Origin of the sequence: Halomonas salinarum (assembly GCF_012062845.1) — a bacterium.
In the GTDB taxonomy this organism is placed as follows: domain Bacteria; phylum Pseudomonadota; class Gammaproteobacteria; order Pseudomonadales; family Halomonadaceae; genus Onishia; species Onishia salinarum.
In genome coordinates this window covers 1-92,103 of sequence record NZ_WWNB01000014.1, presented here as the reverse complement: position 1 = coordinate 92,103, position 92,103 = coordinate 1, and the positions used below count along the sequence as shown (strand labels likewise).

Annotated in this window: 84 protein-coding genes, 4 tRNA genes and 1 pseudogene; 46 read left to right on the top strand and 43 right to left on the bottom strand. The window is 61.0% G+C overall.

Translation table 11 applies throughout. The annotated features are described in order from the left end of the window. From HF027_RS11200 to apbC, 3 genes are all read right to left on the bottom strand, one after another. On the bottom strand, positions 1–459 hold a 459-nt coding region (locus HF027_RS11200), incomplete at its 3' end, for a helix-turn-helix domain-containing protein (protein ID WP_209316439.1). 294 nt (positions 460–753) lie between these two features. Then, positions 754–1,320, bottom strand: coding sequence for a dCTP deaminase (gene dcd, locus HF027_RS11195; RefSeq protein WP_136254390.1), 567 nt, complete (start codon positions 1,318–1,320; stop codon positions 754–756). Positions 1,321–1,454: 134 nt separating this feature from the next. Beyond that, positions 1,455–2,255 (bottom strand): iron-sulfur cluster carrier protein ApbC, encoded by an 801-nt coding sequence (gene apbC, locus HF027_RS11190; RefSeq protein ID WP_168015681.1) that lies wholly within the window; start codon positions 2,253–2,255, stop codon positions 1,455–1,457. Positions 2,256–2,488: 233 nt separating this feature from the next. Between apbC and HF027_RS11185 the strand changes: the two genes are divergently transcribed. Then, positions 2,489–3,133 carry a phosphoribosyltransferase gene (locus HF027_RS11185; RefSeq protein WP_168015680.1) on the top strand — a complete coding sequence of 215 codons (645 nt, stop codon included), beginning with the start codon at positions 2,489–2,491 and terminating at the stop codon, positions 3,131–3,133. 184 nt (positions 3,134–3,317) lie between these two features. Here the strand turns inward: HF027_RS11185 and HF027_RS11180 are convergent, their stop codons facing one another. The 4 genes from HF027_RS11180 to HF027_RS11165 all read right to left on the bottom strand — a co-directional run bounded on the left by HF027_RS11180 (position 3,318) and on the right by HF027_RS11165 (position 6,567). Further along, positions 3,318–4,379 carry a coiled-coil domain-containing protein gene (locus HF027_RS11180; protein ID WP_168015679.1) on the bottom strand — a complete coding sequence of 354 codons (1,062 nt, stop codon included), beginning with the start codon at positions 4,377–4,379 and terminating at the stop codon, positions 3,318–3,320. Positions 4,380–4,571: 192 nt separating this feature from the next. After that, on the bottom strand, positions 4,572–4,997 hold the full coding sequence (gene arfB, locus HF027_RS11175; RefSeq protein ID WP_136254386.1) for an alternative ribosome rescue aminoacyl-tRNA hydrolase ArfB: 426 nt from the start codon (positions 4,995–4,997) through the stop codon (positions 4,572–4,574). A gap of 91 nt (positions 4,998–5,088) precedes the next feature. Further along, complete coding sequence (corA, locus tag HF027_RS11170; RefSeq protein ID WP_168015678.1) at positions 5,089–6,054, bottom strand: magnesium/cobalt transporter CorA; 966 nt, start codon at positions 6,052–6,054, stop codon at positions 5,089–5,091. Between the two features lie 78 nt (positions 6,055–6,132). Next, the gene (locus HF027_RS11165) at positions 6,133–6,567 is read right to left on the bottom strand and encodes a DCC1-like thiol-disulfide oxidoreductase family protein (protein WP_168015677.1); all 435 of its coding nucleotides are present in this window, start codon (positions 6,565–6,567) and stop codon (positions 6,133–6,135) included. 112 nt (positions 6,568–6,679) lie between these two features. On the opposite strand from HF027_RS11165, the gene HF027_RS11160 reads away from it, so the two are divergent. Continuing rightward, on the top strand, positions 6,680–7,594 hold the full coding sequence (locus HF027_RS11160; RefSeq protein WP_245184720.1) for a YihY/virulence factor BrkB family protein: 915 nt from the start codon (positions 6,680–6,682) through the stop codon (positions 7,592–7,594). Here HF027_RS11160 and HF027_RS11155 read toward each other — a convergent pair. From HF027_RS11155 to HF027_RS11125, 7 genes are all read right to left on the bottom strand, one after another. Continuing rightward, on the bottom strand, positions 7,578–8,036 hold the full coding sequence (locus HF027_RS11155) for a tellurite resistance TerB family protein (protein ID WP_168015676.1): 459 nt from the start codon (positions 8,034–8,036) through the stop codon (positions 7,578–7,580). The genes HF027_RS11160 and HF027_RS11155 overlap by 17 nt on opposite strands. A gap of 90 nt (positions 8,037–8,126) precedes the next feature. Next, on the bottom strand, positions 8,127–8,888 hold the full coding sequence (locus tag HF027_RS11150) for an ABC transporter permease (protein ID WP_136254381.1): 762 nt from the start codon (positions 8,886–8,888) through the stop codon (positions 8,127–8,129). Next, entirely contained in the window at positions 8,885–9,811 is a 927-nt protein-coding gene (locus HF027_RS11145; RefSeq protein WP_168015688.1) for an ABC transporter ATP-binding protein, read from the bottom strand. Before HF027_RS11145 ends, HF027_RS11150 begins: the two co-directional genes overlap by 4 nt. Positions 9,812–9,950: 139 nt before the next feature. Next, positions 9,951–11,906, bottom strand: a complete 1,956-nt coding sequence (locus tag HF027_RS11140; RefSeq protein ID WP_168015675.1) for an ABC transporter ATP-binding protein — start codon at positions 11,904–11,906, stop codon at positions 9,951–9,953. Positions 11,907–11,948: 42 nt separating this feature from the next. Then, the gene (locus tag HF027_RS11135) at positions 11,949–12,155 is read right to left on the bottom strand and encodes a DUF6494 family protein (protein ID WP_168015674.1); all 207 of its coding nucleotides are present in this window, start codon (positions 12,153–12,155) and stop codon (positions 11,949–11,951) included. 241 nt (positions 12,156–12,396) lie between these two features. Next, positions 12,397–13,854, bottom strand: coding sequence for a phospholipase D family protein (locus tag HF027_RS11130; protein ID WP_168015673.1), 1,458 nt, complete (start codon positions 13,852–13,854; stop codon positions 12,397–12,399). A gap of 135 nt (positions 13,855–13,989) precedes the next feature. Next, entirely contained in the window at positions 13,990–14,268 is a 279-nt protein-coding gene (locus HF027_RS11125) for a peptidylprolyl isomerase (protein ID WP_168015672.1), read from the bottom strand. 506 nt (positions 14,269–14,774) lie between these two features. On the opposite strand from HF027_RS11125, the gene HF027_RS11120 reads away from it, so the two are divergent. Then, positions 14,775–17,780: a transglycosylase domain-containing protein gene (locus HF027_RS11120; RefSeq protein ID WP_209316440.1), complete on the top strand. Its 3,006-nt coding sequence runs from the start codon at positions 14,775–14,777 to the stop codon at positions 17,778–17,780. A 159-nt stretch (positions 17,781–17,939) separates the two neighbouring features. Further along, a complete protein-coding gene (locus HF027_RS11115; protein WP_168015670.1) occupies positions 17,940–19,133 on the top strand; it encodes a GAK system CofD-like protein in 1,194 nt (397 codons plus the stop codon). A 160-nt stretch (positions 19,134–19,293) separates the two neighbouring features. Here HF027_RS11115 and HF027_RS11110 read toward each other — a convergent pair whose 3' ends face one another. Next, positions 19,294–19,563, bottom strand: a complete 270-nt coding sequence (locus HF027_RS11110) for a hypothetical protein (protein ID WP_168015669.1) — start codon at positions 19,561–19,563, stop codon at positions 19,294–19,296. Between the two features lie 305 nt (positions 19,564–19,868). Between HF027_RS11110 and metG the strand changes: the two genes are divergently transcribed. The 10 genes from metG to HF027_RS11060 all read left to right on the top strand — a co-directional run bounded on the left by metG (position 19,869) and on the right by HF027_RS11060 (position 30,812). After that, on the top strand, positions 19,869–21,923 hold the full coding sequence (gene metG, locus HF027_RS11105) for a methionine--tRNA ligase (RefSeq protein ID WP_168015668.1): 2,055 nt from the start codon (positions 19,869–19,871) through the stop codon (positions 21,921–21,923). A gap of 171 nt (positions 21,924–22,094) precedes the next feature. Next, positions 22,095–23,660, top strand: a complete 1,566-nt coding sequence (locus tag HF027_RS11100) for a GGDEF domain-containing protein (RefSeq protein ID WP_168015667.1) — start codon at positions 22,095–22,097, stop codon at positions 23,658–23,660. Positions 23,661–23,781: 121 nt separating this feature from the next. Then, positions 23,782–24,372, top strand: coding sequence for an electron transport complex subunit RsxA (rsxA, locus tag HF027_RS11095; RefSeq protein WP_168015656.1), 591 nt, complete (start codon positions 23,782–23,784; stop codon positions 24,370–24,372). Positions 24,373–24,375: 3 nt separating this feature from the next. Continuing rightward, complete coding sequence (gene rsxB / locus HF027_RS11090; protein WP_168015654.1) at positions 24,376–24,999, top strand: electron transport complex subunit RsxB; 624 nt, start codon at positions 24,376–24,378, stop codon at positions 24,997–24,999. Next, entirely contained in the window at positions 24,992–26,824 is a 1,833-nt protein-coding gene (gene rsxC, locus HF027_RS11085) for an electron transport complex subunit RsxC (RefSeq protein WP_168015652.1), read from the top strand. The genes rsxB and rsxC overlap by 8 nt, the downstream gene beginning before the upstream one ends. Further along, on the top strand, positions 26,821–27,903 hold the full coding sequence (locus HF027_RS11080) for an RnfABCDGE type electron transport complex subunit D (RefSeq protein ID WP_168015651.1): 1,083 nt from the start codon (positions 26,821–26,823) through the stop codon (positions 27,901–27,903). Before rsxC ends, HF027_RS11080 begins: the two co-directional genes overlap by 4 nt. Further along, positions 27,900–28,604 (top strand): electron transport complex subunit RsxG, encoded by a 705-nt coding sequence (rsxG, locus tag HF027_RS11075; RefSeq protein ID WP_168015649.1) that lies wholly within the window; start codon positions 27,900–27,902, stop codon positions 28,602–28,604. Before HF027_RS11080 ends, rsxG begins: the two co-directional genes overlap by 4 nt. Continuing rightward, positions 28,601–29,305 (top strand): electron transport complex subunit E, encoded by a 705-nt coding sequence (locus tag HF027_RS11070; protein ID WP_168015647.1) that lies wholly within the window; start codon positions 28,601–28,603, stop codon positions 29,303–29,305. The genes rsxG and HF027_RS11070 overlap by 4 nt, the downstream gene beginning before the upstream one ends. A gap of 61 nt (positions 29,306–29,366) precedes the next feature. After that, positions 29,367–30,005, top strand: a complete 639-nt coding sequence (gene nth / locus HF027_RS11065; RefSeq protein ID WP_168015645.1) for an endonuclease III — start codon at positions 29,367–29,369, stop codon at positions 30,003–30,005. A gap of 54 nt (positions 30,006–30,059) precedes the next feature. Continuing rightward, positions 30,060–30,812 (top strand): YdcF family protein, encoded by a 753-nt coding sequence (locus HF027_RS11060; RefSeq protein ID WP_168015643.1) that lies wholly within the window; start codon positions 30,060–30,062, stop codon positions 30,810–30,812. A gap of 208 nt (positions 30,813–31,020) precedes the next feature. Here the strand turns inward: HF027_RS11060 and HF027_RS11055 are convergent, their stop codons facing one another. Together HF027_RS11055 and HF027_RS11050 are read right to left on the bottom strand one after the other, a co-directional pair. Further along, complete coding sequence (locus HF027_RS11055; protein WP_168015641.1) at positions 31,021–31,746, bottom strand: GntR family transcriptional regulator; 726 nt, start codon at positions 31,744–31,746, stop codon at positions 31,021–31,023. A gap of 146 nt (positions 31,747–31,892) precedes the next feature. Continuing rightward, positions 31,893–32,534: a TetR/AcrR family transcriptional regulator gene (locus HF027_RS11050; RefSeq protein WP_168015687.1), complete on the bottom strand. Its 642-nt coding sequence runs from the start codon at positions 32,532–32,534 to the stop codon at positions 31,893–31,895. A 285-nt stretch (positions 32,535–32,819) separates the two neighbouring features. Between HF027_RS11050 and xdhA the strand changes: the two genes are divergently transcribed. The 4 genes from xdhA to guaD all read left to right on the top strand — a co-directional run bounded on the left by xdhA (position 32,820) and on the right by guaD (position 39,143). Further along, a complete protein-coding gene (xdhA, locus tag HF027_RS11045; protein WP_168015639.1) occupies positions 32,820–34,337 on the top strand; it encodes a xanthine dehydrogenase small subunit in 1,518 nt (505 codons plus the stop codon). After that, positions 34,321–36,732: a xanthine dehydrogenase molybdopterin binding subunit gene (gene xdhB, locus HF027_RS11040; RefSeq protein WP_168015637.1), complete on the top strand. Its 2,412-nt coding sequence runs from the start codon at positions 34,321–34,323 to the stop codon at positions 36,730–36,732. The genes xdhA and xdhB overlap by 17 nt, the downstream gene beginning before the upstream one ends. Beyond that, positions 36,719–37,612: a xanthine dehydrogenase accessory protein XdhC gene (gene xdhC / locus HF027_RS11035; protein ID WP_168015635.1), complete on the top strand. Its 894-nt coding sequence runs from the start codon at positions 36,719–36,721 to the stop codon at positions 37,610–37,612. Before xdhB ends, xdhC begins: the two co-directional genes overlap by 14 nt. 130 nt (positions 37,613–37,742) lie before the next feature. Further along, positions 37,743–39,143 (top strand): guanine deaminase, encoded by a 1,401-nt coding sequence (guaD, locus tag HF027_RS11030; RefSeq protein ID WP_168015633.1) that lies wholly within the window; start codon positions 37,743–37,745, stop codon positions 39,141–39,143. Here the strand turns inward: guaD and HF027_RS11025 are convergent. The 8 genes from HF027_RS11025 to HF027_RS10990 form a co-directional block, all read right to left on the bottom strand. Further along, positions 39,140–39,757, bottom strand: coding sequence for a hypothetical protein (locus tag HF027_RS11025; protein ID WP_342448738.1), 618 nt, complete (start codon positions 39,755–39,757; stop codon positions 39,140–39,142). The two genes, guaD and HF027_RS11025, sit on opposite strands and share 4 nt — an antisense overlap. 149 nt (positions 39,758–39,906) lie before the next feature. After that, on the bottom strand, positions 39,907–40,815 hold the full coding sequence (locus HF027_RS11020; protein WP_168015631.1) for a hypothetical protein: 909 nt from the start codon (positions 40,813–40,815) through the stop codon (positions 39,907–39,909). Positions 40,816–40,828: 13 nt separating this feature from the next. Further along, the gene (locus HF027_RS11015) at positions 40,829–41,827 is read right to left on the bottom strand and encodes an adenosine deaminase (protein ID WP_168015629.1); all 999 of its coding nucleotides are present in this window, start codon (positions 41,825–41,827) and stop codon (positions 40,829–40,831) included. Positions 41,828–41,976: 149 nt separating this feature from the next. After that, positions 41,977–43,677 carry a thiol reductant ABC exporter subunit CydC gene (gene cydC, locus HF027_RS11010; RefSeq protein WP_168015627.1) on the bottom strand — a complete coding sequence of 567 codons (1,701 nt, stop codon included), beginning with the start codon at positions 43,675–43,677 and terminating at the stop codon, positions 41,977–41,979. A gap of 50 nt (positions 43,678–43,727) precedes the next feature. Continuing rightward, positions 43,728–45,434, bottom strand: a complete 1,707-nt coding sequence (gene cydD, locus HF027_RS11005; protein WP_245184707.1) for a thiol reductant ABC exporter subunit CydD — start codon at positions 45,432–45,434, stop codon at positions 43,728–43,730. Further along, positions 45,418–46,419, bottom strand: a complete 1,002-nt coding sequence (cydB, locus tag HF027_RS11000) for a cytochrome d ubiquinol oxidase subunit II (RefSeq protein ID WP_168015625.1) — start codon at positions 46,417–46,419, stop codon at positions 45,418–45,420. Before cydB ends, cydD begins: the two co-directional genes overlap by 17 nt. Positions 46,420–46,422: 3 nt before the next feature. Next, complete coding sequence (locus HF027_RS10995) at positions 46,423–47,838, bottom strand: cytochrome ubiquinol oxidase subunit I (protein WP_168015623.1); 1,416 nt, start codon at positions 47,836–47,838, stop codon at positions 46,423–46,425. A gap of 242 nt (positions 47,839–48,080) precedes the next feature. Further along, positions 48,081–49,067 carry a calcium/sodium antiporter gene (locus HF027_RS10990; protein ID WP_168015621.1) on the bottom strand — a complete coding sequence of 329 codons (987 nt, stop codon included), beginning with the start codon at positions 49,065–49,067 and terminating at the stop codon, positions 48,081–48,083. A 118-nt stretch (positions 49,068–49,185) separates the two neighbouring features. Between HF027_RS10990 and HF027_RS10985 the strand changes: the two genes are divergently transcribed. The 6 genes from HF027_RS10985 to HF027_RS10960 all read left to right on the top strand — a co-directional run bounded on the left by HF027_RS10985 (position 49,186) and on the right by HF027_RS10960 (position 56,310). Next, on the top strand, positions 49,186–50,577 hold the full coding sequence (locus HF027_RS10985) for a paraquat-inducible protein A (RefSeq protein ID WP_168015619.1): 1,392 nt from the start codon (positions 49,186–49,188) through the stop codon (positions 50,575–50,577). Beyond that, positions 50,567–52,231 (top strand): intermembrane transport protein PqiB, encoded by a 1,665-nt coding sequence (pqiB, locus tag HF027_RS10980; protein WP_168015617.1) that lies wholly within the window; start codon positions 50,567–50,569, stop codon positions 52,229–52,231. The genes HF027_RS10985 and pqiB overlap by 11 nt, the downstream gene beginning before the upstream one ends. 17 nt (positions 52,232–52,248) lie before the next feature. Next, positions 52,249–52,854, top strand: coding sequence for a PqiC family protein (locus HF027_RS10975; RefSeq protein ID WP_168015615.1), 606 nt, complete (start codon positions 52,249–52,251; stop codon positions 52,852–52,854). Positions 52,855–53,024: 170 nt separating this feature from the next. After that, on the top strand, positions 53,025–54,356 hold the full coding sequence (locus HF027_RS10970) for a DEAD/DEAH box helicase (protein ID WP_168015613.1): 1,332 nt from the start codon (positions 53,025–53,027) through the stop codon (positions 54,354–54,356). A gap of 61 nt (positions 54,357–54,417) precedes the next feature. Then, a complete protein-coding gene (locus tag HF027_RS10965) occupies positions 54,418–55,020 on the top strand; it encodes a hypothetical protein (protein ID WP_168015611.1) in 603 nt (200 codons plus the stop codon). 72 nt (positions 55,021–55,092) lie between these two features. Then, entirely contained in the window at positions 55,093–56,310 is a 1,218-nt protein-coding gene (locus HF027_RS10960; protein WP_245184687.1) for an MFS transporter, read from the top strand. A 99-nt stretch (positions 56,311–56,409) separates the two neighbouring features. Here the strand turns inward: HF027_RS10960 and HF027_RS10955 are convergent, their stop codons facing one another. After that, the gene (locus HF027_RS10955) at positions 56,410–57,084 is read right to left on the bottom strand and encodes a glutathione S-transferase family protein (protein WP_168015609.1); all 675 of its coding nucleotides are present in this window, start codon (positions 57,082–57,084) and stop codon (positions 56,410–56,412) included. Positions 57,085–57,287: 203 nt separating this feature from the next. Between HF027_RS10955 and HF027_RS10950 the strand changes: the two genes are divergently transcribed. From HF027_RS10950 to HF027_RS10935, 4 genes are read left to right on the top strand one after another with little or no spacing between them, the layout of a single operon-like run. Continuing rightward, complete coding sequence (locus tag HF027_RS10950) at positions 57,288–57,662, top strand: response regulator transcription factor (RefSeq protein ID WP_168015607.1); 375 nt, start codon at positions 57,288–57,290, stop codon at positions 57,660–57,662. Then, a complete protein-coding gene (locus HF027_RS10945) occupies positions 57,659–59,749 on the top strand; it encodes a 3'-5' exonuclease (RefSeq protein WP_168015605.1) in 2,091 nt (696 codons plus the stop codon). The genes HF027_RS10950 and HF027_RS10945 overlap by 4 nt, the downstream gene beginning before the upstream one ends. Then, positions 59,743–59,940, top strand: a complete 198-nt coding sequence (locus HF027_RS10940) for a hypothetical protein (protein ID WP_168015603.1) — start codon at positions 59,743–59,745, stop codon at positions 59,938–59,940. Before HF027_RS10945 ends, HF027_RS10940 begins: the two co-directional genes overlap by 7 nt. Before the next feature lie 24 nt (positions 59,941–59,964). Further along, positions 59,965–62,796, top strand: coding sequence for an ATP-binding protein (locus tag HF027_RS10935; protein ID WP_168015683.1), 2,832 nt, complete (start codon positions 59,965–59,967; stop codon positions 62,794–62,796). A gap of 86 nt (positions 62,797–62,882) precedes the next feature. Here the strand turns inward: HF027_RS10935 and HF027_RS10930 are convergent, their stop codons facing one another. From HF027_RS10930 to HF027_RS10920, 3 genes are all read right to left on the bottom strand, one after another. Further along, the gene (locus tag HF027_RS10930; RefSeq protein WP_168015601.1) at positions 62,883–64,028 is read right to left on the bottom strand and encodes a DUF294 nucleotidyltransferase-like domain-containing protein; all 1,146 of its coding nucleotides are present in this window, start codon (positions 64,026–64,028) and stop codon (positions 62,883–62,885) included. Positions 64,029–64,221: 193 nt separating this feature from the next. Beyond that, complete coding sequence (locus tag HF027_RS10925; protein WP_168015599.1) at positions 64,222–64,515, bottom strand: HlyU family transcriptional regulator; 294 nt, start codon at positions 64,513–64,515, stop codon at positions 64,222–64,224. Positions 64,516–64,572: 57 nt separating this feature from the next. Beyond that, positions 64,573–65,919: an argininosuccinate synthase gene (locus tag HF027_RS10920; RefSeq protein WP_342448739.1), complete on the bottom strand. Its 1,347-nt coding sequence runs from the start codon at positions 65,917–65,919 to the stop codon at positions 64,573–64,575. 80 nt (positions 65,920–65,999) lie between these two features. On the opposite strand from HF027_RS10920, the gene rnt reads away from it, so the two are divergent. Next, positions 66,000–66,665 carry a ribonuclease T gene (rnt, locus tag HF027_RS10915; RefSeq protein ID WP_168015595.1) on the top strand — a complete coding sequence of 222 codons (666 nt, stop codon included), beginning with the start codon at positions 66,000–66,002 and terminating at the stop codon, positions 66,663–66,665. Between the two features lie 168 nt (positions 66,666–66,833). On the opposite strand, the gene grxD is transcribed toward rnt, so the two are convergent. Further along, the gene (gene grxD, locus HF027_RS10910) at positions 66,834–67,184 is read right to left on the bottom strand and encodes a Grx4 family monothiol glutaredoxin (protein WP_136254335.1); all 351 of its coding nucleotides are present in this window, start codon (positions 67,182–67,184) and stop codon (positions 66,834–66,836) included. A 153-nt stretch (positions 67,185–67,337) separates the two neighbouring features. On the opposite strand from grxD, the gene argF reads away from it, so the two are divergent. After that, positions 67,338–68,258 (top strand): ornithine carbamoyltransferase, encoded by a 921-nt coding sequence (argF, locus tag HF027_RS10905; protein WP_168015593.1) that lies wholly within the window; start codon positions 67,338–67,340, stop codon positions 68,256–68,258. Between the two features lie 138 nt (positions 68,259–68,396). Here the strand turns inward: argF and HF027_RS10900 are convergent. Then, a tRNA-Ala gene (locus HF027_RS10900) sits at positions 68,397–68,472 on the bottom strand. Between the two features lie 318 nt (positions 68,473–68,790). Between HF027_RS10900 and HF027_RS10895 the strand changes: the two genes are divergently transcribed. The 8 genes from HF027_RS10895 to nadB all read left to right on the top strand — a co-directional run bounded on the left by HF027_RS10895 (position 68,791) and on the right by nadB (position 75,520). Next, complete coding sequence (locus tag HF027_RS10895; RefSeq protein ID WP_168015591.1) at positions 68,791–69,438, top strand: response regulator; 648 nt, start codon at positions 68,791–68,793, stop codon at positions 69,436–69,438. 58 nt (positions 69,439–69,496) lie between these two features. After that, positions 69,497–71,311: an excinuclease ABC subunit UvrC gene (gene uvrC, locus HF027_RS10890; protein WP_168015589.1), complete on the top strand. Its 1,815-nt coding sequence runs from the start codon at positions 69,497–69,499 to the stop codon at positions 71,309–71,311. Between the two features lie 62 nt (positions 71,312–71,373). After that, positions 71,374–71,922 carry a CDP-diacylglycerol--glycerol-3-phosphate 3-phosphatidyltransferase gene (pgsA, locus tag HF027_RS10885; RefSeq protein WP_168015587.1) on the top strand — a complete coding sequence of 183 codons (549 nt, stop codon included), beginning with the start codon at positions 71,374–71,376 and terminating at the stop codon, positions 71,920–71,922. 76 nt (positions 71,923–71,998) lie between these two features. After that, positions 71,999–72,073 (top strand) — tRNA-Gly (locus HF027_RS10880). 28 nt (positions 72,074–72,101) lie between these two features. After that, positions 72,102–72,175: transfer RNA gene (locus tag HF027_RS10875), tRNA-Cys, on the top strand. Positions 72,176–72,202: 27 nt separating this feature from the next. Continuing rightward, positions 72,203–72,289 (top strand) — tRNA-Leu (locus tag HF027_RS10870). 502 nt (positions 72,290–72,791) lie between these two features. Then, positions 72,792–73,934 carry an FUSC family protein gene (locus HF027_RS10865; RefSeq protein WP_168015585.1) on the top strand — a complete coding sequence of 381 codons (1,143 nt, stop codon included), beginning with the start codon at positions 72,792–72,794 and terminating at the stop codon, positions 73,932–73,934. Further along, positions 73,931–75,520, top strand: a complete 1,590-nt coding sequence (gene nadB / locus HF027_RS10860) for an L-aspartate oxidase (RefSeq protein WP_168015583.1) — start codon at positions 73,931–73,933, stop codon at positions 75,518–75,520. The genes HF027_RS10865 and nadB overlap by 4 nt, the downstream gene beginning before the upstream one ends. Positions 75,521–75,623: 103 nt before the next feature. Here nadB and HF027_RS15810 read toward each other — a convergent pair whose 3' ends face one another. Then, positions 75,624–76,037 carry a protein YgfX gene (locus HF027_RS15810; protein ID WP_342448737.1) on the bottom strand — a complete coding sequence of 138 codons (414 nt, stop codon included), beginning with the start codon at positions 76,035–76,037 and terminating at the stop codon, positions 75,624–75,626. Then, positions 75,997–76,290, bottom strand: coding sequence for an FAD assembly factor SdhE (locus tag HF027_RS15620; RefSeq protein ID WP_280730180.1), 294 nt, complete (start codon positions 76,288–76,290; stop codon positions 75,997–75,999). Before HF027_RS15620 ends, HF027_RS15810 begins: the two co-directional genes overlap by 41 nt. Before the next feature lie 155 nt (positions 76,291–76,445). Between HF027_RS15620 and HF027_RS10850 the strand changes: the two genes are divergently transcribed. Genes HF027_RS10850 through lapB form a run of 3 tightly spaced genes read left to right on the top strand, consistent with a single transcriptional unit; the run spans position 76,446 to position 78,328 of the window. Next, a complete protein-coding gene (locus tag HF027_RS10850) occupies positions 76,446–76,790 on the top strand; it encodes an integration host factor subunit beta (RefSeq protein WP_280730181.1) in 345 nt (114 codons plus the stop codon). Positions 76,791–76,840: 50 nt separating this feature from the next. Then, on the top strand, positions 76,841–77,146 hold the full coding sequence (locus HF027_RS10845) for a lipopolysaccharide assembly protein LapA domain-containing protein (protein ID WP_168015578.1): 306 nt from the start codon (positions 76,841–76,843) through the stop codon (positions 77,144–77,146). Then, positions 77,147–78,328, top strand: a complete 1,182-nt coding sequence (lapB, locus tag HF027_RS10840; RefSeq protein ID WP_168015576.1) for a lipopolysaccharide assembly protein LapB — start codon at positions 77,147–77,149, stop codon at positions 78,326–78,328. It begins immediately after the preceding gene. Between the two features lies 1 nt (position 78,329). Here lapB and pyrF read toward each other — a convergent pair whose 3' ends face one another. After that, on the bottom strand, positions 78,330–79,028 hold the full coding sequence (gene pyrF / locus HF027_RS10835; RefSeq protein ID WP_168015574.1) for an orotidine-5'-phosphate decarboxylase: 699 nt from the start codon (positions 79,026–79,028) through the stop codon (positions 78,330–78,332). 238 nt (positions 79,029–79,266) lie between these two features. On the opposite strand from pyrF, the gene HF027_RS10830 reads away from it, so the two are divergent. Beyond that, positions 79,267–79,542, top strand: coding sequence for a ComEA family DNA-binding protein (locus tag HF027_RS10830; RefSeq protein WP_168015572.1), 276 nt, complete (start codon positions 79,267–79,269; stop codon positions 79,540–79,542). 185 nt (positions 79,543–79,727) lie between these two features. On the opposite strand, the gene HF027_RS10825 is transcribed toward HF027_RS10830, so the two are convergent. Then, a complete protein-coding gene (locus HF027_RS10825) occupies positions 79,728–80,489 on the bottom strand; it encodes an SDR family oxidoreductase (RefSeq protein WP_168015570.1) in 762 nt (253 codons plus the stop codon). A 210-nt stretch (positions 80,490–80,699) separates the two neighbouring features. Here HF027_RS10825 and HF027_RS10820 point away from each other — a divergent pair, with 210 nt between their 5' ends. The 4 genes from HF027_RS10820 to HF027_RS10805 all read left to right on the top strand — a co-directional run bounded on the left by HF027_RS10820 (position 80,700) and on the right by HF027_RS10805 (position 84,449). Then, on the top strand, positions 80,700–81,224 hold the full coding sequence (locus HF027_RS10820; RefSeq protein ID WP_168015568.1) for an FxsA family protein: 525 nt from the start codon (positions 80,700–80,702) through the stop codon (positions 81,222–81,224). A gap of 239 nt (positions 81,225–81,463) precedes the next feature. Beyond that, entirely contained in the window at positions 81,464–81,757 is a 294-nt protein-coding gene (locus tag HF027_RS10815; protein WP_168015566.1) for a co-chaperone GroES, read from the top strand. Between the two features lie 71 nt (positions 81,758–81,828). After that, positions 81,829–83,478 carry a chaperonin GroEL gene (gene groL / locus HF027_RS10810; RefSeq protein WP_168015564.1) on the top strand — a complete coding sequence of 550 codons (1,650 nt, stop codon included), beginning with the start codon at positions 81,829–81,831 and terminating at the stop codon, positions 83,476–83,478. A 227-nt stretch (positions 83,479–83,705) separates the two neighbouring features. Continuing rightward, positions 83,706–84,449 carry an RNA methyltransferase gene (locus HF027_RS10805; protein WP_168015562.1) on the top strand — a complete coding sequence of 248 codons (744 nt, stop codon included), beginning with the start codon at positions 83,706–83,708 and terminating at the stop codon, positions 84,447–84,449. An 85-nt stretch (positions 84,450–84,534) separates the two neighbouring features. On the opposite strand, the gene HF027_RS10800 is transcribed toward HF027_RS10805, so the two are convergent. The 8 genes and pseudogenes from HF027_RS10800 to HF027_RS15500 form a co-directional block, all read right to left on the bottom strand. Next, positions 84,535–85,896: a Na+/H+ antiporter family protein gene (locus HF027_RS10800; RefSeq protein ID WP_168015561.1), complete on the bottom strand. Its 1,362-nt coding sequence runs from the start codon at positions 85,894–85,896 to the stop codon at positions 84,535–84,537. 364 nt (positions 85,897–86,260) lie between these two features. Next, the gene (locus tag HF027_RS10795; RefSeq protein WP_168015560.1) at positions 86,261–87,211 is read right to left on the bottom strand and encodes a branched-chain amino acid transaminase; all 951 of its coding nucleotides are present in this window, start codon (positions 87,209–87,211) and stop codon (positions 86,261–86,263) included. Between the two features lie 74 nt (positions 87,212–87,285). Continuing rightward, positions 87,286–88,386, bottom strand: coding sequence for a class II histone deacetylase (locus HF027_RS10790; RefSeq protein ID WP_168015682.1), 1,101 nt, complete (start codon positions 88,384–88,386; stop codon positions 87,286–87,288). A 23-nt stretch (positions 88,387–88,409) separates the two neighbouring features. Beyond that, a complete protein-coding gene (lhpI, locus tag HF027_RS10785) occupies positions 88,410–89,351 on the bottom strand; it encodes a bifunctional Delta(1)-pyrroline-2-carboxylate/Delta(1)-piperideine-2-carboxylate reductase (RefSeq protein ID WP_168015559.1) in 942 nt (313 codons plus the stop codon). 1 nt (position 89,352) lies between these two features. Next, positions 89,353–89,709, bottom strand: coding sequence for a RidA family protein (locus HF027_RS10780; protein WP_168015558.1), 357 nt, complete (start codon positions 89,707–89,709; stop codon positions 89,353–89,355). Between the two features lie 80 nt (positions 89,710–89,789). Beyond that, the gene (locus tag HF027_RS10775; RefSeq protein ID WP_168015557.1) at positions 89,790–90,836 is read right to left on the bottom strand and encodes a histone deacetylase family protein; all 1,047 of its coding nucleotides are present in this window, start codon (positions 90,834–90,836) and stop codon (positions 89,790–89,792) included. A 32-nt stretch (positions 90,837–90,868) separates the two neighbouring features. After that, positions 90,869–91,741, bottom strand: a pseudogene (locus HF027_RS10770) (TRAP transporter large permease); the annotation flags it as partial. 86 nt (positions 91,742–91,827) lie between these two features. Further along, positions 91,828–92,037, bottom strand: coding sequence for a transposase (locus HF027_RS15500; protein ID WP_245184678.1), 210 nt, complete (start codon positions 92,035–92,037; stop codon positions 91,828–91,830). Positions 92,038–92,103 lie beyond the last annotated feature (66 nt).

Here is a 92,103-nt window from a genome sequence, read left to right as displayed (position 1 = left end):
GGACAAGTCCAGCTCACCCAGCATGCGGCCGACGTAGTGGTGCACGATGCGCCACAAGCGCTTGTCGGAGATCTCCAGTTGCCGGGAGACGGCCAGCACCGGCATCTCCTTGACCAGTGACATGGCGGCCTGCTCGAACAACAGGGTGAAGTCGCTGCCGGGCCGTGCCCAGGGCACTTCGATGCGCTTGACGCCATGCTCGGGGCACTTGGTGCGAGGCACCCGCGCATGCAGGTAGCAGTGGTGCTGAAAGAAATTCAGGTGCCGCCAGGTCTTGTCGGCGAAATCATGGGCCGGGCAGGCCTTGCCGCACTCCGGGCAGGGGTAGAGGCTTCCCCGCTCGGCCTCGACATAGAGATCCAGGCGGTGGGGTAACACGGAGGTATCCAGGTGTTGGTCCTTGAGGATCCAGGGCGCTTCCAGGCCCAGGCCGAGGGTCAGAATCTGGGTGCCGTCCATGCCATGCCTCCTGTTCAAGTGGAGGTCATATCCTGGCCCAGATCAGGGGGCGAATTCCACACCCAACGACGAAGAGCCCAACAATCAGCGTAAAAAGGACCGGGCTCGCGTTCGAGTTTACAGGCCGTAAATGAGTATTTTAAGCTGATTTTTAACGCCGTATAGCCGAGCGCAGACACCTTTCAGACATGGCCTAGCGCCTACCCGCCATTTGCTATCCTTCAGACACCAAAAAGCCGGGCGTTTAATGCCCGGCTTTGCCATGCCAGCTTGGCCATTGCCAACGCTACACCATCAGGTGCGCGGAAGCGTGACGCCGCGCTGCCCCATGTACTTGCCACCCCGGTCCTTGTAAGAGGTCTCGCAGACTTCATCGGATTCCAGAAACAGCATCTGAGCCACCCCTTCATTGGCGTAGATCTTGGCCGGCAGGTTGGTGGTATTGGAAAACTCGAGCGTCACATGACCTTCCCATTCGGGCTCCAGGGGCGTGACGTTGACGATGATGCCGCAGCGCGCATAGGTCGACTTGCCAAGACAGATGGTCAGCACATTACGCGGGATGCGAAAGTACTCGATCGTGCGCGCCAGAGCGAAGGAATTGGGCGGAATCACGCAGACATCCCCCTTGACGTCTACAAAGCTCTTTTCGTCGAAGGCTTTGGGGTCGACCACCGCCGAGTGGATATTGGTGAACACCTTGAATTCATCGGAGCAACGCACATCGTAGCCGTAGCTGGAGGTGCCGTAGGAGATGACACGCTGCTCGTTGACGTAACGCACCTGATCCTCCATGAACGGTTCAATCATGGCGTCACTGGCGGCCATGCGACGGATCCAGCTATCGGACTTGATGCTCATCGAAGATTCCTTGGGGTGCGTCAGTAAAGGTAAAGGCAAAAAAACAGGGCCGCTATCATAACGGCCCTGACGGCGTTCCAAAAGACTTGTAGCCGGAGAGGCCCCTGAACAGGCCCTGGGCTCGGTATTGACGCCTAGTCGCCGAAGGAGATGCTCGGGCCCTCAGCTTGCTGTGAGGTAACGCCCTCGACCACGTAACGCGCCACCTTGCGGAAGGTTTGCGCCACGTCGCCTTCAGGCTCTGCAACCACGGTAGGCTGACCGCCATCGGCCTGCTCGCGGATACCCAGACTCAGCGGCAGCTGACCCAGCAGCGTTGTGTCGTACTGCTTGGCGATACGCGCGCCACCGCCAGCGCCGAAGATCGGTTCCTGATGACCGCACTCCGAGCAAACATGAAGGCTCATGTTTTCGACGATACCCAGCACCGGTACGTTGACCTTGCGGAACATTTCGATGCCCTTGCGCGCGTCCAACAGCGCGATGTCCTGCGGGGTGGTCACGATCACCGCCCCGTCGACCTCGACCTTCTGAGCCAGCGTCAGCTGGATGTCACCGGTGCCCGGCGGCATGTCGATGAACAGATAGTCGACATCATCCCAGACCGTCTGGTTAAGCAGCTGCTGAAAAGCACCGGCCACCATCGGACCACGCCATACCATTGGCTCGGTAATGTCGACCAGAAACGCCATGGACATGGCCTGGATACCATGAGCGTTGAGAGGAGCAAAACGGTTCTCCCCTACTTGATTTGGCCGAACGCCCTCGCCGATGCCCAGCATCTGCGCCTGACTGGGGCCATAGATGTCGGCATCCAGCAGGCCAACCCGATAGCCCTCCGCTGCCATGGCCAACGCCAGATTGACCGTCACAGTGGACTTGCCTACGCCGCCTTTGCCCGACGCTACGGCAACGATATGTTTTACACCCTCCATTACCCTCTTCTCCTGTGTCGTTGGTCGTCGGCATCGCTTGCCGCTATGCGTCGATTATAACCTGCAGCCCCCGACTAATCCCAAGCGGAATAGTCAACTTTTCTTCTTAGACTTTCCTCGAGCAATGGGTGCTGTGCGCGATAGAACTATCGTCTCATATCAAGGGCTTGGGTTGATGCTCATCAATATAGAATGCGCTACGTTAAAGATAAGCTTTCCAGAGCGGCAACATCATGCTTTTTCAAGATCGCCACGATGCCGGGCACCAACTCGCCATGGCACTCACGGAATATCACCACCCCCCCACACCACTGATCCTCGGATTACCCCGCGGCGGTGTGCCAGTTGCCTTTGAGGTGGCTCAGGCACTAGGCGGAGAACTGGATGTGCTCGTGGTGCGCAAACTCGGCGTGCCTTGGCATCCAGAATTTGCCATGGGCGCCATCGCCGGCAACGGCGTCTGCATCCTTCACCACGAGCTGATCGCCGGCCTGGGCGTTACTCAGGAAAGACTCGACACCCTTATTGCCGATGAGACCCGGGAGTTAAAGCGCCGCGAGCAGGTCTACCGTGGCCAGCGCCCGCGACCACACGTTGCCGGGCGTTGCGTCATCGTGGTCGATGATGGACTCGCCACCGGCGCCACCATGCAGGCCGCCGTGGAAGCCTTGAAAGAACAGACCCCTAACGAGTTGATTGTGGCAATACCTGTAGCGGCTGCCGATAGCCTCAACGAGATTGAAGCCATCGCCGATCGGATCATTTGCCTGCATACACCGGAGGATTTTGTGGCTGTCGGACAGTGGTATCAAAGCTTCAACCAGACCAGCGACCAAGAGGTCCTGGCATTGTTGGAGCAGGCCCGCCCGTCCCATTGATAACCGCCCCGCAGGCACGACGAGGCGAGCCATCATCGCTGATCATCTAAGGCCTCGCCTACGACACCCAGCCAAGCTGATGGATACGAAACGGCCCCCTAAAGAGGGAGCCGTCGTACATGCCACTGCTTTTTCTGCGCATGTCGTTACTTCAGCTACGTTGAATGCCTGAAGAGACTTTGGATCACTCAGTACCCTCTGCTTGACCCCGCTGAATCTCCGTCTGGTCGCTCTTTGAATCTGAAGTGTCCGACTGACTCGCTTCCTCCTGGGCCTTCGTCTGATTACTGTCTGTCTCAGCATTGCCCGCTTGGCCAGACACCTTCTGAGCCTCCGCCTGATTACTCTCGGCTTCATCAGCTTTTGACTGACTGGCGCCCTGCTCTGAGGATTTGGCGCTATCCTCATTTGTGGACATCTCGTCGTTCATGGCAGAAGAACCAGAGGCGTCGTCAGTCTCGGTGTCCTGCGCTTGCGAGCTCACCGATACGTCGCTGAGCTCTTCTCGCCATTCGGCGAGCTGCGCCTCGAGGCGGTCAAGCTGATTGCGACGCGCATCGGTTTGATCGGTCAGATCAGCGACCTGTGACTGTAGGTCGGAACGCTTTTCTTGAGTCGCATCGAGCTTGTCCAGCGCCTGCGTCAGTTTTTCGTCGACGTGGGCAAAAGACTGCTCGGCCGCAGCGACCTTGGCCTCAAGCGAGGCAACTTGTTCTTCAAGGGTAGTGACCTCTTGCTTGAGCGCATCGCGCGCTTCTTGCAACGAAGCAATGTTGCTCTCAAGCTCAGCCTGACGGCCTTGTGCATCAGCAATCGCACTACGATTCTCTTCGAGCGTCGCTTGCGCCTCATCACGTTCCTGAGTGGCCTGTGCAACCTGCTCCGACAACGTCTCACTCTTCGCTTCACGGGACGCAATCGTGGCATCGAGTTCGTTCAATGCCGCCTGACGCTCATCGATGGTTGTGGCCAGGGCATCCTGACGAGACTGTGCCTCGCTGACACTTTCTTCGATCGTCGCCAGGCGAGACTTGGCTTCTTCGGCCTGAGTATTCAGATCCGCAAGCGCCACTTCTGCCTCTTCAATGGATTCATAGGTTTCACTGAAGGCTGAGACACGCTCACTCATTGCCTCACGTTCGTTTTCAAGCTCTGCCACTCTGTCCTGGAGCTGTTCACGCTGCTCACGTTCGCTGCTTGCGTTGGAACTGGCATAGAAGGCATAGAGCACCACAAGCACCAGCACTACGACCAGCGCCTTTACCCGGTTGTCCTTCAGTAGTTCACCTACCGACTGATCCGCCATCGTCTCGTCTCCCGTTCAGCCCGGCTGATACATGCTCACCGCGGCAATTGAACCATCGCAGTCCCGGACATTAGCCGTCCAGGCCGAGCATTCAAGATAGGGGATATTAGCGTTGACTGCCATGCTCAAGGGTCAGTCGATGGCCTGTTTGCTTACCTTGCCACGCAGGGCCTTGTGCTTGCCACGCTGCTTCTTCTGCTCAATGCGCCGCTTCTTGGCGCCCTTGCTGGGGCGGGTGGGAACACGTTTCTTTGGTGCATAGAGAACTTGCTTGATCAGGGATTTGAGTCGCGCCAGTGCTTCCTGACGATTACGTTCCTGGGTGCGATGCTCCTGAGCCTTGATGATCACCACACCGTCGCGACTGATGCGCTTGTCCCGAAGCGCCAGCAGCTGCTCCTTGACGCCCTCGGGCAAATGCGAGGCACGAATATCGAAGCGCAGGTGAATCGCCGAGGAGACCTTGTTGACGTTCTGCCCGCCTGCGCCTTGGGCGCGAACGGCCTGCAAGTCCAGTTCATCATCGTTGATCACGATCTGTCGCGATACTTCCAGCATTACGTTGAATCCTTGTATCCGGCATTGTCAGCCGGCGTAGTGAGAAGACGAAGCTATACGGGGATTGATCGATACACATGTATCCCACGGTCTAGAGCCACCCCGCCCGGCGAAACCGCCAGTATAACGTCCCGCAGGCGACGCCCATGATCGACAAGGCAATAGGGTAACCGAGCCGCCAGTCGAGTTCGGGCATATGCTCAAAGTTCATGCCCCAGATACCCGCAAGGATGGTCGCCATGGCGAAGATGGCCGCCCAGGCGGCAAGCCGCTTGTGCACTTCGCTTTCATCAATCGCCACCATCGACAGGTTGACCTGAATCGCCGTGATGATGGTTTCGCGAATATTATCGACCCCGGCCTCGATGCGATGGAGGTGATCATACACGTCGCGAAAATACTCACGGGTATTGAGGCATAGCGCCGGCACACGACCGCCGACCAGATGTGCCGTCGCTTCGGCAAGCGGGGTGACGGCGTGTTTCAGCAGCATAGTGCGGCGTTTGAGTTGATAGAGGCGCTCGAGGCTTGAGCGTGCCGTGCCGCGAATGAAAATCTGATCCTCGATCTCCTCCAGCTCTGTCTCAAGCGCCTCGACCACCGGAAAGTAGCGATCTACCACCGCATCCAACAGGGCATAGAGTACGAAAGCCGGGCCTTGCTGAAGCAACTGTGGCTCACGTTCGCAACGCTCGCGCACGCCAAGAAACCCCTGGCTGGCATGCTGGCGAACCGACAGCACATAACGCTCACCGAGAAACACGGCCACTTCGCCTTGGTCGAACTCGCCATTCACCAGGGTGATTGGACGCATGATGGCGAAAAGAGCCTGGCCATATTCCTCAATCTTGGGGCGCTGCTGACCGTGAAGCGCGTCTTCTACCGCCAGCTCATGCAGATCAAACACCTCTTCGAAACGCTTGAATTCCTCGGGATCTGGATCATGCAAGGCGACCCACACAAAGCAGTCGGGATTCTGCATGGCCTCGGCGATATCCTCGACGCGGATGTCCCGTTGGCGATGCCCGTGCTCATACGCGACACAGTTGACGATCATCGGCTGACTCCTGGCGGGGACGTGGTCTCATCAGCACCATTATTGCCAAAAATGACACACAAAGGCGACGGCGGGGCCTCAACTGTCGTCCTCTCCTCCCCTGCAAGAGCGAGTGTTTCGCCGTCGCGATGAATGTTGCAGCGGCGGGCGTCGCAACACCCAAAGCGCAAGACGACGTAATCCACGCAGCAGCGGATACCCGCTCTCGGCGCGCTTGTGGCCACCAAAGAGGCGTCGATTCAGCCGATTGAAGACGCCTACCGGACTACTCAGCAACGCAAGGACCCGAAGAGCGTCAGCCCCGTGGTACCACTGTGCATCAAGCTTCAGTACCATCCCCTTGTTAAGATCGAACCCGCGTGAGCGCAGCTCATCTATCACCGGGTCATCACCGCGTGCATCGATCAGACGGAGCTCTTCCGCGGCATCTTGAAGCTGTAACCAACGCACGTAGCGGCGACAAAAGGGACACTGACCATCGTAGACCAGCAGATTATCGGTTTTGGATGCCACGCTATCCTCCTTCTCTCACACACGACTTGGCCAACCGGATGGCCGCCGATGTCCCGCTGCGCTTATGATGGTAGACACTGTGCAAATCGCCGATCCCACAAGGACGTTGTGCATGACGCGTTTCTTCTCCGCCCTGCCCCGCCTTACTCCTCGCCTGGCACGCTTCATCTGGCGCGTGTTAAAGGCCTTCCTGCGCAACAGGGGGATCCTGCTCGCCGGCGGAGTGGGCTACAACGTGCTGCTCTCGATCGTGCCACTCTTTGCGCTGCTCTGTGTATTGCTCACCCATGTGGCCGATGAACAACGTTTACTCGATGTGTTATCGATCCAGGCGAGTCATCTAACGCCGACGAATGCCAGCATCCTGCTGGATGCCGTTCAGGCGCTGCTGGACTCACGGGATACCATCGGCCTTTTCGGCTTTCCGGTGCTGCTGATTTTCAGTTCTTTCGCCTTTCGCATGCTTGAGGACTGCATGGCGATCATCTTTCATCATCCGGATCACGCAGCAAAGCGCAGCGTCTGGGTTTCCGTATTGCTGCCCTATGCCTTCATTCTGGTCCTCGGTACCGGTCTCCTGGCCCTCACGTTGCTGGTGTCGACGATTGGCGCACTCAATGACGCCATGCTGGCGATCTTCGGCACCAACCTGCCCCTGGCAAGCCTCTCGGAGCCGGCCCTTAACCTGATCAGCTTCTTGGGCATGTTTGCCATGTTCAGCGCCATCTACAAGGTTCTGCCGGTGGTGCATATCGCCCTGCGACGGGCACTCGTTGGCGGCTTTGTGGCGGCGCTACTCTGGGAAGGCGTAAGACAGCTATTGGTCGTGTATTTCGCCAGCCTGTCACTGGTGAATGTGGTCTATGGCTCGCTTGCGACCATCATCATCGTACTGCTGACCCTTGAGGTCGGCGCCATCATCCTGCTGTTGGGCGCGCAAGTCATCGCTGAACTCGAACATAATGACCGCGCTGGAGTGCCCTGGTACGTGGATCCCCGGCGTGATGCGATCAGCTCGACCCGCTGAGGGTCTCCTGCACGCTTAACTTGGTGCGAATGAAATCGCTGTGCCTTACGTGAAGAAGGTCGGCCAGGCGCCGAATGCGATGCTCCTCCAAGGGACTCAACTCGCCATCCGCATAGGCCAACTGCCACATCAAACGGATCAGCTCCATCCGTTGTTCATAGCCGTAGCGCTCCTTGATCAGGCTCACGAACTGATAATGATCCACGGCACTGTCGACTTCCTGCCGCGCCAGCGCCATCAGCTCGTCGACGGCGGCCTCATCGAGTGAAAAGTGACGCACCAGCATGTCGCGTAACGCGGCGAGCTCACGGCTGTCGTGGTGGTAATCGGCGCGCACGACTTCGCACAAGAGCGCAGCCGTCGCGAGCTCAAGGGCCGGCTTATTGTCCTCTTCCGATGTGACCAGGCTGCGCTGAAAGAACTGCTGAATGGCCTCAAGCATGGAATCGATCTCCTTTGGCGTGATATGACGTCACGGCGCCACCACCGACTGCGACCGGCAACGCCGGGAAGAAGTTCAGATGCCAGCCGCCTAGGGCTTGAGCCGGTAGCCGCTGCGAAAAATCCAGCTCACCACCGCAAGACTCACCACCAGAAACGCCATCACCATGGCAAGGCTCGCTTCCAGACTGACATCGCCCACCCCATAGAAGCTCCAGCGAAAGCCACTGACCAGATAGACCACCGGATTGAAAAGCGTCACACCCTGCCAGAATGGCGGCAGCATATCGATGGAATAGAAGGTACCGCCAAGAAACGTCAGGGGCGTGATGACCAAGAGCGGCACCAGCTGCAGACGGTCGAACCCTTCGGCCCAGATGCCAATGATGAAGCCGAGCAGACTAAAGGTGAACGCCGTCAACACCAGGAAAAACAGCATCCAGAACGGGTGAGCTATCTCGAGGGGAACAAAAAGCCCCGCCGTCGCCAGAATAATCAGACCCAGCACAATCGACTTGCTCGCCGCCGCGCCCACATAGCCCATGACGATTTCCATGTAGGACACCGGCGCCGACAGCAGCTCGTAGATACTGCCGGAGAAACGCGGAAAGAAGATGCCGAACGACGCATTGGACACGCTCTGCGTGAGGAGCATCAGCATGATCAACCCGGGCACGATGAAGGCACCGTAGCTGATACCGCCCACCTCTGTGATGCGTGAGCCAATCGCCGAGCCGAACACCACAAAGTAAAGCGAAGTCGAGAGCACCGGTGAGACGATGCTCTGCAGCAGCGTACGCCGAGTACGAGCCATTTCGGAGCGGTAAATGGCCATCATGCCGCGAAGATTCATGGGTTCTCCCTTACCAGGCTGACAAAGATATCTTCAAGTGAGCTCTGCTCGGTATGCAGATCCTGGAAGTGGATGCCGGCCTTCCTGAGTTCCTCGAGCAAGCCCGCGATACCGGTATGTTCCTGCCGGGTGTCGTAGCGATAGGTCAGCTGGCGGCCGTCCTCTGACAGCGTCAGCGGATAGTCGGCCAAGGCATTGGGCAGCGCCACCAAGGGATCGAGCAACTCAAGTGTCAGCTGTTTGCGCCCCAGGCTTTGCATCAAGGTTCGCTTGTCCTCGACCAGGATGATCTCACCGCGCTGGATCACCCCGATACGATCGGCCATCTCCTCGGCTTCCTCGATATAGTGAGTGGTGAGGATAATCGTAACCCCGTTCTCGCGTAGGCCACGCACCACATCCCACATCTCACGCCGAAGCTCGACATCGACGCCGGCGGTCGGTTCGTCAAGGAACAGGATGGTCGGCTCATGCGATAGCGCCTTGGCAATCAGCACCCGGCGCTTCATGCCGCCGGACAGGGTGATCAAGCGGTTATTGCGTTTTTCCCACAGCGCCAGCGAGCGCAGCACACGCTCGATATGACCAGGGTCCGGCGCCTTGCCGAAGAGGCCGCGACTGAAGCTGACCGAATTCCACACCGTTTCGAAGGCCTCATTGGTGAGCTCTTGAGGCACTAATCCAATCCGCGCTCGCGCCGCGCGATAGTCACGGATATTGTCATGACCATCGACCAACACCTGGCCTGAGCTAGGATTGACCAGACCGCAGATGACGCTGATCAATGTCGTCTTGCCGGCGCCATTGGGCCCCAGCAAGGCAAAGATCTCGCCGGCCTGCACCTCGAGATTCACACCACTAAGTGCCTGAAACCCTGACGCATAGGTCTTGGAAAGATCGGTCACGCTGATCGCCGGGGGCATGCCACCTGTCTGTTCCGACGCGTTGTGAAATGCCGGAGATGAAGATAGAGATGAATTCAATGGATGCGGCTCTCCTTTGCGGCTGGTTGAGTCCTGGAGCGAGGGTCGGGGGGCGCTCAGTCACGACCCATCGAACTGTCTACTGTCGTTGCCGGTCAGGCACTGACGCCTCGCCCTCACCCCTTGTTTGACCCTCCGGGGCGCTGATCGGCGCGGAGCCGGCTGCGGCCTCGAGCCCCAGAAAGCCACCGGACTGGCGTTGCCAAAGCCCCGCATAGGTGCCGCCAAGCTCGAGAAGCTCCTGATGCGTGCCGGACTCGATGATGCGTCCCTGGTCCATGACCACCAACCGATCCAGCATGGCGATAGTCGAAAGCCGGTGGGCAATGGCGATCACGGTCTTGCCCTCCATCAGCGCGTAGAACTGCTCCTGGATCGCCGCCTCGACCTCCGAATCCAGGGCCGAGGTCGCCTCGTCGAGCACCAGAATCGGGGCATCCTTGAGCAGCACGCGGGCGATGGCGATGCGTTGACGCTGGCCGCCAGACAATTTGACCCCGCGCTCGCCGACATGAGCATCGTAGCCGGTACGTCCCTGGGGATCAGAGGCCTGACGAATGAAGGTATCGGCGTGAGCGCGACGTGCCGCCTCGATGATCTCTTCCTCGCTGGCCTCCGGGCGGCCATAACGGATGTTGTCGCGAATCGAGCGATGCAGCAGCGAGGTATCCTGGGTCACCATGCCGATCTGACGACGCAAGGAGGCCTGGGTCACCGTGGCGATATCCTGACCATCGATCAGAATACGGCCGTCATCGATATCGAAGAAGCGCAGCAACAGATTCACCAGGGTCGACTTGCCCGCGCCGGACGCCCCCACTAGTCCTACTCGCTCACCGGGGCGCAGTGTCAGCGAGAGGTTATCGAAGACGTCGGCTTGCCGGGGGGCATGGTTGCCGTCATCCATAGCCCGAGGCCCAGCTCCGTAGGAGAACGTCACTTTATCGAAGCGGATTTCCCCCTGTGGGACCCTCAGCTCCTGCGCCTTGGCGCTGTCACTGACGGCCTGGGCCTGGGCGATGGTATTGATGCCATCCTGTACGGTGCCAAGGTTTTCGAAAAGCCCGGCGACCTCCCAGAGAATCCAGTCCGACATCATGCGCAAGCGCATCACCAGACCAATCGCCACGGCAATGGCGCCGAGCGAGATCAATGACTGGTGCCAGGAGAGAATGGCGAACCCTGCCATGCTCACCAGCAACAGCGAATTCAGGGTCTGCAGACTGACCGTCAACTGCGTGACCAGCCGCATCTGGCGGTGCACCGTCTCCATGAACCCATCCATGGCGCCTCGGGCATAGGCCTGCTCCGCCTGGGTATGGGCAAACAGTTTGAGTGTCTGAATATTGGTGTAGCTGTCGACAATGCGCCCCGTCATATGGGCACGTGCATCAGCCTGAGCCATCGAGATGTGCTTGAGACGTGGAACGAAGACCCGCATCAACACCAGATAACCGAGCAGCCAGACAAGCAATGGCGCCATCAACCACGGCTCGCTCCGGCCCACCAGTACCAAGGCACCGGTGAAATAGACCACAACGTAGACGAAGACATCCATCAGCTTGACCACCGTCTCTCGGATGGCAAGCGCCGTCTGCATGACCTTCTGCGAGACCCGCCCGGCAAATTCATCCTGAAAGAACGGCAAACTTTGCTCGAGCAGGTAGCGATGTGCCAGCCAGCGCACTCGCATCGGATAATTACCGAAAAGGCTCTGATGTGTGACCAGTGACTTGCCAAGCACCAGCAGCGGAAAAGCCACCAGTGCCAGGGCTGCCATGCCCAGCAACCGCCCCCCGTGATCGGCAAAAAAACTGTCCCGCTTCGCCTCGGCAAGCCAATCGACCAGCTCGCCCATAAAAGCAAAGAACATCACCTCGACGACCGACACCATGGCAGCGAAAAATGTCATCGCCAGCAGCAATGGCAATAACGGCCGCGAATAGTGAAAGAGAAACGCCAAGAGTCGCCGAGGAGGTGTCTCCGGCACGGCGCCGGGATACGGGTCGATCAGCGACTCAAAGAAACGGAACATGATGCCTCGCGACGATGGGTCTTGGTGGATACCGCTGACGCATCACGCCAGGGTGATCTTGCCATCCACATCGACCTTGAGCTCAAGCCCGGCGATCTCGATCGTCGCCTTGGCGTCAAAGGACTCATTACCCTGAATACGTCCCTCTTCAATGGCTTGATCCACGGCCTGTTCGATCTCGCGCTGAGAATTGACACCGACCTGCTTGAGAAACTTGCGAAGACTGAGGTTGAACGTTTCTTCATTCATGATGCGCATCCTGAGTGAGGGATCACAAGACGCTGAGCGCCCGCTATTGATCCGTTGAATACGTTATCCATGCTACTGGCCATATTGCATGGTTTTAGCTTGATCCTGCTAGACCAATAACACTATTGCCGTTATAGCACGCCAGGGCATCTCACACTCTGGTGCCAAACACCCTGCTGCCAATAGGGGGGACAAGATGTCAGTGCTCATACACAGCGTGTCGCGCCTTGAGACGGCCCGCCTAGAAGGTCGAAAGCCCTGTCGCCTCCATCAGCCGGTACTGCCAGTAGCGCCGCCAGGAAGGGTCGGCGTATGCCGCATAGGGCAGGCTGTACCCGCGCCCGCCCGGGTTGCCCCACTGCCGATCGAAGAACGCCTGGGCGTCCGAGATGGCTGCAAGGTCGCGCTGAGCCACCAGCCGAGCGCTGGTTTCCAGATTCAGATCGTCAAGGTTGCGCCGCGTGTAATTGGCTGAACCGACGATCAGCTCAGCCGGCCCTTGGCGTGGCCTATTCAGCAGGAACTTACTGTGGCATTGCTCGCCGTGGGTATCGCACCAACGTACCGGCACACCCGCCGTGTGCAGCTCATGTCCCACCGGGCGGTTGGGAATCCCGTTCTTCTTGATGCCAAATGCATCCCGATTGGGATCAAGCAGGACCCTGAGCGTCACACCCCGTGCCTGAGCAGCCTTGAAGGCCTCGATCAGTTCACGGTGCGCCAGATAGAAGACAGCGATATCCAGGCGATCGCCAGGCGCACTGCCCTGCACGGCCGCAAGCAAGGCGTCGCGAATGCCTGACTCCGTGAGTAATTGAACCTGTGGGGCGGTCTGGGGCGATGTCGTCGCCTCTGCAGCAGGGTCAGGCGTCGAGGCACGGAACATCGGATCGGTGGAAGGCGGAATCGCACCAGGCGCGCCGGATAAACGCGCCACCACGCGCTCGCTGTCGAGAAGGTCGAGGACGGCAGGGCCGGAGAAGCGTAACGCCACATTATCGTGATGACTGCTGGCATCATGTGGATTGGCAGAGGTGACCAGGCCCGTCCACTCCTCTCCCTCGTCGACGATTAGCGTCTTGCGGTGGTTGGCATTGAAGTTGAGCAACTGCAGGTAGCTTCGCAGGGTTACCTGGCCAGGCCCCAGTACATTGGGTAACCAGCCACCATCGCTTGTATTGCCGAACGCGCGACAACAGAGGGTCCAGATACCGCTCCAGGTAGGGTTGGAGGCTCGCAACCGGGTCAGGTCGGTCATGATCACGTTAATACCGGCCTCGCGTAATGCCGTCAGATGCTCAGGCGAGAGCCCTCCATAGAACGTATTGATCGGGTCGGTTATGACGACTGCCGTTATCTCCGGTCGCTCAGTCTTGCGACGAATCAGCGCCTCGGTGAGCTGGCGTGAGATGGGCCGAAAGTCATTGTCCAAATCGGCGCCGTAATCATTGAAGAGGAACATGTCCAGCACCACTAGCCGCTCGGCCTGAGCGATCAGACGCAACACCTCGTCAAAGATCGCCTGATCACTACGTCGCTGACTATCACCGCTGACCCAGGTTTCGTCTGACAGGAAAGCGACATCCCTGGCTGGCTTGGGGATGGCACTTACCCCCATTCCCTCGGGGAGGGGCTTGTAGGCCTGCCAGAGGGCCATCCCCACATACATCAGCACAGCAACCGTGACGATCCATCGCATGCTCACCCATCCCCCCTTCTTCATGGCGCCTCCCTGGCGTCGATGTCATCCGCCCGCCGTTGGCAACACCTGAACGCAAGAGGCCGTGGTGGAACTCATCTCCACCACGGCCTCTGAATCACCTTCACAGCGGCATCAGGTCCGGCTGGTGACTTCCAGCAGATGGTAACCAAACTGGGTCTGTACCGGGCCGTGCACTTTATTAAGCTCACCACTGAATACCACCTTGTCGAATTCCGGCACCATCTGGCCGGGGCCGAAAGAGCCCAGATCACCGCCCTGGCGGCTAGAAGGGCAAGTGGAGTTTTCCTTGGCAACCTCGGCGAAATCGCGGCCGCCTTCGATCTCGGCTTTCAATGCTTCGCACTTGGCTTCGCTATCCACCAGAATATGCCGCTCTGTGGCCTTTGCCATGCTATTTCTCCCTGTCATTGGTGATGTACACCGGCTGGTGTCGCGGCAAGGATACCACCATGCACCGCTACGGGCGCCTCCCCGAAAGACACGCTGACGCCTCCCGCGCTCCAACGACACCTAGCGCGACCATGTTCAACCACTGTCAGCCGGCGATAGTTGGGCACGATCCTTCATCACCGCACTCACGGCATTGACCGCATTGGCCAAACCAACCCTCATGTTACGAAATAACGACAATTTCGTATCAAAATGTAGCCTACCTCCCCGGCACCAACTACCCTTTGAGTCATAGTCTCGGTCGCTATTTGAAAAAGGTCGAGCAGCAAGACAGGGACATCGCCTCGCCAGGAGGTTGGCCAATGGGAGACCGTCAAGCGCCTCGTACTCATCGTGATGTTTTTCTTCACGAGGCCTCACTGATCCCGTTACCCATGCCCAAGCCTCCCCGGGTTCATTGGTTCCGATGGCTGTGGCTCCTGAGTACAATCATTGCCTTGACCCTAATGACCCTGATGCTGGTCAACGAGGCACGTTCATCACGCTGGCAGGCCCAGGAAATTTCCCATTACGCACAGCGCCTGCGATTCACGCTCGCGGACGGCCCTAGCGACCGCCTGATCTTTCCACGGCACGGACCATTCGACGAGCGCTTGGGCTATACCCGACTACCAGGCTTTCAGAAGCGTCTGGAAGAGCGTGGCTTCGACGTGCGGGAGCAGGTGCGCATGTCGCCGGCGATGCTCGACTATGCAAGCCACGGTTTCTTCGTTCCCTACGCTGAGAAGACGCAGGCAGGGCTCACGCTTACGGAATGTCGTGGCGAGACCATGCATCGCTTTGCCAATCCCCAGCGTCATTTCGCCCATTTCGAGGACGTGCCCGAATTAGTACTCAAGAGTCTCCTGTTCATCGAGAACAGAGACCTTCTCGACACCGAGTATCGCTACGCCAACCCGGCGGTGGACTGGCCGCGCTTCGTCCGCGCGGCTGTCTCTCAGGTCGGCGATGCGATCAACTTGCCCGGTCAATCCTCCGGTGGCAGCACCCTTGCCACACAGCTCGAGAAGTACCGACACTCCCCTGGCGGCCTGACCGTTTCGGCACAGGAGAAGCTGCGGCAGATGGTATCCGCCAGTGTTCGCGCCTACCGTCAGGGGCCCGAGACCCTGACCGCGCGCCAGGACGTGGCACTAGATTACCTCAATTCTGTCCCCCTCTCCGCCGCACCGGGCTATGGCGAAGTGCACGGCCTGGGCGATGGTCTATGGATATGGTTTGGTGCCGAACTTGAGGAGGTTCGCTCGGTACTTACCTCGGACGCCTCGGAGAGTGCCGCACTGACGGCCCGTGGTCGAGCACTACGCCAAGTGATTGCCTTAATGATCGCGCAGCGGCGCCCCTCTCATTATCTGCGCAGTGGCCACGATGATCTTGATGAACTGAGCGCGTCCTATCTGCGTCTCATGACGCAACAAGAGCTTATCGACCCCGCCCTTCGCGATGCGGCGCTTGAACAGCCACTCGTCTTTCGTGACTTCGCTACAGACCCCGTCTCGCTGACCATCGAGAGCGACAAGGGGTTACGTCTGGCAAGAGGGCGGCTGGCGTCATTGCTCGGTGTCTCACTCTACGCGCTTGATCGACTTGATCTCAGCGCCACTACGACCCTTAACGCCGCCCTTCAGCGTCAAGTCAGCGACTACCTCAAGCAGCTTGAGACCCCGTCGGCCGCTGCCGCTGCGGGTCTGTTCGGCAGACACCTGCTCAGCCACCCCGACGCAGCCCCCGGGGTACGTTACAGTTTCACGCTCTTCGAGCGCGGGGACGACGGGTTCCGGGTGCGCGTGCAGACCGATACCAACGGCACCGCCTTCGACATCAACCAGGACAGCAAGCTGGAACTGGGCTCCACGGCCAAGCTGAGAGTGCTGGCAAGCTACCTGGAGATCATCGCTGATCTGCATCAGCGCCATGCCGGAAAACCTCGGGAGGCACTGCGTCGCGTCGACGTCGATCGAAACGATGCCCTGATGCGCTGGGTGATGGATCAACTGACCCGTGATCCCGATATGTCACTGAAAACGATGCTCGACGCCGCCATGCAGCGACGCTACTCAGCGAGCCCCCATGAGCGCTTCATCACTGGCGGCGGGCTTCATACCTTCACGAACTTCCGACGCGAGGACAACGACCGCCGCCCCACCCTCGAAGATGCCCTGCGCCAGTCCATCAACCTGCCCTTTGTGCGGCTGCTGCGCGACCTGGTCCGCCATCACGTCTATGCCAATCCGGATAACCGCCGCCTATTGGAAGACGATAACGATCCACGCCGCGACCTCTATATCTCGCGTTTTGCCGATCAGGAAGGGCGTATCTTCCTGGATCGTTTCTGGACACGCCATCAGGGGCTCTCTCCAGAGGCGCGGGTGACGCGCCTTATAGGCAACAACAACGCCACCCCGATACGGCTGGCCGCAATGCAACGCTACCTGACGCCCGACCAATCCCCGGATGACTTTGGCCAATGGATGCGTGAAAAGCTACCCGCCAATGCACAGAATACGCGGGGCTTGGATGATCAGAAGCTGGATGGCCTATACCGGCAGTTCGCCGCCGACCGTTACTCACTGAACGATCGCGCTTACTTGAGTCGCGTCCATCCGCTGGAGCTGTGGTTGGTGGGCTACTTAGCGACTCACCCTGACGCCAGTCGCGAGGAGGTGATGCTCGCAAGCATCGAGGAGCGCCAGGAAAGCTATATTTGGCTGTCACGTACCCGACATCGCGAAGCACGGGACAGTCGGATACGGCGCATGCTGGAAGTTGAAGCCTTCGATGACCTGCACAGGCGCTGGGCGTTGCTCGGCTACCCTTTCTCACAGCTGGTGCCATCACTGGCGACGGCGCTTGGCACGTCGGGTGATCGTCCGGCGGCGCTGGCCGAGTTGATGGGCATCATCCTCAACGACGGCATCCGCCAACCCACCATGCGTATCGATAGCTTGAATTTCGCTACCGACACGCCCTATGAGACTCGCTTTTCACGCACCAGGCGCGGCATCAGGGTAATGGCCCCGGAAGTAGCGGCGGTCCTGCGCGACGGCGTCATCAGTGTGGTCGAGGCGGGCACCGCCGGCCGCCTTGCGGGTACCTTCCGACATCAGGATGGCAGCCCCATGACCGTGGGCGGCAAGACGGGCACCGGCGACAACCGTATCGAAACCGTCACCCGCACCGGAGAGGTAACCGACTCCCGAGCACGTAACCGCACCGCCACCTTTGCCTTCTTCCTCGGCGAGCGCCACTTCGGCACCCTCACCGCGTATGTGCTGGGCAACGAGGCCGACGACTACCGCTTCACATCATCGTTACCGGTTCAGGTGCTCAAGAGCATGCAACCGTTGCTTTCTCCCTACCTAGCGTCGGAGGACACCCAAACCTGTCGTTCCGATCCTGCCCCGTTAATCATGGCGGCTAAACATCCCCTCATGACACCTGAGCATTTTTAGAAACGTTGGAGCCATGAAGCTAACGTCGGCTTGTTTATGCCTTGGTAAAAATCTGCCACTCGCTGCAGACATGACGACCGAGCAGCAATCATTGACTTGTCTCACCTCACGTGGATGATCGTTGACCTTCACGGACGAAATACCCCTCAGGACGCCACGATGATTAATGTAAGGGTCACACGCAGCGCCCAGGTGCCGGATCCGCTGCGAATTCGGCGCTGCCAGAAGACGCCTGAACTCGGCCCTCGGCTACTATTCTTCAGCGGCGGCTCGGCACTCAACGGCCTGTCGAAAAACCTGCAGCACTACACCCATAACTCCATTCACCTGGTCACACCTTTTGACTCTGGTGGCAGTTCGGCCAAGCTGCGCGATGCCTTTCATATGCCGGCTATCGGTGACTTGCGCAGTCGTCTGATGGCATTGGCAGACGATTCGGTGCTAGGTCACCCCGAGGTCTATCGCCTGTTTCAACATCGCCTACCCGTGGACCAGTCACCCCAGGAGCTGAACCAGATGCTGATGGCGCTAGCCGATGGTAGCGCCCCTCTCATGCGCGACATCGCTAATCCGATGCGCAAGCTGATTCGCCACCAGCTGGGCTATTTCTGTGACGCCAAGCCAAAGGACTTCGATCTTCGCGGAGCAAGCATCGGCAACCTGATCCTTGCCGGCGGTTATCTCAACAACCACCACAACCTCGACCCCATCATTTTCCTGTTCTCCAAGCTGGTGCATGTACGCGGCACGGTACGAGCGATCGTCAACCGGGACTATCACCTGGCAGCCGAACTGGAAAACGGCGAAACCGTGTTGGGGCAACACCGGATGACCGGCAAGGAAGAGCCACCCACAACCTCACCGATTGTCCGCCTGGGGCTATCGGAACAACGGGACACCCCTGTTCCGGTTACCGCCCAACTGCGTGATATCAACCGACAACTGATCCACTCGGCAGAGTTGATCTGCTACCCCCCGGGGAGTTTCTACTCGAGCCTGATCGCCAACTTGCTTCCAGCCGGCGTAGGTCAGGCCATCCGTGACAACGCCAATCCCAAGGTCTTCATCCCCAATACCGGCATCGACCCCGAGCAAGCCGGCAAGACCCTGGAGACACTGATCGACACCCTGCTGGCACAGCTGCGCCGCGACACCGGCGAAACCACCCCCACCGATGAGCTGCTCAACGTCGTGCTCCTGGACAGCCGTCACGGCCAGTATCCCTCGTATCTTTCCGCCGAGTTCCTCGCCGAACGTGGCATCGGCCTGATCGACACCCGACTGGTCAGCGAGCAGAGTGCGCCCCACTACGACAACGACCTGCTGGTATCGGCCCTGCTGTCTTTGGTGTGAGACCCGTCGATTTCCGCCCGCCAGGCCAGGAAGCGCCCTCGGCAAAGGCTTCCCGGCTGGCCGTCACGAAGACGCCGTAAAGGTAGTCGGCGTGAAATCAGAAAGGCCCGGTGCGAGGCGCACCGGGCCTTGAAGGCACAGCAATTGAGTTACTAGACCATCAATTGCAGGGCACGACGGTACGCTGAGTGTCCAGCGCCCACAGCATCTGGCCATCCGGAGTCTCGCCCTGCTCGCTCCAGGTCTCGGTGACCTTGACGCAGTAGGAGCCCAGATTCTCGGTCGTGACCTGCGGGTCCGCCGGACGCTCATTGCTGATGCGCATGATGTCGGGGTTCTGGCTGGTGTAGTTGGGGGCGATGGCACTACCGGCACAGCCGGCAACCAGGGTGGCCAGGGACAGCACGGCCAGGATAGGAGTGATACGCATGCTTCTTTACCTCATGTGAAGGGTCACTGAGCCATGCGTGACGTTCGGGCGATGAGTCTGCCAGGGGCGACCGCGATCCATGGGCGCCACCGATGGCAACAGCTGTCGACTCTACCTCCTTGCACGAGAGGGGCCAAACGTCGCCCATCACCGACACAGCCGGCGGATGCAGGCGGCGGTGAAAATGCTACAATCCGGGCCTGATTTCATGGTCATCACGTAGGGACATTGGCCGGCAGCGGCGGTCGCTGCCCCAACGACACTTCGTCCCTCACGCACTACGTTACGGGAACCCCGCAGCCACTATGTCGAATTCCGCGTCGCACTCCGCTAGCCATTCGCGCAAGATCCTGGTCACCAGCGCCCTGCCCTACGCCAATGGCGCCATCCACCTGGGCCACCTGCTGGAGTACATTCAGACCGATATCTGGGTGCGCTTCCAGAAGAGCCGCGGCCATCAGTGCCACTATGTCTGCGCCGACGACGCCCATGGCACCGCCATCATGCTGCGCGCCGAGCAGGAAGGCATCACCTCCGAAGCCCTGATTGAGCGCGTCTCCCGCGATCACCAGACCGACTTTGCGCGCTTCGGGGTGGGGTTCGACAATTATCACTCCACGCATTCTGAGGAGAATCGGCAGTTCAGCGAGCTGATCTACACCCGGCTGCGCGACAAGGGCCACATCGCCACCCGCGATATCGAGCAGATGTACGACCCCGTGAAGGGTTTGTTCCTGGCAGACCGCTTCATCAAGGGCATCTGCCCGAAGTGCAAGGCCGATGACCAGTACGGTGACAACTGCGAAGCTTGCGGCGCCACCTACACGCCGGCAGAGCTGATTGATCCGGTCTCGGCGATATCGGGCGCCACGCCAGAAGTGAGAAGTTCCACCCACTACTTCTTCAAGCTGCCGGACTTCGCCGATTTCATGCAGGGCTGGATCAACGACGGTCACGTGCAACCGCAGATCCGCAACAAGCTACTGGAGTGGTTCGAGTCAGGCTTTAACGAATGGGACATCTCTCGCGATGCGCCCTACTTCGGCTTCGAGATCCCCGACGCCCCGGGCAAGTACTTCTATGTCTGGCTGGATGCGCCGATCGGCTATCTGGCCAGCTTCCAGAACCTCTGCGAGCGCGAGGGACTGGATTTCGACAGCTACTGGCAGCCGGAATCGGATGCCGAGGTCTATCACTTCATCGGCAAGGACATTGTCTATTTCCATGCCCTGTTCTGGCCGGCCATGCTGCACGGTGCCGACTTCCGCACGCCTACTGCGGTCAACTGCCATGGCTTCGTGACCGTCAATGGCGCCAAGATGTCAAAATCCCGTGGCACCTTCATCAAGGCCGCCACCTACGCTGAATACCTGAATCCGGAATACCTGCGTTATTACTTCGCCGCCAAGCTCACGGCGGGTGTCGACGACCTGGACCTCAACCTCGAGGACTTCTCGGCAAGGGTCAACGCGGACCTGGTCGGCAAGGTGGTCAACATTGCCAGCCGCTGTTCAGGCTTCGTCAAGAAATTCGGTGACGGTAAGCTCAGCGCTCACTGTGCCGAGCCGGAACTGCTGGCGCGCGCGATCGCCGCCGGTGACGCCATCGCCGAGGACTACGAGGCCCGGGAGTTCGGTCGCGCCATGCGTCGCATCATGGAGCTCGCCGACGAGGCCAATACCTACATTGCCGAGGCCGAGCCCTGGGTGCTGGCCAAGCAGGAAGGCCGCGAGCAGGAAGTGCTCGACATCTGCTCGGTGGGCATCAACCTCTTCCGTCAGTTGATGGTTTACCTGGCCCCGGTCGTGCCGACGATGGCAAGTGATGCGCAGGCCTTCCTGCAGCTTGAATCGCTGGATTGGGAAAGCCGTCACGAGATACTGCTGAATCACGACATCGCCAAGTTCAAGCCGCTGATGACCCGTATCGACCGTGACAAGATCGATGCCATGATCGACGCTTCCAAGGAAGATCTTGCCGAGGAGAAGAAGATGAAGGAGAGCGCCAAGGGACCCATGACCGACGACCCTATCGCCGACGAGATCAGCTTCGAGGACTTCAGCAAGGTTGATCTGCGCATCGCCCGCATCGCCAAGGCTGACTACGTCGAGGGTGCCGACAAGCTGCTCAAGTTGACCCTCGACCTGGGGGGCGAGATTCGCACCGTTTTCTCCGGCATCCGTAGCGCCTATGCGCCTGAAGCCCTGGAGGGTCACCTGACCGTGATGGTGGCCAACCTGGCACCGCGCAAGATGCGCTTTGGTATATCCGAGGGCATGGTACTGGCATCGAGCAACGATGCCGGTATTTATCTACTCGAGCCGCATGCCGGTGCCGAACCAGGACAACGCGTGACCTGAGCCACCACCTCGTCTTCTTCAACGACGCGCGCGGCCAAGGCCGCGCGTTTTTTTCGTCAAAAACCTGCTGAGTACTCAAGCGGGTATCGCTTGGGTCGATACATATATCGATTACCGGCATCTTTCGGTCACCTGCGACCAGAGCCTTTATAACAATACGATGGAACGCCCATGCGCTCAGCTCTTCATTCCCTGCGTTACCGATTTGTTCTCACTTTGCTGGGACTCTTGGTGGTGGCACTCATCGCGCTAGCTGCCTTTACACGCTTCTCGCTGATGCCGGAGCTGCTGCGGATTGAAGCGATCCAGGGCGAAGAAGCCATTGAGCGCGCCCAGCGCGCCATCGATAACGAATTACGTCACTTGGCAGTGCTCAGCAGGGACTGGGCCACTTGGGATGACAGCTATCGTTTCATGCAAGACGGCAACCCGCAGTTCTTGGCCTCCAATCTGAATGGCGCGACCATCTTCAGCGATGCCGACTTGAACATGATTGCCTTTTTAACGCCCTCCGGCATGCCCTTCTGGTTGGGCGGGTTGGACCCGGCGATAGACCAATACCGAGATTGTACCGAGCGAAGGGCGCCCTGCCGGTGGTCGCGAACCTTCCTCGAGACCGCGCAGGAGCGCATCGCGCAGAACACGCAAAGCACTGGCATTACCTGGCTTCAGGCCCACCCCCAGATGGCGTTGGTCAGCATCCAGCCCATTCTGCGCACTGACGGTGGTGGCCCACTTGTCGGCTGGTTAGCCATGGCTCGGCCCATGAGCGAGGAATGGCTTAAAAAGATTCGCAACAGCACCGGCTTGGCCGTTAGTGTGCATGACTTTCATGGCACGACACCGCCCCCCAGTCTTCAGCGCATGAACGAGGAAACCATGCGCGCCAGCCGTCTTATGCCGGCTATGCCAGCGGGCGAAAAACTGACGCTTGAAATCGACTTGCCACGCCAGCACCTGAACATGAGCGTCGAGGCGTTTGAAATGGGCCTGGCCTGGACCGTTGGCCTGATCGTGCTGGTCGTTCTGATCGTGTTGTGGTTGCTTGAACGCATCGTCCTCAATCCGCTTCGCCTTTTTGCGGCGTTCACCCATCGCGCACAGCGAGCTGACCGCACCGATGTTCCCGCATCGCTTCAGAAACGAAAGGACGAAATCGGGGCGCTGGCACGCCACTTCCAGCAGCTCATCGAGTTTCAGCGTCAGCAGACCGCCGACCTGGTCCAGCTCTCCGAACATGACCCCCTGACCGGATTGGCCAATCGGCGTCGTTTCGATGAACATCTGGCAACGTCACTGGCAACCGATCGCCATCTAGCACAACCCACTGCACTCATCATGATGGATATCGACCATTTCAAGGCATTCAATGACCGCTATGGCCATCCAACCGGTGATACCTGCCTACAGACCCTGGCCGGGGTGATGGGCGCCCATTTCGACAGGAGCGATCAGCTGGTTGCGCGCACCGGGGGAGAGGAATTCATCGCCATACTGCCGGGCACCGCTCAAGAAGCCGCCTTGGCATGTGCCGAGCGACTACGCGAGGCCATCGAGGCCCTGGCAGTTCCGCATACTGACCAGGTGGTCACCATCAGCGCCGGGGTTGCCTGCAGTGTATTCGAACACCCCCTAGACGCCGCACAATTGATCGAGGCAGCCGACCGCGCGCTTTATGCGGCCAAGGAATCCGGACGCAACCGCGTCATGGCGGCTAATGAACGGGACTATGTCTGACGACTGGCGTCGCCGCCCGGTATGATGCAACCCTCCCCCGCGCTATAATTCCCGCCTTGTCATCGCTGACATTTGGCGGTGGCACCCCACGATGTTCCACTTTTCGCGGCATGGGCGGGCCATGACCCACTATTTCCTGATTCTGGTCAGCACGGCGCTGGTCAACAACTTCGTGCTGGTGCAGTTCCTCGGACTCTGCCCTTTCATGGGCGTGTCCAACAAGCTGGAATCCGCGATGGGCATGTCACTGGCCACCACCTTCGTACTGACCCTGTCGTCGGTGGCCAGTTACCTGACCTTTCATTACCTGCTGGCCCCTTTAGGGCTTGAGTACCTGCGTACCATTGCCTTCATCATGGTAATTGCGGTGATCGTGCAGTTCACCGAATTGATGGTGAAGAAGGTGAGCCCGGTGCTCCATCAGGTACTCGGTATCTTCCTGCCGCTGATTACCACCAACTGCGCGGTGCTGGGAGTGGCCTTGCTGTCGCTCAATCGACAATCAAGCTTCATGGAAGCCGCCCTCTATGGCTTCGGCGCTGCCCTTGGGTTCTCGTTGGTGCTGGTGCTATTTGCCGCCATGCGCGAACGCCTGGCCGTCGCTGATGTGCCCCGCCCCTTCCAGGGCGCCGCCATCGCCATGGTCACCGCCAGCCTGATGTCACTGGCCTTCATGGGCTTCTCCGGGCTCGTTCAAGTCGGTCAGGGGTAAATGATGATCGAGTGGATCAACGGCCACGGCATACTTGCCGCCATCCTCGCCCTCGCCGGGCTGTCGGTGGCCTTCGGCGCGCTGCTCGGGTATGCCGGCGAGCGTTTTCGGGTCGAAGGCGACCCGCTGGTCGAGCGCATCGATGCCTTGTTGCCGCAGACCCAGTGCGGCCAGTGTGGCTATCCCGGCTGCAAGCCCTACGCCGAGGCCATCAGTGGAGGCGATGCCATCAACAAGTGCCCGCCCGGCGGCGATGCCACTATCGCCTCCCTGGCGGACTTGCTTGGCCGGGAGGCGTCGCCGCTGGACGGCGAAGCGCAAGATGCCCCGCGAGTCGCTTATATCCGCGAGGACGAATGCATCGGCTGCACCAAGTGCATTCAGGCGTGTCCCGTCGATGCGATTCTCGGCGCCGCCAAGCACATGCATACCGTGATTGCCGACGAATGCACCGGCTGTGATTTGTGCCTCGACCCCTGCCCGGTCGACTGTATCGACATGATTGCCCGCGATGACGCGCTCGGGGCCTGGCAGCCGCCCCTTCCCGCCGGCCCGGGCCATCGCCCCGCCGCGCAGCTGATTGCCAGCGACCGGCCCCAGACGCTTCGGGAGGCCACACATGGCTAAGGCGTTCGATTTTCCTGGCGGCATCCATCCGCCGGCCCGCAAGACCCGTTCCACCCGCCACCCGATTGCGACGGCCACGCTGCCGACGCGAGTGGTGCTGCCGCTTGGCCAACACGTCGGCCAGCCTGCCGAGCCCTGCGTGGCAGTCGGCGACCGGGTGGCCACCGGTACGCTGATCGCTCGAGCCCAAGGCCTGATCAGCGCCGATCTTCATGCCAGTATCAGCGGCGAGATCACCGCCATCGAATCGCGTCGAGTGCCGCACCCCGGCGGCCTCAGTGAGACCTGCATCGTCATCGAGGGTGATGGCATACGCGACGACTGGGAACGGCTGCCGGCCCTTGACTGGCGCCATACCGATGACGCCACCCTGCATGCTCGCCTCACGGCGTCAGGGGTCGTGGGCCTCGGCGGTGCGGGGTTCCCCACCCAGGTCAAGGCCCGGGTCCGCGAGCGCCACGCCATCGACACGCTGGTGATCAACGCCGCCGAGTGTGAGCCCTATATCAGTGCCGATGACATGACCCTGCGCGAGCATGCCACTGACGTTCTGGAGGGTGCCCGCCTGATGGCGCACTTGAGCGGCGCCGAGCGGATCATCATCGGCATCGAGGACGACAAACCCGACGCTGCCGCCGCGCTGAATGCAGCCATCAAGGCCGGCAACAGGGATTCTCTTGAAATCACCCTAAAGGCCTTCCCCGCCCGTTACCCAAGCGGTGGCGAGAAGCAGCTGATCAAACGCCTGCTCAATCGCGAGGTACCCAGCCGTGGCCTGCCGGCGGACGTCGGCGTGCTCTGTCACAACCCCGGCACCCTGCGCGCCGTACTCCAGGCGGTGCGCGACGGTCGCCCGATGGTCTCGCGCATCGTCACCCTGACGGGCGAGGCGCTCGCGCGCCCGGCTAATGTCGAGGCTCGCCTGGGGACGCCCATGGCGGAATTGCTCACCGCCGCTGGCCTTGACGAGGCAAAGCTCGCCCGCCTGGTGATGGGCGGCCCGATGATGGGCATGGAACTCGCCCATCTCGACCTGCCGCTGGTCAAGTCGAGCAACTGTCTGATCGCCGCAAGCACCGACGAGCTGCCGCCACCGCCGGTGGAACAACCCTGTATCCGCTGCGGCGCCTGTGAGGAAGCCTGTCCAGCCAGCCTGCTGCCACAGCAGCTCTACTGGTTTGCCAAGTCTCGCGAGCACGACAAGGCCGAACTGTTCAATCTCTTCGACTGCATCGAATGTGGTGCCTGCAGCTTCGTCTGCCCAAGCCATATTCCGCTGGTCGATTATTACCGTGCCGCCAAGAGCGATATTCGCGCCCGCGCCTTTGAGGCGCAAAAGGCCGAGCATGCCAAACATCGTTTCGAGTTCCGCCAGGCTCGCCTGGCGCGAGAGGCTGCCGAAAAAGACGCACGGCGGCAGGCACGCGCTCAGACCAACCGGCGACCTAAAGCGGAATCCTCCAAGGCAGCGATCAAGGAACCGTCTACGACCTCCCAGACCTCATCGGCGGCTTCTTCACCAAGCGCCAACGACGCTGACCTCAAGTCGCTGCGCATCGCCCATGCAGCGGCCAAGGCTGCTGTGCGCAAGGCCGAGAAGGTACTGACCCGGGTTAGCCAGTCCGGCGGCGGTCAGGGACAATCTCAGAACGCCGACGAGATTCAGGATCTCGAGGTTCAACTCGCCACCGCCCGCGAAAATCTCGCCGCCATCGAAGCGAGAATGGCGGCCGCCAAGGAGGCGGCCGCAGAGGCGACCTCTGAGACGTCCGCTAAGGCAACCTCTGACTCGTCTTCAACGGATAACCAGGAGCGCTCTTCATGAGCCTGATGCACCAGAGCCAGGTCAGCCGTCAGCCTGCGGACACTGGCCGCGTCATGAGCTGGTTGCTGCTGGCCACCCTGCCCGGCATCACCGTCCTGACCTGGCACTTCGGCCTCGGCGTACTGACCAACGTAGTGCTTGCCGCCGGCCTGGGTGTGGGCCTCGAGGCGCTGGTGCTGCGCCTGCGCCGCCGACGGGTGCGTCCGGTCGTTGCCGATAACAGCGCCCTGGTCAGCGGCGTCTTGCTCGGCGCCTCACTGCCACCGGGAACCAGCCTGTGGCTGATTCTGGTCGGCATGGTGGCCGCCATCGTCGTCGCCAAGCAGCTCTATGGCGGCCTGGGCCAGAATCCCTTCAACCCGGCAATGGTCGGCTATGCATTACTGCTGATCAGCTTCCCGGCGGCCATGACCCAGTGGAGCGCGCCGCATGGGATCGTCGGCCCCGACGGGCTTTCATTTGGCGACCTATTGGCCCGCATCATTGGCTTCAATAGCGAACTCGACGGAAGCCTCGGCCCCGATGCCTGGAGCGGTGCCACACCACTGGATGCCTTCAAGCACAAGCCAGAGGCCATGCTCGCCAGCGAGTTCTGGGCAACCAACCCCTTGCCCGAGGGCACACAGGCAGCCTGGCGCAATGTTGCCCTGGCCTGGCTTGCCGGGGGCGCGTTACTTCTCTACAAGCGCCTGATCGGCTGGCAGATCCCCGTATCCATGCTCACCGCCATGGGCCTACTGGCAACGCTCTTGTATGCCGCCGACCCCAGCCACCATGGTTCGCCGGCCTTTCACTGGTTGAACGGAGCCGCGGTATTTGGCGCCTTCTTCATTGCCACCGACCCGGTCAGCGCCGCGACCAGCCGCAAGGGCAAACTCTATTATGGGGCGGGCATCGGCTTACTGGTGGTGCTGATCCGCGATGTCGGCGCCTACCCGGATGCGGTGGCCTTCGCTGTGCTATTGATGAACTTCGCCGTGCCCTTCATCGATTACTATACCCAGCCGCGCACCCAGGGACACGCTCGGCCGAACCGAGGCATCAAGGTGGTACAACTCGATGACGAGGAGGCCTCATGAGCGCACCCTCGGATCAATCGACAAACGCACCGCTGCGCCGCGCCATCATGCGTGGTGCGGTTGGCCTTGGCCTCTTCGCCATGCTGACGGCCGGCATCGTCGCCGGTACCCGGGCATTGACCGCCGAGCGCATTGAGGCCAATCGCCTGGCGAGCCAGCACCGTCAACTGCTTGAGGTGCTGCCGGCGGACCTTTCAAGCCTTGGGGTCCAGCGCCTGCTCGACAGTGAAATCACCTTGCCGGCAAGCACGGCCCTTGGCCAGAACACGCCCTTCACCGCCTGGCGGGCGCAGCGAGACAACGCGGCCGCCGTGGTGCTACCGGTGACCGCACCAGACGGCTACAGCGGCGACATCGACCTGCTGGTCGGCGTCACAAAAGCCGGTACCATCAGTGGCGTGCGCGTTACCCACCATCAAGAAACGCCGGGGCTCGGCGACGCCATCGAGGCGCGCAAGAGCGACTGGATTAAGGACTTCTCGGGCCACTCGTTGAACGACCCGGGCCCCGCCGGCTGGGCGGTGAGCAAGGATGGCGGCGAGTTCGACGCCTTTACGGGTGCCACCATCACGCCCCATGCCGTGGTCGCTGCCGTGAAACGCACGCTTGGCTATGTGCGCGATCATCAGGCGCGTCTCTTCGGCGAAGCAGCCGTCGATCGCCCCCGTGAAGCCACGTACCCGAAGGGAGAGGCGCCATGAGCCAATTCAACGAGCTCGCCCGCAATGGCCTGTGGGCCAACAACCCGGCGCTGGTGCAGCTGCTGGGCTTGTGTCCATTGCTTGCCGTAAGCGGCAGCGTGGTCAATGCCCTGGGCCTGGGTCTCGCGACGCTGCTGGTGCTGGTCGGCTCCAATGTTGCGGTGTCGCTGATCCGCCACCATGTGCCTGATACCGTGCGCCTGCCCGCCTTCGTGATGATCATCGCCGCCTTCGTCACCTGTGCCGACCTGCTAATGCAGGCCTACACCTATGAGCTGCATCAGATTCTGGGCATCTTCATCCCGCTGATCGTCACCAACTGCGCGATCCTTGGCCGGGCCGACGGTTTCGCCGCCAAGAACCCGGTACTGCCGGCGGCCACCGACGGCCTGATGATGGGGCTCGGTTTCGCCGCGGTACTGGTGGTGTTGGGGGCCGTTCGCGAAGTCTTCGGTCAGGGCACGCTTTTCACCGACATGGACCTGCTGCTTGGCCCCACTGCCGCAGGCTGGGACATCACCGTCTTTCCCGACTATGACTTCCTGTTCCTGGTACTGCCGCCCGGTGCCTTCTTCGCCACGGGGCTGCTGATCGCCCTCAAGAACCTGATCGATGACCGCCAGGCGCGTCGCCGTGCCGCCATCAAGGCAGACACGCCCTCTGCGAGCCGGCGTGTCAGGGTCACAGGGACTATCCGGTGAGCCGTCACCACCCACCGCGGCAACAGTCACCGAACTGCCAAGACATCACAACGGACGCGCCATGAACGCCCAGAAACGCTACGAGATCTTCACGCGCCTGCGCGAGCACACGCCCGCGCCCACCACCGAGCTCAAGTGGGCCTCCCCCTTCGAGTTACTCGCCGCCGTGTTGCTATCCGCTCAGGCCACTGATGTGGGCGTCAACAAGGCCACCGCACGCCTCTTCCCCGTCGCCAACACCCCCGAGGCAATCCTGGCGCTGGGCCTCGACGGCCTCAAGGAGCACATCAAGACCATCGGGCTCTACAACACCAAGGCCGAGAACCTGATGAAGACCTGCCAGATACTGGTGGAGCGTCATAACGGCGAGGTGCCCAAGACTCGCAAGGCCCTGGAAGCGCTGCCCGGGGTGGGCCGCAAGACCGCTAATGTGATTCTCAATACCGCCTTCGGTCAGCCAACCATCGCCGTCGATACCCATATCTTTCGGGTCTCGAATCGCACCGGCATCGCCCCCGGCAAGGACGTGCTGGAAGTCGAGAAGAAACTGATGCGCCATGTACCGCGGGAGTTTCGCCAGGACGCCCATCACTGGCTGATCCTGCACGGCCGCTATACCTGTGTGGCACGCAAGCCACGCTGCGGTAGCTGCGTGATTGAGGATTTATGCGAGTTTGCCGATAAAGTGGATATCGGCTGAACCGTCCTGCTCCCGGCGGCGCTGGTCCCCACCCCAACGACACAAGAGGCGCCCATGAGCTGGCTCAAGTACCTGCTGCTACCCCCCACCATCAATGTGGTCCTGGGCGTGTTGGGGTTACTGCTATGGCGCCGCATGCCCTGGCTGGGAGCCATCATGCTGGTGATTGGCGTGGGAGGCCTGTTGTGGCTCGCCACCCCGACCGCCAGCCACTGGCTGCGCAGCGGCCTGGAGCCCTACCCGACGCTGACAACAGACAAGCTTGAGACCGCAAAGGCCATCGTCGTATTGGGCGGTGGGCGCGATTATCAAAGCCCGGAGTTTGGCTGGGGAGATGCGCCCAATAACACCACCTGGCGCCGTCTTGGTTATGCCGCCCATCTGCATCGCCAAAGTGGACTGCCTCTGCTGGTCACCGGTGGCCGGGTGCATGGCGAAGCGAAAGCCGAAGCCACGTTGATGGCCCTGGCCCTTAGGGAGAGCTTTGGCCTGACGGCCAGGTGGCAGGAAGCGCAGAGCCGCAATACCGCAGAAAATGCGCGCTACAGCGCGGCAATACTGGAATCCGAGGGCATCACGCGGGTGGCCCTGGTGTCCCAGGCCTGGCATCTACCAAGGGCAGTACCAGCCTTCGAGCGCGCCGGGCTCAGCGTCGTGCCCGCGCCCACCGAGTTCGCCAGTCCGCCACCGGCCGGCTGGCGGGCCTGGCTGCCCCGGGCCTATCACCTGCGCCACAGCACCCAGGCTCTGCATGAGTGGCTGGGCCGCAGCGTCTATGCACTGCGAGCGCGACTCTTTCACGACTGAGAACACCGCTCCAGAAGCCATGCTCACCACGTCCTTCACGCCGACTCCCACCACGGCGAGTCCGGTTGATAGCCCTGGAGACTAGCCCTCTAGCATAGCTCCTAGGCATAGCTCCTAGGCATAGCTCCTAGGCATAGCTCCTAGGCATAGCGCCGAAGAATCGCTCCGGGGAATAGGTCTGTGGGGATAGACGCGTCTGACCGAGGATCTAGGCGCTGCCGCCGAACAGAGTACCAAGGTCGATGGCCCCCACCGGGGCATTAAGATCCAGCAGCGCCTCCAGCGCATTCAGGTGCGCCTCAATTCTGCCCCGGGTGACATCAGGGGCTCCCGCGACCAACGTCTCAAGCAAGCCCTGGTGATCGCCTTCCAGGTAGCAGGACTCCAGATCCGCCGGTTTGTAGAGGGCGATCACAATGGAGGTGCGCAGGATCAAATCGCTGAGCATGGCGCCGAGAATGCGATTGGGAGAGTGCTCTGCCAGGCAGTGGTGAAAAGCCAGTGACTCCTCGATGCGCTGCTCTTCGTCACCCCGCACAAAAGCGGCTCGCTCGGCCTCGACCAGGGACGCGAGCCGCGCCTGAACGGTCGCCGACAAGGTCCCGGTCAACAATGCCACCACCTCGCCCTCGACCAGGCGGCGTGCCGCGAAGATCTCCCGGGTCTCGTCGACGTCGGGTGATGCCACCCGCGCTACCTGATTGGGCCGCTGAACGGCCACATGATTGGCGACCAGGCGGGTCAGCGCCTTGCGTACCACCGAGCGACTGACACCGAAGGCCTCGCCCAATGCCACCTCGGGCAGCCTTGTGCCTGGAGGCAGGCGCTGCATCAGCACCGCCCGGCGAACCCGCTCGACGATCTGCTCGTCACTGACGCGACCACCCGCCGGCGTGCGGCTACCATGCCGTTCATGCTGCCAACTGCCGTTCATGTTCACCGCTCGGCTGGGGCACGCCAATGGAAAGGGGCGCCACTCATGAAAGAAAACGCGAGAAGCCGCCAGAAAAGCCGCCTCAAAGGCTCATCATTATAAGCCGGTGCGGTATCTCAGGTCAGCTGCACGCGTCGCGGATCAACTCAGCGGCGGATACCGCAGCCCTTGAGGATCAGCTGACACAGAAAGTCGGTAATGTCCTGGTGGTCATGGTCACTGAGCGCCTCACGTCCAGTGATTCCCAGCACCTGAGGCTCGAAATCGGCATAGTGCTGGGTCGCCGACCAGATAAGGAAGATCAACCACACAGGATCCACCGCATCCATCAGTCCCCGCTCGGCCCACTGCTCGAAGACCCGAGCCCGCGCCTGCACCCAGTCGCGCAGGTCGCCGCGCAGATACTCCTGCAGAAAGGGCGCACCGCCGAGCACCTCGGCGGCAAACAGTCGTGAGCCTTGGGGATGCGCTCGGGTCAGGGCCATCTTGCTGCGGATGAAGGCTTCCAGCACCTTGGCCGGATCATCCTCGACACTGATATCGTCGAGCATGGCGTTCCAGCGCGCCATCATGCGCTCGAGCAGCGCCACATACAGCCGACGTTTGCTGCCCACGTAATACAGCACGTTGGACTTGGGCAGGCCCGCCGCCTCCGCAATGGCCTGAACACTGGCTCCACGGTAGCCGTATCGGGCGAAGACTTCTTCGGCAGCTTCGAGAATCGCTTGCTCGTTGCGTTGACGCCTTGCCGTGGCCTCGCCTTCACCCTGGTCCTGCGGCTCGCGCATGGTCGTGGGGGCGGTGTCACCGCTATCGGTTCGTGCAAGGGAATCCGCTGCTGTCAGCGAATGGTCAACATCGGAAGTCACCGTCATCGCAGATCTCGGCTAGGGTCAAGGAAATACCGAATGGCGCCCGTCTCAGCCAGGTCTGAGGGGCTCCTGCGCCAGCGGCTATGACGCTGCAATGCCGCCAGCGGCGCTTGCACAGCCACACGCTTTGCGCCAATCTTTGCAAAGCTGACCAATCGGTCAAGGCATATCACATGCTTACAATAACAATCAGGGACCGCGATGATCGACTTCTATTTCAACGGCGAGCCCCAATCCCTCGCCGACCTTCCCCCGGATATCAGCGTTCTTACGTTGCTGAGGACACGCCTTGAGGCGACTGGCACCAAGGAAGGCTGCGCTTCCGGCGACTGTGGCGCCTGCACCGTGGCAATCGGCGAGCCCGATGCACAGGGTATATTGCGCTATCACAATGCCAATGCCTGCATCCTGCCGGCCCATCAGCTCAAGGGCTGTCATCTGGTCACTGTCGAAGGCTTATCCCGAGGCAATTCCCTGCACCCGGCCCAGGCCGCCATGGTCGATTGCCATGCCAGCCAATGCGGTTTCTGCACCCCGGGCATCGTGATGTCATTGTTTACGCTCTATGAAGCCGAACAGGCGCAACCTTCGCTAACGCCGTTGTCTCAGTCTCAGCTGGAGGCCGCGCTGGGCGGCAACCTGTGTCGCTGCACCGGCTATCGCCCGATCCGCGACGCCGCCCAAGGCATGCTTAGCTACCCTGCCAATGAACCATCCCCCGCCTGGAAAGAAGACGAAAGCCTGGCCGCTCGGGTAGCGGCCAGTGCTCAGGCTCGTCAAGAGGCCGCGGACGCATCGTCGCCGGACACGGCCGCCGGCGAGGGCTATCATCGCCCGACCAGCCTTTCGGCCCTGGCCGCCCTGCGAAAGCGCCATCCAGAGGCGCGACTGGTCGCCGGCGCCACCGATTTATGGCTGGAACGCACCCAGCAGCTCAAGGCCCTCCCGGCATTGATCGACCTGCGGGGAATTGCCGAGCTCCAGGTGCTGGATGCCCGCGATGACGGCCTGCATATCGGCGCCGCCGTCACCTATGCCCGTCTCGAACCGTCTCTGGACAGCCACTTTCCGGCCTTCGCCCGGCTGCTGCATCGCTTCGCCTCCTCGCAGATCCGCCATCGGGCGACCCTTGGCGGCAATGTCGCCAACGCCTCACCGATCGGCGACGGCCCCCCGGTGCTGCTGGCCCTGGATGCCACCCTGACGCTATCAGGGCCTGGCGGCGAAAGATCGCTTTCGGCAGACGACTTCTTTCTCGATTACCGTCAGACCGCCATGGCCCCCCAAGAGGTACTGCGCGAGATTCGCCTCCCCTGGCTGCCTGCAGGACGCCAGCTTAAGGTATGGAAGCTCTCCAAGCGCCGCGAAGATGACATCTCGGCGGTGCTCGGCGCCTTCTGCTGGACGATGAAAGATGGTCTGCTTGGCGACGTGCGCCTGGCCTTCGGCGGCATGGCCGCCATTCCCGCCCGTGCACGAGGGGCCGAGGCCGCCCTCGAGGGCCAACCACCGACCGAGGCCGCCTTCGCTGCCGCCAAGCAGGCGCTCGTTGAAGATTTCCAGCCGATGAGCGATGTGCGGGGGTCAAGCGACTATCGCCGAATCGTCGCCGCCAATCTTCTCGAACGCCTGCGGCTCACGATTACCGCTCATTCACCCACCGCAGACGCCCCCTCTGCGCCCGCTGCCCAGGTGACTCTCGATGCGTACGCTAACTAGGCTGTCTTCGACCACGCTCGATAAGACTGGCGGCTCCCTTGAGGCCAAGGCAGCCCAACAGCATGAGAGCGCCATCAAACACGTCACCGGCCGTGCCGCCTACATCGACGACCTGCCGGCGCCCGCCAATGCGCTGCATATTGCCCTTGGCCTTTCGCCAGTGGCCCATGGACGCCTGACACGCCTCGACCTCACCCAGGTACGTGCCATGCCGGGAGTGGTCGATGTGATCACCGTCAACGACGTTCCCGGGCACACCGATATCGGGCCGGTTTTCCCGGGTGACCCGATCTTTGTCGATGAAGCGATCAGCTACGCTGGCCAGTGCCTGTTCGCGGTGGCGGCCGATAGCCACGACGCCGCCCGGCGTGCCGCCAAGGCCGCGATCATCGAGATTGACGAGCTTCCGGCAAGCCTCGACCCGGTGGCTGCCGCCGAGCAGGATGACGTGGTACGGCCCACCCATGTCCAGGCGTCCGGCGACTGGCAGCGGTCTCTCGATAGTGGCCTGAATGTCATCGAGGGCGAGCAGTTCGTCGGCGGCCAGGAGCACTTCTATTTGGAAGGCCAGGCCTGCCTGGTATTCCCCAGCGAGGACGAGGGTGTGGTGGTGCATACCTCGAACCAGCACCCCAGCGAAACCCAGAAGCTGGTCGCCGAGGTGTTGGGCATTCCCTTCCATGCGGTGACCGTGGAAGTACGCCGGATGGGCGGTGGCTTCGGCGGCAAGGAGACCCAGGCATCCCCCTGGGCCTGCATTGCGGCGCTGATTGCCCGACGCACGCAGCGTCCGGCACGCTTGCGGCTTTCCCGGAGCGATGACATGCGCATCACCGGAAAGCGCCACCCCTTTCACAACCGCTATCGGCTGGCGATGGATGATAACGGCGTGCTGCAGGGCGGTGACATGACCCTGATCGGTGACTGCGGTTTCTCGCCGGATCTGTCTGAAGCGATCGTCGATCGGGCGATGTTCCATGCCGACAACGCCTACTCTCTGGGCGCGGCACGGGTCACCGGCCATCGTGCACGCACCCATACCGCCTCGAATACCGCCTTCCGCGGTTTCGGCGGTCCCCAAGGCATGATGCTCATCGAGCAGGCGATGGATGACATCGCCCACCGCCTGAACGAAGACCCGCTGACTATTCGCAAGCGCAACCTCTACCGGCCGGGACGCGCCACGACACACTACGGCCAGGACGTCGAACAGCTCGACCTGCTGCACGAACTGATAGGCCAGCTCGAAGCCAGCAGCGACTACTGGGCACGCCGCGACGAGATTCGTACTTTCAATGCAGCGAGTCCGATCATTCGCCGTGGCCTGGCGCTGACGCCGGTGAAGTTCGGCATTTCCTTCACCGCCAAGCACCTCAATCAGGCCGGCGCCCTGCTGCATGTCTATACCGACGGCAGCGTGATGATCAACCACGGCGGCACCGAGATGGGTCAGGGCCTGCACACCAAGGTCTGCCAGGTGGTGGCGCGCGAGCTGGGGCTCGATCTCTCGGCCGTGCGTATCAGCGCCACCCGCACCGACAAGGTGCCCAACACCTCCCCCACCGCGGCCTCCAGTGGCGCCGACCTCAACGGCCAGGCGGCTCGCGATGCGGCAAGCACGCTGCGTGAGCGACTCTTCGCCTTCGCCCTCGAAACCCTCTGGCCGGACGCCGGCCTCGGCCACGACGACCTGCGCCTGGAGAATGGCATGCTGGTGGCGGGCGATGGAGAGTTCACGATGTCCTGGGGCGAGCTGGTTCAGGCAGCCTACGTCGGACGCGTCTCGCTGTCGGCCAAGGGCTTCTATTCAACACCGCTGATTTACTACGATCGCGAGGCCGCCAAGGGGCGCCCCTTCTACTACTTCGCCTATGGCGCTGCGGTCAGTGAAGTCGCCGTGGACACCCTGTCCGGCGAGTACCAGGTGACCCGGGTCGATATTCTTCATGACGTCGGCGACTCGCTGAATCCGGCCATCGACATCGGCCAGATCGAGGGCGGCTTCATTCAGGGCATGGGCTGGCTGACCAGCGAGGAGCTCAAGTGGAACGATGCCGGACAGCTGATCAGCGACGGCCCCGCCACCTACAAGATTCCAGCCTTCGGCGACCTGCCGGCGACCTTCAACGTCGCCCTGCTCGAGGGACACCCCAACTCCCAGGCAAGCATCTATCGCTCCAAGGCCGTGGGCGAGCCGCCCCTCATGCTGGCAATCTCGGTCTGGTCGGCGCTGCGCGATGCAATCGCGAGCCTTGATCCCACGGGCGATTGTCCCCGATTGGATACCCCCGCCACGCCCGAGCGCGTGCTGATGGCCATTGAGACCCTGCGCCGTCAGACCGATGATCACGCCGCAAGCACACCACGAGAGGATGACCAGCATGCCAACGCCTGATGACCGCTCAGTGCCAGCCCCTGAGTCGTCATGGCACGCGGCCCTGCATCATTTGCAGGAAAACGCCGAGCCCCATGTGCTGGCCACCCTGGTCGGCGCGGCCGGCTCGACGCCTCGAGAGCCCGGCACCAAGATGGTGATCACGTCGAAGGCCATCTTCGATACCTTGGGCGGTGGGACCTTCGAGTATCAGGTGATCGCCGCCGCTCGGGCAGCCCTGGCACGCGGCGACAAAGCGCCCGCGCTCGAGGCCTTCCCGCTTGGCGGTCGCGCAGGGCAATGTTGCGGCGGTTACCTGCATGTACTGATTGAGCCCTTCAGCGGAGCCGAGCGTCATATCGCCCTGTTCGGCGCCGGCCACGTCGGCCAGGCGCTGGTGGGACTGATGGCACCGCTGCCTTGGCACCTCGACTGGTTCGACAGCCGCCACGATCCCTTCCCGGCCTGGGCCGTCGATGCGTCGGCATTACCACGGTTGCGACTCCATCAGATAGACGGAGAGGCGGGCGCGGCGAGCGCCGTGGCCGCGCTGCCAGCCGGCGCCGATGCCCTGGTGATGACCCATGATCATGGCGAGGACCTGGCGCTGGTCGATGCCCTGCTCAGGCGCGACGACTTGTCTTCGATCGGCTTGATCGGCTCGTCAAGCAAATGGGCAAGCTTCAAACGCCGTCTCGCCGAGGCCGGTCATGAGCCAAGCGCTATTCAACGCGTGCGCTGCCCTATCGGGATTGACGGCGCCAACGGCAAGCGTCCCTATGAGATCGCGCTCGCCGTGGTGGCCGAACTGATGACACTTGGCCCCGATCTATCCGCCGAGACTGACCGCCGTGGCATTACGCCCGATTCGCTGCGCGACGTCTTTGGCCGAGATGACTAGCCACTAACGCCGCGAGCTGCCAATCGAGGGTCTAGTCCCTATCCGTAGGATGGATAGTGGCGACATACCAACCTGGTGCTCATCGGTTACCGCGCAATACGCCTCTGATTACCGCTGGAGATGATCTTTCATGACCGACCCCCGCCCCACCATGCGCGTGCTGCGAGGCCCCCTGGTGCGCTTTCTCGATGATCCGGGTGAAGACGACCGGCCTGCGCCGGGCAGCCTGTCCTATCTTCGCGACGGTGCTCTATGGCTCGAGAATGGCAGGATTCGTGCGGTGGGCCACTATCACGAGCTCGCGCCCCACCTGCCCGATAGAATCGAGGTGGTGGACTACACCGGCAAGTTAATGATGCCGGGCTTCATCGACAGCCATGTGCACTACGTTCAGCTCGACATCCTGGCCTCTTATGGCCGCCAGCTGCTCGACTGGCTCAACGATTACACCTTCCCCGAGGAATGCCGCTTCGCCGAGCGCGCCCACGGTGAGGCCGTCGCCGAGGCGTTTCTGAATGAGCAGTTGCGGGTCGGCACGACCACCGCTCAGGTATTCTGCAGTTCGCACCCTCAGTCGGTAGACGCCTTCTTCGCTGCCGCAAGGCGCAGGGGGCTGCGTATGCTGGCCGGCAAGGTGCTGATGGATCGCAATGCCCCTGCAACGCTGACCGACAGCGTGTCCAGCGGCGTGGCCGACAGCGAACGACTGATTGCGGATTGGCATGGCAAGGATCGGCTCGGCTATTCGCTGACCCCGCGCTTCGCACCGACCTCCAGTGCGGCCCAGCTCGACGCGACGGGGGCTATCCTGCGCACGGCACCCGACCTGCACCTGCAGACACACCTGGCCGAGAATCCCGGCGAAATTGCCTGGGTCGCCGAGCTCTTCCCCAATGACAAGGACTACCTGGCAGTCTACGAACGCTTCGGGCTGGTGGGACCCACGAGCACCTTCGCCCACGGGATTCATCTGGATCAGGCGATGCGCGAGCGACTCGCCGGGGCCGGCGCCAATATCGCCTTCTGCCCCACGTCCAATCTCTTCCTTGGCAGTGGGCTACTCGATCGGCGGGCTTGCCGCGAGGCGGGGCTCGTCACCAGCCTGGCAAGCGACGTGGGTGCGGGGACCGACCTCTCCGGTTTCGCCACTCTGAAAGCCGCCTATCAGGTCGGTCAGCTACTCGGCCAGCCACTAACCGCCTGGCAGGGGTTCTACCGTCTGACATTGGGCAATGCCCGAGCCCTGCGTCTCGATCACCACATCGGATCTCTCGAGCCTGGCCAGGAAGCCGATATCGTGGTGCTCGATCTGGCGGCTACACCGCTGCTGGCTCGGCGCACGGCGCGCATCAGCCAAGCTGACGGGAATGGCAAGGAGGGGCGCCCCGATCACGCCACGCTCGGGGAACAGCTGTTCGCGTTGATGATGCTCGGCGATGATCGCAGCGTCTTCGCCACCTGGGCAGGTGGCGAATGCGTGCACCAACGAGAAAGCAACCTGTCACACCATGTCGAGGGGTGCGTCGGCTAGTGTTCCTGCATCCACTGTTTGATCAGGTGGCGCTGGCCACGGCTCGCGAGCCGCTGAGTATCCAGTCCATCAGGCGAAATGCCACAGGCATCATCCCCCGGCTCGAGCTGGAAACGCCGTCGGGCGCCGATCGGGTTGTCCTCGGAACCATAGATGGCAACGACTCGAATCTCCAGGGCTCGATACGATCCGAATGATGGCTCATCCTGACCCTCGGCATTGGGCGTGGAGTGATCGGCGAAATGCGCCAAGATATCCTTGAAGCTGCCCACATGCAGGAAGTCTCCCGACTCGAGGGGTCCCTGATGACTACGATATTGCCGTTCGTCGTCCCGGGTTTGCTGTTGGTCAGCGATATCGAGTCGCTGCTCACCCTCGTCACTCTCGAGCACAGCAAAAATATGCTGAACGAAGATCGCCTCGGCACTCATATTGCTGATCAGGCACAATGAATCAAGATGCTTGCCGCTGCCCCGGTTGATGAGGATGCGCGGGCGACGCTGACGGATATAGCTGTTGTAGAGTAACTGCGCATAGAAGAGCCATACCAGAAGTGTCAAAACGCCGGTTAACGCACTGATCGCCCCCGCATTTTGATTGAGCCACTGCATCATGTAGTCCCGACCTCCTTGTCGCACTGTTCGAACGCCATGCCCGAAAGAGCAAGGATAACAGCTCCCGCAGGCACTATTTCAGTGTCCTTGTTCGGTTACTGTCCCCCGGTTCCTGTGCATAGCCTCCATCTCAGCGCCTGTCCGAGTGCCTATGACTGGCTGAGATCATGCGACCTGTCATCAAGCCGGTAGTGGTTGTGTTCCAGGCGGGGTCTGATACCGCGGGCAAGATGGCGTGCGCCGCGATAACTGAGATAGAGAAAGCCTAGCGGCAGCAGCATGGTCTGGACGAGGAACAGCATGGTCAGCTCGACGAGGTTCTGCGTCATGGCATCGAAACGCTCCATAGCGGCCTGCACACGCCCCTTCACGCCATCACCCAGCCGCTCCTTGAGTCCCTGCCACCAGCCTTGCTCGGCGGTATTTTCGTCATCATGGCCGCTCGCGGCATCGACAGGGGCCGCCTCGTCGGCAATCTGCTCGAGCACCGCCTGGTCTTGCTCGAGTTCGGCATAGAGCGCCTGCCGGGTGTCTGACAGATAAAGGGCTTCGACGGCGGCACTGGCTAGAGCCACCGCAATGACCGCGAAGCGCAGGAAGGCAGCAATGATCACCAGCCGACCGGCGATAGCCCGCCAGCGTGACGTGCCGACATGCAGAACCGCCACCATTCCCAGACAGCTAAGCGACAGCAGGGTCTTGATCGGCACACTGCCGGCGATACCCAATAACAGCTTCTGGAAGGCCAGCGACACGGTCGAGGCGAACATGACCCAGGAGAAGCGCTCGACCATGTCATTGGCCGGGTCCAGCACCTCACCGAACTGAACCTGCACCAGCAGCGCATCGCCGGTCACCGACTGCAGCACCGATATCACCGCATTCAACGCCTTGGCCAGGGCGAAGCTCTGGAAGGCACTGGCCAGGGACGCATCGACAGTGCTCGCCGCCAGCGCCTCGGGCAGCGGTAACCAGGCAAGCAGCGCCAGAAGCACGAGACCCAGGCTTGCCAGGGTACGACGCGATAAAGACGCGACCAGGCGGGAAGCGAATGTCATGGCAGCATGAGCCTCAGTTCGTCTCGGCGACCAGTCGCGTCAAGAGCACATCGCGACGCTCCTCGCTCATGAAGGCGGCCTCAATGGCGTTACGGGCCAGGTCCACGAAGGTTTGCCGTGACCAGCCAAAGGCACGCTGACAGGCAAGGAAGTTGTCGAGCATACCGCCACCGAAGTAGGCCGGATCATCCGAATTCAGCGTCAGTGTCAGGCCTGCCTCGAGAAGTGCTGGTAACGGATGCGCATCCAGCGTCTCGACAACCTTGAGACGTACGTTGGAAAGCGGACACACAGTCAGCGGTATGCGTCGCTCGACAAGCTCCGCCACCAGCGCCGGGTCCTCGAGACAACGCACGCCATGATCAATACGGCAGACATCGAGCACCTCCATGGCCTCACGAATATAACTGGGCGGCCCCTCCTCACCCGCGTGGGCGACACCTGGCAAGCCCAGCCACTTGGCGCGCTCGAACACCTCGGCGAACTTGGACGGCGGATGGCCGAGTTCGGCGCTATCAAGCCCCACCGCGTCGATCAACTCCCAATAGGGGGCGGCCTGTTCAAGTACTTCCATGGCCTCCTCGGCGGAGCGGTCGCGCAGGAAGCTCATGATCAGCGCCGTGGAGATATCAAGTTCGCGTTCGGCCAGGCGCATGGCACGGGTCAGGCCTTCCACCTGAACATCCAGCCTGATGCCACGGCTCAGGTGTGCCTGAGGGTCGAAGGAAAGCTCAACGTGCACCACACCTTCGCCGTGGGCGCGTCGGAAATAGTCCATGGCCAGATCGAAGAAATCCTCGGCGGTACGCAGTACCGCCATCCCCTGATAATAAAGGGTCAGAAATGACGGCAGGTCATCGAACTCATAAGCAGCCCGCACCTCATCGACCGACGCATAGGGCAATGCCACCCCATTGCGCTGGGCCAGAGCAAACATCAGCTCGGGCTCCAGGGAACCTTCAATATGCAGGTGAAGCTCGGCCTTTGGCAGGCGGGTCAGGAAGTCTTGCATGGCACTCTCCAATGAATGTCCGCCTATCGTGAGTCAAGTCGCGCGTCCGCGCAAAGGCTTTGCAAGCGAGCGCTGCAAGCACCCTTTGTACAAGCCAGGTGACACAGGGCACGTTACACCACTCCCCGCGTTCAGCTCATCGCCATGCGCTAGGAAAGACGCCCATCACGCAGGGTCAGCGAACGTCCGATACCCGGCGGATCGCTGCCATCATGGCGAAGCTGATGCACCAGATAGAGCACCGTGCGACCCGCAAGCCAGGTATCCAGACGACTGGCAATGCGTGTGGCCATCGCACGATCAAGCCCCGAAAAGGGCTCATCGAGAATCACCATCGGCGCGTCCAGCAACAGCACTCGCGCCAGCACCAGGCGACGCGCCTGGCCGCCGGAAAGCTGCCGCCCCCCCTCACCGACCGGGGTCTCTAGCCCCTGGGTCAGTGCACCGGCCCACTCGGCCAGTTCCACAATCTCGAGCACACGCCATAGTGCCGTGTCATCGGCGTTCGGGTCGGCCAACCGCAGGTTGGCGGCCAGGCTGTCATCAAAGATCTCGCTATGCTGGGTGAGATAGGCCGTGCGACGACGCAGATCACTCAGCGAAATGCCGGTGAGTGCGATGCCATCCCGCTCAACGTCCCCCTGATCGGGGTCAAGCAGACGCACCAGGAGCGCGGCCACGCTGGACTTGCCGGCGCCAGAGGCACCCAACAATGCCAGGCGCTCGCCGGCTTTCAAGGTAAGATCGAGCCCGTCCAGGGCAGGCGTCAGGGCCCCGGGATAGTGGAGGGTAACGTGGCTAAGCCGCAGCGTCGGTGCCCGCTTATCCAGCACGACCGGCTCCTCAGGCTCGCTGAGCACGCTTTTCGAGTGGCCTAGTTCATTGAGGCGTCGCGCCGCCGCACGGGTCGCGCCCAGCGCCGTGAACGAGGCCGGCAATGCGCCCAGCGCCTCCCCCATGGCCAGCACGGCGAGCGGCATCATCACCATCAAGGGGCCGGACAGCGTCCCAGAACGGTAGGCCTCAGCCGCGAGCCACAGGGCCAGCACGGCCGTAAGGCTAACCCCCAGGCCGACCAGGGCATTACCCAGCGCCGCAACCCGCCCCAACTGCCACTGATCGGCATAGAGCGCGGCCTGATCTTCATCGATACGGTCACGATGATGCGCAAGGGTGGCATAGCTCTTGAGCTCGGCGAGGCCCTGCAGCGTCTCGAGGATGCGTCCTCGCAGGTGATCGAGGCTTGCCACGCGTCGAGTACTGGCCGCCATGCCGAGGAAGGCCTGTCCCACCACCAACCAGGTCCAGAGCGCCAGCAACAGGGCGCCGACCGCCAGGCCCGCCGGCAAATGGAAGAGTCCCAATAGGCCACTGACCAGCGCGATCGCCAGCAGCGCGACCAGGGGTGGCGCGAGCAAGCGCAGATACAGGCTGTCCAGAGTATCGATGTCGGCGGTCAGGCGATTGAGCCATTCGCTAGCCCGTCGGCTGCCCAGCGCCCGAGCATCGAGGCGGGCCAGCACCGCGAACATGCCACTGCGCAGCTCGGCGAGCAGGCGCAGGACACTGTCATGGTTATAGACCCGCTCCAGATAGCGTGCGACGGTACGCAGCACGGCGAAGAAGCGGATGCCCCCGCCAGGGGCGTAGACATCGAGGCTTGCCGCCACACCGGAAGCCAGCAGTGCGCCGGTCAGGGCGGTAGCGGTGATAAACCAGCCGGAAAGTGCCAGCAGGCCGATCGCCGCGCCCACCGTCAGCGCCAGAAGCAGCGCCCCCAGCAACATACGCGACCGACGCCGTGCCAATAGCTTGAGCCAGGGACGCAGCTCGCCTATCAAGGGGCTCATGTCGGGTGACTCATATAGGCGTCCTCGTGCAATAGCCTGTTGCCAGCGCCTCATGCGCTGGCCTCCTCGACCACTTGGCCCGCTTCGATGCTGATCACCCGATCAGCTATCGCCATCAGGGCCGGGTGGTGAGTCGCGATCAGTAGTGTTCGCCCCTCCTCGGCGAGGCAGGCAAGGGATGCCGCCACTTCGGCCTCGCTGCCTTCATCCAGGCTTGCAGTGGGTTCATCGAGCAGCACCAGCGGCGCATCACTCAAGAAGATTCGCGCCAGCGCCAGGCGCTGCGCCTGGCCACCGGAAAGTCCGGCCCCGCGCTCTCCCACTGGTGTTTCAAGCCCCTTTGGCAACCGCGCCAACAACTCGGCCAACCCGGCTCGACTGAGCGCCTTCTGCATGGCGTCATCGCTTGCATGTGTATCGGCAAGACGCAGGTTGTCGGCTATCGTGCCTTTGATCACCAGCGGGCGCTGATCCATCCAGGCCGGCCGTACTTCGCCCATGACCTCGACGCGGCCTTGGTCCGGCGCGACAAATCCGGCGATCAGCTGCAACAGGGTCGACTTGCCGGCACCGGAGGGGCCCGCCAGGGCGATCACTTCACCACGTGATACCTCGAGTGACAGCGGCCCCAATACCTGGCCGCGGCCGACATGCTCGACGCAGACCTCGGTTAGCCGCACGGGGGTGTCCACCGAATCGTCACCTTCAGGCTGCGTCTCGACCGACGCGGGTGGTGTTTCATTGAGAATGCCCACCAGCGCCTCGGCAGCCCCGAGAGCCGCGGCACGATCATGGTAATGCTGTGACAGGCTGCGCAGCGGCTGGAAGAACTCTGGCGCCAGCAACAGGATGGTCAGGCCACTGAAAAGCGAAAGCGATGGCGCAGGGCCGTACTCGATGTAGCCTAGTAAGCCAAAGCCCACATAGATGGCGATGACCGCAATGGCCACCGAGGCGAAGAATTCGAGCACTGCGGAAGACAGGAAGGCGATGCGCAACGTCCTCATGCTACGAGCTCGATAGTCATCAGCGGCACCGAACACGTCCTCGGCGGCACTGGCGGTTCTGCCGAAAAGCTGCAGCGTGGTGATGCCTCGCACCCGGTCGAGAAAGTGACCCGAGAGCCGGGTCACGGCGGCAAACTGCGCCTGGTTGAGACGCTGGGCGCCCATGCCGACCAGGGCCATGAACAGCGGAATCAGTGGTGCTGCCAACAGCAGGAACACGGCCGCTAGCCAGTCGAGCCCCAGCACGATGGCAAGGATCACCAACGGCAGTGCCGTGGCCAGACGCAACTGAGGCAGGAAACGGGCGAAATAACCATCCAGCGCCTCGACCTGCTCAACCAGCTGGCTGCCGAGACCCGCAGAATGGCGAGAGGCCAGCTTCACCGGGCCCAGCGCCGCCAGGTGGTCGAGCAACACTGCTCGTGCACGAGAACGAATCGCCAGGCTTGCCGCCTGGGCAGTGGTTTCCTGCCACCATTGCGCCAGGGCACGAAGCACTAGCACCGCCACCAGCGCCACAAAAAAAACGCCAACCGGCGCCTCAGGGGCGCCGGTCAATAGTCGATCAATGATGAATGCCAGCAACAACATCTGCACGATGGTGCAGAGCCCGACCACAAGGCCCGCCAGGGTCGCCAACATCAGCCGACGGCGCTCGCCGTCGGCCAATTCCTTTAGCCATCGTTTGGGGGTGAGAGATGCCTCACGGTCCGCACCTCCGGCCTCCGTGGTGTCAGTGATAGCCTTCACCGGCACGCACCTTGCCGCGGAACACCCAGTAGGACCAGGCGGTATAGGTCAGCACGATCGGAATCACGAACAGCACGCCGAGCAGCAGGAACAGTTGTGATTCCGGTGCCGAAGCCGCATCCCAGATGGTGTGATCCGGCGGCACGATCACCGGCCACTTGCTCGCTATCAAGCCCAGATAGGTGAAGACAAACATGCTAAGCGTCGCCACGAACGGCATTCCTTCACGGCGGAGTTTCACCCAGCGATGGATACCGTAGGCACACGCCATCGCCAGTATCGGCAACAACCAGATCAGCGAGACCTCGCCAAACCAGCGCTCACGTACGCCGCCATCGATGAAAGGGGTCCAGACGCTGATGATCGCGAACACCACCAGCACCGCCGCAAGTAGCCTCGGCGCGATGCGATACGCCCAGTCCTGAACGTGGCCTTCCGACTTCAAGATCAACCAGGTGGCACCGAGCAGGGAATAGCCCGCCATCATGCCCAGCCCCGTCAGTACGGTGAAGGGCGTCAGCCAGTCCAGCGCACCCCCCACATAGACAAAGCCTTCGGTCTCAAAGCCCTGAATATAGGTGCCGACGACGGCACCTTGAGCGAAGGTCGCAACCGCCGAACCCCAGCAGAACGCCCGGTTCCACCAGTGACGGTTGCGCTTCGACTTGAAACGAAACTCGAAGGCCACACCCCGGAAAATCAGCCCGGCCAGCATCAGGAAGACACCGATGTAGAGCGCCGGCAGGAATACCGAATAGACCAGCGGGAAGGCCCCCAACAGGCCCGCGCCACCGAGCACCAGCCAGGTTTCGTTACCGTCCCAGATCGGTGCCACGGAGTTCATCATCACATCACGTGAGTCTTCATCCGGGGCAAAGGGAAAAAGAATGCCGAGGCCCAGATCGAAGCCGTCCATCAGCACATACATGATGACCCCGAAGCCGATGATGCCGGCCCAGATCAATGACAAGTCAAAGGTTTGCATGGCTTAGCTCCTGACCGGATGAGCATCGTCATCGTCGAAGGGAATGTGAGCGGCGGAAAACGGTCGCTTGGCACGCTCAATATCATCGGCCGGAGCTTCCTGTTCTTCGGGCAACATGCCATGGCGTATGACCCGCAGCAGGTAGTAAATACCGGCCCAGAAGACCACGGCGTAGACCGCGATATATCCAATCAGCGTGAATAGCGCCATGCCGCCGGTCAGCGAGGGCGTCAATCCCTCGGCCTGGGTCATCATGCCATACACAAGCCAGGGCGAGCGTCCGGACTCGGTGACGATCCAGCCCGCTAGTACAGCGATGAAGGGGGTGACCGACATGCCGACCAGGACCTTGAGGTAACGCTCGTGGGAATAGACACGACCACCCCGACGCAGCACCAGACCGGTCACGGCCACGGCGATCATGGCAAAGCCCAGCGCGACCATCACCCGGAACGACCAGAACACCAACGCCACGACAGGTTGCTCATCTACCGGAACCTCCTTGAGACCCGGCACGACCCCATCGGCGTGGTGCGTCAGAATCAGGCTGGCGAGACTCGGAATGCCGATCTCGACCAGGTTCTCTTGCGCACCCTTGTCGGGAATCGCGAACAACAGCAGCGGGGCATGTGACTGTGTCTCCCAGTTGCCTTCCATGGCCGCTACCTTGGTCGGCTGATGCTCAAGCGTATTGAGACCATGGAAGTCGCCAACCACCGCCTGGGCCGGCGCCAGTACCAGCAGTAGCCACAGACACATCGACAAAGCCTTCTTGTTGGCGGGTACATCACGACCGCGCAGCAGAAACCAGGCGCTGACGCCCGCCACCACAAACCCACCGGCAAGGAATGACGCCATTCCCATGTGCACGAAGCGATAGCCGAAGGAGGGGTTGAACAAGGCCTCATACCAGGAGGTTACATGGAAGCTTCCATCGATCAGCTCAACGCCTGCCGGGGTCTGCATCCAGCTGTTGGCAGCGAGGATCCAGAATGAAGAAATGAAGGTGCCGACAGCCACCATCAGCGCCGCAAAGAGGTGGACCCCTTGGGGTACCTTGTCCCGACCAAACAGCAGCACGCCCAGGAAACCTGCCTCAAGGAAGAAGGCGGTTACCACCTCATAGCTGAGTACCGGACCCAAGAAGTTGGCCGATGCCTGGGAGAAGTTGCTCCAGTTAGTGCCGAACTGAAAGGACATCACGATACCGGACACCACGCCCATGCCGAACACCACCGCAAACACCTTCGTCCAGAAGGAGGCCAAACGCTCCCAGGCAGGGTTGCCGTTAGCAAAGAAAAGACCATTCAATAGCGCGATGTAAGACGCCAGACCGATCGTGAAAACCGGAAAGATGGCGTGAAAACACACCACGAACGCGAACTGAATGCGCGACAGGATGAGTGGATCAAGCTCCATAAGAGCCTCCTAGACCTTGGATAATGGCAATACCGCTAGTGTGTTCACTGCCATGCATTGCGGTGACGGATAACTCTGCCAATGCTAAGGCAAAATTACCTGCAAAACGTCATGCCAGGTGTGTCGCGATGCCGCACTTCTCCCTGCCAGGCATGTGGTTTTTTGCCGCACACCTCACTCATCTGCAAGAAAAACTGACCAATAGGCTATCCATGCGCGCTCGTCTTTAACGACGAAACAGGTCATGCGCCCCCCTGCACGACCACGCGTATCAGATAGGCGGTATAACCAACAAACAAGGCCAGCAGTAGTCCGCCTTCCAGCCGGTTGATTCGCCCACCTCGGCCCTTGATGCCAATGGCAAAGACGGTCATCGCCAGCGTCATCACTGCCATGACCGGCCAGTCACGTACCATGACCTCACCGCCGACCTGAATGGGCGTGATGATGCCGGCCAGTCCCACTACCCCCAGGGTATTGAAGAGGTTGGAACCCACTACATTGCCAAGCACCAGATCATGCTCGCCACGCCGCAGGGCGCTGAGCGACGAGGCGAGTTCAGGCAACGAGGTGCCTATCGCCACAACGGTCAGGCCGATAATCAGATCGCTGACCCCGAACGCCTCGGCAATATCCACCGCCCCCCAAACGAGCAGACGCGAGCTTGCCACCAGTAACACTAACCCCACCAGTGTCCAAAGGATGCTGACCTTCAATGTCATCGGATGGCTGTCGAGACTGTGGTCAGTTTCACTGGCGAGCGTATCGGAACTGGCTTCGCTCTGGCGTCCCTGCCAGATACTGGCACCGATGAAAGCCGCCAGCGCCAAGAGAAGAATAACCGCCTCGAAAGTATCTATCGTGCCATCGCGAAGCTGCCAGGCCGCCAGGAGTGTCGCGCCACAGAGAATGGGTAGTTCACGACGCAGCACGCCGGACTGCACGGCCAGTGGGGCAATCAGGGCCACCAGACCGAGTATCAGCCCGATGTTGGTAATATTGGAGCCATAGGCGTTGCCCAATGCCAACCCTGGGTTGCCTTGGGAGGCCGCCAGCGCCGATACCATCAATTCCGGCGCCGAGGTGCCAAAGCCGATCACCAGCATGCCGATCAGCAGAGGCGACAGCCCCAGATAGCGAGAGGTCGCCGCCGCCCCGTCAACAAAGCGCTCCGCACTCCAAACCAGCAGCACCAATCCTGCTATGACCGCCAAGATAGGCAAGCCCATATACTGTATCTCCTGTTGCGCATTGAGTTTCTAAGAGGTCGTGGCGGTCGCCGTGACCCAAGGATGAACTGTAGCATCGTCAACCGACAGGATTGTATGTCTTATATCAGCCGTCATAATGGGGGAAAGAAGGAACTTGGCCTTGATCAATACGCGTATCCCAGATAAGCGCTCCCCTGAAGAGGAGGCTCTCCCGGAGACTATTGGCTCACGGCGACGCCTGCGCGCCTGCCATGAGTGCGACTGGCTGGTTCGCCTGCCACCCCTGCACCATGGCCAGAGTGCCGATTGTCCGCGTTGCGGGCATACGCTTTCGACACGCCATTACCGGCCAGCAGAGCGCAGCCTGGCACTCGCCATCGCCTCTCTCCTCGCCTTGATCATGGCCGTGACCCTGCCCTTCGTGAGCTTCCAGGTCAGCGGCATTGGCAATCGTATCGCCCTGACCGAAACAGCCACAACCCTGATAGGCATGCACCAGCCGCTGGTGGCAATTGGGGTCGTGTTGACGACGATCGTGCTGCCGATGGTCTATCTCCTCGGCGTCATCTGGCTGCAGACCGGTCTGCTCAGACGCACCCTGCTTCCGGCCAGCCGCGGCATCGCGAGGGCCTTGTCTCACCTTCACCCCTGGATGATGGCGGACGTTTTCATCATTGGCGCCCTCGTCAGCCTGATCAAGGTAGCCGGCATGGCAGAGGTCTCTCTTGGCCTCGCTTTCTGGGCGTTCTGCTGCTTTGCCTTGCTGTTGTTGCTGACCACCCAATCACTGGACGCTGACTGGATGTGGTTCTCGCTGGCGGGTGAGCCCACCGCTCCGGAAGGCGCTGTCACAGGCGCCAGGGCCTCGCCACAGGGACTGACCGGTTGCCCTACCTGTGGGCTGGTCAATCGCCTGAATGCCGACGGCAATGGTCGTTGCCGACGCTGCAACGAACGGCTACATGACCGCCTGCCGCATAGCCTTCAGCGCACCTGGGCCCTGCTGGTGGCAGCGGCTGTGCTCTACCTGCCCGCCAATATCTATCCCATCATGATCACCACCTCCTTCGGTGATACCGAACCCTCGACCATTATCGGTGGTGTCATCACCCTGTGGCAGCATGGTTCCTACCCGATTGCGGCCATCATCTTTATCGCCAGTGTCGTGGTCCCCGTCAGCAAGCTGATCGCGATGGCCTGGCTGTGCCTGCAGGTGCCTCGCAGCAGCGACCTGCATGGCGTCGCCCGCACCCGCCTGTATCGTGTTACCGAGTTCGTCGGACGCTGGTCGATGGTCGATGTGTTCGTGGTGGCCATTCTGGTAGCCCTGATTCGCGCCGACAACTTGATGTCTATTGCGCCAGGCGCGGCGGCCCTGGCCTTCGGCGCGGTCGTGGTGCTGACCATGCTGGCGGCCATGGCCTTCGACCCGCGGCTGATCTGGGATCCACCTCTCCCCCGCCACAGCCGTTCCAACGATACGTCGCCTTCTTATTCTGATCACAAGGACGTTGCCCATGACCGCTGAGTCTCATGGCCAGGACACGCCGACTACCCGTGCCACCATCAGTCGCCACTCGCGGCTTTCACCGATCTGGATCGTGCCGATCGTCGCGATGCTGATCGGCCTTTGGCTTCTCTATGACGATTACGCAAGCAGCGGCCCGCAGATCACCCTGATCATGAGCAACGCCGAAGGCATCGAAGCCGGTAGCACCCTCATCAAGACCCGTAACGTCGAGATTGGGCGTGTCGAGGAGGTTAGGCTGTCCAACGATCTGAGCCACATCCGCGTGATCGCGAGAATGAGCCCTGACGTAGAGCCCATGCTGGTCGAAGACACCCGTTTCTGGGTCGTCAAGCCGCGTATCGGCCGGGAGGGCATCAGCGGTCTCAACACCGTGTTATCCGGGGCCTACATCCAGCTGCAACCCGGCAACAGTGAAGAGTCGAGCGATAGTTTCGATGTGCTCGAGCAGCCGCCGGTAGCCCCCGCCGATGCCAAGGGCATCCGTGTCAACCTGGTGGGCCAGCTCGGTAATTCCCTGAGTGTCGGCGACCCTGTGACCTACCACGGCTTCACTGTCGGGCGCGTCGAAGAGGCTCGCTTCGACCCCGAGACACGGCGTATGCGCCATCGCGCCTTTATCGAAAAACCCTACGATGTGCTGGTCACCGACAGTACCCGCTTCTGGCCCGCCAGCGGAATCGACTTGAAGCTCGATTCCGAAGGGGTGAGCGTCAACGTCGAGTCTCTGGAAGCCCTGCTCGGCGGTGGCGTGACCTTCGGGGTACCCGAGGATGTTCCGCTTGGCCAACCCGTGAGTGAAGACACCACCTTTACGCTTTACGAAGATGCCGAAAATGCCCGGCAAGGGACCTTCAACCGCTATCTGGAGTATGTCCTGTTGGTCGATGACACCGTCCGCGGTCTTTCAAAGGGCGCCCCGGTGGAATTCCGCGGCGTGCGCGTCGGCACCGTGGCAAGCGTTCCCTGGGAGTTCAGTATCGACCAGCGTTCGCGCCGTGCTGGCTTCGCCATTCCGGTGTTGATCCGCATCGAGCCGCAGCGCCTGGGCGAAAACCTCGAGGACATGGATCTCGAGACCTGGCGGGCACGCTTCGAAGGCTGGTTCGAAAACGGCCTGCGGGCCTCGCTCAAGGCCGGCAATCTGCTGACCGGCGCGCTCTATGTCGATCTCAATTTCCAGCAACCGGCCAGCTCACCGTATCTGGCTAACAGCTATCAAAACCGCCCGGTGTTTCCGACCACCGCAGCGGGCCTTGCCCAGATCGAACAAAAGGTCTCGAGCCTGCTCGACAAGCTCAACGGTCTCGAGGTCGAGCCGGTGCTCGACGGTCTGAACCGCAACCTGGCCGCCTCCCAGGCCACGCTTGAAGAAGTGCAGGAACTGACCGCAAGCGTGAAGGCATTGACCGATAACCCCGACACCCAGAACCTGCCGGGCACGCTTACCGCGACGCTTGAGGACTTAAGGGTCACCTTGAAAGGCATGTCGCCTGGCTCGACGGCCTACGATGAGCTAACCGAGAGCCTCGAGCGCTTTGATGCGCTGATGCGAGACCTGGAACCCGTTGCCAAGACCCTGAGCGAGCAACCCAATGCCTTGATCTTTGATCGCCCTCGCGGCGAAGATCCTCAACCGCGAGCGCCGCGATGAACGTCGAGGAGAGCCCGATGAATGTAATCCGCCCCCTGGCCCTGTTGATGCTGCTGAGCTTGTTTGCCGGCTGTGCCACCAACGCCGCACCAACTCGTCACTATGGTCTGCCAGACGATCAGGTGGCGGCCAGTGAAAGAGACATCAGCGAGACGACCGCCTCTGAGGGCGAACACTTCCTGGTTGTTCGCCCCCTTGATCTGGCAAGCTTTCTCGAACAACCAGGCATCGTGCTGCAGCTCGACGACATCACCTTGAACCCCGCGCGGGACCACCTCTGGGCCGAGGAGCTCGGCCCTATGCTCGAACGGGGTCTGCGTCGCCGTCTCTCACACCGTCTACCGCAGACTCGCGTCATGTCAGAAAACAACCCCGCAGCTCCGCCCAGAGCAATGACCCTGAGACTGGAACTCGCGAGCTTTCAGGGCCGCTATGATGGACAGGCCGTGGCCGCCGGCCAGTGGCAGCTGCGCGATGCCGAAGGCAAGCTGTTGACGCTTGATACCTTCGATGTCGATACACCGCTGGATGCCGATGGCTACCCGGCCTTGGTGCGAGCGCTGGGGCAGAGTTGGGACGAGTTGGCCAGCCGTCTGGCCAAGCGCATCCGCACGTTGCGGTGACCCCCAGGGGGCCATAAAGCTGCGCCCAGCTGATTTTTCTGTCATCATGCGCATCCGCGGCACTTTATGGTCCCTCCTGCCGCGTCTGTCACCGATTTTTCCTCATGTCACCGCCCGGGACTCGCGCCACCTCTTCGGCGAGCGGCGGTAGCGTGTTATCCGGAGTTTGCATGAGCTTTTCCGACCTTGGCCTGCGTAGCGAACTGCTGCGCGCCGTCGAAGAACAAGGCTATACCGTTCCTACCCCCATCCAGCGCCAGGCCATTCCGGCCGTACTCAAGGGGGAGGATCTCCTTGCCAGTGCCCAGACCGGCACCGGCAAGACCGCTGGTTTCACGCTGCCATTGCTGCAGCGTCTCGCCGATGGTCCGCGCCCCAAGGCGCGCCAGATTCGTGCGCTGGTACTCACGCCCACCCGTGAGCTCGCCGCCCAGATCGGTGAAAACGTCACCGGCTATGGCCGCCACCTGAAGCTGACCTCCAAGGTCATCTTCGGCGGCGTCGGCCAACAGCCCCAGGTGGATGCCATCCGCCCGGGCCTCGATATCCTGGTTGCCACACCGGGTCGCCTGCTGGACCTGCATCAGCAGCGCCACATCGACCTGTCCCAGATCGAGACCCTGGTGCTCGATGAAGCCGACCGCATGCTCGACATGGGCTTCATCCACGACATCAAGAAACTGCTGCGGCTGATGCCGGCGAAGCGGCAGAACCTGCTGTTCTCGGCGACCTTCTCCAACGAGATCCAGACCCTCGCCAATCAGCTGCTCGACAAGCCGACCATGATCGAGGTGGCTCGCCGCAACACCACCGCCGAGACTGTCGATCAGGTGATCTACAAGGTTGACCGCGAGAAGAAACGTGAACTGCTGGCCCACCTGATTACCGAGCATCAGTGGTACCAGGTACTGGTCTTTACCCGCACGAAACATGGTGCCAATCGCCTGGCCGAACAGCTGTCCAAGCAGAATATTCCGTCCATGGCGATCCACGGCAACAAGAGTCAGTCCGCGCGCACCAAGGCATTGGCGGCTTTCAAGTCGGGCGACCTGCAAGTGCTGGTGGCTACCGACATCGCCGCTCGCGGTCTGGACATCAGCGAGCTGCCACATGTCGTCAACTTCGAACTGCCCAACGTGGCCGAGGATTACGTCCACCGCATCGGCCGCACCGGCCGGGCCGGCAGCGAGGGCCAGGCCGTGTCATTGGTCTGCGTCGACGAGCACGGCTTGCTCAAGGGCATCGAGCGGCTGATCAAGCGTGATCTCGAGAAGCGCATTGAACCGGGCTTCGAGCCAGACCCCAATGCCAAACCGGAGCCGATCGAGAACGGTCGCGGTAAAAGCGGCGGCCGCGGCGGTAACGGTCGCAATGGCGGTGGAAATACGAGCGGCAACGGCCGTGGAGGCAACGGCCAGCGTCGCCAGGGCGACACCTCGTCGCGCCAGGGTGACGATGCTCGCGCCCCTCGCCGCCGCGCTAAACGCCCCCAGCAGGCCTGATCGCTGCAGGCGCTTGAGCCCGCAGCGTGCCTCGCAAGGTGAGTCCTTAAGGGCAACCCCGATGTCGCCGCTGGCGACATCGTTTCGACAAGACGACGCAAGGATGCGTTTTAGCATAAAAATGAGAAGGAATCTCATGTTTAACTGGATGGATCGTCGATTCCCTTCGGTCTGGGCCATCAAGCAGCTTGATGCCAACGTGTTACACCTTTGCGGTCGCGGCGAAGCCACTGGCCCGGGTAGCGCCCGAAAACGCCGAAAGGAACTCGCCGAGGACCGTTATCAGGGGCCCATTCGCCTCGAACATTCTGGCATGGATCTGCATGCCGGCCTGTTCGAGGCCCTGGTTCTCATCGACGATCTCGTGTGGCTCGATGAGTGCCATGTTCGCTGGAAAGATCAGCGGTGGTGCGTTGCTTGGGTTCCACAACGCTGCTGGACGTATCAAGGGCCCCTGACCCTTGAGGCGTCGATGGGCTCTGGTGAGCATTTCACCAGTACCGAAGATGTCAGCGCCATCCGCGCGAAAGCCAGCGCCCCGGCCTCCCCCGTCCCCTCAAGCCACTGGTGGGACCTTGCTGCCCTTGGCGACGAGCAGCGCCGCTTCGATTACACCTCGCCCCCAGATTTGCATCGACTCAGCGCAAACACTCAAAAACGCTGAAGCATTCTCGTTCAGACCCTATTTGAACCGTCGGCGAGAGAGGTCAAAACAAGGCAAGAGCCGATAACCGTCATGCCCAACACTCTCCATAACCGCTCATCGCTGCTGGGTTTTCTGCTACTGATGATGCTGGTCGGCATTAACTTGCGCCCGGCTCTGTCATCACTTGCGCCTGTGCTTGCCCGTATCCAGGCGGACACCGGACTTTCGCCTACCAGCATCGGGGCCCTGACCACCCTGCCCGTCATCTGCCTGGGACTTTTTGCTCCGTTAGCGCCTTGGCTTGCCAAGCGTGTCGGTCCCGAGCGCGCCCTGTCTCTGGCATTGCTGATGCTTGCGATAGCGCTCGCACTGAGAGCCTTCGATGCTATCGGACTGTTGTTTCTGGGTACCCTGCTGGCAGGTGGCGCGATTGGTATCGCCGGAAGCCTGTTACCCGCCTTGGTCAAGCGTGAGCTGCCCAAGGGCGCGGACCTGATGACGGGTGTCTACACCATGGCGCTATGCCTGGGTGGCGGGCTTGGGGCCGGTGTCAGTGTTCCGCTGGCCAATGCCCTGGGCAGCTGGCGCCTGGCGCTGGGCAGCTGGGCGCTGATAGCCGTCTTGGCACTGATTGGCTGGCGATGGCGCATGCCGCACCCCTGGCCGGCAGACAACGGCCTCGCCACCCCCATGCCCAAGGCCCGGCTGCTGAAAAGCCCTCTGGCTTGGCAGGTCACGCTGCTGATGGGCTCGATGTCATCGCTTGCCTATATCGTCTTCGGCTGGCTACCTGTGTTGCTCCAGCGTAGGGGACTGGGTGAAGAGGAGGCCGGCTGGTTGCTGGCCATGTCAGTAATGTTTCAACTCGTCTCGGCCCTCGCCGCCCCCTGGCTGGCCCGCCTCAGCCGCGACCAGCGTCCCGCCCTGCTTCTGATGCTTCTACTCAATGGAGCCGGCATGATGGTGCTGTTGCTGGGCCCGCTCGAGTACCGGTGGCCCGGTGTAGTCTTGCTGGGTCTGGGCCAGGGGGGCTGTTTCAGCATCGCACTGACGCTAATGGTGCTGCGCAGCGGCAACTCGCGTCTTGCCGGTAAACTGTCCGGCATGGCTCAGGGCATTGGCTACTGCCTGGCAGCGATGGGTCCCTTGGGTATCGGTATCATGCTGGATCGTGGCGCCACCCTGCCCGAGGTCTGCCTGATGCTGGGCGCCATCCTGATGCTTGCGGTGATTTTCACCCTGTTCGCCGGGCGAAATCGTCGCCTTGACTTCAATGAGGCCGGCCAGCTAACGATCCAGCATTACTGAAGGTGTCATTCCATTCAGGACGGGGCACCCGCAACAGCAAAGGCCGCCGAGCATGCTTGGCGGCCTTTTTCATGATCACAACAGACCAATAACGCGACACTACCCTGCCATCGAAAACTCACCGCCCTGCTCCACTGCCCGCTGATACGCCGGGCGCTTGCGCATGCGCGCCAGCAAGTCAGTCAGCCGGGGGTAGGCCGCGAGCCGGCCCTGCCCCTCCAGGGCCAGCAGCGGAAAACTCATCTGGATATCGGCGCCGCTGAAAGCCTCCCCTGCCAGCCAGGCATGTTCACCACAGGCGTCTTCCCAGAAAGAAAGCAGGTCCTGGATCTGCGGGTCGAGAAACTTGGCCTTCACCCCGCTGGCTAGAAGCCGCGCGATGGGACGAATCAAGGCCGGCACCGGCGGCTTGTCGAGGCGCGAAAACACCAGGGACATCACCAACGGCGGCATCGCCGAGCCCTCGGCATGGTGCAACCAGAAGCGGTAGCGCCGACGCTCTGCGGTACCGGCAGCGGGCAGCAACTGGCCGCCGTCGAATTTCTCGAGCAGATACTCGATGATCGCCCCGGATTCGGCTACCACGTCGTCGCTTTCAGTATCGACGATCACCGGCGACTTGCCCAGCGGATGAACCTGCTTGAGCGATGCCGGGGCCAGCATGGTCTTGGGATCACGTCGATAGGTAATCACCTTGTAGGCGACGGAAAGCTCCTCAAGCAACCAGATCACTCGCTGGGAGCGAGAGTTCTCCAGGTGGTGCACTTCGATCATCGTTGCCTCCTGACAGGCGAATAGGCGTCATTGCAGATATGCTCGATTTCGAACGTGGCGCGTCAAACAACCGTTCCAGAAGCCTACCAGCTCCTGCCAAGGTCGTCTTTCAGTCTCTGGTCCGCCGACTAGACTCAAGAAAGGCGATTGGCGCTTTGAACGACGCCCCTCGAGCACAACATTGATCACAAGGAGGGTTCTCGATGGCCAAGGTGCTAGTAGTGGATGACGAGCCGAACATCCTCCTGTCGCTAGAGTTTCTGATGCAGCAGGCAGGATTCGAAGTGATCACGGTCGAGGATGGCGAGAGCGCCCTTTCCCGGATAGCCGAGGCGCCGCCGGATCTCGTGCTGCTCGACATCAGCCTGCCCGGCATCAGCGGCTTCGATGTTCTTGAGCGGCTGCGTGCCGACACGGCCACATCACGCCTGCCGATCATCATGCTCACCGCTCACGGCCGGGAGGTGGAACGTGAGAAGGGGCTGGCACTCGGCGCCGATGACTACATTACCAAGCCCTTTTCGACACAAGCGCTGGTCGACAAGGTCAAGGTCCTGCTCGATGAGGCCGCATCATGACGTCCAAGGCGGGGCCACCCAAGCGCCAGCGCCTGATCGGCGCATGGTTGCTGATCAGTGGTCTGAGCCTGTTCGGCGGCGCTTTCCTGGCGCTGTGGCTTCAGAGCCGACTGGCCCCACTAGGCCTTGAGCGCATTGCTCTGTGGGGGGGATGCCTGGCCGCGGCCAGCCTGGTGTTTGTGCTGGGCCTGATCCTTGAACGTCAGCTCTTTGCCCCGTTGCGCCACCTTCAGGTGCAGGTGGCACGCATGGTGGCTAACCCCGATGCCCGCGATGACTATCGCCCCGAAGGCTGGCTAAGCGGTCTGGGGCCGGATCTCATTAGGCTTCGCGAACACTGGCGACAGGACCGCTCGCAGCTGGCCGGCGCCCATGCCGAAGGTGCCCGCGGCGCGGCCCGCATACGTCAGGAACTCGAAGCATTATTGCAGGTGCTTGAGACCCCAGTGCTGCTCTGCGATCGTCATCGCCGCCTTCTGCTCTTCAATCATGCCGCCGAGGCGCTGTTTGCCGACCACCCAGGCCTTGGGCTTGGTAAGCGACTGGATGGCCTGTTCAACCTTGCCAGCCTGTCGGAGGCCATCGACCGCCTACCCGCCGACGGCGCACCTAGAGAACTGTTGATCCCGCTGGATGACCGCTGGCTTCATGGCAACCTGCGCCGGGTACCCAACAGCGATCACGAGACCCTGATTACCCTCACCGACAGCACCGCTGCCTGGCACTGCGAGATGGGCACCCGAGCACGCCTCACCGAGTGCCTGACGACCGTGCGCCGCCACGGTGCCAGCCTGTCCAGTGCCGCCGAGGCCCTGAGCCAGCTGAGACCGGCCTGCGAGGCATCAGACTCCACTACGGAACCAGACCCGGCGCTAAGCAAGCGTCTCGGGGACATCATCGACGAAGAGAGCCAAGCGCTCGGTAAGGAAGTCGACTGCCTTGGGGAGGCCCTCGAGGCCCTTCAACGCCAGGGCGAACGGCTCGCGCCTCTCTGGTCGAACGATCTGTGGCAGGCCCTCAATGACCACCTGACCAGTACGCCGCTGGTGTTGACTCCGATCGGCATGCCGGCCTGGTTCAAGGCCGATGCCCCCGCCCTGCTGGTGATGCTTGAAGCGCTGGCCACTCGCCTTGGTGACCTGACCGGTGTCTACCACCTGGACGCCGAGGTGTGCCTGGGCAACAAGCGTGTCTACCTGGACCTGATCTGGCTGGGCAAGCCACTGAGCCAGCAACAGCTTTCAAGTTGGAAATCCCTGCGCCTCCAGGCCCTACCGCTTTCACCCAGCATCGAGAACCTGCTCAATCAACATGCCAGCGACATCTGGAGCCTTCAGGACAACGATGGCCGCCATGCAAGGTTGCGCCTGCCTCTGCCGGCCGTCGACCGGGTCGGTGCACCCCTCACCCGCTTGCCGCCACGTCCGGAGTTCCACGACTTCGGTATTGCCGACCTGCCGCCTCCCGACGCCGAGTTGGCCGCCTGCCCGCTGGCCAAACTCGAAATAGTGGCCTTCGATACCGAAACCACTGGGCTTGCCCTGCGACAGGGCGACCAGGTAATCAGCATCGGGGCATGCCGAATCGTCAACGGTCGACTGCTGGCTGACGATACCTTCGACGTACGCGTCGATCCGGGCCGACCGATTCCGCCGGCCAGCACTGCCATTCACGGTCTGACCGATGCCGACGTGCGGGGCACACCTCCCTTGAGCCAGGCATTGCCGCGCTTTCGCGACTATCTGGGTGATGCGGTCATACTGGCCCACAATGCCGCCTTCGACCTGCTGGCATTGCAGCCCCCGGGGGCCGGCATCACGCTCGACATGCCAGTCCTCGATACCCTGCTGCTCTCGCGTGCCCTGGACCCTTCTATCGATGGCCATGACCTCGACAGTCTGGCCAGCCGCTACGCTTTGAGTTTCGCCGAAGGCGCTCGCCACACCGCGCTTGGTGATGCCAGGGTCACCGCCGAATTGTGGCTTGCCATGCGAACACGCCTGGAAGCACGCGGTATTCATACGCTGACCGATGCCCTGGCGTTGCAATCAAGCGCCCTTGACCGAGAGGACGCCAGCGCATGTTGAAGCCGCGTCGCGCCCAACGCCTGGTAGCGCTAGTCATACTGGCCGCCTTGTTATTCACGCCACCCCTGATCCTGCTCGCCGATAAGTCAGTCGACGGCGGCCTTTCCTGGCTCGCTGCCTACCTGTTCGTGTCATGGGCGCTGGTCATCGGGCTGGCCGCCTGGCTTCTGGAGCGAGTGCCAGAGGATTGAGCGTTATACATGGAGACCCTCGATATGGGCGCTGAAGTGGGCGTGCTCGTGGCGGCGTTCGGTTACCTGGCGCTGCTGTTCGTGATCGCTGCCTGGGGCGACCGCCGCGCCGAGCAGGGCCGCTCGGTGATCGCTTCGCCTCTCGTTTATACCCTGTCGATTGCTGTCTATTGTACCGCCTGGACCTTCTACGGCAGTGTCGGTCGCGCCGCCGAGGCCGGCCCCAGCTTCCTGCTGATCTACCTGGGACCGACGCTTGCCATGCTGTCCGGCCCACTGATCATTCGCAAGATGATTCGCATTGCCCGGGCCCAGCGCATCACCTCGATCGCCGACTTCATCAGCGCCCGCTACGGAAAGAGCAGTCGGCTGGGTGCGCTGGTGGCATTGATCGCTTTGATCGGTATCACCCCCTACATTGCGCTTCAACTCAAGGCCATTACCGTGAGCCATGCGGTGCTGATGGACTATCCCGCCGCCCCTGGCGGACCAACATCGGCGGCGGGCTTTCTGAGTGACAAGTCCTTCTGGGTCGCCTTGGTGCTGGCCGTTTTCATCATGCTCTTCGGGACTCGGCATCTGGATGCCAGCGAACGTCATGAAGGCATGGTGGCCGCGATCGCCGTGGAGTCACTGGTCAAGTTGATCGCCTTCCTGACGGTGGGGCTTTTCACCGTTTTCGTTCTCTTCGAGGGCCCGGTCGACCTATTCACCCGAGCCGCCTCACAACCACAGTTGCAGAACGCACTGAGCCTCTCAGCGGTACCGGGAGGAGCGCTCGGTTGGGTCAGCACCCTATTGCTGGCCTTCCTGGCTTTCTTCACCCTGCCTCGCCAGTTTCAGGTTCTGGTGGTCGAAAACGTCGACGAGCGCCACCTGACAAGAGCCAGCTGGCTGTTTCCCCTCTACCTGCTGGTCATCAACCTGATGGTGATTCCGATTGCCCTGGCCGGCCTACTACTGATGGGGAGCGGTGGTGATCCGGACAGTTTCGTATTGACCCTACCGCTGTCCGCCGGCCGCGAGGGCCTATCGCTATTTGTCTTCATCGGCGGTCTGTCGGCAGCCACCGGCATGGTCATCGTCGAGACCATTGCACTCTCGACCATGGTCAGTAATCAGCTTGTCATGCCGCTGTTGCTGCGGACAACGAAGCGTTACCAGGGCCTGCACAGCGACCTCTCTGCCTGGTTGCTTGGCATTCGCCGTGGCGCCATCGCCCTGATTCTGATGATGGGCTATCTCTACCATGCCCTGATTGGCGACTCCTACAGCCTGGTGACTATCGGGCTGGTCTCCTTCGCGGCCGTCAGCCAGTTTGCTCCCGCCCTGCTGCTTGGGCTCTACTGGCGAGGCGCCTGCGGCCTTGGCGCCGGGCTCGGCATGCTTGCCGGCATAGCGGTCTGGAGCTACACCCTGCTGCTGCCCGGCTTCGCCCAGTCGGGCTGGTTGCCCCTCAGTTTTCTCGAGGAAGGCCTTTTCGGACAGGCCTGGCTACGTCCCTATGCGCTATTTGGTCTCGACGGCCTGGATATCTATAGCCACTCGCTGCTGTGGAGCCTCATGGCCAACATCGGCGTGCTGGTTGGCCTCTCGCTGTTCACCCGCCAGAGCCATCTTGAGCAGACGCAGGCAGCGCTCTTCGCCGATGCACTGACGGAAGGCGTTGATACCCCTCCTCTATGGCAAGGCCAAACCACTCGAGGCGCTCTGCATGACTTGCTCAGACGCTATCTGGGCGCGGCCGCTACCGCACGGGTACTGGCCAAGGCGGATGCCCCGAATCACCACCACCGCATTGAGGCCAGCACCGCCTATGGTATCGGCTCAGCAGAGAGCGGCATGGAGGAATCGGCTTCGCCGCAACTGATCGCCCGGGCCGAACAAGCCCTCGCGGGTGCGCTTGGCAGCGCTTCGGCCAGGCTCTTGATCACATCCGTAGTGCGCGGCGAGGCGCTGGATATGGAGGCCGTGTTAAGCATCCTCGATACCACGTCTCAGGCACTCGAGTACAACCGCCGTCTGGAGCAAAAATCCCGAGAGCTCGCGCGCATCGGCGAGGAGCTGCGCGACGCCAATGAACGTCTTCGTGAACTCGACCGGCTCAAGGATGAATTCGTCGCCATGGTCAGCCACGAACTGCGCACACCATTGACGTCGATCCGGGCCTTCGCCGAAATCCTGCGCGATAGCCAGGACATGCCTGAGGCCAAGCGCACTCAATTCCTTGAGGTGGTGGTGCTCGAAAGCCAGCGTCTGTCGCGACTCATCGAGGAGATGCTCGACCTGGCCCGACTAGAATCCGGACGCCTGACACTGCATCCACAACCTCTGGAAATGGTCGCCCTCACCCGCCAGAGCCTGGCTGCCGTGCAGCACCCGATCGAGGAGCGTGGCGTTAAGCTCAAGGCGATCATCGATCTCGATGAGGCGTGGGTGATAGGTGATTCCGATCGCCTTGAACAGGTGATCATCAATCTGATCGACAATGCCGCCAAGTTTGCCGCCGACGCGTCGCCCGTCGTGTTATTGAGACTGGAGCACCATCAGGGACATGTTCGGCTGAGCCTCGAGGACAATGGTCTCGGTATTGCCTCGGAGGATCGCGAGCGCGTCTTCGAGAAGTTTCACCAGCTTGAGCAACACAGTACCGCCAGCGGACAAAGCCGTGGACGCCCCAGGGGCAGCGGCCTTGGACTACCGATTAGCCGCGGCATCGTGGTGCAGTTAGGTGGACGGCTGTGGGTCGAGGACGCGACCACCCTGAGTGGTGCCAACCTGATCATGGAACTGCCCGATGCACCTCAGGATAAGGTCATGCCGGTCACCGAGACACCCTCGCAGCCAAATGGCTAAGTAGCTAACAACGCAAGTGGTTAAAAGCCAACAGGCCTGGAAGCAGCAGCGAGACATGGCCTAGAGACATGGCCTAGAAACATGGCCTAGCGCGACGAGCCACCTGCCCCGGCCCTGGCTCTCCCCATCAGGCGACGAATGGCCTTCAGGTCGAGACGCAACAACGTCCGCTCGTCCTCATTGAGCTCGTCAAGCACAATCCAGTTGTCAGCAAGGCCACCCGCGCCGAGGCGGCGATGTTGGGTTGTCAGCAGCAATGCCTGCAATCGACTCATGGCCGTGTGCAAGGTCAGCGCCTCTTCGCACTGGAGCGCCCCAGCACTGACCAATTCTGTAAGTCGCAGGCGCGTGTCGACACTGCGACAACCATGCAATACGCACAGCAGCCGAACAGCACTCGCAAGGGGCATCAGCCCTTGGCGCTTGAGGTTCAGGGCGCCATGCTGGGGCGCTTCCTTGTCATCACCATGCAACCGTCCGAGCCGATCCAGGGCCACCGGCGTCTCCGCAAGCAGACTTGCCATCTCGTCGAGAAAGCCGCCGGCTCGCTTCAACCGGTTCAAGGCCCGGTCTCGCAGCGCAATGGCCAGGGTTTCATCGCCGTAAACCGGTGCGAAGTCCAGCAAGATATTGGTCTGCTGGACCCGCTTGACCCGGCGCTCTGCACTCCAGATAGCCAGTTGAGCGTCCCATTCACAGAGACGCTTGCGCCACATTGGAAAGCGCGCCATGACGTGACCCTGACAAAGGGGCAAACCAGCACTGGCCAAGCGGTCGGTAAAGCGCTCGCCAAACGCCTGGAAATAGCCGTCAATCTGGGTATGCAGGGCATCCGGGTAATCGGCAATGATCATGGCATTGTCCTGATCCGGGGCTAACAAGCTCTCATGGCGGGCCACGGAGCCAAGCACCAGCACGCAGAATGGTCGGGGAGGCGGCCCCCAACCAGACGCTTGCATCTCATCGAGCGACATGGCGATGGCTTGCCGATAGAGCCCCTGATCGTGATCGCTGATCATCTGACTGATGCGCCAGGCCGGCAGATCCAGGCGCGTAAGCGCATCTACCAGGTCACACTGCCAGGCTCTGGCCGCCGCTAGGCTAGGGGTAGGTCCCAACCTCCCCAAGGCATCAGCCAGCGGCGCCAATAAGGGTGACAAACTGGCAGGATCCGGGAGAGCGCCGCCGGTAAAAAGCGTCCGCCAGGGCGAGTGTCGGTATAGGAGACGCATAGGGACTCCATTGCAGCGGTCCTGACCTCAAGTGTAGGCCAGGCTTGACCTCGCTCTTGGTTCAATGACGTGGTGAACAACTCTCGTGGCTACTACTCGCGGCTCCTACTCGTGACTCCTCCAGAAACGACGATGCCGCTGCCTTTGGGCAGCGGCATCGAAGCGATCACCGTAAAACGGTTGCAGTGGGGCGTCAGCGCGGCGTGAACATGTCGTCACCGACATCGTCGATAAACCGCTCAGCCTTGCGCACCATCAGTTCGTCGCAGGCTTCGCGCCCCGATACCACGTCAGAGCGCTCGAAGCGGTGCTCAAGGGTCTCGCCACCGGCCACCGGCTTGCGAATATAACCGCTGACTCGATACTGGCCACCAGTGTCGTGGGGGTCTGACACAATCAGATAGCCCCGATACTCGACTGGCTCGGCCTCACGAGATTTGGCGACATCTCCCGCGCCAAATAGCCCGGGGAAGAGTTTCTTAAGCATGCTGCCTCCTTTTCACTGCACCGAATCAGGGCCGGTCAAGCGCCCTGGCGGTGGACCTCAGCTCTGGTCGCGCCCCTTGCCGGCAGCGATGCGCAGACGCAGTGCATTGAGCTTGATGAAGCCTTCTGCATCTTTTTGATCGTAAGCACCGGCGTCATCCTCGAAGGTCGCGATGGACTCATCGAACAGTGACTGGTCGGATTTGCGGCCGACGACAATGGCATTGCCCTTGTAGAGCTTGAGGCGTACCACACCGGACACATCCTTCTGTGTCTCGTCGATAGCGGCCTGCAGCATCTTGCGCTCCGGGCTCCACCAGTAGCCGTTGTAGATGACCTCGGCGTACTTGGGCATCAGCTCGTCCTTGAGGTGGGCCGCTTCGCGGTCCAGGGTCAGAGACTCGATGGCGCGGTGGGCACGCAGCATGATGGTGCCGCCCGGTGTTTCATAGCAGCCACGAGACTTCATGCCGACGTAACGATTCTCGACGATGTCGAGACGGCCGATCCCATTGTCGCCGCCCATCTTGTTGAGCTTGGAAAGCACCTCATGCGGTTTGAGGGGCTCACCGTCGATGGCGACGATATCGCCCTGCTCATAGGTCAGCTCAATGTAGGTCGGGGTATCCGGTGCAGCTTCCGGTGAAACGCTCCAGCGCCACATGTCCTCTTCTGCTTCTTCCCACGGATCCTCGAGATTGCCGCCTTCGTAGGAAATATGCAGCAGGTTGGCGTCCATGGAATACGGCGACTTCTTCTTGCTGGTAGAGAAATCGACCGGAATCTGGTGCTGCTCGCAATAAGCCATCAGCTTCTCGCGAGAGTTGAGGTCCCACTCGCGCCACGGCGCGATAACCTTGACGCCCGGCTTCAGCGCGTAGGCGCCGAGCTCGAAGCGCACCTGGTCATTGCCCTTGCCGGTCGCCCCATGGGAGATGGCGTCGGCACCGGTCTGGTTGGCAATATCGATCAGGCGCTTGGCGATCAGCGGGCGAGCGATGGAGGTACCCAGCAGGTACTCACCTTCGTAGATGGTGTTGGCACGAAACATCGGATAGACGTAATCGCGCACGTACTCTTCGCGCAGGTCCTCGATATAGATTTCCTTTACGCCAAGCGCCTCTGCCTTGGCACGCGCGGGCTCGACTTCCTCGCCCTGGCCGATGTCGGCCGTGAAGGTTACCACCTCACAGTCGTAGGTCTCCTGCAACCATTTGACGATAACGGACGTGTCCAGGCCGCCGGAATAGGCGAGAACGACCTTTTTGACATCGGACATTCTGGGCTCCTTCGCTTGTTGTGTGCTGAGGCACGACACCGGGGCATCGTGGCCAATAACATCGTGAGGTAGGCACCAAGTATAGCGCTGATGAGCGTCCGAGAATACCGCCGGGGCGGGGCGCATGGCCGACAAAGATGGTAGACTCTCGCGCATTCGTCAGCCGATGCCGACGCAGATTTTCATTTTTGGTAAGGGAGAGGTGCATGAGCGAGGCGAGCGCCCACGGTCTGATGGCTCAGCGATTTCGCAGCTTTCTGCCGGTAGTGGTGGACCTGGAAACAGGTGGCTTCGATGCCAAGGGTGATGCGATCCTCGAGATCGCCGCCGTAACGCTGAGCATGGACCCGGATGGCAATCTGATTCCGGACGCGACCTATGCCTTCCACGTCACTCCCTTCGAAGGAGCCAACGTCGAACAGTCGGCGCTTGATTTCACCGGCATCAATCTCAATGATCCGCTTCGCAAGCGGGTTGCGCTGAGCGAGTCGGAGGCCATGAATGAAGTGTTCCGGCCCGTGCGCAAGGCCATCAAGGCGCATAACTGCACCCGCGCGATACTCGTGGGTCATAACGCAGCCTTCGACCACGGCTTCGTCAATGCGGCCGTCAGCCGCTGCAATATCAAGCGCAACCCCTTTCATCCGTTCTCGAGTTTCGACACCGCAAGCCTGTCGGGCCTGGTCTACGGCCAGACCGTCCTGGCGCGCGCCTGCCGCGCCGCCGGCATCGAGTTTGACAACACCGAGGCTCATTCGGCCCGCTACGATACCGAGCGCACCGCTGAGTTGTTCTGCTCGATCGTCAACCGATTCAAGGATCTAGGCGGCTGGAACCTGGCCCAGCGTGAACAGGGTATGGACGAGCTCTAGCTCTGCAACAGTCCATGACATGGCTTGCGCATAGGCCGTGGCATGGACCATATCCATAGAAAAATAGCCACAGAGAAGGTTCCACGCATTGAAAAGCCCCGTCAGCTTGGCTGGCGGGGCTTTCTTATGCCGAGGTGCTAGTGCCGCGAACGGCTCAAGCAAGATATCTTACTGGCTGCCACCTTCTTCATTGGCCTTGGCACGCTCACCGGCCGCCTTGACCAGTGTCTCGAGCTCGCCGTTCTGGTGCATTTCCACCACGATGTCGCAGCCACCGACCAGCTCGCCTTCGACCCACAGTTGCGGGAACGTCGGCCAGCTAGCGACTTTGGGAAGCTCGGCACGGATATCCGGGTTGTCGAGCACGTTGACAAAGGCAAAGCGCTCACCGCAGGACATCAGGGCCTGAACGGTCTGTGCAGAGAAACCACACTGCGGCAGTTGGGGGGTGCCCTTCATGTAAATCAGGATCGGGTTTTCGCTGATCTGCTGCTGGATGTTCTCGACTGTCGTGCTCATGAAGAATTCCTTCTGGATCTATGCTAGGTGTCATCACCATTCTACTGATGGTGGCTGGACGAATATAGTCCTGACAACGACTCACCCTCGCTTGCGCGTTGCGTGATACAAAGCGCCTGGCTAGGATGGCTGTTTTGCGCGCGGAGTAACCTCATGGCGACACGCCATTTCCTGACCCTGCTAGACCTCTCTCCCGAGGAGCTGACGCATCTGGTGCGTCGCGCCATTTCCATCAAGAATGGCCTCAAGACTCACGGCCCCACCTACACGCCGTTCGCCAACCGCACCTTGGCGATGATCTTCGAGAAATCCTCGACCCGCACCCGAGTGTCTTTCGAGACGGCCATGGCGCAATTCGGCGGTCATGCCCTCTTCCTGTCGCCGCGCGACACCCAACTCGGCCGCGGCGAGCCGATCGGCGACACCGCTCGCGTGCTTTCAGAAATGGTCGATGCGGTAATGATCCGCACTTTCGCTCATTCCGGTCTCGAAGAATTTGCCGCGGCAAGCAGCGTGCCTGTCATCAATGCCTTGAGTGATGACTATCACCCCTGCCAGCTCCTGGCTGATGTCATGACCTGGAGCGAGCTGCGCGGCAATATCAGCGGCAAGACAGCCGTATGGATCGGTGACGGCAACAACATGTGCCACTCCTGGATCAATGCCGCACGGCAGTTCGACTTCAACCTGCGCGTGGTCTGCCCCGAGGGCTACGAGCCGCGCCAGGACATCCTCGAGGCCGCCGGCGAGCGGGTGACCATCCACCGCGAGCCGATGGCCGCGGTAGAAGACGCCGACCTGGTGACCACCGACGTCTGGGCCTCCATGGGCCAGGAAGAGGAACAAGCCAAACGCGAGGCCGATTTTACCGGCTTCCAGGTCACTGAAGCGATGCTCGACTTGGCCGCCCACGACGTACTCTTCTTGCACTGCTTGCCGGCACATCGTGGCGAAGAAATCAGCACCACCCTGCTGGAGGATCCCCGCGCAGTGGTCTGGCAAGAAGCCGGCAATCGCCTGCATGCCCAAAAGGCGCTGCTGGAATTTATGTTATTGGGTCGCGTCGAGAACTGAGGCGAGTGAAGGCCGGTGGCAACCTTGCGGTGTTGCCGGCCATCCTTGCCGACCGCGCCACCGACGTTAATACGTGAAAAAGATGCAGACACAAAAAAACGCCGAGAACAGCGTTCTCGGCGTTTTTAACAATTCTGATGGTGGAGCCTAGCGGGATCGAACCGCTGACCTCAACACTGCCAGTGTTGCGCTCTCCCAGCTGAGCTAAGGCCCCAATTTGCTGTACCATGATGCTCGCCACTCTCAAGAAGTGCTTATCTGCGAGCCTGCATCATCAGCAAGATCTTCAGCGGATTCCCCTGAAGACGTGACGTATATTATACAAGGGGTTAGGTTCCGTCAACTGCTTTTCGTTCCAGTATTAGCAACGACCACATCGTAAAGGCGGCCAACCTAAAGCCGCTGATCGCACAGGGTGGTCACGCTCATCGCCGACTTGAGTAAATTAATGTAATCTAATGACCTTATTCTGGCACTGCGCATTTTCCATCGATTGTGACCACCTTACGCACAAGGATACTTGGGAGGCATTTTGATCAAGGTTCTCATCGCCGATGACCATCATTTGGTTAGAACCAGCATTGCCCACCTGCTCGATGCAGAAGATGGCATCACGGTAGTGGCTGAGGCCGCCGATGGTGAAGATGCGGTTGCCAAGGCGCGTCAGCTACATCCCGATGTCGTGCTGATGGATATCCGCATGCCGGGTATAGGTGGTCTTGAGGCGACACGTAAGATTGCCAAGTCCATGGAGGACTGTCGCGTCCTCGTGCTGACGGCCTTCCTCGAGGAAACCTTCGCCCAGCGCCTGCTGGACGTGGGTGCCTGCGGCTTCATCGGCAAGGGCGCCGAAACACCAGAGATGATCCAGGCCATCCGCACGGTATTCGCCGGCAAGCGCTACGTCAGCCCCGCCATCGCCCAACGCCTGGTGCTTTCCAAGCTCGACGCCCCGGTCAATCCTTTCGACGACCTGTCACAACGCGAACTCCAAGTCGCGGTGATGATCGTCAACTGCCAGAAAGTCAGCGACATTTCGGATAGCCTCTTCCTGAGCCCGAAGACCGTCAACACCTACCGCTATCGCATTTTTGAGAAACTTGGTGTGAACTCGGACGTCGAACTGACTCACCTAGGGTTACGTCACGGGCTAGTCGACGGCTACCAGAACGACGCCTGAACCGCCTCCTCTACGGGTTCTGGTATGCTGATGCTTCACTCGTGAAGCACAATATCCCATGACTTTCGACGCCAAGCACTTTCTGAAAAACATCAGCCAATCGCCCGGCGTCTACCGCATGTTCGATGACAAGGGCGACACGCTGTACATCGGCAAGGCCAAAAGGCTGAACGCTCGCCTGGCCAGTTATTTCCGTGGCGCCCTGAATACCAAGACTCAGGCGCTCGTGGCCCGTATCGCCGATATCCAGGTGACTGTCACCCACAGTGAGACCGAGGCACTGCTACTCGAGCAGACGCTGATCAAGGAACTGCGTCCGCCTTACAACATCTTGCTGCGCGACGATAAATCTTACCCTTTCGTGTTCGTCAGCGACCGTCACCCCTATCCGGCGCTAGAATACAAACGCGCCCGCAGTCGACGTGATGATGGACGCTACCTGGGCCCCTACCCGAGCAGTGGCGCGGTGCGCGAGACGCTATCGCTGATGCAGAAGATTTTCCGCATCCGCAACTGCGAGGACAACGTTTTCGCCAACCGCTCACGCCCTTGCCTTCAGTATCAGATCCAGCGCTGTAGCGCTCCCTGCGTAGGGTATATCAGCGAGGACGACTACCGGCGTGACCTCGAGCATGCGGTGATGTGCCTGCAGGGCAAGAGCGAAGAAGTCACCGAGCAGCTGAACCTGAAAATGGAAGCTGCCAGCCAGTCTCTTGAATTTGAGGAAGCGGCCCGGCTTCGCGATCAGATCCAGCAACTGCGACGCTTGCAACACCAGCAGTATGTCGACACTGATGGCGGAGACGCCGACGTCTTCGCGCTAGCCCAGCGTCCAGGCGCACAGTGCGTTTCGGTGCTGACTGTTCGCGAAGGCCGCATGCTGGGCGCACGCCACCATACACCAGACAACGGTCTCGACCTGGGGCCTGAAGCGCTGCTTACCGAGTTCATCAGCCAATACTACCTGGGGCAGGTTCATGAACCCGTCGCCGAGATTATCACCTCACATCCGTTGGCAGACGCCGAGCTGCTACAGGGCGTACTGTCCGAGCAGGCCGGACGTCAAGTCCGACTGACTCACCGCGTGCGTGGTCATCGCGCTCAGTGGCAGCAGCTGGCTCAGACCAACGCCGAGCAGCACCTGGCCAGCCAGCTGGCTAACCAAACCCAACTGGCCAAACGCTTTGAAGCATTACGCGATGCGCTATGTCTGGACGAAGTCCCCAAGCGCCTAGAGTGCTTTGACATCAGCCACAGCCATGGCGAGGCCACCGTGGCTTCCTGTGTGGTGTTCGATCATGACGGCCCGGTGAAATCCGATTACCGGCGCTTCAATATCGAAGGCGTTGCCGCGGGTGACGACTACGCCGCCATGCAGCAGGCACTCACCCGGCGCTTCAAGCGCCTCGCCGAAGGCGAAGGAAAACGACCGGACCTGCTGTTTGTCGACGGCGGCAAAGGGCAGCTCAACATGGCCCGTGAGGTCTTCAACGAACTCGGCGTAACAGGCGTGGGACTGATCGGTGTGGCAAAGGGCACCACCCGCAAGCCCGGTCTCGAGACACTCTTCGTCGAGACGATTGACCAGAGCTTGAGCCTTGAAGGCAATTCGCCCGCCTTGCATCTTATCCAGCATATCCGTGATGAATCCCACCGCTTCGCCATCGCAGGCCACCGGGCACGACGGGACAAGATCAGGCGAACCTCGACACTCCAGGACATTCCTGGCGTTGGCCCCAAGCGCCGCCGGGAACTCTTGCGCTTCTTTGGTGGACTGCAGGGAGTTCGCCAGGCTAGCCGCGAAGAACTCGCCCGGGTACCAGGCATCAGCGACAACATGGCGAAGACGATTCATCAAGCGCTGCATGGATGATCGTCCGGCGGCCATATAGAATGGTCGCCCTCAGACATCAGGCAAGGACAAGCGGCGCTCCGATGAACATCCCCAACATTCTCACACTGGCCAGAATCGCTTTCATCCCGCTGTTGGTGGTCATCTTCTACCTGCCCTATGGCTGGAGCATGCTGGTGTCGGCGGCATTGTTCGGGCTTGTCGCCATCACCGACTGGCTTGACGGCTACCTGGCCAGGCGCTGGAACCAGAGCACCCCCTTCGGCGCTTTCCTGGATCCGGTAGCGGACAAGTTAATGGTCGCCGTCGCCCTTGCCTTGCTGATTGAGCGCTACGATGCGGCGTGGCTCACCCTACCCGCGCTGATTATCATCGGGCGGGAAATTGTCATTTCCGCACTGCGTGAATGGATGGCTGAAATGGGTAAACGAGGCACCGTGGCGGTGTCATCCATCGGCAAGATAAAGACCACATTGCAAATGGTCGCCTTGCTGCTGCTGCTTGGCTTCCCCCAAAGCAGCCTGATCGCACAAGCGGGTATCGTCACCTTGTACCTGGCAGCCGCGCTAACACTCTGGTCGATGCTGCAATACCTGCGAGCCGCATGGCCACACCTCTCTGACTCCATGTGACTCAGAATTTGATAACGGCATGCCCATAAGCAGTTGACACTTACGCATTTATACGTATAATTCGTCCTCGAGTCAGGCGGGAATAGCTCAGTGGTAGAGCATCGCCTTGCCAAGGCGAGGGTCGCGAGTTCGAATCTCGTTTCCCGCTCCATCATCGTGATGGTCGACTGACTCAGTGAGGCTGGATGGCAGAGTGGTGATGCAGCGGACTGCAACTCCGTTAACGCCGGTTCGATTCCGACTCCAGCCTCCACTCCTATTTGTCCCGCTCGAACCTCCCGCCCGGATGGCGAAATTGGTAGACGCAAGAGACTTAAAATCTCTCGGTGGTAACACCGTGCCGGTTCGAGCCCGGCTCCGGGCACCAAGCAAATCAGTTAATTACATCATCTGATGACTTGTTGCCTCAATGCGTGGTCGCATTTCGGTCGCAAATCCCCGGCAACCTCCCTGCCGCTTGATCCAGCCATAAATCGAACATGTGCGCATAGCGCGATATGACGATCTGGCCCCTGCGCCCCGCATACCTGCCTCTTCGATCTTACCTCTCGGCTTCAGTTAAGAGGCTGTCGCAGTACCTTCGGAGCCTATTCTCCTTTCGCCCCTTGCTCTATATAGCGCCTTCAGCACTGGCCAAGCTTTTATTATTGGTCACCGACCTCAGACCAATTGCCCTCCTCGCTCGTCACTTGACCGCTTGCACAGATGCCGCCCAACCAATAGCGTCTGCCATGCCATCAGGCCGCATGATACCCTGACACCCCATTGGTGATGGGCGATCGATACTGCTTTGAATAGTGAGCGTCACGCGCGCCCCGACACCACCCCAGTTTCGCCTTAGAATCGGCCTCACCAGCAAGTACACCCCTATGCTTTTTCCGCGCCTACGCGATCCCTATATCAACTACCGTAATCGCCACCTGCTACATGTAATGCGGGTCACGCTGGCATTGGCCATCACCTTCGCGCTTATTGAGGTGTTCACAATTCCCCACGCCAGCTGGGCACTGGTCAGCACCGTGATGGTGATGGGTAACTTGCCCCACATCGGCGGTGTACTCGATAAGGGCCGCCAGCGATTGATCGGCACCCTGCTAGGCGCCACCTGGGGCATTATCATTACACTGACTCCCAATCCGCCACCGTTAGTAGTGCCGATATGGACACTGGCCGGCATTGCCGCTGCAACCTTTGTTACCTTCAAGGGCCGTCATGGCTACAGCGGGCTGATGTTCGCCATCAGTCTCTTGCTGGTAGTAGGCGATGGCACCCAAGAGCTGGGTACCGCGCTTTGGCGTTCGTTCAATGTGCTGGTCGGCACCTTGATCGGCATCCTGGTCACCGCCTTTTTCATGCCCCAGAAAGCGACCGATGTGCAGCGCTTCGTTCTAGCCGAGACCCTGGACAAGCTCGCCAGGCTATACCATGCCCACACGAGCTCCACCGGCTCTCCGGATCTCGACACCCAGCCATTGCTGAAAGCATCGAGCAGTCTGATGATCAAACAGCGTGGGCTGGTGGATGCCATTCACCGCGAGGGGCGCCTTACACGAGATGAACTCGACACCATCATCTCACTCGAACGACGAATGCTCTCGACCATCGAGCTATTGCTCGAGACTCACTGGACCACACGTGACGGCCACGATCATATTGCCGCCATGGAGGGACTGCGCGACCAACAGCACTGCCTGGCTCGCGACCTAGGCACCATAGCCTTCCAGGTTCGCACAGGCCAACCTATCGACGTCGAGCTGACACCCTTCGACCTTGCACGTTATTCGACCAGCGCTCGGCAGGCCACTTCCTCTAGCGGCAGGGCTCTGTTCAGCCCAGCCGGCTATTTATGGCTCAATCGCGAGTTGGCTCGGCTTACTCAGGAGTTGGTCGACACCCTCAGTGACCTGCAACGCTTGCCCAGTCAACGGCTGCGCAAGCGCGCAGAGCACCATGTGCTGAGCACACATTCCCCCTTCCCAGACGACCACAACCAGCGAGATCCCAACTCATGAGGCGTGATTCGCACCGACAGGACGTGCTTATTCTAGGCGGCGGCGCAGCGGGCCTGGCGCTGGCATTGGAACTGGCCGACAGTCGTCCGGTCACGCTGCTGCGCCCGGCAAGCGATGACCACGGTGCAAGTCGCTGGGCCCAGGGTGGCATCGCTGCCGTGCTTTCTCCTCAGGACAACGTCGATGACCATATCCAGGACACCTTGGTCGCCGGCGACAATTTATGTAACGAAGACGCGGTACGCTTTACCGTTGAGCATGGTCGAAGTGCTATCGAATGGCTCCTGTCGCTCGGCGTGCCCTTTACGCCGGATGTCACCGAAGACGCGCCTTACCCCTATCATTTGACCCGGGAAGGCGGACACGGCGCCAGGCGCATCATCCATGCCGCCGACGCGACAGGCCAGGCACTGATCGATACACTTCTTGATCATGCCCGCCGCCACCCCGCCATTACGCTGCGCGATGACCTTGGCGCCATAAGCCTGCTCGACGATGGAAAAGGCGCCTGTTGCGGCGCACGCTGTCTCGATCGAGCGGAGCATATCGAGGACATCTTAGCCGCGGAGACAGTGCTCGCCACCGGCGGCGCCAGTGGCCTCTGGCGCCATACCACGAGCCCACTGCCGGCCTGCGGTGAGGGCATGGCCATGGCCGCTGAACTCGGCGCAGAGTTGATGAATCTGGAATTCCAGCAGTTCCACCCCACCTGCCTGTACGACCCTGAGGGTACGCCCTTTCTCATCAGTGAAGCGGTACGCGGTGAGGGTGGCATCCTTACTACCCTTGATGGTCACCGCTTCATGCCGGATATCGACCCGCGCGCCGAACTGGCCCCAAGGGACATCGTGGCACGCGCTATCGATGCCCAGATGCAGGCCACGGGGGCCAGCCATGTTCTGCTGGATATCAGTCATCTGCCATCGACCGCGATCCAGGCACACTTTCCGACCATTCATGCCCACTGCTTGCGGCGAGGAATCGATATCACCCGACAGCCGATTCCTGTGGTGCCCGCTGCCCACTACAGCTGTGGCGGCGTTGCCACTGACCTTTCCGGGCGCACTAACGTCACAGGGCTTTTCGCTATCGGCGAGGTAGCATGCACAGGCCTGCATGGCGCCAACCGCATGGCCAGCAACTCACTGCTCGAATGCCTGGTCTTCGCACGAGCCGCCGCTGACGTGCTTAGAAAACCGTCGACAACCGCGTGTTCGGATACCGCCTGCTTGCGTCCTGATGCCCGTCCACAGGCGTCTCATGACCACATCGCCTCGTTATTCCAGACCTTGCGTGATGTGATGAGTCGACGAGTCGGCATCGTGCGTGACAATGCCGGGCTTGAGCATGCCGCAATAGACATCGCCCGACTCATCGAGGAAAGCGGTAAACTTTGGCAAACCCATGCACCGAGCAGACAGCTGGCAAGCCTATGGCATGCCGTCAGGATAGCCGGCATGACCGTCGAGGCGGCTCAAGGGCGTGAGGAGTCACGCGGCCTGCACTTCAACCGCGATCACAAGCACCACACTCAAGGATCAGCACGTCCTTCAAAGGTGCATTTGCCGGATCACTGGAAAGGCTAATGTCACGAAAGAAGGAGCACCATATAAAGAAGCGCAAGCCATGCACGTGTGCCAGTGCGCGATGAAGGGGAGACCGATACCGCTTGAGTATTGATATCAAGCGCTACCGGCTACTCGATTTGCCCGCCAGCAGCAGCCTGCGCAGGGCGCGCCCCTCCTCTCTGCTCAGGCTGTCCGGCCAAAGCCATAGCGGCTCCTTGGCGAGGCGAAGCCCCACAAGCCAAGGACCGAGATACTCACAGCCAAGCGAGCATGGCCGCCACTCGGTGTCATCAGGCCTTTGAACCTGCCACTCGTCACCCGCCTCGCCTTGATCGACAAAACGTAGCCGCCAATGCTCTCTTCGACGGCACGCATGTCGCCATACGACAAGCCCCAGACACAGCGCCGCCGTGGCAGAAAGCCACGGCGGCGCATAGACCATACTGACCAGCAGGACTCCCAGGGCTACCCCTAAATGGAGCCCAAAGGCCAGATTAGAGGGTCCGATACTGATCGTTACCGGTGGTTTCGGCATAATCCACAATCATCTGCACCACACGGCGGCGCTGAGGCTCAAGCGGCCACTCGCGGCGCATCAGCCAGACAAAGAGATCCTGATCTTCCTCGTCAATCAAATCACGATAGGTTTGCTTGTCAGCATCATCCAGCGCATCGAAGCGATGCTCAAGGAAAGGGATCAACAATAAATCGAGCTCCCACATACCACGTCGGGAATGCCAGTAGAGTCGCTTGCGGTCGATCTCGTCGACGGTTTGCTGTTCGTTCAAGGTCAGCCTCGAAACTCTGTTGGAATGTGGGAACAGTATACGCCTGGCACCGCTCGGCGCCATGGGGTCCGAGACTTGGACCGTTTGCAACAAGGATGCATCATGCTAGTTCGTTGTTTTATCTCGGTTTGCACAGTATGCTGAATTAAACAACACTGCCGAGATGTTGCCAACCTGCTGGCACCACTGTACGGAGTAAGTCGATGACCAAATCCGAGCTGATAGAACAGATAGCCATGCGACAGCCCGAGCTGTCGGTTAAAGATGTGGAAGCTGCTGTCCGCATCATCCTCGACGATGTCACCGATGCCTTGTCAGATGGCGGCCGCGTGGAGATACGCGGCTTCGGCAGCTTCTCGTTGCACTATCGTGAGCCCAGAACAGGTCGCAATCCCAAGACCGGCGATCCCGTCGAGCTCGAGGGCAAGTTCGTGCCTCATTTCAAGCCCGGCAAGGAGCTTCGCGAACAGGTCAATGCCAGCCGAGCGCTTGGCTATTAAGATAGCGGCTCGCACACCCGCCACTTGTTGGCTTCACAAAGGACACTACCATGCGTTGGCTTAAAGGCGTTTTCCTGGCAATAATTCTGCTGCTGGTGTTGCTGGTCGGCATCCTGTTTGCCGTCAACAATCAGCAGACCGTGCCGCTGAACCTTATCTGGACGGAGCTTCCGCCCGCGTCCTTGTCACTATGGCTACTGGGCTCCCTGGCGGTCGGTGTACTGCTGGGCATGCTCGCCATGACCGGGGTCTATCTGCGACTTCGCACCCTGCTGACCAGCGCCCAGCGCCACAACCAGCAGCAACGCAAGGAACTCGATCGCCTGCGGATCCAGGAGATCAAGGAAATCGCCTAAATGTATGACCTCCTGCTACTGGCCTTGCTGTTGGCAGCAGTTGCCATTGGCTGGTGGCTAGGCCGACGTGAGCGTCAGGCCACTGACGACCAACCGGGCCAGCACACGCTGTCCCGGGATTACTTCGTGGGGCTCAACTACCTGCTCAATGAGCAGCCCGACCGAGCCATCGAAACCTTCGTGGCGGCACTCGAAGTCAATAGCGATACCATTGAGACCCATATTGCCCTAGGCAACCTCTTTCGCTCACGTGGGGAAGCAGACCGGGCCGTCAAGGTTCATCAGAACCTTCTGGCTCGCCCCACGCTCACACCGGCTCAGGGCAGCCTGGTGCAGATCGAGCTTGCTCGCGATTTCCTCAATCTTGGGCTGCTCGACCGAGCCGAGAAACTCCTCGAAAACCTGATCCACGAGAGCAGTGACGATAGCCAACGCCAGCAGGCCAAGCTTCTGCTGGTCGACCTTCTGGAACGCGAGAAAGAATGGCAGGCTGCCCTCGACGTCTCTCAACCCGGATTGATACGGCAATACGACAATATTAAGCGGGCGGCCGCGCACTGGCTTTGCGAGCTTGCCGAACGAGATCTCGACTCTGCCAGCCCGTCTCTCGCCCGCAAGAAGCTGCGCCAGGCACTCAACGTAGACCATCATTGCATCAGAGCCACCCTCTTACTGGCTCGCATGGAACACGACACGGGCCACTACAAGGCCGAACTCAAACTGCTAAAACGCATCCCCGGCCAGGATCCTGGCAGTGCTGCTCTTATTCTTGAGCCGCTGCGAGATGCATACCGACTACTGAACGACGAGGAAGGCTTAGAAAAGGCACTCAAGGAGATGAATGAGAAGGTGCCCATGACGGCCACTGTCATCATGCTCGCCGAATCCGTGCAACGTCGAGCAGGTCACCTTGAAGCCGCCGAGCTGCTTCAAGAAGAGATGACGCGCACGCCCAGTTTACGTGGGCTCGATTACCTGATTCACCTCTATCAACAGAATGCGAGCTCTGAGGAGCAACGCGTCCTCGCGCCTCTCAATGAGCATACTCGCGCCCTGCTCGACGCACGCCCCCGTTTTCGCTGTGGGCAATGCGGCTTCTCAGGAACCGAGTTGCATTGGCAATGCCCCAGCTGCCGCCAGTGGGGCACTACACGACCCGTGATGGGCCGGAAAAGTGATTAGCCTAGTCTGAGAGCTCGCTCTCGATAGACGCAAGCGCTGCCATGGGATCCGCCGCCTGAGTCACTGGCCTTCCCACGACCAGATGAGTACTGCCAGCAGACATGGCATCGCCGGGTGTCAGCACCCGGCGCTGGTCGTCCGCCAGCGCCGAAGCTGGGCGAATGCCCGGTGTCACTTTCAGGAAGCCTTCACCGCACAGATCGCGAAGCACCCGAGCTTCCTGCGCCGAGCAGACGACACCATCCATGCCGCTGTCTTTGGCAAGACTCGCCAACCGAGAGACCTGCTCGGCCGGTGACCCCGAGAGACCAACCTCGGCCAAGTCGCCCTCGCTCATACTGGTGAGTACGGTCACCGCAATCAGATGTGTCGACAGTGACTGGCGATCCAGACGCTCTCGAGCTGCCTCCATCATGCGTCGCCCACCACTTGCATGGACGTTGACCATCCACACGCCCTGCTCGGCTGCCGCCTGCACCGCACCGGCAACGGTATGGGGAATATCATGGAACTTGAGATCCAGAAACACCTCAAAACCGCGACCGTGCAGGGCTTCTATAACATCCGGCCCACTGCGGGTGAAAAGCTCCTTGCCGACCTTGACGCGGCACCTAGCCGGATCGAGCTGATCGGCCATGCACAGGGCGGCATCCAGAGAGGGGTAATCGAGGGCAATGATCAGCGGGGACGTGGATGACATTGGGCGGGGCACTCCGGGCAGCAAGAATTCGCGCGCAGTATACCAGCCAGACATTATCTGCAGGGCCTTTCACGTAGACGGCAGACATGGTTTAAGGCGCTTGGCACCAGAGGCATAGATATCAGAAGTCTCTCACCTATAGAGTCGGCAATCACTGACAGCCCCCGTCCAGAGGAATGGCTAGGCTTGATCGGGACACATGGAGTGTCGATCAACACAGACAGAGGAGAAATCGCCCATGCAACGTCTCAGCCAGATCATTGTCCTTTCCTGCCTGCTCATCGCCACTCTGCCGGTCCTCGCTCAGGACACCTCGACTCAATCCCCCATTAACATCAATACGGCAAGCGCCGAGCAACTGGAAACACTTCCCGGCATCGGCTCCGCACGCGCTGAAGATATCGTCGCCGACCGTGAAGCTAACGGCGACTACAGCAGTGCCGATGAGCTCATGCGCATAAACGGCATCGGAGAAGCCACGGTCAACGGCATGCGTGATCACCTAACCTTCTAACGCTTTCATTCACGCGCTTGAACAGGCCTTTTCGAAGGACACAGCGCCAGAAAGCTTCAAAAGCACTCCCCATCAATCTCTTGCCATCATAGGCAGAACGTCGGGCGTCAGCCCGGCGTTCTGTCAGCCTACGTGCAAGGTTACTTCTGTTGCCTTTGACTTCACATCACATCACTTCGTCGATACTAGACACGCAAGCCTGCGTCACACTCGATGACCCGCCCACTGAAGTAGTCATTGGCAAATATATAGGCCACGCTGTGGGCAATATCCTCCGGCAGCCCAAGCTTACCCAGCGGAATGCCCTTGGTGATCTTTTTAAGAACATCCGGACGGATAGAGGCGGTCATCTCGGTTTCAATGAAACCCGGCGCCACCGCACCAACGCGTATGCCATAGCGAGCCAGTTCCTTGGCCCAGGTCACGGTCAGCGACGCCACGCCGGCCTTGGCCGCCGAATAGTTGCTCTGTCCCATGTTGCCGGCCCGCGAGATGCTCGAGATATTGACGATGACCCCGCTCACGCCGGCCTCGACCATCCGATAGGCCGCTTCCTGACCACACAGAAAGACCCCGGTCAGGTTGACGTCGATGACCTGCTGCCACTGCTTGAGGTTCAGCCCCTTCTCGACCCGGCCATCCTTGACCTTGATCAGCAGCCCATCCCGCGTGACACCGGCATTGTTGACCAACCCATCGAGGGAGCCCATGTCGGCCACGACGGCCGCAAAGGTCTCGCTGACCGCGTCCTCCTGAGCGACGTCGAGCTCATAGGCTCTCGCTTCGATGCCCAGGCTCAGCAACGCATTGACGGCCTCGTCCAGGGCGTCACGCTCCAGATCCAGAAGCGCCAGGCGCGCGCCCTGCTGGCCAAGATGCCGCGCCATGGCAAAGCCCAAACCGCGAGCCCCACCGGTAATAGCAATCACCGCGCCTTTCATCTGCATATCGACTCCCCTTGCGTGACCCAAGTTGATGCATCGCTATTGTGCAGCGCAACATCACCAATCTAGCATGCTTTTTACCTCTGCGCTCAATCCGCTCTCACCGCCCTCTCACCAGCTAATGACCCCAGAACATAGGCGTGCTAGCTAAACATGCCTTGAAAAAGATCATGCCGCCGCCATTATTTATCCGTTACCGAACACGGAGTCATCATGCCACTGCTTTTGTTTTTCAGTCTTTTTGCCCTTCTCGATTTCGTCATCCTGTTTGCTGTTGGCAGTGAGGTCGGCCTGTTGACCACCCTGCTGCTGGTGCTCGCCACCGGCTTCATCGGCCTACACCTGATACGTCGTGAAGGCACAGCCACACTGGCTCGCGCCCAGCAGCGCTTTGCTCAGGGCGAGATTCCCTCCAGTGAACTCATGACCGGTGCCGCCCTTATCTTCGGCGGGGCATTGCTGATGGCACCCGGTTTCTTGTCTGACGGCCTCGGCATGATGTGTCTGATACCCAATGCCCGGCGACTGCTCGGCAAGTTGCTGGCCCGCATTGGCCTCAAAGGCAAGGTCATGGGCGGGACATGGAGCGCCAGCTCACGAGGCGTACCACCTGATGGCTGGGAGGAAGCCAGTGGTTCACGTCGGGAAACACCGCATGATGAGGACACCTCTCGTGACTCAGACACACAGACACCTCTGGAGGGGGAGTTCATCTCTCGGGATGAGCCCCGACGCTGAGCCACATCAATGGCCTGAGTATAATTTTTTATCCATGAGCCCTTGAAAGGCCACCGCCAGCCCCCACTCATGGCGTAGTGCTGAGAGGTATGAGCAGCACCCTGTTTCGGCGGCCGAGCCAAGGCCCGACCGCCATCGACACAGAAGGTGCAAGCCTTCGCTTCGAACCAAGGTTCGAAGGTGATATCGACCCGCCAGAGCACGTCTCTGGCACCGTAAACTTCAGGAGAACGTGAGCAATGAACATCCGTCCCTTGCACGATCGCGTCATCGTCCGTCGCGTGGAAGAAGAACAGAAAACTGCTGGCGGTATCGTGCTTCCGGGCAGCGCCCAGGAAAAGCCAACGCGTGGTGAAATCATTGCCGTCGGTAATGGCCGGATTCTCGACAATGGCGAAGTCCGCGCACTGGACGTCAAGGTAGGCGACACCGTTATCTTCAAGGATGGCTTCGGCGTCGAGAAAGAAAAGGTCGACGGTGAAGAAGTCCTCATCATGAGCGAGAGCGACATTCTCGCCGTGGTAGAAAGCTAACTTCTGCGCGCAGACACTTTCTCGTAAGCACTTGCTCAAGTTTCACGAACATCAAGTAGGAAGATCCGACAATGGCAGCGAAACAGGTTAAGTTCTCCGACGACGCCCGCAAGAAAATGTCTCGTGGCGTTGACATTCTCGCCAACGCCGTCAAGGCGACACTGGGCCCGAAAGGCCGCAATGTCGTACTCGAGAAGTCCTACGGCGCACCGACCGTCACCAAGGACGGCGTATCCGTCGCCAAGGAAATCGAACTGAAAGACCGGTTCGAAAACATGGGCGCACAGATGGTCAAGGAAGTTGCTTCCAAGACCTCTGACGTGGCTGGTGATGGCACCACTACCGCTACCGTGCTGGCTCAGTCCATCGTCACCGAAGGCATGAAAGGCGTAACCGCCGGCATGAACCCGATGGACCTGAAGCGCGGCATCGACCAGGCCGTGACAGAAGCCGTCAAGCAGGTACGTGAGTTGTCCGTGCCCTGCACCGAGCCGAAGTCCATCGCGCAGGTCGGCACCATCTCGGCCAATGGCGACGCCAATATCGGTGCGATCATCGCCGATGCCATGCAGAAGGTTGGCAAGGAAGGTGTCATCACCGTTGATGAAGGTCGTGGCCTAGAAGACGAGCTGGAAGTGGTCGAAGGCATGCAGTTCGACCGCGGCTATCTCTCGCCGTACTTCGTGACCAACCAAGAAGCCATGGCAGTGGAACTGGAAGACCCGTACCTGCTGCTGGTCGACAAGAAGATCTCCAATATTCGCGAGCTTCTGCCGACCCTCGAGGCCGTCGCGAAAGCCGGCAAGCCGCTGGCGATCATCGCCGAAGATATCGAAGGCGAAGCGCTGGCAACGCTGGTGGTCAACACCATGCGCGGCATCGTCAAGGTCGCCGCCGCCAAGGCGCCCGGCTTCGGTGACCGTCGCAAGGCCATGTTGCAGGACATCGCCATCCTGACCAACGCCACCGTGATCTCCGAAGAAGTCGGTCTGAGCCTTGAGCAAGCCAACCTGGATCACCTGGGTAGCGCCAAGCGCATCACCATGTCCAAGGAAAGCACCACCATCATCGATGGTTCCGGACAAGAGGCCGACATTGAGGCGCGTGTGGGTCAGATCCGTGCTCAGATCGAGGAATCCTCTTCCGACTACGACCGCGAGAAGCTTCAAGAGCGTGTCGCCAAGCTGGCCGGCGGTGTCGCCGTGATCCGCGTCGGTGCCGCGACTGAAGTGGAGATGAAAGAGAAGAAAGCGCGCGTCGAAGACGCCCTGCACTCCACTCGTGCCGCCGTCGAAGAAGGCGTAGTGCCAGGTGGCGGTACCGCACTGGTTCGCGTTCTGACCATGATGCAGGAACTCAAGGGTGACAACGAAGACCAGACGCACGGCATCAAGATCGCCCTGCGTGCCATGGAAGCGCCGCTGCGTCAGATCGTCACCAATGCGGGTCAGGAAGCGTCCGTGATTCTGAACCGTGTCAAGGAAGGCGAAGGCAACTTCGGCTACAACGCTCAGACCGGCGAATTCGGTGACCTGTTCGAAATGGGCGTGCTGGACCCGGCCAAAGTGACGCGCAGCGCGCTGCAGTCTGCGGGTTCCATCGCCGGTCTCATGATCACCACCGAGTGCATGATTGCCGACGACCCGGAAGAGCAAGAGTCCGGCGGTGCCTCCGATATGGGTGGCATGGGCGGTATGGGTGGCATGGGCGGCATGATGTAAGCCAGCCCCTGTGCTCAGATCAGGCCTTGTCTCGCGCAAGGCCTGATACCCGAGCCCTTGAATACAAGCCCCATTGGCTAATGCCGATGGGGCTTTTTTGTGACTGTCCGCTTTCCCCTCTGGTTCTGACCGGTCTCGGCCAACACTCCATTCAATGGCACGAGGCAGGCATCAGCGCGCCGGCTCGCGTAAACTGGGTATCCCATTTTCCCAACACCAGAACCGCGATGCTTTCCAACGTTCGAATCATCCTCGTCCAGACCTTCCACCCCGGTAACATCGGACAGGCGGCCCGCGCCATGAAGACCATGGGGCTTACCGACCTGGTGCTGGTCAACCCGCGCTGTTTTCCCGACCCGGAAGCCACCCGTCTCGCCGCTGGAGCCGAGGATCTGGTTGATTCGGCCCGAGTGGTGGGAAGTCTCAAGGAGGCTGTCGGCGACTGCGTCCAAGTGGTAGGTGCAAGCGCCCGACTGCGTAGCCTGCCGCTACCTCATTTCGATGAGCCGGACGAGATGGCCAAGGAGCTCACCGAGCATGCCGCCGACGCACCCGTCGCGATCGTTTTCGGTCGCGAGCGCTCGGGGCTGACCAATGACGAAATTGGCCACTGCACTCATCAGGTCAGCATTCCGGCCAACCCCGACTACGGTATTCTCAATCTCGCCCAGGCAGTGCAGGTACTGGCCTACGAAGTCAATCGCACCTGGCGACGCCGGCCGGAAAGCGGCTACCACCCCACAAGGCCGTCTGGCGAAAAGCTGCCTAGTCGTGACCAACTCGACCACTTCCACGAGCATCTCGGCCGCGTCATGAAGGCCAGTGGCTTCCTGACTCAACCCCATGCGCGTACCGAAACCCAACTGCAGGCGCTGTTCGCTCGCGCCCAGCCTACCCGCCGCGAACTGTCGCTGTTGCGTGGCCTGCTGAGTGCGTTGGAACCCGAAGAACGTACCTCGGGCACCGATTAGACGCTTTCAGGCTTACCAAAAAGTAACGGCGGCCTGCGGGCCGCCGTTACTTTTCTTTGTTAACAGCTGACTCATCGTTCACTAGCTAGAGGCTCATCGCAGCCAGCCAGCCGAAGGCAATCAGCGGAATGTTGTAGTGCAGGAAGGTCGGTACCACGCTGTCCCAGATGTGGTCGTGCTGGCGGTCGACATTGAGACCCGAGGTTGGTCCGAGGGTCGAATCTGACGCCGGCGAGCCAGCATCCCCCAGCGCGGCAGCGGTGCCGACGAGCGCAACGGTAGCCAGGTCGGAAAAGCCGAATTGCACGGCCAGGGGCACAAAGATGGTCGCGATAATCGGAATCGTGGAGAAAGAAGAACCGATTCCCAGGGTAATAAAGAGTCCTACCACCAGCATCAACAGCGCCGCCAGCCCTTTATTATCACCGATCATGTCGAAAGAGCTCTGCACCAGGCTATCGACATCACCGGTCGCCTCCATCACGGCGGCAAAACCCGAGGCAGAGATCATGATGAAACCGATAAGTGCCATCATGCGCATGCCACTGGTGAATAGGTCATCGGCCTCGCGCCATTTGAAGATGCCGCCCACAGAGAGCAGGGCAAAGCCGACCAGCCCGCCCAGCACCATCGATCCACTATAGAGCTGAATCGCCAGGGCCGAGAGAATCGCCACCACCGACATCACCAGTCCAGTGGTGCTGGCCGCAGGTGCACTGTCGTTGCCGTGGGACGGATAGTGGGGCTGCTGGCTGGTGACCAGTTCACTGTCGGCATAGTCCCTGGGCTTGCGGTAACTGAAAGCGATAGCCACTACCAGACCCAGCGCCATACCCGCCACTGGCACTCCCATGGCCAATGGCACCATGCCGCGAGAGACCTCAAGGCCCAGCGCTTCGCCGGCACTGTTGATATTGGCAAGCAGTATGTCATTGAGAAATATGGCCCCGAACCCTACCGGCAACAGCATATAGGGGGCAGTGAGACCAAAGGTCAGCGCACAGGCTACTGCGCGGCGGTCCAGACGCAGCTGGTTCATGACCTTGAGCAGCGGTGGAATCAGAATCGGAATAAAGGCGATATGCACCGGAATCAGGTTCTGCGACGACACCGCCACCAGTAGCACCGACCCCAGCAGCATGTACTTGACTGCCTGCTGACGACGCTGGGTGGCGTCCTGCCCCAGCAAGCGAATCAACTTCTGCGCCAGCAGATCCGGTAGCCCCGAGCGGGAAATTGCCACCGCAAACGCCCCCAGCGTGGCATAGGCAAGCGCCACCTTGGCGCCACCACCTACTCCATCGTTGAAGGCCGCCAAGGTGGCATCGAGGGATAACCCACCTACCAACCCACCAACCAGCGCGCCTACCACCAGCGCGAAGACCACCGATACCCGGGCCAGGGACAGGCCCACCATAACGAGTACTGCCAGAATTACCGCATTCATGCCTTATCTTCCATCGAATGATATGTATCAGGACGCGAAAGGCGGCGATTCTAGCAGAAAAGAGCATGATGCGGAGTGGATCATCAGGGTTCAGGCTGGCAAGGCCGTCATCATAATGTCACCACATGGTTAATAAATTGTCACAAAACGTGTTCATGCTCTATAGTGAGTGGCAAGGGAGTTCGACAGGCCGTCGACATCCCAGGCCACCAAGACAAGGGACACTGTCGACAAGACGCCAGGGACGCGACGGCACAGGGTGTGCCATAGGGAAAGGCAGAACGCCATGACACCCGGAGGGTGTCCAGGGAGGTCAGCATACCGCCATGGAGCGACACCGCTCCATGGCGTTTTTGTTGCTGATTCAGGCCGGCGTCAGCCACCCACGGTAGGCGACGAGATCTTCTCCCAGGTCACCTCGGGTGACGCGATGATAGAGGGCCTGAAGCGAAGCGGTGAGCGAATCCGGAGAGATCTCACGCCCGCCCGGCCCGATACGCCGCCCATCAAGCTCGCGCAGGGGCAACAGCTCGGCGGCGGTGCCGGTCAGGAAGGCCTCGTCGGCGGTATAAAGCTCGTCGCGGGTGATGCGCCGCTCCTGTACTTCAAGCCCCAGCACCTCGCGAGCCAGCCGGATCACGCTGTCTCGGGTAATGCCCTGCAGGCAGGAGGTGATCTCCGGGGTATGCAACACGCCATCGCGCAGCAGAAAGACATTGGCCGCCGAAGCCTCGGCCACATAGCCTTCCGGGTCGAGCATAAGGGTCTCGTCGAATCCCGCCTTGATCGCCGTGTTCAGCGCCAGCATCGAATTGACATAATGACCGTTGGTCTTGGCCCGACACAGGCTGATGTTGACGTGATGGCGCGCCCAGGACGAGGTCAGAGCGCGCAGTCCTTCCCGGGACGCCGTAGCCGAGACATAGTCGCCCAGGTCCCAGGCCGCCACCATCACGTTGGTGGTCAGGCCCTTGGCCCGCAGCCCCAAGCCCTCGGCGCCAAAATAGACAGTGGGTTTCAGGTAGGCGTTAGTCAGGCCATTGCGTGCCAGGCACTCACGTTGCGCAGCAATCAGTTGATCGGCACTGAAAGGTAACGGTATATCCAGGGAATGGGCACTATCGCACAGTCGACGCGTATGCTCGGCCACCCGAAAGAGATGCGTGCCGTTCGGACCGGCATAGGCCCGCACGCCTTCGAAGCATCCCATGCCGTAATGCAGGGTGTGGGTCAGCAGATGGGTGGTGGCGTCGCGCCACGCCAGCCATTCACCGTTATGCCAGATGAAACCGTCCCGATCATACAATGGCGTCATGGCCTTCCTCTCAGAATCAGTCTTCGAAATGGGTCGAGGACAAGGCATCCGCGACCGAACATGCCGCTACGCCTTCACGTCTCGCGCCAGTCGCGTACCCAACCATCGATCAGGTCGCGCTGATGCGGCTGCAGGTCCTGATACGCCCAGGCAGCAATCTCCGCGTCCTGGGGGTCGGGCACCTTGATCGCGCTATCGGCCAGGGTCGCGATCACCGCATGACCGCACAGCGGCACATAGCCCTCGCTATAGCCCCCCTCGTGAATCATCACCAGCCGTCCTTCACAAACTCGTTCTGACAGCGCCTTGATCTGCGCGGTCATGTCGGCGAAGGCACTGCTGTTGAGCAACATCTTACCCAAGGGGTCCTTGGCGCAGGCATCATAGCCACAGGCGATCACGATCATCTGAGGGGCAAGTGCCTCAAGGGCCGGCACGATCAACTGCTCGAATGCATAGCGATAGGCACCGATCCCGGCACCCGGCGGCATCGGCAGATTGAGGTTGGCGCCCTGCCCTGCCCCGCGCCCACGCTCCTCGACGAAGCCGCTATCCAGCGGAAAATTGCCGGCCTGATGAACCGAGACCGTGAACACCTCGGGATCGTCATAGAAGGCATCCTGCTGGCCGTTGCCGTGATGCACATCCCAATCGAGGATCGCCACCCGCCCGATATGCCCCAAGGCGCGCGCCCGCTTCACCGCCACGGGGATGTTACCGAGCAGACAGAATCCGCGACCACGCCCCGATTCGGCGTGATGGCCGGGCGGCCGGCACAGCGCATAGGCGTTGCGCAAGCGCCCGCACGCCACTGCATCGACGGCCGCCACCGCGAGACCCGCGGACTGATAGGCCGCTGCCTCGCTGCCCGGGCCAAAGGGAGCACAATCACCCGCATCACCGCCGCCGGCCTGCTCTCCCGCCGCCAGGGCATCCAGGTAAGCCGCGGTATGAAAGCGCTCAAGGTCGACACGGCTCGCCGGTGCGGGCTTCTCGACCACAAGCTCGTCGATCAGTCCCGACACCTCCAGAAGGTTCTTGAGACGACGCTTGCTCTCCGCGCTTTCAGACGCCGGCTGGGGCTGCAGGAACGCCCCGGGGGAGGAGAAGACGCCGATCGCACCCGGGTCATGCCAGAAGCAGCGTTCATGCCAGAAGAAGCCGGTCTGCTCCAAGGATGAGGCCGATGGCAGGCTGCTCATGCCGCCCCCTCGAGTTGCTCCCACACCTCGATGGCGGCGGCCAGGTCCTCGAGCGACGCCCCGACCGACTTGAAGACGGTGATGGCCTCGTCGCTCGATCGCCCACTACGTTCGCCGCGCAGCAACTCGGCGAGATCGGCACGAATCTGCTCGAAGGCGAAAGCCTCTTCCTCAATGGCCTGATGGATATCGCCGGCCTCGCCCTGAGCACCGGCATAGGTATCGACGAACACCTCACCTCGACGGAGGCACTCGCCGTCACTCTCGCGCATGCTGTGGCGGAAGGCACCAACCAAGTCCAGGTGTGCGCCGGGCTTGAGCCAGGCCCCTTTCACCAGTGCCTTTGTCGAAAGTGTCGCACAGCTGACGATGTCGGCCTGCCCTACCGCCGCTTCCAGATCCTCGACCGCCTCAATATCGAAGCGGTCGGCATAGGCACGGGCAAGGGTCTCGGCCTTCTCCCGCTTTCGCCCCCAGACCCTGACGCGTTTGATCGGGCGCACGGCAGCGTGAGCTTCGATCAGCATCGGCGCCAGCTTGCCGGTGCCGACGATCAACAACGTCTCGGCGTCTTCACGGGCCAGTTCGCCTGCCGCCAAGGCCGAAGCTGCCGCGGTGCGACGACGCGTCAGCTCACTGCCTTCCATGCACGCAAGTGGCCGGCCATGTCGGCCCTCGCTGAGAAAATAGACGCCAGCAATTGCCGGCAGCCCCTGATCGGCGTTTTGCGGGAAGACATTGACCATCTTCACACCGATATAACCGGCGGGCTCCCAGGCCGGCATCAGCAGCATGGTGGCCTCACCGTCCGGGCGATGCATGGCGTGATGATGGCGTGGCGGTGACTCGACACCCTCGCGAAAGACCGCGCCCAGACGCTGGATCAGCGATTCCCAGGGCAGGCCACGTGCTACCTCCTCGCTGGTGATCATTCGCATATCAGGCTCCCGGAAGCGCCGCCACCACCATGATTTCGACCTTCCACTCGGGCTTGGCCAGCTTGGCCTCTACCGCCGCACGCACCGGCGGGCGGCCAGGCACCACCCAGGCGTCCCAGGCCTCATTCATCACCGCGAACTCGTCCATGCTGGTCACCCAGATCTGGGCCGAGATCAACTGATGCTTGGATGTCCCGGCCTGCTCAAGCAGGCTATCGATGCGCGCCAGCACCTGCTCGGTCTGGCCCTTCATATCGGCGCTGGCATCACTTGGCACCTGTCCGGCCAGATAGACGGTCTGGTTGTGCACGGCAACCTGGCTCATGCGGGCGTTGCTGTCTTGATAGGTGACGGTCATGGCAATGTCCTTTGGTGAATAGATGGCTGGATTCGGCCATCGAGTTTCGATCAGTCAGCGTAAAAATAAGGGCCGCGGCGTCAGTCGGCGTGAATGCCCTTGCGAAAACCCGCGAGAAAGGCCGCCAGATTGGCACCGAGGGCGTCAGTTGGGTAACCACCTTCCTGAATCAGCACTACCGGCACTGCAAGCTTTCTCAGGCGTGCACCGACCCGGCGAAAATCCTCGGTCTCAAGCGAAAGTCCGGCTAGCGGATCATCCTTGTGCGCATCGAGACCCAGCGCGACCACTATGGCCTCGGGAGCGAAGTCATCAAGGCGGACGAGCAACTCATCAAGCGCAGCCATGAATGTATTCCCATCACTACCCAGTGGTAGTGGCAGATTGACGTTCGCCCCCTGCCCTTCGCCGCTGCCGGTTTCATCGGCACCGCCCCAGTAAAACGGATAAAACGCATCAGTATCAGCATGCACCGACCCGGTCCAGACATCGCCACGGGCATAGAAAATATCCTGGGTACCATTGCCGTGATGAAGATCGACATCGACGATGGCCACCCGATCATAGCGTTCGCGCAGAATCGTTGCCGCCAGTGCCGAATTATTGAGGAAGCAGAACCCTCCCGCCCGTTCCGGCCCGGCATGATGGCCTGGCGGCCGACACAGTGCATAGGCGCTCATCTCGCCTTCGCAGACGCGCATTGCGGCGGCCTCGGCACTAGCCGCGCTGGCCAGGATGCCGGCGAAACTGTCGGCGCCAATCGGACAAGCCATGTCATGCAGATGCCAGCCCGCCTGGCCGACGGGGTGACTCGGGTACTGATACCCGCCGCCACAGGGGTGAACATTGGGCGCCACCAGAGCAGACGCCCCCGGCATCGCCTGCCAGCGACCATGGATGGTTTCCAGGAATTCGAGATAGCGCGGCGTATGAATGCGCGCCAGGCGCTCGCGCAGACGCGGTGAATCTAGCGTTTCGGGCGTATCGAGATGAAGGCCCAGCTCGGCGATGGCCTCGGCGAGACGCTCGGCCCGCTCGGGACGCTCCGGTGACGGGGCCGGCTGGCCACGCAGCAGGAACGTCTCCGGGGCGTGGCGATTCTGGGCAGGGGAATAGAAGAGTTTCATCAGGCTAGTCCAGAAGGCTCAATCAAGGAGACTTAATCAAGGAGGCTGGGAATCCAGGTCGACAGCGCTGGGAAGGCGGCCAGCAACAGGATGACGGCCAGGAAGGAAAAATAGAACGGCAGCGAGGCGATGATCGCCCGTTCATAGGGCACCTGGGCAATGCGCGCCGCTGTCATTAGCGTCATGCCCACGGGAGGGGTCACATTGGAGATATTCAGCACCACAATCATCAGGATCGCGAAATGCAGCGGATCGAAGCCGAGCTGAATCATCGCCGGCACGATCACCGGGGCCACCACCACCAATGCCGGTAGCACATCCATCACCGTACCGATGATGATCAGCAAAAGGCACACCATCATGAGCTGCACGAAGGCGACATCACTGAAGGTCGTGATGATCGAGGCCGCATCCCGGGCGACCCCTGAGCGTGTCACGAACCAACCGAGCACCGCCGAGGTCGCCAGCAGAAAGAACACCACCCCGGAGAAGCGAACCGTGACCAGCAGCGAATGCCAGATCTTGGCGAGTGTCAGGCTGCGATAGACCAATGTCCCGATCAGTATCGCGTAGACCGCCGCGAACCCCGAGGCCTCGGTGATGGTCGTCAGCCCCGAGAGAATCCCACCCAGTATGATCAGCGGCACCACCATGGCCGGAAGCGCCGCCAGAAAGGCGAAAATCGCCGCCTTGAAGGGCGTCGGTGCCTGCTTCGGATAACCGCGCTTCCAGGCAAGAATCATGCTGGTCACCAGCAGGGCTCCGGCCAACAGAATACCCGGGAGGATACCGCCGGCGAACAGGTCGATCACCGAGATATCACGCAGCAAGGTGGCATACACCACCATCACGACACTCGGCGGAATGATCGGGCCAATGATCGACGAGCAGGCACTGACACTCCCCGCCCGCCGCGCTTCGCGCTTTGGGCGAGGGTTCTTGGGTCACCCCGAGAACCTTCCTGCTTCAACACGCCTTCACTAGATAGCGGCTACGCCGCTATCCCCGATCCAGTCGCTCCACAGGCTATCCCCGCCAGCCCGGCGGTTTTTATATTCTTTGCCGCGTTAATGTCCCGATCTATCGGCTCGCCACAGCCGTCGCAGTGCCAATGGCGCTGGGCAAGCGGGAGCTTTTCGCGGTTCTTCGACGTTTCATGTGGATTTGGCCTGATCCAGCAGGCGGCCCACGGGGCTACCAATCAGGTAGATCATGGCGATGAAGTTGGCCTCGTTCCGGTAGCCGCGTGCGCGTGACCTGGCCGCCT

What these genes read in the sequence shown, in the direction of transcription:
- dcd (WP_136254390.1), bottom strand. Translation starts at nt 1,320, where the DNA reads ATGAGCATCAAGTCCGATAGCTGGATCCGTCGCATGGCCGCCAGTGAC.
- apbC (WP_168015681.1), bottom strand. Translation starts at nt 2,255, where the DNA reads ATGGAGGGTGTAAAACATATCGTTGCCGTAGCGTCGGGCAAAGGCGGC.
- HF027_RS11185 (WP_168015680.1), top strand. Translation starts at nt 2,489, where the DNA reads ATGCTTTTTCAAGATCGCCACGATGCCGGGCACCAACTCGCCATGGCA.
- arfB (WP_136254386.1), bottom strand. Translation starts at nt 4,997, where the DNA reads ATGCTGGAAGTATCGCGACAGATCGTGATCAACGATGATGAACTGGAC.
- corA (WP_168015678.1), bottom strand. Translation starts at nt 6,054, where the DNA reads ATGATCGTCAACTGTGTCGCGTATGAGCACGGGCATCGCCAACGGGAC.
- HF027_RS11160 (WP_245184720.1), top strand. Translation starts at nt 6,680, where the DNA reads ATGACGCGTTTCTTCTCCGCCCTGCCCCGCCTTACTCCTCGCCTGGCA.
- HF027_RS11155 (WP_168015676.1), bottom strand. Translation starts at nt 8,036, where the DNA reads ATGCTTGAGGCCATTCAGCAGTTCTTTCAGCGCAGCCTGGTCACATCG.
- HF027_RS11150 (WP_136254381.1), bottom strand. Translation starts at nt 8,888, where the DNA reads ATGAATCTTCGCGGCATGATGGCCATTTACCGCTCCGAAATGGCTCGT.
- HF027_RS11145 (WP_168015688.1), bottom strand. Translation starts at nt 9,811, where the DNA reads ATGCCCCCGGCGATCAGCGTGACCGATCTTTCCAAGACCTATGCGTCA.
- HF027_RS11140 (WP_168015675.1), bottom strand. Translation starts at nt 11,906, where the DNA reads ATGTTCCGTTTCTTTGAGTCGCTGATCGACCCGTATCCCGGCGCCGTG.
- HF027_RS11135 (WP_168015674.1), bottom strand. Translation starts at nt 12,155, where the DNA reads ATGAATGAAGAAACGTTCAACCTCAGTCTTCGCAAGTTTCTCAAGCAG.
- HF027_RS11130 (WP_168015673.1), bottom strand. Translation starts at nt 13,854, where the DNA reads ATGCGATGGATCGTCACGGTTGCTGTGCTGATGTATGTGGGGATGGCC.
- HF027_RS11125 (WP_168015672.1), bottom strand. Translation starts at nt 14,268, where the DNA reads ATGGCAAAGGCCACAGAGCGGCATATTCTGGTGGATAGCGAAGCCAAG.
- HF027_RS11120 (WP_209316440.1), top strand. Translation starts at nt 14,775, where the DNA reads ATGACCCTGATGCTGGTCAACGAGGCACGTTCATCACGCTGGCAGGCC.
- HF027_RS11115 (WP_168015670.1), top strand. Translation starts at nt 17,940, where the DNA reads ATGATTAATGTAAGGGTCACACGCAGCGCCCAGGTGCCGGATCCGCTG.
- HF027_RS11110 (WP_168015669.1), bottom strand. Translation starts at nt 19,563, where the DNA reads ATGCGTATCACTCCTATCCTGGCCGTGCTGTCCCTGGCCACCCTGGTT.
- metG (WP_168015668.1), top strand. Translation starts at nt 19,869, where the DNA reads ATGTCGAATTCCGCGTCGCACTCCGCTAGCCATTCGCGCAAGATCCTG.
- HF027_RS11100 (WP_168015667.1), top strand. Translation starts at nt 22,095, where the DNA reads ATGCGCTCAGCTCTTCATTCCCTGCGTTACCGATTTGTTCTCACTTTG.
- rsxA (WP_168015656.1), top strand. Translation starts at nt 23,782, where the DNA reads ATGACCCACTATTTCCTGATTCTGGTCAGCACGGCGCTGGTCAACAAC.
- rsxB (WP_168015654.1), top strand. Translation starts at nt 24,376, where the DNA reads ATGATCGAGTGGATCAACGGCCACGGCATACTTGCCGCCATCCTCGCC.
- rsxC (WP_168015652.1), top strand. Translation starts at nt 24,992, where the DNA reads ATGGCTAAGGCGTTCGATTTTCCTGGCGGCATCCATCCGCCGGCCCGC.
- HF027_RS11080 (WP_168015651.1), top strand. Translation starts at nt 26,821, where the DNA reads ATGAGCCTGATGCACCAGAGCCAGGTCAGCCGTCAGCCTGCGGACACT.
- rsxG (WP_168015649.1), top strand. Translation starts at nt 27,900, where the DNA reads ATGAGCGCACCCTCGGATCAATCGACAAACGCACCGCTGCGCCGCGCC.
- HF027_RS11070 (WP_168015647.1), top strand. Translation starts at nt 28,601, where the DNA reads ATGAGCCAATTCAACGAGCTCGCCCGCAATGGCCTGTGGGCCAACAAC.
- nth (WP_168015645.1), top strand. Translation starts at nt 29,367, where the DNA reads ATGAACGCCCAGAAACGCTACGAGATCTTCACGCGCCTGCGCGAGCAC.
- HF027_RS11060 (WP_168015643.1), top strand. Translation starts at nt 30,060, where the DNA reads ATGAGCTGGCTCAAGTACCTGCTGCTACCCCCCACCATCAATGTGGTC.
- HF027_RS11055 (WP_168015641.1), bottom strand. Translation starts at nt 31,746, where the DNA reads ATGAACGGCAGTTGGCAGCATGAACGGCATGGTAGCCGCACGCCGGCG.
- HF027_RS11050 (WP_168015687.1), bottom strand. Translation starts at nt 32,534, where the DNA reads ATGCGCGAGCCGCAGGACCAGGGTGAAGGCGAGGCCACGGCAAGGCGT.
- xdhA (WP_168015639.1), top strand. Translation starts at nt 32,820, where the DNA reads ATGATCGACTTCTATTTCAACGGCGAGCCCCAATCCCTCGCCGACCTT.
- xdhB (WP_168015637.1), top strand. Translation starts at nt 34,321, where the DNA reads ATGCGTACGCTAACTAGGCTGTCTTCGACCACGCTCGATAAGACTGGC.
- xdhC (WP_168015635.1), top strand. Translation starts at nt 36,719, where the DNA reads ATGCCAACGCCTGATGACCGCTCAGTGCCAGCCCCTGAGTCGTCATGG.
- guaD (WP_168015633.1), top strand. Translation starts at nt 37,743, where the DNA reads ATGACCGACCCCCGCCCCACCATGCGCGTGCTGCGAGGCCCCCTGGTG.
- HF027_RS11025 (WP_342448738.1), bottom strand. Translation starts at nt 39,757, where the DNA reads ATGATGCAGTGGCTCAATCAAAATGCGGGGGCGATCAGTGCGTTAACC.
- HF027_RS11020 (WP_168015631.1), bottom strand. Translation starts at nt 40,815, where the DNA reads ATGACATTCGCTTCCCGCCTGGTCGCGTCTTTATCGCGTCGTACCCTG.
- HF027_RS11015 (WP_168015629.1), bottom strand. Translation starts at nt 41,827, where the DNA reads ATGCAAGACTTCCTGACCCGCCTGCCAAAGGCCGAGCTTCACCTGCAT.
- cydC (WP_168015627.1), bottom strand. Translation starts at nt 43,677, where the DNA reads ATGAGCCCCTTGATAGGCGAGCTGCGTCCCTGGCTCAAGCTATTGGCA.
- cydB (WP_168015625.1), bottom strand. Translation starts at nt 46,419, where the DNA reads ATGCAAACCTTTGACTTGTCATTGATCTGGGCCGGCATCATCGGCTTC.
- HF027_RS10995 (WP_168015623.1), bottom strand. Translation starts at nt 47,838, where the DNA reads ATGGAGCTTGATCCACTCATCCTGTCGCGCATTCAGTTCGCGTTCGTG.
- HF027_RS10990 (WP_168015621.1), bottom strand. Translation starts at nt 49,067, where the DNA reads ATGGGCTTGCCTATCTTGGCGGTCATAGCAGGATTGGTGCTGCTGGTT.
- HF027_RS10985 (WP_168015619.1), top strand. Translation starts at nt 49,186, where the DNA reads ATGGGGGAAAGAAGGAACTTGGCCTTGATCAATACGCGTATCCCAGAT.
- pqiB (WP_168015617.1), top strand. Translation starts at nt 50,567, where the DNA reads ATGACCGCTGAGTCTCATGGCCAGGACACGCCGACTACCCGTGCCACC.
- HF027_RS10975 (WP_168015615.1), top strand. Translation starts at nt 52,249, where the DNA reads ATGAATGTAATCCGCCCCCTGGCCCTGTTGATGCTGCTGAGCTTGTTT.
- HF027_RS10970 (WP_168015613.1), top strand. Translation starts at nt 53,025, where the DNA reads ATGAGCTTTTCCGACCTTGGCCTGCGTAGCGAACTGCTGCGCGCCGTC.
- HF027_RS10965 (WP_168015611.1), top strand. Translation starts at nt 54,418, where the DNA reads ATGTCGCCGCTGGCGACATCGTTTCGACAAGACGACGCAAGGATGCGT.
- HF027_RS10960 (WP_245184687.1), top strand. Translation starts at nt 55,093, where the DNA reads ATGCCCAACACTCTCCATAACCGCTCATCGCTGCTGGGTTTTCTGCTA.
- HF027_RS10955 (WP_168015609.1), bottom strand. Translation starts at nt 57,084, where the DNA reads ATGATCGAAGTGCACCACCTGGAGAACTCTCGCTCCCAGCGAGTGATC.
- HF027_RS10950 (WP_168015607.1), top strand. Translation starts at nt 57,288, where the DNA reads ATGGCCAAGGTGCTAGTAGTGGATGACGAGCCGAACATCCTCCTGTCG.
- HF027_RS10945 (WP_168015605.1), top strand. Translation starts at nt 57,659, where the DNA reads ATGACGTCCAAGGCGGGGCCACCCAAGCGCCAGCGCCTGATCGGCGCA.
- HF027_RS10940 (WP_168015603.1), top strand. Translation starts at nt 59,743, where the DNA reads ATGTTGAAGCCGCGTCGCGCCCAACGCCTGGTAGCGCTAGTCATACTG.
- HF027_RS10935 (WP_168015683.1), top strand. Translation starts at nt 59,965, where the DNA reads ATGGGCGCTGAAGTGGGCGTGCTCGTGGCGGCGTTCGGTTACCTGGCG.
- HF027_RS10930 (WP_168015601.1), bottom strand. Translation starts at nt 64,028, where the DNA reads ATGCGTCTCCTATACCGACACTCGCCCTGGCGGACGCTTTTTACCGGC.
- HF027_RS10925 (WP_168015599.1), bottom strand. Translation starts at nt 64,515, where the DNA reads ATGCTTAAGAAACTCTTCCCCGGGCTATTTGGCGCGGGAGATGTCGCC.
- HF027_RS10920 (WP_342448739.1), bottom strand. Translation starts at nt 65,919, where the DNA reads ATGCGCCCCGCCCCGGCGGTATTCTCGGACGCTCATCAGCGCTATACT.
- rnt (WP_168015595.1), top strand. Translation starts at nt 66,000, where the DNA reads ATGAGCGAGGCGAGCGCCCACGGTCTGATGGCTCAGCGATTTCGCAGC.
- grxD (WP_136254335.1), bottom strand. Translation starts at nt 67,184, where the DNA reads ATGAGCACGACAGTCGAGAACATCCAGCAGCAGATCAGCGAAAACCCG.
- argF (WP_168015593.1), top strand. Translation starts at nt 67,338, where the DNA reads ATGGCGACACGCCATTTCCTGACCCTGCTAGACCTCTCTCCCGAGGAG.
- uvrC (WP_168015589.1), top strand. Translation starts at nt 69,497, where the DNA reads ATGACTTTCGACGCCAAGCACTTTCTGAAAAACATCAGCCAATCGCCC.
- pgsA (WP_168015587.1), top strand. Translation starts at nt 71,374, where the DNA reads ATGAACATCCCCAACATTCTCACACTGGCCAGAATCGCTTTCATCCCG.
- HF027_RS10865 (WP_168015585.1), top strand. Translation starts at nt 72,792, where the DNA reads ATGCTTTTTCCGCGCCTACGCGATCCCTATATCAACTACCGTAATCGC.
- nadB (WP_168015583.1), top strand. Translation starts at nt 73,931, where the DNA reads ATGAGGCGTGATTCGCACCGACAGGACGTGCTTATTCTAGGCGGCGGC.
- HF027_RS15810 (WP_342448737.1), bottom strand. Translation starts at nt 76,037, where the DNA reads ATGCCGAAACCACCGGTAACGATCAGTATCGGACCCTCTAATCTGGCC.
- HF027_RS10845 (WP_168015578.1), top strand. Translation starts at nt 76,841, where the DNA reads ATGCGTTGGCTTAAAGGCGTTTTCCTGGCAATAATTCTGCTGCTGGTG.
- lapB (WP_168015576.1), top strand. Translation starts at nt 77,147, where the DNA reads ATGTATGACCTCCTGCTACTGGCCTTGCTGTTGGCAGCAGTTGCCATT.
- pyrF (WP_168015574.1), bottom strand. Translation starts at nt 79,028, where the DNA reads ATGTCATCCACGTCCCCGCTGATCATTGCCCTCGATTACCCCTCTCTG.
- HF027_RS10830 (WP_168015572.1), top strand. Translation starts at nt 79,267, where the DNA reads ATGCAACGTCTCAGCCAGATCATTGTCCTTTCCTGCCTGCTCATCGCC.
- HF027_RS10825 (WP_168015570.1), bottom strand. Translation starts at nt 80,489, where the DNA reads ATGCAGATGAAAGGCGCGGTGATTGCTATTACCGGTGGGGCTCGCGGT.
- HF027_RS10820 (WP_168015568.1), top strand. Translation starts at nt 80,700, where the DNA reads ATGCCACTGCTTTTGTTTTTCAGTCTTTTTGCCCTTCTCGATTTCGTC.
- HF027_RS10815 (WP_168015566.1), top strand. Translation starts at nt 81,464, where the DNA reads ATGAACATCCGTCCCTTGCACGATCGCGTCATCGTCCGTCGCGTGGAA.
- groL (WP_168015564.1), top strand. Translation starts at nt 81,829, where the DNA reads ATGGCAGCGAAACAGGTTAAGTTCTCCGACGACGCCCGCAAGAAAATG.
- HF027_RS10805 (WP_168015562.1), top strand. Translation starts at nt 83,706, where the DNA reads ATGCTTTCCAACGTTCGAATCATCCTCGTCCAGACCTTCCACCCCGGT.
- HF027_RS10800 (WP_168015561.1), bottom strand. Translation starts at nt 85,896, where the DNA reads ATGAATGCGGTAATTCTGGCAGTACTCGTTATGGTGGGCCTGTCCCTG.
- HF027_RS10795 (WP_168015560.1), bottom strand. Translation starts at nt 87,211, where the DNA reads ATGACGCCATTGTATGATCGGGACGGTTTCATCTGGCATAACGGTGAA.
- lhpI (WP_168015559.1), bottom strand. Translation starts at nt 89,351, where the DNA reads ATGCGAATGATCACCAGCGAGGAGGTAGCACGTGGCCTGCCCTGGGAA.
- HF027_RS10780 (WP_168015558.1), bottom strand. Translation starts at nt 89,709, where the DNA reads ATGACCGTCACCTATCAAGACAGCAACGCCCGCATGAGCCAGGTTGCC.
- HF027_RS10775 (WP_168015557.1), bottom strand. Translation starts at nt 90,836, where the DNA reads ATGAAACTCTTCTATTCCCCTGCCCAGAATCGCCACGCCCCGGAGACG.